The organism is Campylobacter concisus, from assembly GCF_902460895.1.
Classification (GTDB): Bacteria; Campylobacterota; Campylobacteria; order Campylobacterales; family Campylobacteraceae; genus Campylobacter_A; species Campylobacter_A concisus_BC.
In genome coordinates, this window is record NZ_CABPVL010000003.1 from 36050 (window position 1) to 126878 (window position 90829).

81 protein-coding genes and 2 pseudogenes are annotated in these 90829 nt (G+C 40.6%); 62 read left to right on the plus strand and 21 right to left on the minus strand.

The window, feature by feature from the left end; genetic code table 11:
• Positions 1-152: 152 nt before the first annotated feature.
• Positions 153-1202: a glycosyltransferase gene (locus F3G98_RS06015; protein WP_103608254.1), complete on the plus strand. Its 1050-nt coding sequence runs from the start codon at positions 153-155 to the stop codon at positions 1200-1202.
• Positions 1199-1969 (plus strand): polysaccharide deacetylase family protein, encoded by a 771-nt coding sequence (locus tag F3G98_RS06020; protein WP_103573961.1) that lies wholly within the window; start codon positions 1199-1201, stop codon positions 1967-1969. Before F3G98_RS06015 ends, F3G98_RS06020 begins: the two co-directional genes overlap by 4 nt.
• A 9-nt stretch (positions 1970-1978) precedes the next feature.
• Here the strand turns inward: F3G98_RS06020 and F3G98_RS06025 are convergent, their stop codons facing one another.
• From F3G98_RS06025 to waaC, 6 genes are read right to left on the minus strand one after another with little or no spacing between them, the layout of a single operon-like run.
• Positions 1979-2776 (minus strand): polysaccharide deacetylase family protein, encoded by a 798-nt coding sequence (locus F3G98_RS06025; RefSeq protein ID WP_149725885.1) that lies wholly within the window; start codon positions 2774-2776, stop codon positions 1979-1981.
• The gene (locus F3G98_RS06030) at positions 2773-3846 is read right to left on the minus strand and encodes a glycosyltransferase family 4 protein (protein WP_149725886.1); all 1074 of its coding nucleotides are present in this window, start codon (positions 3844-3846) and stop codon (positions 2773-2775) included. The genes F3G98_RS06025 and F3G98_RS06030 overlap by 4 nt, the downstream gene beginning before the upstream one ends.
• Positions 3843-4913 carry a putative lipopolysaccharide heptosyltransferase III gene (rfaQ, locus tag F3G98_RS06035; protein ID WP_149725887.1) on the minus strand — a complete coding sequence of 357 codons (1071 nt, stop codon included), beginning with the start codon at positions 4911-4913 and terminating at the stop codon, positions 3843-3845. The genes F3G98_RS06030 and rfaQ overlap by 4 nt, the downstream gene beginning before the upstream one ends.
• Positions 4910-5614, minus strand: a complete 705-nt coding sequence (locus F3G98_RS06040) for a glycosyltransferase family 2 protein (protein ID WP_149725888.1) — start codon at positions 5612-5614, stop codon at positions 4910-4912. Before F3G98_RS06040 ends, rfaQ begins: the two co-directional genes overlap by 4 nt.
• Positions 5608-6501 carry a lipid A biosynthesis lauroyl acyltransferase gene (locus F3G98_RS06045; RefSeq protein WP_103596938.1) on the minus strand — a complete coding sequence of 298 codons (894 nt, stop codon included), beginning with the start codon at positions 6499-6501 and terminating at the stop codon, positions 5608-5610. The genes F3G98_RS06040 and F3G98_RS06045 overlap by 7 nt, the downstream gene beginning before the upstream one ends.
• On the minus strand, positions 6494-7468 hold the full coding sequence (gene waaC / locus F3G98_RS06050) for a lipopolysaccharide heptosyltransferase I (RefSeq protein WP_149725889.1): 975 nt from the start codon (positions 7466-7468) through the stop codon (positions 6494-6496). Before waaC ends, F3G98_RS06045 begins: the two co-directional genes overlap by 8 nt.
• Before the next feature lie 63 nt (positions 7469-7531).
• On the opposite strand from waaC, the gene F3G98_RS06055 reads away from it, so the two are divergent.
• From F3G98_RS06055 to F3G98_RS06070, 4 genes are read left to right on the plus strand one after another with little or no spacing between them, the layout of a single operon-like run.
• Positions 7532-8542: a 3'-5' exonuclease gene (locus F3G98_RS06055; RefSeq protein WP_149725890.1), complete on the plus strand. Its 1011-nt coding sequence runs from the start codon at positions 7532-7534 to the stop codon at positions 8540-8542.
• 20 nt (positions 8543-8562) lie between these two features.
• The gene (locus tag F3G98_RS06060) at positions 8563-9621 is read left to right on the plus strand and encodes an NAD-dependent epimerase (protein WP_107964847.1); all 1059 of its coding nucleotides are present in this window, start codon (positions 8563-8565) and stop codon (positions 9619-9621) included.
• Entirely contained in the window at positions 9622-10200 is a 579-nt protein-coding gene (locus F3G98_RS06065) for a DNA-3-methyladenine glycosylase I (RefSeq protein WP_103608260.1), read from the plus strand.
• Positions 10200-11048, plus strand: a complete 849-nt coding sequence (locus tag F3G98_RS06070) for a DNA ligase (RefSeq protein ID WP_149725923.1) — start codon at positions 10200-10202, stop codon at positions 11046-11048. Before F3G98_RS06065 ends, F3G98_RS06070 begins: the two co-directional genes overlap by 1 nt.
• Here F3G98_RS06070 and F3G98_RS06075 read toward each other — a convergent pair.
• On the minus strand, positions 11045-12085 hold the full coding sequence (locus tag F3G98_RS06075) for an LLM class flavin-dependent oxidoreductase (protein ID WP_149725891.1): 1041 nt from the start codon (positions 12083-12085) through the stop codon (positions 11045-11047). The genes F3G98_RS06070 and F3G98_RS06075 overlap by 4 nt on opposite strands.
• Before the next feature lie 192 nt (positions 12086-12277).
• On the opposite strand from F3G98_RS06075, the gene galE reads away from it, so the two are divergent.
• The 30 genes and pseudogenes from galE (at position 12278) to F3G98_RS06225 (ending at position 47014) form a co-directional block, all read left to right on the plus strand.
• Positions 12278-13261 carry a UDP-glucose 4-epimerase GalE gene (gene galE / locus F3G98_RS06080; RefSeq protein ID WP_149712101.1) on the plus strand — a complete coding sequence of 328 codons (984 nt, stop codon included), beginning with the start codon at positions 12278-12280 and terminating at the stop codon, positions 13259-13261.
• Between the two features lie 8 nt (positions 13262-13269).
• A complete protein-coding gene (locus tag F3G98_RS06085) occupies positions 13270-14592 on the plus strand; it encodes a UDP-glucose dehydrogenase family protein (protein ID WP_149725892.1) in 1323 nt (440 codons plus the stop codon).
• Positions 14589-15032, plus strand: a complete 444-nt coding sequence (locus F3G98_RS06090) for an ecotin (protein ID WP_149725893.1) — start codon at positions 14589-14591, stop codon at positions 15030-15032. The genes F3G98_RS06085 and F3G98_RS06090 overlap by 4 nt, the downstream gene beginning before the upstream one ends.
• Positions 15029-16261, plus strand: coding sequence for a nucleotide sugar dehydrogenase (locus tag F3G98_RS06095; RefSeq protein ID WP_002939912.1), 1233 nt, complete (start codon positions 15029-15031; stop codon positions 16259-16261). The genes F3G98_RS06090 and F3G98_RS06095 overlap by 4 nt, the downstream gene beginning before the upstream one ends.
• 8 nt (positions 16262-16269) lie before the next feature.
• Entirely contained in the window at positions 16270-18399 is a 2130-nt protein-coding gene (locus F3G98_RS06100) for an STT3 domain-containing protein (RefSeq protein ID WP_149725894.1), read from the plus strand.
• Positions 18399-19916 carry an MATE family efflux transporter gene (locus tag F3G98_RS06105; protein ID WP_149725895.1) on the plus strand — a complete coding sequence of 506 codons (1518 nt, stop codon included), beginning with the start codon at positions 18399-18401 and terminating at the stop codon, positions 19914-19916. Before F3G98_RS06100 ends, F3G98_RS06105 begins: the two co-directional genes overlap by 1 nt.
• On the plus strand, positions 19917-20678 hold the full coding sequence (locus F3G98_RS06110; RefSeq protein ID WP_149725896.1) for a glycosyltransferase family 25 protein: 762 nt from the start codon (positions 19917-19919) through the stop codon (positions 20676-20678). It abuts the gene before it with no gap.
• Positions 20679-21611, plus strand: a complete 933-nt coding sequence (locus F3G98_RS06115) for a glycosyltransferase family 2 protein (RefSeq protein ID WP_149725897.1) — start codon at positions 20679-20681, stop codon at positions 21609-21611.
• Entirely contained in the window at positions 21608-22666 is a 1059-nt protein-coding gene (locus F3G98_RS06120; RefSeq protein WP_149725898.1) for a glycosyltransferase, read from the plus strand. The genes F3G98_RS06115 and F3G98_RS06120 overlap by 4 nt, the downstream gene beginning before the upstream one ends.
• Entirely contained in the window at positions 22663-23706 is a 1044-nt protein-coding gene (locus F3G98_RS06125; RefSeq protein WP_149725899.1) for a glycosyltransferase, read from the plus strand. The genes F3G98_RS06120 and F3G98_RS06125 overlap by 4 nt, the downstream gene beginning before the upstream one ends.
• Positions 23703-24827: an N-acetylgalactosamine-N,N'-diacetylbacillosaminyl-diphospho-undecaprenol 4-alpha-N-acetylgalactosaminyltransferase gene (pglJ, locus tag F3G98_RS06130; RefSeq protein WP_149725900.1), complete on the plus strand. Its 1125-nt coding sequence runs from the start codon at positions 23703-23705 to the stop codon at positions 24825-24827. Before F3G98_RS06125 ends, pglJ begins: the two co-directional genes overlap by 4 nt.
• Positions 24820-26919, plus strand: a complete 2100-nt coding sequence (locus tag F3G98_RS06135; protein WP_149725901.1) for an STT3 domain-containing protein — start codon at positions 24820-24822, stop codon at positions 26917-26919. Before pglJ ends, F3G98_RS06135 begins: the two co-directional genes overlap by 8 nt.
• Positions 26920-26921: 2 nt before the next feature.
• A complete protein-coding gene (gene pglA / locus F3G98_RS06140; protein ID WP_149712110.1) occupies positions 26922-28037 on the plus strand; it encodes a N,N'-diacetylbacillosaminyl-diphospho-undecaprenol alpha-1,3-N-acetylgalactosaminyltransferase in 1116 nt (371 codons plus the stop codon).
• On the plus strand, positions 28030-28635 hold the full coding sequence (gene pglC / locus F3G98_RS06145; RefSeq protein WP_148806340.1) for an undecaprenyl phosphate N,N'-diacetylbacillosamine 1-phosphate transferase: 606 nt from the start codon (positions 28030-28032) through the stop codon (positions 28633-28635). The genes pglA and pglC overlap by 8 nt, the downstream gene beginning before the upstream one ends.
• Positions 28622-29212, plus strand: a complete 591-nt coding sequence (gene pglD, locus F3G98_RS06150) for a UDP-N-acetylbacillosamine N-acetyltransferase (protein ID WP_149712111.1) — start codon at positions 28622-28624, stop codon at positions 29210-29212. Before pglC ends, pglD begins: the two co-directional genes overlap by 14 nt.
• A gap of 49 nt (positions 29213-29261) precedes the next feature.
• Complete coding sequence (gene pglE / locus F3G98_RS06155) at positions 29262-30353, plus strand: UDP-N-acetylbacillosamine transaminase (RefSeq protein ID WP_103570226.1); 1092 nt, start codon at positions 29262-29264, stop codon at positions 30351-30353.
• Positions 30354-32135 carry a UDP-N-acetylglucosamine 4,6-dehydratase (configuration-retaining) gene (gene pglF / locus F3G98_RS06160; protein ID WP_103608276.1) on the plus strand — a complete coding sequence of 594 codons (1782 nt, stop codon included), beginning with the start codon at positions 30354-30356 and terminating at the stop codon, positions 32133-32135.
• Positions 32136-32137: 2 nt separating this feature from the next.
• The gene (locus F3G98_RS06165) at positions 32138-33034 is read left to right on the plus strand and encodes a PDC sensor domain-containing protein (protein WP_103573201.1); all 897 of its coding nucleotides are present in this window, start codon (positions 32138-32140) and stop codon (positions 33032-33034) included.
• Entirely contained in the window at positions 33031-33642 is a 612-nt protein-coding gene (gene hisH, locus F3G98_RS06170; RefSeq protein WP_103608277.1) for an imidazole glycerol phosphate synthase subunit HisH, read from the plus strand. The genes F3G98_RS06165 and hisH overlap by 4 nt, the downstream gene beginning before the upstream one ends.
• Positions 33642-34352 (plus strand): 1-(5-phosphoribosyl)-5-[(5-phosphoribosylamino)methylideneamino]imidazole-4-carboxamide isomerase, encoded by a 711-nt coding sequence (hisA, locus tag F3G98_RS06175; RefSeq protein WP_149725902.1) that lies wholly within the window; start codon positions 33642-33644, stop codon positions 34350-34352. Before hisH ends, hisA begins: the two co-directional genes overlap by 1 nt.
• 63 nt (positions 34353-34415) lie before the next feature.
• On the plus strand, positions 34416-34781 hold the full coding sequence (locus tag F3G98_RS06180; RefSeq protein ID WP_002939933.1) for a chemotaxis response regulator CheY: 366 nt from the start codon (positions 34416-34418) through the stop codon (positions 34779-34781).
• Positions 34781-35614 carry a 50S ribosomal protein L11 methyltransferase gene (locus F3G98_RS06185; RefSeq protein WP_103608279.1) on the plus strand — a complete coding sequence of 278 codons (834 nt, stop codon included), beginning with the start codon at positions 34781-34783 and terminating at the stop codon, positions 35612-35614. The genes F3G98_RS06180 and F3G98_RS06185 overlap by 1 nt, the downstream gene beginning before the upstream one ends.
• Positions 35607-37532 carry an ATP-dependent zinc metalloprotease FtsH gene (gene ftsH, locus F3G98_RS06190; protein WP_103608280.1) on the plus strand — a complete coding sequence of 642 codons (1926 nt, stop codon included), beginning with the start codon at positions 35607-35609 and terminating at the stop codon, positions 37530-37532. Before F3G98_RS06185 ends, ftsH begins: the two co-directional genes overlap by 8 nt.
• Positions 37533-37534: 2 nt before the next feature.
• On the plus strand, positions 37535-38152 hold the full coding sequence (locus F3G98_RS06195; protein WP_103608281.1) for a phosphatidylserine decarboxylase: 618 nt from the start codon (positions 37535-37537) through the stop codon (positions 38150-38152).
• Between the two features lies 1 nt (position 38153).
• Positions 38154-38885: a CDP-diacylglycerol--serine O-phosphatidyltransferase gene (gene pssA, locus F3G98_RS06200; RefSeq protein ID WP_021086093.1), complete on the plus strand. Its 732-nt coding sequence runs from the start codon at positions 38154-38156 to the stop codon at positions 38883-38885.
• A gap of 140 nt (positions 38886-39025) precedes the next feature.
• A complete protein-coding gene (locus F3G98_RS06205) occupies positions 39026-40540 on the plus strand; it encodes a 2-isopropylmalate synthase (protein WP_103608282.1) in 1515 nt (504 codons plus the stop codon).
• A 1022-nt stretch (positions 40541-41562) separates the two neighbouring features.
• Positions 41563-42585, plus strand: coding sequence for an NADH:flavin oxidoreductase/NADH oxidase (locus tag F3G98_RS06210; protein WP_149701964.1), 1023 nt, complete (start codon positions 41563-41565; stop codon positions 42583-42585).
• 231 nt (positions 42586-42816) lie between these two features.
• Positions 42817-44823 (plus strand): TonB-dependent receptor domain-containing protein, encoded by a 2007-nt coding sequence (locus tag F3G98_RS06215; protein WP_149725903.1) that lies wholly within the window; start codon positions 42817-42819, stop codon positions 44821-44823.
• Between the two features lie 128 nt (positions 44824-44951).
• Positions 44952-46298 (plus strand): FAD-dependent oxidoreductase, encoded by a 1347-nt coding sequence (locus F3G98_RS06220; RefSeq protein ID WP_103608128.1) that lies wholly within the window; start codon positions 44952-44954, stop codon positions 46296-46298.
• Positions 46299-46337: 39 nt separating this feature from the next.
• Positions 46338-47014, plus strand: a pseudogene (locus F3G98_RS06225) (DUF4272 domain-containing protein).
• Positions 47015-47218: 204 nt separating this feature from the next.
• Here F3G98_RS06225 and F3G98_RS06235 read toward each other — a convergent pair.
• The 4 genes from F3G98_RS06235 to galU are packed head-to-tail and all read right to left on the minus strand — an operon-like array spanning position 47219 to position 51456.
• Positions 47219-48808 carry an ABC-F family ATP-binding cassette domain-containing protein gene (locus F3G98_RS06235; RefSeq protein ID WP_103608127.1) on the minus strand — a complete coding sequence of 530 codons (1590 nt, stop codon included), beginning with the start codon at positions 48806-48808 and terminating at the stop codon, positions 47219-47221.
• Between the two features lie 60 nt (positions 48809-48868).
• On the minus strand, positions 48869-49414 hold the full coding sequence (locus F3G98_RS06240) for a DUF1287 domain-containing protein (protein ID WP_149725904.1): 546 nt from the start codon (positions 49412-49414) through the stop codon (positions 48869-48871).
• A gap of 3 nt (positions 49415-49417) precedes the next feature.
• Positions 49418-50638: a glucose-6-phosphate isomerase gene (locus tag F3G98_RS06245; protein ID WP_103608125.1), complete on the minus strand. Its 1221-nt coding sequence runs from the start codon at positions 50636-50638 to the stop codon at positions 49418-49420.
• Complete coding sequence (gene galU, locus F3G98_RS06250; RefSeq protein ID WP_009294249.1) at positions 50635-51456, minus strand: UTP--glucose-1-phosphate uridylyltransferase GalU; 822 nt, start codon at positions 51454-51456, stop codon at positions 50635-50637. The genes F3G98_RS06245 and galU overlap by 4 nt, the downstream gene beginning before the upstream one ends.
• A gap of 126 nt (positions 51457-51582) precedes the next feature.
• Here galU and F3G98_RS06255 point away from each other — a divergent pair, with 126 nt between their 5' ends.
• The 11 genes from F3G98_RS06255 to tsaD all read left to right on the plus strand — a co-directional run bounded on the left by F3G98_RS06255 (position 51583) and on the right by tsaD (position 62878).
• Positions 51583-52218 (plus strand): IMPACT family protein, encoded by a 636-nt coding sequence (locus F3G98_RS06255; protein ID WP_103635497.1) that lies wholly within the window; start codon positions 51583-51585, stop codon positions 52216-52218.
• 36 nt (positions 52219-52254) lie between these two features.
• Positions 52255-53070, plus strand: a complete 816-nt coding sequence (gene lgt, locus F3G98_RS06260; protein WP_149701960.1) for a prolipoprotein diacylglyceryl transferase — start codon at positions 52255-52257, stop codon at positions 53068-53070.
• Positions 53071-53189: 119 nt separating this feature from the next.
• Complete coding sequence (locus tag F3G98_RS06265) at positions 53190-53888, plus strand: fumarate reductase cytochrome b subunit (protein WP_035142502.1); 699 nt, start codon at positions 53190-53192, stop codon at positions 53886-53888.
• A 14-nt stretch (positions 53889-53902) separates the two neighbouring features.
• On the plus strand, positions 53903-55921 hold the full coding sequence (locus F3G98_RS06270; protein ID WP_004317497.1) for a fumarate reductase flavoprotein subunit: 2019 nt from the start codon (positions 53903-53905) through the stop codon (positions 55919-55921).
• Complete coding sequence (locus F3G98_RS06275) at positions 55914-56633, plus strand: fumarate reductase iron-sulfur subunit (protein WP_004317555.1); 720 nt, start codon at positions 55914-55916, stop codon at positions 56631-56633. The genes F3G98_RS06270 and F3G98_RS06275 overlap by 8 nt, the downstream gene beginning before the upstream one ends.
• Before the next feature lie 307 nt (positions 56634-56940).
• Positions 56941-57360 carry a restriction endonuclease gene (locus F3G98_RS06280; protein ID WP_439952266.1) on the plus strand — a complete coding sequence of 140 codons (420 nt, stop codon included), beginning with the start codon at positions 56941-56943 and terminating at the stop codon, positions 57358-57360.
• A gap of 174 nt (positions 57361-57534) precedes the next feature.
• Positions 57535-58266, plus strand: a complete 732-nt coding sequence (locus F3G98_RS06285) for a phosphatidate cytidylyltransferase (protein WP_103608120.1) — start codon at positions 57535-57537, stop codon at positions 58264-58266.
• Complete coding sequence (dxr, locus tag F3G98_RS06290) at positions 58248-59357, plus strand: 1-deoxy-D-xylulose-5-phosphate reductoisomerase (RefSeq protein WP_103608119.1); 1110 nt, start codon at positions 58248-58250, stop codon at positions 59355-59357. The genes F3G98_RS06285 and dxr overlap by 19 nt, the downstream gene beginning before the upstream one ends.
• Positions 59344-60579: a uracil-xanthine permease family protein gene (locus tag F3G98_RS06295; protein WP_103608118.1), complete on the plus strand. Its 1236-nt coding sequence runs from the start codon at positions 59344-59346 to the stop codon at positions 60577-60579. The genes dxr and F3G98_RS06295 overlap by 14 nt, the downstream gene beginning before the upstream one ends.
• On the plus strand, positions 60579-61877 hold the full coding sequence (locus tag F3G98_RS06300) for a M99 family carboxypeptidase catalytic domain-containing protein (RefSeq protein ID WP_149725905.1): 1299 nt from the start codon (positions 60579-60581) through the stop codon (positions 61875-61877). The genes F3G98_RS06295 and F3G98_RS06300 overlap by 1 nt, the downstream gene beginning before the upstream one ends.
• Positions 61874-62878: a tRNA (adenosine(37)-N6)-threonylcarbamoyltransferase complex transferase subunit TsaD gene (tsaD, locus tag F3G98_RS06305; protein ID WP_149725906.1), complete on the plus strand. Its 1005-nt coding sequence runs from the start codon at positions 61874-61876 to the stop codon at positions 62876-62878. The genes F3G98_RS06300 and tsaD overlap by 4 nt, the downstream gene beginning before the upstream one ends.
• A gap of 48 nt (positions 62879-62926) precedes the next feature.
• Here the strand turns inward: tsaD and putP are convergent, their stop codons facing one another.
• Entirely contained in the window at positions 62927-64414 is a 1488-nt protein-coding gene (putP, locus tag F3G98_RS06310; protein ID WP_103608115.1) for a sodium/proline symporter PutP, read from the minus strand.
• Positions 64415-64562: 148 nt separating this feature from the next.
• Between putP and F3G98_RS06315 the strand changes: the two genes are divergently transcribed.
• The 7 genes and pseudogenes from F3G98_RS06315 to F3G98_RS06340 all read left to right on the plus strand — a co-directional run bounded on the left by F3G98_RS06315 (position 64563) and on the right by F3G98_RS06340 (position 72758).
• Positions 64563-65273, plus strand: a complete 711-nt coding sequence (locus F3G98_RS06315) for an amino acid ABC transporter permease (RefSeq protein WP_012140157.1) — start codon at positions 64563-64565, stop codon at positions 65271-65273.
• Positions 65266-65994: an amino acid ABC transporter ATP-binding protein gene (locus F3G98_RS06320; protein ID WP_149712124.1), complete on the plus strand. Its 729-nt coding sequence runs from the start codon at positions 65266-65268 to the stop codon at positions 65992-65994. Before F3G98_RS06315 ends, F3G98_RS06320 begins: the two co-directional genes overlap by 8 nt.
• An 11-nt stretch (positions 65995-66005) precedes the next feature.
• On the plus strand, positions 66006-66776 hold the full coding sequence (locus tag F3G98_RS06325; protein ID WP_149725907.1) for a basic amino acid ABC transporter substrate-binding protein: 771 nt from the start codon (positions 66006-66008) through the stop codon (positions 66774-66776).
• Between the two features lie 215 nt (positions 66777-66991).
• A pseudogene (locus F3G98_RS11110) lies at positions 66992-67717 on the plus strand (cache domain-containing protein); the annotation flags it as partial.
• A 549-nt stretch (positions 67718-68266) separates the two neighbouring features.
• Positions 68267-68857, plus strand: a complete 591-nt coding sequence (locus tag F3G98_RS11115) for a methyl-accepting chemotaxis protein (RefSeq protein ID WP_411160833.1) — start codon at positions 68267-68269, stop codon at positions 68855-68857.
• Between the two features lie 345 nt (positions 68858-69202).
• The gene (locus F3G98_RS06335) at positions 69203-69919 is read left to right on the plus strand and encodes a basic amino acid ABC transporter substrate-binding protein (protein WP_103567719.1); all 717 of its coding nucleotides are present in this window, start codon (positions 69203-69205) and stop codon (positions 69917-69919) included.
• A gap of 100 nt (positions 69920-70019) precedes the next feature.
• Positions 70020-72758, plus strand: a complete 2739-nt coding sequence (locus tag F3G98_RS06340; protein WP_149725909.1) for a M16 family metallopeptidase — start codon at positions 70020-70022, stop codon at positions 72756-72758.
• A gap of 319 nt (positions 72759-73077) precedes the next feature.
• Here F3G98_RS06340 and F3G98_RS06345 read toward each other — a convergent pair whose 3' ends face one another.
• Genes F3G98_RS06345 through F3G98_RS06355 form a run of 3 tightly spaced genes read right to left on the minus strand, consistent with a single transcriptional unit; the run spans position 73078 to position 74579 of the window.
• Positions 73078-73980, minus strand: coding sequence for a Cj0814-related protein (locus tag F3G98_RS06345; protein ID WP_149725910.1), 903 nt, complete (start codon positions 73978-73980; stop codon positions 73078-73080).
• Positions 73981-74031: 51 nt separating this feature from the next.
• Positions 74032-74253, minus strand: a complete 222-nt coding sequence (locus F3G98_RS06350) for a hypothetical protein (protein WP_002941152.1) — start codon at positions 74251-74253, stop codon at positions 74032-74034.
• 32 nt (positions 74254-74285) lie between these two features.
• Positions 74286-74579, minus strand: coding sequence for a putative quinol monooxygenase (locus F3G98_RS06355; protein ID WP_103596887.1), 294 nt, complete (start codon positions 74577-74579; stop codon positions 74286-74288).
• A 153-nt stretch (positions 74580-74732) separates the two neighbouring features.
• Here F3G98_RS06355 and F3G98_RS06360 point away from each other — a divergent pair, with 153 nt between their 5' ends.
• Positions 74733-77186 carry a molybdopterin-dependent oxidoreductase gene (locus tag F3G98_RS06360; RefSeq protein WP_149725911.1) on the plus strand — a complete coding sequence of 818 codons (2454 nt, stop codon included), beginning with the start codon at positions 74733-74735 and terminating at the stop codon, positions 77184-77186.
• A gap of 88 nt (positions 77187-77274) precedes the next feature.
• Positions 77275-78381 (plus strand): D-TA family PLP-dependent enzyme, encoded by a 1107-nt coding sequence (locus F3G98_RS06365; protein ID WP_149725912.1) that lies wholly within the window; start codon positions 77275-77277, stop codon positions 78379-78381.
• A 176-nt stretch (positions 78382-78557) separates the two neighbouring features.
• On the opposite strand, the gene F3G98_RS06370 is transcribed toward F3G98_RS06365, so the two are convergent.
• The 6 genes from F3G98_RS06370 to F3G98_RS06395 form a co-directional block, all read right to left on the minus strand.
• Positions 78558-80390, minus strand: a complete 1833-nt coding sequence (locus F3G98_RS06370) for a dynamin family protein (RefSeq protein WP_149725913.1) — start codon at positions 80388-80390, stop codon at positions 78558-78560.
• Complete coding sequence (locus tag F3G98_RS06375; protein ID WP_149712586.1) at positions 80383-82464, minus strand: dynamin family protein; 2082 nt, start codon at positions 82462-82464, stop codon at positions 80383-80385. The genes F3G98_RS06370 and F3G98_RS06375 overlap by 8 nt, the downstream gene beginning before the upstream one ends.
• 267 nt (positions 82465-82731) lie before the next feature.
• Positions 82732-83475 (minus strand): hypothetical protein, encoded by a 744-nt coding sequence (locus tag F3G98_RS06380; protein WP_103608645.1) that lies wholly within the window; start codon positions 83473-83475, stop codon positions 82732-82734.
• A gap of 278 nt (positions 83476-83753) precedes the next feature.
• Positions 83754-84368: a thiamine phosphate synthase gene (gene thiE / locus F3G98_RS06385; RefSeq protein WP_103608646.1), complete on the minus strand. Its 615-nt coding sequence runs from the start codon at positions 84366-84368 to the stop codon at positions 83754-83756.
• Entirely contained in the window at positions 84361-85113 is a 753-nt protein-coding gene (gene thiD / locus F3G98_RS06390) for a bifunctional hydroxymethylpyrimidine kinase/phosphomethylpyrimidine kinase (RefSeq protein WP_411160832.1), read from the minus strand. The genes thiE and thiD overlap by 8 nt, the downstream gene beginning before the upstream one ends.
• Positions 85106-86434, minus strand: coding sequence for an aminotransferase class V-fold PLP-dependent enzyme (locus tag F3G98_RS06395; protein ID WP_103608667.1), 1329 nt, complete (start codon positions 86432-86434; stop codon positions 85106-85108). The genes thiD and F3G98_RS06395 overlap by 8 nt, the downstream gene beginning before the upstream one ends.
• 110 nt (positions 86435-86544) lie before the next feature.
• Here F3G98_RS06395 and F3G98_RS06400 point away from each other — a divergent pair, with 110 nt between their 5' ends.
• The 6 genes from F3G98_RS06400 to F3G98_RS06425 all read left to right on the plus strand — a co-directional run.
• Positions 86545-87378 (plus strand): DUF234 domain-containing protein, encoded by an 834-nt coding sequence (locus F3G98_RS06400; RefSeq protein WP_103608647.1) that lies wholly within the window; start codon positions 86545-86547, stop codon positions 87376-87378.
• Positions 87375-88361 (plus strand): sensor histidine kinase, encoded by a 987-nt coding sequence (locus tag F3G98_RS06405; RefSeq protein ID WP_103608648.1) that lies wholly within the window; start codon positions 87375-87377, stop codon positions 88359-88361. The genes F3G98_RS06400 and F3G98_RS06405 overlap by 4 nt, the downstream gene beginning before the upstream one ends.
• Entirely contained in the window at positions 88361-89017 is a 657-nt protein-coding gene (locus tag F3G98_RS06410; RefSeq protein WP_103608649.1) for a cysteine hydrolase family protein, read from the plus strand. The genes F3G98_RS06405 and F3G98_RS06410 overlap by 1 nt, the downstream gene beginning before the upstream one ends.
• Positions 89018-89236: 219 nt before the next feature.
• The gene (gene exbB, locus F3G98_RS06415; protein WP_035142272.1) at positions 89237-89665 is read left to right on the plus strand and encodes a TonB-system energizer ExbB; all 429 of its coding nucleotides are present in this window, start codon (positions 89237-89239) and stop codon (positions 89663-89665) included.
• Entirely contained in the window at positions 89652-90035 is a 384-nt protein-coding gene (gene exbD / locus F3G98_RS06420; RefSeq protein ID WP_103608650.1) for a TonB system transport protein ExbD, read from the plus strand. The genes exbB and exbD overlap by 14 nt, the downstream gene beginning before the upstream one ends.
• 31 nt (positions 90036-90066) lie before the next feature.
• Positions 90067-90829: energy transducer TonB (locus F3G98_RS06425; protein ID WP_223231324.1), on the plus strand; the 763-nt coding region annotated here is incomplete at its 3' end.

Genomic DNA, 90829 nt, shown 5'->3' on the forward strand with positions numbered 1-90829 from the left:
TAATAATTATTAATAAGGCATTTGATTTTTATTTTAAGGGATTTATTTTATCAAAAACAAATAGTAAAATACTTAAAAATAAAATTAAAAAATTTTTAGCTATAATGCCCTAAAAATCGTTAATTTAAGCGATATTGAAGCTAGGAAAAATAATGATAAATATACTTGAGCTTGAAAGCTCTTTAGGATTTGGTGGGCAAGAGCATCGCACGCAGCGTGTGATAAATGGGCTAGATAAGAGCAAATTTAAGGTTTTTTATGGACTAAACTCTGGCTCAAAAAGCCTTGAAAAGCAGATAGAGTGCGAATTTGTCGAGTTTAACCTCAAAAAATCTTTTAATATCTTTGAAATTTTAAAAATTTGCAAATTTGTAAAACAAAATAATATAAAAATCATCTCAACTCACTCAGGCAAAGACGGTACCATAGGCGCGCTTGTGGGCAAAATTTGTGGCGTTAGCGTCGTTCGCACTAGACATTTGCAGCTGCCTATAAGCTCTCCCATACCTTACAACCTAAGCACCAAAGTGGTTGGCGTTTGCAACTCAGTTTGCACTGATCTTATCAAAAGAGGTGTGAAAAAAGAGAAGGTGCTAAAAATCTACACAGGCATCGACACGCAAAAATACACGCCAGAATTTAAGATAAATATGAAAAAAGAATTTGGCCTAAGTGACGATGTGGTGGGTGTTTGCATCGTTGCAGTGCTAAGGGCTGCTAAAAATCACAAGCTCTTAATCGACGCATTTAGCGAGCTAAATTTAGAAAAATCAGCCCTTTTTATCGTGGGTGACGGTCCTCAAAATAAAAATTTACACGAGTATATAAAAGATAAGAAAAATATCTTCATGCTTGGCAACAGAACCGACGTGAGCGACTTTTTGGGCTCGCTTGATATCTGTGTACTACCTTCAGATATGGAGGCTATCGGCGGAGCGCTACTTGAGGCATCTTCGTGTAAGCTAGCTACCATCGGAAGCGATGTGGGCGGCCTTGGCGAGGCAGTGAGTAATGGCAAAAGCGGATTTTTATTTGAAAATGGCAACAAAGAGGAGCTAAAAAAGGTACTTGAAAAGCTCATTTTGGACGAAAATTTAAGAAAACAGATGGGTGAGTTTGGCAGAGAGTATGTAAAAGAGACATTTAGTATCGAAAAAATGATAGAAAACACACAAAATTTATACATGGAGCTTGTAAAATGAGCGTACCAGTTTTGATGTATCACCATGTGCTTGAAAAGAGCGGATTTATCGCTAGCAGTGTGGATGAGTTTAGATCGCACATGAAATTCTTAGCCGAAAATGGCTATAAAACGTTAAGCGTAAATGAATTTATCGCATACAAAAAGGGCGAGCTTGAGGTGCCTAAAAAGAGCGTTTGCATAACATTTGATGATGGCTGGATGGACAACTACATCTATGCCTATCCTATCGTGAAAGAATTTGGACTAAAAGCAAATATATTTATAATAACTGGCTGGATAGAAGCAGCGCAAAAGGCCCATGAATTAAGGCCTGCTAGCTTTTTAAACGTTGATCACAACGAGTGTAAGAGGCTTGCTCCAAGTAGGCCGCAAGATGTGATCTTAAATTTAGAGCAGATCGAGAAGATGAGTGATTGCTTTTATTTTCATTCGCATACGCACGGGCATTTTGATGGATATTTTGGACAGCTAAGTCTGGACGAGGAATTTGGTCTTTGCCGTGAGTTTATGAAGAAAAATTTTGGCTTTGAGGATGACGCACTTTGCTGGCCGCGTGGTAAATACAATGACGAGTATCTAATAGCGGCGAAAAAGCATGGCTACAAGGCATTTTTCACGACAAAGCGCGGCATAAACAAGGCTGATGGCAACCTTGAAGAGATAAAACGCATAGTTACAAAACGTGATGAAAAATGGCTTAAAAAGACCATGTTTATATATCAAAATGACTTTTTGGGATCTATTTATGCTTTTCTAAGGAGTTAGGACTAAGTGCTATTTAAAGCTTCTATTTCTAAAGTCTGAGTAAATTTTGCCTATAAATGGCGTTGAATAGATAAAAAGCTTCTTTTTGATCCTAAAAATGTAGTCGCTCTCGCTCTTTGCGTTGTTTGAGATATCGATACGCCTTATCTTAAATTTATCATCCCCAGCGCAAAATCCACCATCTATCACGCTAAAAGCAAAGCCGTAATACTCTTTAACTATCCTTTGCGAAAGCTCGTTAAAATGCCCTTTTGGAAAGCAAAAGCCAAATTCTTTTTTTTCTGGAAATAGCTCTTTTATCTTAGCAAGCGAGCTAGAAAACTCCTCTCTTAGCTTTGCTTCATCGTCACTTCTGCAAGAAAAGTGGCTCGCTGTGTGGCTATCAAACTCAAAAAGCCCACTCTCTTGCATCTGCCTGATCTCATCTAAATTTAAAAAATACTCTGCGTCTTTGTCGTAGTCGATATCTTTGTGTTTTTTAAACGAAAAATCATAATCCTGCCTTTTAAAATCCTTGATCTTGCTTGTTATCAAAAAGCAAACGGCTGGGATATTTAGCTCTTTTAAGATAGGATATGCAAATTTGTAATTGTCAAAATATCCATCATCAAAAGTTAGCAAAATACTCTTTTTGGAGGCTTTTGACCTGCCAGCAACGATATCTTTAAACTGGCCATAATTTATGAATTTATAGCCCTCGTCAAGTGCCATAAGAAGCGCTTTTTTAAATAGCTCAGGCCTTATGGCAAAGTCGTTTTCATTGTTATTGCAGTGGTGCATCGTTAGCACGCAAACTGGGTAGTTCATTTTTGCTCCAGTAAATTTCTTATAGCCTCTTTTAGCGCATTGTGGCTAAAGTTTTCATCCACAAATTTAAAGGCGTTTTGAGAGTAAATTTTGGCTTTTTTAGGCTCATTTATCAGCTCTAAAATGCACTCTTTTAGAGAAATTTCATCTAAATTTCTAGCACAAAGCCCACGCTCTTTATCTGTAACTAGCACGTTCATCGGAGCATTATCATAGACCACGACTGGCACCTTTGAGCTCATCGCCTCAAGTAGTACTGTACCAAGCCCCTCAGAGTGCGAGGCAAATACATAGATATCAAAGCTTTTTATAACATTTGCCGCGTCATTTCTAAAGCCAGTGAAGACGATCTTGTCTTTTTTATCAAACATAGAGGTGATCTGCTCTTTTGTGCCGTCACTAATGTTGCCAGAAAATACAATAGTCGCATCCTTTGTCTTTAAAATTTCTTTTGCAGCACTTGCGAAGTCAAAGACCCCTTTCTTGCGGTAAAGTGAGGTAAAAGTACCGATGACTAGCTCATCTTTGGCGATATGAAACTCATCTCTAAAAGTGCTTTTTGTGCTATCAATCTTTTCAACATCAACCGTGCTTGGCATAAAAAAGAGCCTATCCTCGCTAACGCCGATGCTTAGGAGATACTCTTTGACGCTACCTGAGATGTATAAAATTTTGTCAAAAAGCTTTTTATGCATAAATTTAGAAATAAGTCCATTTATAGGGAAAAGATTGTGTCTTTCTTTATAAAATTTAACGCCTCTTTTGCGGTAAAAAAGCCCAGCTATGGCGCCGACCCAGCTATCAGTCGAGCCATGTGTGATCACGACATCTATCTTGTTTGAGTTTATCGCCTCACAAAGTGCTGGTACGCTTTTATGAAAATTTTTCTTATTCATCTCGTGCGTGATGACTTTAAACCCATCTTCTTTTGCGATGCTTTCGATCTGCGAATTTGGATTGCAAAATAGCATCACTTCATGGCCCATTTCACGCATGAAGCGCATCTCATTTAGCGTCTTGTTTTGCTCACCACCCCAGTTAAAAAGCGTCTGTGTGTGGATGATATTCATTGCGCTAGCTCCAAATTTGATCTTATTTTCGCCTTTATCTGTCCCATTTCATCGTTAAAGTCCATTAAAGTATTCTCAATGCCGTGCTCTTTTATGCCCTCTTTGTCGCAAGGCACAAAGTCCCAGTCCTTTTGATAGACGATGTGTTTGCCCATGCTTTGGATGCCATTTTGCGCTGTGTAGCCATTTTGCATCAAGCTATTATCCCAAGGTCCCCACTCAAAAGCGTTACTTGGGCCAAAAAAGGCGATCACTGGTACGTCGTTTGCTGCGGCTATATGCATGATAGCAGTATCGACGCCGATAAAGAGGCTTGCGCGCTTTGAGAGGGCGATCGTTTGTTTTAGGCTTAGCTTGCCACCTAAATTTATAGGCTCGCTTTTGCAAATTTTTAGCACATTTGCAAGCTTATTTAGTTCATTTTCTTTGTTGTCACTTGTTAGCACGACCTTTACGCCAAGCTCATTTTCGCAGTAGTCTATAAGTTCTGCCATGCTCTCGTCGTTTGCGCATTTAAACATCCAACGGCTTGTTAGATGCACATGCACAAAGCGCTTTGGTAAATTTAGATGCTCCACGCTCTCATCTGAAAAAACGCTAACTTTTTTGCTCACTGGCTCAAAACCCAAAGCCCTTAGTGCGTTTAAATTTAGATCAACCGTGTGAGAGAAATTTTCGTAGTATTTTGCCTTTACGCTCAAAAGCTTATTTATCGCCTTGTGCTTGCCTAAAAATCCAACTATCTTTTTGATCTTGGCGTACTTTGAGATGATGATGCCGCGGTCTCCAGTGGTCGTTTGCACCGCCATATCGTATTTCTCTTTTTTGATCGCTCTTATAAATTTTAGTTCAGTCATTAGCTTTTTAAAAAAACCAGAATTTGCACTTTGCCTATCGTAAATGTGGATTTTATTTATGTAAGGATTGCCTTCTATCATCGCTTCTGTCCCTTTATTTAGGGCAAAGTCGATAGTTGCGTCTGGGTAGTAGTGGTGCAAATTTTCAATGAGCGGTGTTGTTAAAAGCACGTCGCCGATGTTTCTAAATTTAATCACAAGTATTTTCATTTTATATATTTCCAAAATGTGTACTGGGCGTAAAGTCTAGCGATAATGTAGCCAGCAAAGCCCTCTTTAAAGCCGCCTTTTAGCACGTAAAGCTTAAAAAATGTCCATGCCGGGCTTGTAAGCGCCTTTAGCAAATTTCTTTTTGCGCCCATGCTTGAGTAACGATTTTGCTTGGCGATAAACTGCTCGATGCTCTCATACGCGTAGTGCAAGAAGTGGTTTTTAAGCGCTCCAAGCATTTGTGAGCCGTCATTTAAAACGACCTTTTCATGCACAGCTCTACCATCAAATTTGGCAAAATTTTTGTTAAAAAGCCTCACCGTGTAGTCTGGATATAGCCCCATATTTTTTATCGCTTTGCCAAAGAAAAAATTTAGCCTAGCAACGTTGTAAGCGCTAAATTTAGGCTCTTTTAACGTGCTAATGATCTCATTTTTAAGCTCGTCTGTTATCACCTCGTCGCTATCAAGCACAAATACCCACTCGTTTTTGGCTAGATCCACGCCCTTTTGCTTTTGCGCGCCAAATCCAAGCCAAGCTTGCTCGTGAAATTTCACATTGCTAAAGCCATCACAAATTTGCCTTGTGTTATCTTTTGAGCCACTATCAACCACGATGATCTCATCAGCAAATTTAGTGCTTTCTAACACCTTTTTTAGGTACTTTTCGCTGTTAAAAGTCAAAATGACAACGCTTAGCATTTGTACTCATTTTCGTAAAATCTCTTAAACCTTTGGTGAAACCAAAAGTACTCTTCTGGCCTTGCTCTAACCATCTCTTCGCACGCACTGCACTGCATCTGCGTCGCTTTTTGCACGGCATCTTCTTTATCAAATGTGCTTATATCTATAGGCTGCTCAAAGCAAATTTCATTTAAATTTTCACCTTTTTGGTAGATAAATGCGTTTATGATAAGGGCATTTGTCTTTTGAGCTAGCACGCTTGCAGCTGGCGTGTGAAGCACATCTTTGCCAAAAAACTGCACCTTTATGCCATCTTTTGGTGCGGTGTTTTGATCGACTAAAATTCCTACTATTCGCCTAGCTTTCAGCGCTTTTAAGATATCTTTTGCGCCGCCATCTTTGTCGATTAGCTCCACATCAAACTGCGCTCTATTTGCCCTTAAAATTTTATCCATGACGCTGCTATCAAGCTTTCTGCCAAGCACTGAAGATGGCCCAAAATGCGCTGCAACTGCTAGAGAAAATATCTCCCACTGCCCAAAGTGCGCCGTTGTGACGATGATAGGCCTGCCAGATCTTATCGCATCAAGCAAAAAGTGCTCATTTTTAAAAACAACTTGCTTAAGTATCTTTTGCTTTGTCGTGTTTTGATTGAGGATGAAATTTATACCAAGATATTTTGCAAAGTTGTAGTAGCATTTTTTGGCGATTTCTAGCTTCTCTTCTTTAGTTTTTGTCTCGCCAAATGCAAGGTCTAAATTTGTCATCACGATATGAAATCTCTTTTTTTTAAGCTTCATAAATGCAAATGCTAAAAATTTAGCAAGCAGGTTTTGAAGTGAGCTTGGCAATATAAATATAAGAAATTTCAAGGTATAAAAGCCAGCTAGATAGAGCCTATCCATTTAGCAGCCTTTTTGCGAAATTTGCAACCGTTTCAGGGTAAATTTCTCTTATGCAAAAGTCGTTTTTATCGATACTTCTAGCATCTATTTGCTTGCCCATATCAACGACAAGATTTTTGTCCGTTACGTAAGCATTTCGGTGACTTGGGCGGTTACCAAAAAGCGTGATAGAAGGCCTATTTACAGCCCATGCAAGGTGCGTTAGACCGCTATCATTGCCGATTACCAGATCACAGCTTGCGATAAAATCTATCATATCTTTTATGCTTAGTTTTTCAAGCAGTTTTGCAGATGTGCCCGAAATGATCGCCTCAGCCCTTGCTTTTTCGCTCTCACTCCCGTAGCAAAGGTAAATTTCACAATTATCAAGAAGTCTAATCACATCTTTAAATTTGTCATAAATTTTACTCTCTTCGCTTGCAAAGGCAGCGATTAATACGCGTTTTTTTCCGCTTTCATTTTTAAATTTTTTGCAAATTTCAAAGCAGGGCGATTTTTTTAAAATTTCATCTCTATCAAAGCCAAAATTTAGAGCATATCCAACGAGGCTTAGGTTTCTAACTATGATATTTTTGTTGTAGTCGATCTTAAATTTATGCCTATAAAGCCTGGCTGCGATCTTTTCTTTGACGCTTTCTCTGCTAAAGCCATAAATTTCTTTGCCAAGTAGTTTTGCAACGACGGCAGACTTAAAAAGCCCTTGCAGGTCGATCACTTTATCAAATTTACCAAGCGTTTTTATGATCTTGTAGCTCTTTTTAAAACTCTCTTTAAGCGGCAAAACGACTAGCTCGTCGATTAGGGGATGATCTTTTAAAAGGCTTGCAAAACGGGCATCAACTAGCCATGTGATGTGAGCATTTGGGCAGTGCTTTTTGATAAACTGAAGCACGATGGCTGCATGGACGATGTCCCCAAGTGCCGAAAGCTTTACTATAGCTATTTTTAGTTGATTTTTATCTTGCATTGGCTACTTTAAATATAAATTTTTGGTATGATTTTAAAAAAAAATGCTTAAAAAAGGGCTAAAATGGCGAAAAGTTACATCTGCGTCTTTGACTGCGAGACGATACCTGATGCAAATTTGATAAGAAAAATTTACGGCATTGACGGGAGCGACGAAGATGTGAGCGTGCAGGCGATGGCCTTGCAAAAAGAGACCAGCGGCAGCGACTTTTTGCCTGTGATGTTTCATAGAGTTGTGGCGATCTCTGCGGTGATGGCCGATGAGTACGGCAAATTTTTAAAAGTTAGCACGATGGAGGGCAAGGACGAGCGCGAGATCATCGCTAAATTTTTAAAATTTATAAATGACTATAACCCAAGGCTTGTTAGCTTTAACGGCCGTGGTTTTGACCTGCCAATGCTTATGGTGCGTGCGATGCGCTACAACCTAAACGCAGCGGCATATTACGAGAGCGAGAACAAAGAGCTAAACAAAAACAAATGGGAAAATTATAGGGCAAGGTATTCGCCTAAATTTCACCTTGATCTGCTTGATTTTATAAGCGATTTTGGAAGCGTAAGAGGGCTAAAGCTCGATACGCTTTGCGCTAGCTTAAATTTACCTGGCAAATACGACGTGCACGGCGATCAGGTGCTTGAGCTATACTACGCAGGCGAGCTTGATAAGATAAACGAATACTGCGAAAGTGACGTGCTTAACACATACTGGCTCTTTTTGAAATTTGAGCTTTTACAGGCAAATATCTTGCAAGATGACTACATAAATCACCTAAATGTGATGAGCGAATTTCTAGCTAAAAACTGCGCTCACAGGGGATACAGCGAGGTCTTTTGCTCTGCGATAAGCGACGAGCTAGCAAGAATTTCTGGCAAGTTGGACTACGAGATAAAGGTAGATAAAGAGGCTTTGGAATTTAGCGAATTTGATGATGTAAGGCCGATTAGCAAAGAGGAGCTAAACCGCGATATGCTGGGCGGTTTGCTTAAAAAAGCAAGCGATCTAAAGCCAAAAGAGCCAAAGAGCAAGACACTTTTTGAAGAGAAAGTGCCTGAGATAAATTTAGACGACGAATAAGTCAAAATGAAAGGAAAAATATGAAAATTTTAGTAACTGGAACAGCTGGATTTATAGGATTTCACCTTGCAAATGCCCTTGTGGCGCGTGGGGATGAGGTCGTTGGATATGACGTGATAAATGACTATTACGACGTAAATTTAAAGCTTGCGCGCCTAAAAACGGCTGGCTTTGATGTGAGCGAGATAGAGTATGGCAAGCTCATCACCTCAAAAACGCATCCAAATTTAAAATTTATAAAAGCAGACCTCGCTGATGAAAAGACGATGAAAGAGCTTTTTGCTAAAGAGAAATTTGACGTAGTGGTAAATTTAGCCGCACAAGCTGGCGTTCGCTACTCGCTTATAAATCCAAAAGCCTACATCGACAGCAACATCACAGGCTTTATGAATATCCTCGAGTGCTGCCGTCACAATGAGATCAAAAATTTAGTCTATGCAAGCTCTAGCTCGGTTTATGGACTAAATGAAAACATGCCATTTTCTACGCACGAGGGGGTCAATCACCCTATAAGCCTCTACGCAGCGACCAAAAAGAGCAATGAGATGATGGCGCACACTTACAGCCACCTATTTAACGTGCCAACGACTGGACTTCGCTTTTTTACGGTTTATGGACCATGGGGACGCCCTGATATGGCGCTATTTTTGTTTGTTGATGCCGCGCTTAAAGATAAAACCATCGACGTCTTTAACTACGGCAAGATGAAGCGTGACTTTACCTACGTGGACGACATTGTAAAGGGCATTATTAAGTGCATCGATAATCCTGCTAAGCCAAATCCAGCTTGGGACGCAAAGCACCCAGACCCTGCCACCTCAAAAGCGCCGTTTAAGGTCTATAATATCGGCAACAACAGCCCAGTCGAGCTCATGGACTACATAAAAGCAGTTGAGATAAAGATCGGCCGTGAGATCAAGAAAAATTTTCTCCCACTTCAAGCAGGCGACGTGCCAGCGACATTTGCAGACGTGAGCGATTTGGTGGCTGACTTTGACTACAAGCCAAATACAAAAGTAAATGACGGCGTGGCTAAATTTGTCGAGTGGTATAGCGAGTTTTATGGGATCAAAATCTAAATGAGACGTTGCGAGTGGGCCAAGGGCGAGCTTGACATAGCCTACCACGATAATGAGTGGGGCAAGGTTATAAAAGATGATAGAAAATTTTTTGAGATGATAGTTTTAGAGGGCTTTCAAGCGGGTCTTTCGTGGCATGGAGTGCTTCAAAAAAGAGAGGCTATGAGAGCGGCGTTTGATGGCTTTGATCCTGAAAAGATCAAGCTCTATGGCGAGGCTGAGATAGCTAAATTTATGCAAAACGAAGGGTTGATACGTAATAGACTAAAACTAAAATCGCTTGCCACAAATGCCCTTGCATTTTTATCCGTAACGCAAGAATTTGGCAGCTTTTATGACTATTTGTGGGAACATTTGCTAAAGAAATTTGACCCAAAATTTGACGGCAAACAGATCATCAATCACTACCAAAATATCAAGCAAGTGCCAGCAACTACGCCGATGTCTGACTTTGTGGCAAAGGAGCTAAAAAAGCGAGGGTTTAAGTTTCTAGGCTCTGTTAGCACCTATGCCTTTTTGCAAAGCGTGGGCGTGGTAGATGATCATATGGACTATTGTTTTTGTAAGTGCAAGGTTTGATTAGAATAATTTTTGCACTTTTGGTGCTTTTAAATTTTGCATTTTCTCTTGAACTATTACGCCTTAGCGAATTTAAAGATCAAAACGTCAGTGGCTGGCTAGCTAGCGAGAAGCTTGATGGCGTGCGTGCCTACTGGGACGGAGAGAATTTACTCTCAAGGCAGGGCAAAAAGCTAAATGCACCGCTAAGTTTTACTAAAAATTTCCCTAAATTTGCACTTGATGGCGAGCTTTACGCAAAGGAGCTTAAATTTGAAGAGATTCAAGCAAGCGTGATGGATAAGCTGCCAGATGAAAAGGCGTGGAGCAGGCTTAAATTTCACGTTTTTGACGTGCCAGAGGCAAGCGGCGGACTACTTGCCAGACTGGAAATTTTGGCTAAATTTCTAAAAAATGAGCCAAATGACAATTTAATCATCATAAAGCAGATAAAAATGCGTGATAACGCTCACTTTTTAAAATTTGCTGAAAATATCATCGCAAAAGGCGGCGAAGGAGCTGTGGTGCGTGAGCCAAATGCGCCATACGAGCGAAAACGAAGCAAAAATGTGCTTAAATTTAAGAAATTTAAAGATGCCGAGTGCGAGGTGGTCACAATAAATAAAGGCAGCGGCAAATACGCTAATCTTGCTGGCTCGCTCACCTGCAAGGCGCTTGGCGGCAAAGATGACAAAGAAAAGGCTGGCGAGCCAAAAGAGGGCACTATCTTTAAAATAGGCTCAGGACTAAGCGACGAGCAGCGCACAAATCCCCCAAAGATAGGCTCTATCATCACATATAAATTTCAAAATTTAACCTCTAATGGCAAGCCAAGATTTCCTATATTTTTAAGGGTTAGAGAGGATTAAATTTCATCCGCGATCTCTTTTAACGCCCTAAAAGAGCTAAGCTGCGCATCCTCATCAAAAATGAAACTTTGAGCCATGATCTCATCGACTTCAAGTCTGTTTTGAAACTCTAAAATTTGCTCTTTAACGCTTTGCTTTGAGCCTATAAAAGAGCACGCCATCATCTCTTCTGTGACACTTCTTTCTCTATTTTTTAGCTCTATTTGCCTAAAGTCGATCGGCCCAAAATGCGGAGCTTTGGCACCTGTTTTGTAAGACGCAGCAAATACTTCGTCGTTATCCTTTTTTGGTGGCTGCAAATACTCTTTTTCGCCAGTTACTACGTTTAAGAAAAACTGCGTTTGCGTGGTTGCCAAACTCTTCGCTAGCTCGTCACTTTGGGCTATTATCACATTTGCTCCTGCGATGACATAGGGCGCTTTTAAAAAGGGCGATGGTTTGAAATTTTGACGATAAATTTCTACCGCTTTTTCTAGCGCACGTGGTGCAAAGTGCGACGCAAAGGCGTAAGGCAGACCAAACTCAGCCGCCACGTATGCGCTATATATGCTTGAGCCAAGTATGTAAGTAGGCGGAAAATTTTGAACTTTTGGATAGGCTTTTACGGCTCTTTTGGCGTTAAAATAGTCCATTAGCTCGTTTATTTGCATATCAAATTCTATCTCTCTTGCGCCTCGTCTAAGCACCGCAGCCGTATCTTGGTCAGTCCCTGGAGCTCTGCCAAGCCCAAGATCGACGCGGTTTGGAAATAGCGTCTCAAGAGTGGCGTACTGCTCGGCGATGGAGTAGGGGCTGTGGTTTGGTAGCATCACGCCGCCAGAGCCCACACGAAGGCTTTTTGTATGCTCTAAGATGTGCGCGATGATGAGCTGCGTGGCTGAGCTAGCTAAATTTTGCATATTGTGATGCTCTGCGACCCAGTAGCGATTTATGCCGATATCCTCGGCAAATTTAGCCAGTCTAACGGCTGCGTCTATGGCGTCTTTTGCGTCACCGCCTTGTTTTATCGGTAGTAAATTTAAGATTGAGAGATTCATTTTTTATCCTTTTTTTGTAGATGAGGGATTATAAAGATTAAATTTAAAATAGATTGTAACTCTATTTTAAATTTATAAAGGCAAAGATCTATCCATGCAGTCTTCAAGCAAAATTTAAAAACTAACCTTGCTTTACTTTTGCTTTACTCTATTTTTGATAAAATTAACCACTTTTTTATGAAAGGCTTAAACTTGAAGATTTTAGTAACAGGTGGAGCTGGATACATCGGCAGCCACGTAGTAAAAGCACTTTTAAAGCAAGGCAAAGATGAGATAACCATCATCGACAATCTCTGCAAGGGCTCACAAAAAGCACTTGAGGCACTCCAAAAGATAGGAAATTTTAAATTTATAAATGCAAATTTAGAAGATGATCTGAGCGAAATTTTTGCAAATGGCAAATTTGATGCGATCATTCATTTTGCAGCGTTTATCGAGGTCTTTGAGAGTATGAGCGAGCCGCTAAAATACTATCTAAACAACACCGCAAATGTCGCAAGGGTGCTAAGATACGCAAAAACTTACAATGTAAATAAATTTATATTTAGCTCAACTGCCGCAGTTTATGGCGAGCCAGACGTGGCAGAGGTTAGCGAAACAACACCTACAAATCCGATAAATCCATACGGCAGAAGTAAGCTCATGAGTGAGCAGATCATCAAAGACTACGCCGCTTCAAATGAAAATTTTAAATTTGCGATTTTGCGCTATTTTAACGTAGCAGGCGCGGACGAAGAGGGGCTTATCGGTCAAAACTATCCAAACGCCACGCACCTTATCAAAGTAGCTGTGCAAACAGCACTTGGCAAGCGCGAGAGCATGGGCATCTTTGGCGATGACTACGCGACAAAAGATGGCACATGCGTTAGAGACTACATCCATGTTAGCGATCTAGCAGACGCCCACATAAGTGCGCTGGAGTATATCGGCCAAAATGGTAGCGAAACTTTTAACGTGGGATATGGCAGAGGATTTAGCGTAAAAGAGGTCATCGAGAGCGCAAAAAAAGTAAGCGGAGTAAATTTTAAAGTGCTAAATGCGCCAAGAAGGGACGGCGATCCAGCTATCCTCATCTCAAACGCAAGCAAACTGCGCTCGCTAACAAGTTGGAGGCCAAAAAGAGACGATCTAGCGCTCATCATAAAAACTGCCCTTGAGTGGGAAAAGAGAATTTAAGGATAAGCATGAAAATAGCAGTGATTGGAACCGGATATGTTGGACTAGTAAGTGGCGCATGCTTTGCTAAGATGGGCAACAGCGTGATCTGCGTCGATGTCGATAACAAAAAAATCGAGGCGCTAAAAAATGGCGTCGTGCCTATATATGAGCCAGGGCTTGCTGATATCGTGAGCGAGTGCTACAAAAATGGCTCGCTTAAATTTAGCACGCAGATAACCGAGGCGCTAGAGCATGCAGATGTGCTATTTATCGCAGTTGGCACGCCTATGGGCGCTGATGGACAGGCGGATTTAAAATACGTCCTCTCGGTTGCAAAATCTATCGGAGAAAATTTAAGCAAACCGCTAATCGTAGTTGATAAATCAACCGTTCCAGTGGGCACTGGAGCTAAGGTGCACGAGGTGATCGAGGTTGAGCTTAAAAAGAGAAATGTAGATGTTAAATTTGAAGTCGTCTCAAACCCAGAGTTTTTAAAAGAGGGCGCGGCGGTTGAGGACTTTTTAAAGCCAGACCGCGTAGTTATCGGAGCTAGCAGCGAGTGGGGATTTAGCGTGATGAGAGAGCTTTATGAGCCATTTATGAAAAATCACGATAGGCTCATTTGCATGGACGTAAAATCAGCCGAGATGACAAAATACGCTGCAAATTCGATGTTAGCAACCAAAATAAGCTTTATAAACGAGATAGCAAATATCTGCGAACGCGTGGGCGCTGATGTAAATTTAGTAAGAAAGGGCATCGGCAGCGACTCAAGGATCGGATATAGCTTCATCTACCCAGGCTGCGGATACGGCGGTAGCTGCTTTCCAAAAGACGTCGAGGCGCTCATCTACACAGCTAGACAAAATGGCTTTGAGCCAGAGCTTTTAAACGCGGTCGAGTCAAGAAATAAGACCCAAAAAAGAGTGCTTTTTGATAAAATTTATAACTTCTTTGGCGGCGATCTAAAGGGCAAAACGATCGCACTTTGGGGGCTTGCGTTTAAGCCAAATACCGATGATATGAGAGAGGCTAGCTCGCTAACTTTGATAAAGCTTTTAGACGAGGCTGGCGCAAAAGTGGTCGCTTACGATCCAAAAGCGAGTGAAGAAGCTAAAAAATATATGCCAAATTTAGATGTGAAATATGCTAAAAATAAATATGACGCTCTTGATAACGCCGATGCTATGGTGCTTGTGACTGAGTGGAGCGAGTTTAGATCGCCTGATTTTATGGAGATCAAAGAGAGGCTAAAAAATGCTGTCATATTTGACGGACGCAACCAGTATAACGCTAAAATTTTAGCTGAGCATGGCTTTAAGTATTTTCAAATAGGCGTCAAAGCGTGAAGCAAATTTTATCTCTCATAGCTTGTTTATTGCCTTTTGCGCTTTTTGCTAGCGATGAGGCAGGCAAAAGCGAAGCCAAGATGCAAAAACAGGTTTTTGAGCTGCCCGTCTCAAAGATGCCGCATGATTATTTTAAATATGAAGTTGCATTTTTTAAAGAGGTGCAAACGGATTGTGAATTTGCTATGCTAGAGGGCGGAGGCTTAGATAAAAAAGAGGATAAAAGCGGGGTTTATTATGAATTTAGCGCAGAAGATGTGCCGCTTAAGCCTTGCAATGGCAAAAATAGAAAGAGGCAAATTTATTATGAATTTACTCAAATTTTGCCTGGCATTAGCCCCATTAAGATCGTAACTCCGCAAGACGTGGGCGCAGAGATAAGAATTTATGAACGTGTAGAAATAATAAAACCAAAAATTTTAAAAAGGAAAGAGAAATGAAAATAGCAGTAGTAGGACTTGGATATGTGGGACTTCCACTAGCAGCAGCTTTTAGTGAAAAGTACGAAGTAGTAGGCTTTGACGTAAATGCAAAACGTATAGAAGAGCTTAAAAGTGGCTATGACAGAACGCTTGAGCTTAGCAATGAGCAGATGAAAAAAGCGATCGATAATGGCATGAAATTTAGCCTAAATTTAGATGACATCAGAAGTTGCAACTTCTTCATCGTAACCGTCCCAACTCCGATAGATAAGAACAAACGCCCTGATCTAACCCCAGTGGTAAAAGCGACTGAGAGCGTGGCAAAAGTGCTTAAAAAAGGCGATATCGTTGTCTATGAAAGCACCGTTTATCCAGGCGTTACAGAAGAAATTTGCGTGCCACTTCTTGAAAAGAGTGGACTTAAATTTAACAAAGACTTCTTCTGCGGCTACTCTCCAGAGCGCATAAACCCAGGCGATAAAGAGCACACTGTTACAAAGATCAAAAAGATAACAAGTGGCTCAACCCCAGAGATCGCAGACAAGGTCGATGAAATTTACCGCTCTATCATCACAGCTGGCACTCACAAAGCTTCAAGCATCAAAGTGGCAGAGGCAGCAAAGGTCATCGAAAACACTCAGCGCGACATCAACATCGCCTTTATAAACGAGCTTGCGATGCTGTTTGAAAAGCTTCACATAAACACTATCGACGTTTTAGAGGCTGCAGGTACGAAGTGGAATTTCTTAAATTTCCGCCCAGGCCTAGTCGGCGGTCACTGCATCGGCGTAGACCCATACTACCTAACTCACAAAGCTCAAGAGGTAGGCTATAACCCTGAAATGATCCTAGCAGGTCGTCGCATCAACGATGATATGGGCAGATACGCAGCCGATCAAGTGATAAAACTAATGATAAGAAAGGGTGTGCTTATCAACAAAGCGCGCGTGCTTGTTCTTGGTATGACATTTAAAGAAAACTGCCCAGATATAAGAAACTCTCGCGTTATAGACGTGGTTGATGAGCTAAAAGACTTTGGCTGCAAGGTCGATGTGACTGATCCTTGGGCTGATAGCGCTGAGGTAAAACACGAGTACGGCTTTGATCTAGTAAAAGAGTATAACCTAGACGACTACGACTGCATCGTGATCGCCGTAGCTCACAATGAATTTAAAAAGCTCAACCTAAAAGGCCACTTGGTTTATGATATAAAAAATATCTACCCAGAGGCTGACGCTAGGCTGTAAGGAATTTAGTGCACAAAGTAAGCATAAATTGTAAAATTTTACTTATCTTTCTGGCTGCTTATCTGTTTGGATTTGCAGCTAGGATGCTTTGGGTATTGTGGGCAAAGGATATGCCAGAGTTTTACTTTAACGGCGAATTTATGCTTACGACAAATGACGCATACTATTACGCAGAGGGCGCCAGAGATATGCTTGCTGGCTTTCATCAGCAAAATGACTTTAGCCCCTTTAATCACCCAATCTCAACAATAGTTTTTTATATTTGTAAAATTTTACCTTTCAAGATCGAAAGCGTGATGTTTTATATGAGTGCGCTTTTAGCACCCCTTATCGCGCTTCCAGTTATCTTGATATCAAATGAGTTTAAAGCTCTAAAAGCTGGGGCTGTGGCGGCATTTATGAGCGTTATCTTGCCAGGCTATCTTGTAAGAACGTCGCTTGGTTACTTTGATAGCGATATGCTAAATGTCACATTTGCGCTTTTTATCATCTATCTTTTGATCAGACTTTTAAATGCAAATGAACAAAAATTTATCGTTTTGCCTGGAGTTTTTTTATCACTTTATCTTTGGTGGTATCAAAGCTCTTATGCTCTTATTTTAAGCATCATTTTTGTCTTTTTTATCTACACGCTTGCTTTTATGCGAAACAAGATAGAAAACTACCAAGCGATATTTTTTATGTTTATAAGCATCGTTAGTTTTAATATTTTTTCAAAAGATCCACTCATTGCAAATAAAATTTTGATTTTAAATTTAGCGGTCATTGCTTCATTTTACGCCATTTTTTGCAAATATAAAAAACTACTTTCGCCTAGAAATTTAAGCATTTTTCTAGCTATTATGCTAGCTATTTTTATATATTTTGGTGGTTTTGATCTTATCATCTCAAAGATTGGCAGTTACGTTTTAAAAAGCAGTTCAGAGGTTGCAAGTAAATTTCACTTTATAAGCGAATACACGCTAATTGATGAGGTAAAAAGCGCTAGCCTTTTATATTTTGTCTATTTCATGGCTGGAAACATCCTTATTTTGCTAGCTGCAGCGGTTGGATATCTAGCGCTTTGCTTTAAATTTCGACCATTTTTACTTAGCTTGCCACTGCTTGGACTTGGCGCTTTATCGCTATTTGGCGGAGTTAGATTTGCCATGTATGTAACGCCACTTGTTGCACTTGGTTTTGGGTATTTCTTACACTTTTTTTTAAATTTATTTGACCTTAGAAATTCTCTTAAAAATTTATCCTTTTTTATCTTTGCAGCTGCTGCGCTTGCTCCAAATTTAGAGATCGCTTACTCTTATAGACCGCATACTTTGATCACGCACGATGAGGCAATGGCACTTGATCAGTTAAAAAAAGCTGCTAAGCGCGATGATTACGTGCTTTCGTGGTGGGATTATGGATATGCGGTAAGATACTTTGCTGATGTTAAGACACTAAATGATCCTGGCAGGCAAGGCGGTGAGAACGGCTATTTTGTTAGCCTTGCATTAAGAAAAGATGAGGCAAGCTCGGCTAAGCTTGCAAGAGTAGTGAGCGAGTATAACGACATATCGTTTGAGAAAAAGAGTAGAGTGCTAGAAGAAATTTTAAAAGATCACAATACAAGCGATCTAAATCTCTTTTTAAGCCAGCTTGAAAGCACAAATTTCACTCTGCCAGCGGCAAAAAAAGAGGTTTTTTACTATCTTGTGCCAGATATGATAGATATCGCTCCAAACATCTTTAGATATAGCTACATTGATGTTATGAGCGGTGAGAGGCCAAAAGAGGAGTTTTTTTACTACATTAGCCCTATAAATAGCGTTAGCGAGGCTGGCATAGATCTTGGAAATGGCTATATCTTACCACTAAAAGAGCCAAAATTTATCACTCAAAACGGCGAAAAAGTGGCGGTAAAGTCCTTTTATAAGATAAAAGGCTCTGGCAAAGAGCTGCAAATAGACGAGAAAACTATCGACGACAAGGCGAAAATCTCTGTTTTGTTTTTGGAGGACTATGCGCGCGTGGTTTTAGTTGATGAAAATGCCTTAAATTCAGCCCTTGTGCAGCTTTTTATATTTGAGCGAGCCGATGAGCGATACTTTGAGCCATTTGTCATCTCAAGTGGTGTAAAAATTTACAGGTTAAAAGTCTAATGTTAATCAATCTAATAAGCTCTATCGTCGTTTTTGTCGTATCAATGGGCATAAATTTCTTTCTTACGCCATTTATCTTAAAAAGCCTTGGCAATGAGGCTTTTGGCTTTGTAGGCCTTAGCAACGCCATAGTAAGCTACGCAGCGGTCGTAAGTGTAGCCATAAACTCAGTGAGCGGCCGCTTTGTCGCTCATGCGTGGCATAAAAAAGATCTAAGCCTTGCAAACACCTACTACTCATCAGTGCTTGTTGTAAATATCTTCTTTTGCGCCGTTGTCGTGGTGCTTAGCTCTGTTTTCATACTAAATTTGCAAAGTTTTTTAAATGTCCCTGAAAATTTACTTTTTGATGTGAGAATGACCCTTGTTTTTTACTTTATAAATTTCTGCGTCGGCCTATTTAACGGCGTTTTGACGGTCTGCGCCTTTGTGACAAACAAGCTTTACCTGCTCTCCATCAGAAATGCCATCTCAAGCGCGATCCTAGCAGCCCTCATCGTGGCGCTCTTTTTCTTTTTTAAGCCGTTCATTTCATACATCGCCATTTCAGCGCTAGTTGCTAGCCTTTTTGTCTTTTTTAGCACCATTTTTATGTCAGCTCGCATCACGCCAGAGCTAAAATTTAGCCTTAGTAAATTTGACTTTTCTAAGATCAAAGAGCTTCTAAGCTCTGGCATTTGGAACAGCTTTAATGCGCTAAATCGCATACTTTTAACAGGCATGGACCTATTTATCTGCAACATTTTCGTAAATGCAAACGCCACTGGCCTTCTTTCAGTCGCCAAGGCCGCCCCTATCATACTTGAGAGCTTTGTAGCGCAGCTTAGCGGTATCTTTGCGCCAAAATTTGTCGAGCTTTACTCTAAAAATTTGATCACGGACCTTATAAAAGAGGCTAAATTTTCGATGAAAGTGATCGCCTTTGTGATGAGCGCTCCAGCTGCATTTTTCGTCGTTTTTGGGCTTGATTTTTACACGCTTTGGCTACCTTTTAAAAGCGCAGATGAGGTTAAATTTATCTACAACGTCTCGATGATCACGCTTGTGCCTATCGTATTTATAAGCTTTGTTTTTTCGCTTTTTAACCTTGATAGCGCGACGAACAAGCTTCGCCGACCAGCCATTGCCAACACTATCCTTGGCGTTAGCACGATCATAGCGCAGATCGCACTGCTTAAATTTAGTGACTACGGCGTTTATGGCATCGTCATCGTCGCAGCCATTTTTTATAGCATAAGGATTCTCGGCTTTGACCTCATAAACGCTGCTTTAAATTTAGAGGTGAAACTCACCACATTTTACGGGGTTTATTTTAAAAATTTAGCCATTTTTGCGCTCTGCGTGCTTGCGATGTTTGCCTGCAAGGACTTTGTGAGTTTAGATAACTGGCTAAAATTTGCTATCTTTGCTGCGATATACGCCGGCGCAGCTTATGTTTTGGGATATTTTTTGTTTTTTAATGCCTTCGAGCGAGGCATAGTCTGGCGTAAAATTTTAAAAAAATTTAAAAGGTCTTAAATGAATGAAATTTATCTGATCTCTTTGACAAAAGATATCAAAAGGCGCGAGCTTTTAAAGCAGAAATTTGGCTCTTATGATAGCTTTAAGCTAATAGACGCAGTTGATGGCAGGGAGCTAAACGCGAGGGAGTATTACAAGATCATCTCGCCATCATTTAAAGCTTACGGCAAGGTTTTAAGCCCAGCAGAGGTTGGCTGTTCGCTCTCGCACGTAAAAGCCTACGAGGCGTTTTTGGCAAGTGAGGCTAAATTTGCTCTCATCTTTGAAGACGATGTGATAGGAGATGATCAGGCTATAAAAGAGGCCTTTTTAGCAGCTAGCAAGATACCAGAAAACAGCGTGCTGATATGTGGCATGCAAGATGGGCTAGAGGGCAGGTTTAGCGCCTTTGGCAAAAAGGTGGATAGTAGCCTAAGTAAGCCGCTTTGGCAGGTCTCAAAGCACTCATTTTCAAGCATTTATAGAGCAGGGGCTTATGTGCTAACTAAAAAAAGCGCTAAAAATTTGCTTGAAATTCATAAACGTGCGCTTTGTACGACCGATGTTTGGGACTATTTGCTTAGCGTTAATGATATGCAGATGTATTTTTGCGACCTTTTTGCGCATCCAACTGATCTTAGTGGCTCAAACATCGAGGGCGAGCGCCTTGAGAGAGGATACAGCGCAAATTTAAAAGCCTATATCAAGACAATTAAATTTATACTTTTCTCACGGCTTGAAAAGCTTCAAGGCTATGAGAGAATTTTTAAAAGGGGCTAAATGAGCGAGCCATTAATCAGCATCGTAACCGCGACTTACAAGCGTCCAGAGCTTTTAAAAAAGGCCATAAGAAGCGCTCTAGCTCAAAGCTATAAAAATTTAGAAATAGTTGTAACCGATGACGGCGATGACGAGAGTGCGAGTGAAATTTGCAAGAGTTTTAACGACGCAAGGATCAAATTTGTAAAAAACAGCGCTCACAAAAAGAGCCCAAATGGCAACAAAAATAACGGCTTTGACAACGCAACAGGCGAGTTTATCTGCTTACTTGACGATGATGACGAGCTTTTGCCAGAGGCGATTGCCCAGTGCTATGAAATTTTAAAAAGTGGCGAGTATTCGTGCGTTTTTGCAGACGCGATCTGCGAAAAAGATGGCGTGATGACCGAGGTCGTGGCTGGTAGAAGCCCGTATGGCAAGAGTGGGGCGATGAGTAAGGTTGATTATCATTGCGGGCGGATAAATGGCGAGTATTTTAAGCTTTTTTCACGTGAATTTATAGACGGCTTTAGGTTTGATGAGAGTAGTTTTGGCGGCGAAAACGAGCTTTATATCCGCTTTTTTGAAAAAAATGTCTTCTATCTTAAAAAGCCACTTTACATCTACCGCATCGCAAGAAGTGATAGTGCGACGTTAAATGCCGGCAAACACGCGTTAAACGTCGCAAACGCCTATATAAAAACAGCAAATTTGCATTACGATATCGCTATAAAAAATGAGCCAAAATTTCTAGCTATGCAGTATAAAAACGCCGCTTACTACGCCAAAATAGCAGGCGAATATGGGCTGATGCTAAGCTGTATTTTTAAAAGTTTAAGCATTAAATTTAGTAAAGAAGCGCTTATCTTCTTACTGCTTAGCCCGCTTCCAAGCGGGCTTTTACCAGCACTTTCAAAGTTTAGAGTAAAGATAAAACAAAGGTTTGGCGTATGAAGGTTTTATTTGTCACATCAACGCTTAGAAGTGGCGGTGCAGAGCGAGTTTGCGCGGTGATCGCATCAAGATTTAGCATGGATCACGAGGTAAGCCTTGTTAAATTTGACAAGGACGAGCCATTTTACGAGCTGGCAAGTGGCGTGAAGCTCATAAATTTAGGCGTTGGGGCTGACGAGCTTGGCTTGGTTGGAAATTTAAAAAAGAGAGTTTCAAAGGTGCTTGCCTTAAGAGCGCTCATAAGAGAGGGCAAATTTGACGCTGTGATATCATTTTTAGACGCCGTAAATACCTTGGTGCTCTTTAGCTCAGCTGGACTAAAAACGCCTATAATCATAAGTGAGCACACAAACTACCTTGCGCCAAAAAGAGCCATTTTTAAGGTGCTAAGACGCCTTAGCTATCCATTTGCAAACGCACTTAGTGTCTTAAGCGACGAGGATCTTGGCTATTACTCGAAATTTTGCAAAAATGTGATGAAAATTTACAACCCACTCTTTGAAGAGGTGCGAAGCGAGAGCTTTGATAAAGAAAATTTAATCATCTTTGTTGGCAGGCTAAATAAGATAAAAAACTGCGAAATGTTTATAAGAGTGGCTGCAAATTTAAAGCAAAGTGGCTATAAATTTGCTGTCGCTGGAGATGGCGGCGAGAGGCTGAATTTAGAAAATTTAGCTAAAAATTTGGGTGTAGAGGTGGAGTTTTTAGGCAATGTAAGCGACATCGCCTCGCTTTATAAAATAGCAAAGGTGCTGCTTTCTTGCTCAAATTTCGAGGGTCTTGGAAACACATTGATAGAGGCGATAAACTATGACTGCGTGCGGGTTGCGACAAAAACTAGCGGGGCAAAAGAGCTTATAAAAGATGGCTTTGATGGCTTGCTTTGCGAGATAAATGATGCTGGGCAGATGAGCGAAAAGCTTGCAAAAATGCTGCAAGATGAGGCAAAAATGGGCGAATTTGCTAAAAATGCAAGGGCTAGGCTTGATGAGTTTAGTGTGGAGCAAATTTATAAAAAATGGCTGGAGCTTTTAAAGCTTGGAGGTGTGAAGTGAAAATTCTTTTTGTCATAGCCGCACTTAGAAATGGTGGAGCCGAGCGCGTGCTAAACGTGCTTGCAAACGAGCTTTGCAAAGACAATGAGATCACTATCGCTCTTCTTGAAGAGGACCTTGGGCTTTATAAATTTAGTGAAAAAATAAATATCATAAACCTTAACGTCACTGGCTCAGGACTCGCTTTAAAATTTAAAAAAATCCTCGCTCTTAGAGCGCTTTTTAAAGAGCAAAGGGCTGATCTGATAATGAGCTTTATCGACTGGACAAACGTCGCTTGCGTGCTGGCAAATGCTGGGCTAAAGAGCAAACTAATAGCAACCGAGCACCACGAACACAGCTACTTAAAAAGCAAAATCGCAAGCGCTATGCGTGACTTTTCGTATAAATTTGTAGATGGCTTAAGCGTGCTAAGTAAAAGTGACTACGACTACTATAAATTTGTCAAAAACCGCGAGATCATCCACAACCCACTTTTTATCGACGTGCCTGAAATTTGCGAGAAGCAAAATGTCATCTTAAGCGTGGCTAGGCTGGAGGCGGTAAAGGGCTATGATCTCTATTTTGAGGCGCTTAGCAAGGTGGATAAGAGCTTGCTTGATGGCTGGGAGATAAAGATCGCAGGCAGTGGTAGGCAAGAGGCCGAACTGAAGCAAATGGCGTCAAATTTAGGGCTTAACGTCAAATTTCTAGGCCACATGAGCGACGTTAGCAAGCTTTATAGCGAGGCAAAAATTTTTACTCTTAGCTCACGAAGCGAGGGGCTTTCAAATGTGCTAATAGAATCAGGTGCTTTTGGTTGCGCTAGGCTAAGTAGCGACACCGTGGGTGCAAGGGAGCTTATAAATGACGGCACGGACGGGCTTATCTTTAAAAATGGCGACGCAAATGATCTAAAAGAGAAGCTTGAGATGCTTTTAAAAGATGAAAATTTAAGGCAAAAACTAGCAAAAAACGCCAGCGAAAGTGCAAATTTATTTAGCAAAGAAAATATCATCAAGCAGTGGCGAGAATTTATAAAAAAGGTTGTTAGCAAGTGAAAAAATTAGCCGTTTTTTTATACTCGATGGGGCCTGGCGGGGCTGAGCGAAATGTGGCAAATTTGCTGCCATTTTTGGTCAAGCGTTATGAAGTTCATCTTATCTTAATGAGCAAAGTCATCGCTTACGAGATCCCAAGCGAGGTGCAGATCCACTTTATAGAAAATAGCGATCCTTACGAGAGCGGACTAAAGAAGCTTGCAAGGCTCTTTTTAGCGATGCCAATGCTTGCCTTTAAGTATAAAAATCTTTGTCAAAACCTAGGCATCGACACGCAGTTTGTGCTGATGAACCGCCCTTGTTATATAGCTGGGGTCGCTAGGATTTTAGGGCTAAAGGCTAGGCTAGTTATCAGCGAGCGAAGCTGCCCGTCGATCTTATATAAAAACGATCTAAGCGGCAGAGTTAATAAATTTTTACTCACTCATCTTTATAAAAAAGCTGATCTAATCCTCGCAAATGCAGCTGGCAACAAAGAGGATCTGGTGCGAAATTTTGGCATGAGTGAAGCAAAAACAAAGGTGCTTTATAACGCCCTTGATCTAAAAACTATAAATTTGCTAAAAGATGAGCCGCTTGATGACGACTTTAAGCCATTTTTCATAAACATAGGCCGCCTTGATAGCGGTAAAAATCAAGCCATGTTAATAAAAATAATCGCTTCGATTAGTGACCCTCGCGCCACGCTTGGCATCCTTGGCAAAGGGCCTTTAAAAGATGAGCTGCAAAATTTGATAGACAAATTTGGCGTGGGTGAGCGAGTAAAGCTTCTTGGCACTGATAAAAACCCTTTTAGGCATATAAAAAACGCCTCTTGCTTGCTTTGTGCCTCGCGTTTTGAGGGCTTTTCAAATGTCCTCCTTGAAGCGCTTGCGTGCGAAAAAACTATCATCTCAACTGAGCACAAGAGCGGCGCAAAGGAGCTTTTGGGTGAGAGCGAGTTTGGCATCTTAGTGCCTGTTGATGACGAAAATGCGATGAAAGAGGCGATGATAAAAGTGCTTAACGAGCCAGAAATAAGGCAAAATTTTGAAAATGTTGCGTATAATCGGGCTAAATTTTTTGATAGTGAAAATATAGCGAGCAAGCTTATAAATTTTTTGGAAAATCCTAATGAATAGAAATTTGTTTTTTAAAAATTACTCTTTATACCTTATGATATTTGCTGCAGTCATCTTTGGCATGGTTTGCAGGCTTTACTGGGTCTTTTGGGCGAGCGAGTATCCGGTATTTTTCTGGAACAACGAGCTGATGATCAGCACAAACGACGGCTACGCATTTGCCGAGGGTGCAAGGGATATGCTGGCTGGCTTTCACCAAGAAAACGACCTTAGCTACTACGGCTATCCGCTCTCAACACTTACTTACTGGATCGTGAAATTTCTAGGCGTCAAGCTAGAGACGGCGATGATTTATATGAGCGTATTTTTCTCGTCGCTTGTGGCTGTGCCTGTTATCTTGATCGCAAATGAATACAAAATAAAAATGGCTGGCTTTATAGCTGCGCTTCTTGCAGTGATCGCAAATAGCTACTACAACCGCACGATGGCTGGTTACTACGACACCGACATGCTCATCATCCCGCTTAGCGTCTTTGTCGTTTGGGGGCTTGTTAGAGTGCTTGAGAAAAAGGACGCAAAGAGCCTGATAATAGCACCTTTAAGCGTGCTTATCTATATGTGGTGGTATATGAGCGCCTTTTCGCTTATTAGCATTTTAACTGGGCTATTTTTACTTTATACGCTCATTTTTGATAGGAAAAATCCACTTTTTTACCTTGAAATTTCTTTGCTTTTACTCGCTATCTCAAACCTTGATCTAACTCTTAAATTTATCGCTGTTATCGTTATTTATGCACTTTGCCTATTTAAAAAAGAGGTGATAAATTTAAAAATTGCTCTTGGCGTTTTGGCGGTTATCTTTGTTATTTTTGTCATCCGTGGCGGGCTAAATCCGATAATCTTTCAGCTTAAATTTTACGTCTTTAGAGATGCGCCTGAAGTTGGCGGCATGAGCTTTCACTTTTTTAATGTCAATCAAACTATCCAAGAGTCAAGCGTCGTTGATTTTACGCTATTTTGTGAGAGGATCAGCGCAAACGTCATCACATTTTTGATCTCGCTTGCAGGCGTTGCTCTTTTTTGCTTTAAACACCGCTCATTTGCCGTCTCGCTTGGTATGCTCGCACTTGGCTTTTTAGCCTTTAAAAGCGGCCTTAGATTTACCATTTATGCCGTGCCTATCATGGCACTTGGCTTTGGCTACTTAGTGGAGTTCGTGCTTGCGAATTTAAAGCTAAAAGAGGCCGTTTTAAATCTCATAAGAGCATTCATAGCAGCCCTAGTGCTTGCTCCAGCGCTCATTCACATCTATGGCTACAAGGCTGAGCCAGTCTTTGTAAATAAAGAGGTTGAAATTTTAAATAAGCTAAAAAGCATCGCAGGACGCGAAGACTACGTGCTTGCGTGGTGGGACTATGGATATCCGATTAGATATTACAGCGATGTTAAGACGCTAATTGACGGCGGAAAGCACCTTGGACGTGAAAATTTTGCCGTGAGCTTTGCGCTTGGAAGCGACGAGATGAGCTCGGCAAATATGGCAAGGCTCGATGTAGAATACACTGAGCGAAATTTCAAAGAGCACTTTAATGGCAACTTGGCTCAAATTTTAAAAGATAGAAATTTAAGCGTTGATCAGTTTTTTAGTGAGATAAAAGAGGCAAATTTTAGCCTGCCAGCAAAGAGCAGAGAGATATATTATTACCTGCCAGATAGGATGCTTAGCATCTTCCCGACCATTTTGCAGTTTAGCAAGATTGATCTAAAAAGTGGTAAAAATTTAAACAACGGACTTTTTATCACCACTAGAGCGATCTCGCAAAGCGAAAAGGGCATTAGGCTAAGTGGTGGATTTACTCTAACAAGTGATGTCACAAATTTGATCTATGATGGCAATGTCTTACCACTAAGATCTTTCATAGAGACTGACTACAACGAGGCTGGCAAGCTAAATGTAAAAGAGTATAAAAATAATGAAAGCTCAAATATTTCTGTCATTTTTATGAGGGATTATGGTAGATTTATCATCCTTGATGAGAGCATTTTAAATAGCGCCTACATCCAGCTTTTCGTGCTTGAAAGATACGATCCTAAGGTCTTTGAGCCAGTCATACTTGACGGGGCGGCAAAAGTTTATAGGCTAAAGAGGTAGAGATGGCAAGGATAGGATTTTTAAGCCACGCTGATATGAGCATACACTTTTTTAGACGCCCTATCATGCAGGCTTTAAAAGATATGGGGCATGAGGTTTTTGCTATCGCTCCAAAAGGAAATTTCACTAATGAGCTTGCTAAAAGCTTTCATAGTGTCACCTACGAGCTTGATAAGGCGAGCATAAATCCGCTAACCGTGATAAATAACTCAAAAAAATTATCTCAAATTTTAGGAGAGCTAAATTTAGACCTGCTGCAAACTGGCGCTCACAAGTCAAATGTCTTTGGCACGTTTGCTGCTAAAAATGCTGGCATAAAGCACGTGATAAATTTGGTCGAAGGCCTTGGTAGCTTTTATATTGATGATGATATGAAGACAAAGGCCGTGCGTTTTGTCATGGAGAGCCTTTATAAGCTCTCTTTTGCAAAAGCTGATGCTTGCATCTTCGTAAATGACGCGGATCCAGACTATCTGATCTCTAGAAATTTGATAGATAAAAGCAAAGTGTATCGCATAAAAAGTGTCGGCGTCGATACTGCTAAATTTGACCCAGCTATCACGCAGGCGGCGGACTTGGGTGAAAAAGAGGTGGTTCTCATGATCGCCAGAGCCATGTGGCACAAGGGTGTTCGTGAATTTTACGAGGCAGCAGAAATTTTAAATGGCTATAAAAACTGCGAATTTGTCTTTGTGGGCGAGGGCTTTGCTGGTAATAAATCAACTGCAGATGAGAGCTTTTTAAAAGGTGGCAAGGTGCGATATCTTGGCGCTAGAAACGACATACCACAGCTTTTAAAGGCTTCTTACTTGTTGGCTTTGCCAAGCTACAAAGAGGGCTTTCCAAGAACGGTTTTAGAGGCGATGAGCATGGCTAAAGCAGTCGTTGCAAGTGACGTGACAGGCTGTAATGAAGCTATAAAAGATGGCTACAACGGGCTTTTATGTAAGGTAAAAGACGCAAGTGATCTAGCTAGTAAGATAAAAATTTTACTTGATGATGAGGAGCTTTGCGCTAAGCTTGGGCAAAATGGCAGGGACTGGGCAGTTAGTGAGTTTGACGAGAAGCAAATCGCAAAAAGATATATAGAAATTTATAGGAAATTTATAGATGTATAGAAATTTTTTTAAAAGAGTGATTGATATTTTGGGGGCTTTGTTTTTGCTCATTTTAACATCGCCCATCATCATAGCAACGGCGATTTTTATCTATTTTAAGGTAAGCCGTGATGTCATTTTTACGCAGGCAAGACCAGGACTAAATGAGAAAATTTTTAAAATTTATAAATTTAAGACGATGAGCGACGAGCGTGACGCAAATGGCGAGCTTTTGCCAGATGAGCAGCGTCTTGGTAAATTTGGTAAGCTGATCCGCTCACTTAGTCTCGATGAGCTGCCACAGCTATTTAACGTGCTAAAAGGTGATATGAGTTTTATCGGACCAAGGCCGCTTTTGGTCGAGTACCTACCCATCTATAACGAAACGCAAAAGCATCGCCACGACGTGCGCCCAGGTATCACGGGTCTAGCGCAGGTAAATGGCAGAAACGCCATAAGCTGGGAGAAAAAATTTGAATACGACGTCTATTACGCTAAAAATTTAAGCTTTATGCTTGATGTAAAGATCGCTTTGCAGACCATCGAAAAGGTGCTAAAACGAAGTGGTGTCAGCAAAGAGGGGCAGGCGACGACGGAGAAATTTAATGGCAAAAACTAAGAAAATTTACATCTACGGAGCGAGTGGGCATGGGCTTGTGATCGCTGACATCGCTAGAGATAATGGCTATGATGAGATAGCTTTTTTAGACGATGCTAGCGAGCGTAAATTTAGCCCGGAGCTTGAAAAAGCTGACATCATAATAGCCATAGGTGATAATAAAACAAGGCAAAAGATCAGCCAAAAAGTAGAGGCTGCTGGCTTTGTGATAGTAAATTTGATCCATAAAAGTGCGGTCGTGAGCGAGAGTGCTGTGATAGAAAAAGGCGTAGTGGTCATGCCAAATGCCGTGATAAACGCAAAAGCTCGCATAAAAGAGGGCACTATCATAAACTCTGGCGCAGTGATAGAGCATGAGTGCGTGATAGGTAAATTTGCTCACATCAGCCCAAATGCAGCCCTTGCTGGAAATGTGAGCGTGGGCGAATTTACGCACGTTGGCATTGGCTCAAGCGTCATTCAAGGCATAAGCATCGGTAAAAACTGCATTATCGGCGCTGGAAGCGTGGTCATTAGAGATATAAAAGATGGCATAAAGGCGTATGGCGTGCCTGCATGCGAGCGTGCTAAGATATAAATTTAAAAATAAGTGCTAAAATCGCCAAAAAATCACGAAAGGTATGAAAATGGATAGGGTTTTTTTATCTCCACCAAATATGAGTGGAAAAGAGCAAGAATATATAAAAAAAGTTTTTGAAAGCAACTACATAGCGCCACTTGGCGAATATGTCAATAAATTTGAAGATAGCATAAAGGCTTATACTGGCGCCAAAGATGCGCTTGCACTATGCGCTGGAACTGCGGCACTTCACCTAGCACTTCGCGTCCTTGGCGTAAAAGAGGGCGATCTTGTGCTAGCTTCTAGCTTTACTTTCATGGCTTCAGTCTCGCCGATACTTTATGAAAAGGCAACTCCAGTCTTTATAGATAGCGACGAGAGCTGGAATTTAAGCCCAGAGCTACTTAAAAAAGCGATCTCAAATTTACCTAAAAAGCCAAAAGCATTAGTCGTCACTCATCTTTATGGACAAGCTTCAAAGATGAAAGAAATTTGTGAAATTTGCCAAAACGAGGGCATCGCTTTGGTCGAGGACGCAGCTGAAGCACTTGGTGGATTTTACGGCGGCAAGGCACTTGGCACATTTGGCGTGATGGGCGGATATAGCTTTAATGGCAACAAGATCATCACTACTTCAGGTGGTGGCATGCTAGTTGGAGATAGCGAATTTGTAGAAAAAGCTAGATTTTACAGCACGCAAGCAAGAGAGCCTTTGCTTCACTATGAGCATAAAGACTATGGCTACAACTACCGCTTAAGCAACGTTCTAGGCGCTATTGGCGTGGCTCAGATGGAAGTTTTAGAAAAAAGAGTCGAGCAAAAGAGAAAGGTCTTTGATATCTATGAAAAAGAGCTTGGCGATATTTTAGAATTTATGCCAGAGCTACCAAATTCTCGTGGAAACAGATGGCTCACAACTGGCGTTTTTGCTAAAAAAGATGCACATTTAAAGGTTATAAAAGCGCTAGCTGATGCAAACATCGAGAGCCGTCCGCTTTGGAAGCCTATGCACTTGCAGCCTGTCTTTAAAGGTGCGTTAAGCTTTGTTGATGGATATAGTGAAGACCTATTTTCAAGAGGAATTTGCTTGCCAAGCGGCAGCGATATGAGCGAGCAGACACAAGAAAGAGTGATAAAAATAGTCAAGGATAATGCGTAAATGTTTCATGCAACGAAGTTAAAAAGGCTCGTATTTTTCCTTCTTGGCGATGTTTTTATATTTGTTTTTTCGATATATGTGGCATATCTTTTAAGATTTAACGCCGACATCCCAGATATCTACGTGCAAGGGCTTTTTGTAACGGCTGGATTTTTGATCGTATTTAAGCTCTTTTTTATGTGGATGTTTAAAATTTACAAGGTGCCATGGAGATTTTTTGGCTTAAATGAAGCTCGTAAAATTTTCCTAGCTCACGTTTGTGCGGCGATCTTATTTACGATCGTATTTTTCATCATACAAGATTTTTTAAATCCTTACCCAAGAAGCGTCATTTTTATCGACCTTCTCATCTCATGCCTACTTATCGGGCTTTTGAGAATTTCAAAGCGTATGGTGCTTGACTTTTCAAACAGACCTCACAAGGGCGAGCCTTGTATCGTTATAGGCGCGACCTCAAAGGCGCTTCACGTCTTACGTGGCTTAAAGCAGGGCTATCTTGACTACTACGCAGTTGGCGTGGTAGATGGTAGAAGCGATCTTGTTGGCACATATTGCGATGGATTTTTAGTTCAAGATAAAAAAGATATACCAAGCCTTATAAAAGACTACGACGCAAAGACTGCTATCATCGCACTAGCGCTTGATCAAGACGAGCTTCAAGCTTTAGTTGATGAGCTGACTGGATATGGCATAAGAGATATGAAGCTCTTTTCGCTTATCGAAAATGAGCCGATCAAAGATATCTCGATCGAAGATTTGCTCGCTAGAAAGCCAAAAGACCTTAATCCAGAAGCCATTTCAAATTTCTTAAAAGACAAAAAAGTGCTTGTCACTGGAGCTGGCGGTAGTATAGGAAGCGAAATTTGTAAGCAGTGCTTGAAATATGGCGTAAGCGAGCTCATAATGGTCGAGCACAGTGAGTTTAACCTTTATAAAATAGGCGAAGATACAAGAGATAAAAGAACTGTTAGCAAGCTTGTAAATATCACAAATTTAAAAGACTTTGAAGAGGTTTTTGAGGAATTTAGACCAGAGATCGTCATCCACGCTGCAGCCTACAAACACGTGCCACTTTGCGAGCTAAATCCTCGCTCAGCAGTTGAAAACAACATCCTTGGTACAAAAAATGCAGTCGATCTTTCTAAAAAATATGGTGCTAAGAAATTTGTCATGATCTCTTCAGACAAGGCTGTGCGCCCAACAAATATCATGGGCACAACTAAGCGTGTTTGCGAGCTTTATGCGCTAAATTCAAACGAAGCAGGTGTCTGCGAGATAGTTTGTGTGCGCTTTGGTAACGTCCTTGGCTCAAGTGGCTCAGTCATACCTAAATTTAAGGCGCAGATCGCTGCAAACAAGCCTTTAAGCGTCACGCACCCAGAGATCACAAGATACTTTATGCTTACATCTGAAGCGTGTCAGCTAGTCCTTCAAGCAGCCTCTATCGCAAAAGGTGGAGAGCTTTTCGTGCTTGATATGGGTGAGCCAGTTAAGATCGTTGATCTTGCTAAAAAGATGCTTCTGCTTTCAAATAAAGAGCATCTAGGCATTGAATTTGTGGGGCTTAGACCTGGCGAGAAGCTTTATGAGGAGCTACTGATCAACAAAGATGACGTTCAAACTAAGTATGAGTCGATCTTCGTGACACACTCACAGCCTTATGATCTAACCCTTTTAAATTCACAGATAAATGGGCTTTTGCAGCTTGAAGATGACGAGGTGGCGCCTGCTCTTAAGGTGATCGTGCCAGAGTTTAATCATGCATTAAATTTAAAAGGCTAGTTTTGGTTATAAAAGATATTAAGAGATTTAGTGACACGAGATATAAGGCAAGGGCGTATATCTGCTATTTATTTAGTAGAAATTTGCCAAACAGACTGCCTGGAGTGTGCTTAGAAAACATAAAAGCTGGCTTTGATAAGATTAGCCACGAGATAGAAAATTTTGACGCACTATACATCTTAGATGAAAATGGCATACAAATCGAAGACTCGATCAGCCTAAATGAAAAGTATAAAATCCCAAAAGGCGAAAACCGCGCAAATAAAGCCTACTACTACACCGCTGTGCGCGAGAAAAGGTGTGTTTTAAGTGATCCATATCCATCAAGTCTAAATGGAGGTTTATGCGTCACAGCAAGCGTGCCTATCTATAATGAAAAAAATGAGCTTAAATTTATCGCTTGCATCGACATAAGCCTAGAAAATATCCTAAATATGGTCGATAGCGGCTTTGTCGAGGAGCATTTTGGTAGATTTTTAAAGACAGTTTATGCGCTCTTTTGTGCATCGCTTTTTATGATCTGCGCATTTTTATTTTGGCACGGCGTAAAGAGCTTTATCTCAAAGAGCATCGAGCATATAAATGTCGAAGAAATTTTTGAATCAACCATCATTTTAACGCTGGCCCTTGCCATTTTTGACCTTGTTAAGACGATATTTGAAGAAGAGGTTTTAGGTAAAAATCACGAAGAAAATAGCGTTATTTATAAGACGATGGTGAGATTTATCGGCTCCATCATCATCGCACTTGCGATCGAAGCGCTTATGCTAGTCTTTAAATTTGCTATCACTGCACCTGAAAATATCATAAATGCTATCTATCTAATAGGCGGAGTGGCGATGCTGATGACAGCACTTAGCTTTTATCTCTTTAGTGTAAAAAGACAAGAGAACAGATGATCGCTATTATTGATTATGGCGCTGGCAACATCAAAAGCGTGATAAATGCTTTTAAATTTCTTGGACATGAGTGCGTTTTGCTAAGTGAGCCTGGGAGCTTAAAAGAGCACTCTCACATCGTTTTACCAGGCGTTGGAGCTTTCGGCGAGGCGATGAAAAAGCTCAAATTTAACGGCATGGATGAAGCGATAAAAGAGGCTGTAAAAAGTGGAAAAGCCTTTATAGGAATTTGCCTTGGTATGCAGCTTTTATTTGAAAAGAGCTTTGAATTTGGCGAGCATGATGGACTTTCTCTTTTGCCAGGAGAGGTTGTTAAATTTGACGAGGCTAAATTTGACAAGCCACTAAAGATCCCACATGTTGGCTGGAACACGCTTAGTTTTAAACAAAATAGCCCTTTAAGATTAGGATTAAAAGAGCTTGAATATTTATACTTTGTGCATAGCTACCACGTGGTTTGCGATTATAAATTTGCGCTTGCGAAGACAACTTATGGATATGAATTTACAAGCGCGGTGCAACATGAAAATCTCTTTGGTTTTCAACCTCATCCAGAAAAAAGTCATGAGGTTGGGCTTAAAATTTTAGAAAATTTTGCGAGGTTGTGATGGAAATTTTCCCAGCGATAGATCTAAAAGAGGGGCAAGCAGTTAGACTTAGTAAAGGGCTAATGCAAAGCGCTAAAATTTATAGCAGTGAGCCAAGCGAGCTTGCTAAGAGGTTTGAAGATTACGGCGCAAAATGGCTGCATGTGGTCGATCTTGATGGAGCATTTGCAGGAGAAGCTATAAATTTTAACACGATCGAAAAGATAGTAAAAGCTACAAATTTAAAAGTGCAAGTGGGTGGCGGCATAAGAGATGAAGAGCGTATAAAGCGCTATTTGGACCTTGGAGTTAGCAGGGTAATCCTTGGCTCGGTTGCCCTTCGTGATCCAGAATTTACAGCAAAAATGGCTGGAATTTACAGGGTCGTAGTTGGCATAGATGCCAAAGATGGCTATGTGGCAGTGCAAGGTTGGGGTGAGGTTTCAAGCATAAAAGCAGTCGATCTTGCAAAAAAATTTGCAGATGTGGGTGTAGAAGCTGTGATTTGCACCGATATTAACAAAGATGGAATGCTTGGCGGAGTTAATGTTGATTTTAGCTTGCAAATAGCTAGAAGCAGCAAGCTTGAGACCATAGCAAGTGGCGGTGTGAGCGATATAAACGACATTTTGGTACTTAAAGAGACAAAAGAGATAGCTGGTGTGATCGTTGGTAAAGCTTACTATGAGGGACGACTTGATTTGAAAGATGCTTTCAAACAAGTTGGCTAGCGTTAAAGCTTTTATAAATTTTAATTAGCTAGAATAGGGCAATTTTTACTAAAAGGATATTATGTGAAGATTTTGGTTGTAGATGACAGCTCAACAATGAGAAGGATCATAAAAAATACTTTGCAAAGGTTAGGACATCAAGAAATTCTCGAGGCTGAGCACGGGCTTGAAGCTTGGAATATCTTGACACAAAACGAGGGTATTGAGGTTCTTATTACTGACTGGAACATGCCTGAGATGAATGGTCTTGAGCTTGTTAAAAAGGTAAGAGCTGAGCAAAAATATGTTGATATGCCTATCATAATGGTAACAACAGAGGGCGGAAAAGCCGAGGTTATAACAGCTTTAAAGGCAGGTGTTAATAACTACATCGTTAAACCTTTTACGCCACAAGTTTTAAAAGAGAAGCTTGAAGACGTTCTTGGTTAATGAAAGATAAATTTTACGAATTAAGCATCAAAACATCAAATTTTTATGATGAAATTTTAGAGTTAGTTTTTTCTTTTGGGGTCACCTGTGTAGAAGAGCTAGATCACGAGATCATCATCAGGGAAGAGTATGATCTAAAAGATATAGCTTGGGGTGTCGAAGAGTATGTAAAAGGGCTCTCTAGTGTTCGTAAAATTTCAAATGATTTAAAAATTTCTCTTAACTTAAAAGAAAATAAAGACTGGCTAGGCGAATATAAAAAGGCAGTTAAGCCTATTTTGGTTGATAAAATTTATATTAGACCTAGCTGGGAAGAGCCACTTAGTGGCGTAACAAATATCATAATCGACCCAGCTCTAGCCTTTGGCTCAGGGCACCATGAAAGCACAAATTCTTGCTTGCAACTTTTACAGAAATATGCAAAAAGTGGCGATAGCGCTTTAGATGTGGGATGCGGAAGCGGGATATTAAGCATAGCTTTAGCAAAGCTTGGCTGCAAGGTCGATGCTTGCGATACAGACGAGCAGGCCACGCAAAGCTCTCAAAGTAATGCCCAGCTAAATGAGGTTAAATTTAATAAAATTTGGACAGGTTCTATTGCAAATTTAGAGCAAAAATATGATATCGTCGTAGCAAATATCATTGCTGATGTCATTTTTATGCTCTCAAATGACTTGAAAAAATCGCTTAAAAAGGGCGGCTATTTAGTATTGTCTGGAATTTTGAATAAATACGAAGATAGGATTAAAGATACGTTTAAGGATTTGGAGCTAGTTGAGATAAAACAGGCTAATGATTGGGTTAGCTTTGTTTATAAGGAAATGGATGAATAATCAAAATAATAACCAAAATAATGGCGATAATAACGGGTTTTTTAACAAAAATCCCATCTTTATCTTTGCTATTTTTGCGATAGTTATAGTTCTAGCTTTTAGAAGCTTTAGTGGCGACGGACTAGGCGGTACTTTTGGGCTTAGTAGCAATGCTCAAAGCAAGATGATAGCTTATTCTGAATTTAAGGATATGCTAAAGAATAAGCAATTAAATGAAGTTGCGATATCTGAAACCACGATAAAAGGCGTTGGTAATGACAAAACCATCTACCTCGCAAAGCGCATAAATGATCCAACGCTCATTGGCATACTTGAGCAAAACGGCATAACTTACAGCGTTTATAGCGAAAATAACTGGTTTGGAGATCTTATATTTTCATGGATCATACCGGTGTTTATATTTTTTGCTATTTGGATGTTTATCGCTAGTCGCATGCAAAAGAATATCGGCGGTGGCATACTAGGTATAGGAAGTGCAAAAAAGCTTATAAATTCTGAAAAACCAAAAGTTAAATTTGACGATGTTGCAGGCGTTGAAGAGGCAAAAGAAGAGGTTCAAGAGATAGTTGATTATCTAAAGAGCCCAGATAAATATCTAAGACTTGGAGCTAAAATCCCAAAAGGTATTTTGCTAGTTGGCCCTCCAGGCACTGGTAAAACGCTTCTTGCGAGAGCTGTTGCAGGCGAGGCTAGCGTGCCATTTTTCTCTATGTCGGCATCAAGCTTTATAGAGATGTTTGTTGGCGTTGGTGCAAGTAGGGTTAGAGACCTTTTTGAAAATGCTAAAAAAGAGGCTCCAGCGATTGTATTTATAGATGAGATCGATGCGATCGGTAAGAGCAGAAATTCTGGTCCGATGGGTGGCAATGACGAGAGGGAGCAGACGCTAAATCAGCTTCTTTCTGAGATGGACGGCTTTGATGCAGATAAGTCGCCAGTCATCGTTATAGCTGCTACAAATAGACCTGAAGTTTTGGATGCTGCGCTTTTAAGACCGGGTAGATTTGACAGACAAGTGCTTGTTGATAAGCCTGATTTTAAAGGACGTTGTGACATCTTAAAAGTCCATATGAAAGATGTTAAAATCGGCAAAGATGTAAATATCGAGGATATCGCAAGGCTTACTACTGGTTTAGCAGGTGCTGATCTTGAAAATATCATAAATGAGGCGGCACTTCTTGCAGGACGTAAGTCAAAGACTTTTGTTGAGCAGGCTGATCTAGTGGAGGCTGTCGAGAGATCGATAGCCGGCCTTGAGAAAAAATCACGCCGTGTAAATCCAAAAGAGAAAAAGATAGTCACTTACCATGAAAGCGGCCATGCCTTGATAGCTGAGCTAACAAAAGGTGCAAAAAGAGTGACAAAGGTTTCAGTCGTGCCACGCGGTCTTGCAGCGCTTGGCTATACACTAAATACGCCTGAAGAGAATAAATTTATGATGCAAAAGCATGAACTGCTTGCAGAAGTGGATGTGCTTTTGGCTGGTAGGGCTGCTGAAGAGGTATTTATAAAAGAGATATCAACTGGAGCTAGCAACGATCTAGAGCGTGCAACTGATATCATAAAAGCTATGGTTAGTATGTATGGTATGAGCGATGTTGCTGGTCTTATGGTGCTTGAAAAGCAACGCGCGACATTTTTAAATGGTGGACAAAGCATAAAAGACTATAGCGACAAGATGGCTGAAAAGGTTGATGAGTTTGTAAAAGCACTTCTTCATGAGAGATATACAGCTGTGCTTGGTCTTCTTGAAATTTATAAAGGCGCCATTGAAAACATGGTTTCGGCACTTTATGAAGAAGAGACTATCGAGGGAAAAAGAGTTAGAGAGATCATCAAAAACTACGAAGAAGAAAATGGTCTTGAAAGCAGGCTTGTAGAGCTTGAAGAAGAGGAAAAAGGCAAAAAAGAGGAATAAAAATGAGTGGCTACATCGCAAAAGCAGGGTATAAATTTATATTATTCTTTTTGATTTTATTTGCTATATCTGCATTGTTTGGTATTGTGCCACTATTTTTTCTAGCACTGCTTCTTTTGACTCTATATTTTTTTAGAGACCCTGAAAGAGAGCCTTTTACTGATGATAAATTAGCCTTACTTTCGCCCATAGATGGTAAGATAAAAGAGATCAGCGTTTCAAATTTTGATGATAAAGAGGTAGCTAAGATAGTTATCTCAAAGCCATTTTTTGGCGTAGGTACGCTAAGAGCTATAAGCGATGCTAACGTCACTGAAGTTAAAAAAAGGCATGGGCTCTTTTTATGCCAGGCTATGAAAATTTCAGAGATGCTAAACGAAAGAGCGATAATTCGTTTTGAAAAAGGAAATATCAAATTTGCTATGAAGATCATAGCTGGAGTTTTTAGTAGAAGTTTAGAAATTTATAACATTACCAGTCTAAAAGCCTCTAGAAAATTTGGCTTTTTAGGAAGCGGCGAAGTGATATTATACTTGCCAAGAGATACTAAAATTTGCGTAAGTGTTGGTGAGAGTGTTAAAGCTGCTTCACTTCTTGGATACTTTGAAGAGGAAAAATAAAATGAATAGCATACAAAAAATGCAGTTAATGTATATATTGCCAAATTTATTTACCGCAGCAAGCGCTTTTTTGGGCGTTATAAGCATTATTTCATCTATTCAGGGGAACTATTTTAAAGCTATTATTTACATCATTCTTTCACTGATTTTAGACGGACTTGATGGACGCGTGGCAAGACTTACAAAGACTACAAGCAAATTCGGAGTGGAGTTTGATAGCCTTGCGGACCTTGTAGCATTTGGTGTGGCTCCAGCGATTTTATTTTATCTAACAGTTGGTGCAAAATTTGGCAGATTTGGTGCGCTAATAGCAGCCATGTTTGTAGTCTTTGGAGCTATTAGACTAGCTCGTTTTAACGTCACTACCGGCACATACGAACCAAATGTTTTCATCGGACTTCCTATACCATCAGCAGCGATTGTCAGTGTGCTTTGGATCGGCATTTATGTAGACTACACGTTCTTAGAGGGTTTTGAGTGGTGCTTGATATTGCTTGAAGCAGTTTTAGCTATCTTGATGGTTAGTAATATCCGCTACCCAAGCTTTAAAAAGATGAATTTAAAACAAACTCATGTTATACGAATTTTAGTAGCACTTGTAGTTGTCTTTTCTATGCTTTATCTATATCCATTCGAGAGCGCAACTTTAGTAATGAGTGTTTATGTGCTTTATGGTATTATTAGAGCGGCTATAATGTTTAGCAAAAATCACAAAAAAAAGGAGAGCGAATGAGCGAAAATGGCATAATAAAATCGCGTAAATTTTTACCAAAAATTGAAATCAAAAACTCTCTACTGCTGCTACTTAGGTAGCAAATTCTTCTTTACTTAACTCATTAAATTTAAATATAAAAAATCATAAAAGGACAAAAAATGGATAAAAATAAAATTATAATCTTTGATACGACTTTAAGAGATGGCGAGCAAAGCCCAGGAGCTTCTATGAACACAGCTGAAAAGCTTCAGATCGCACTTCAGCTTGAAAGGCTTGGTGTAGATGTGATGGAGGCTGGATTTGCAGCTGCAAGTCCAGGGGACTTTGACGCGGTAAATCAGATCGCAAAGCAAGCTTCAAACATCACTGTCTGCTCGCTTGCACGTGCGGTTGAGCGTGACATCAAGGCAGCTGGCGAGGCATTAGCTCCAGCAAAAAACAAAAGAATTCACACCTTCATAGCAACAAGTCCGATCCACATGCAATATAAGCTAAAAATGAGCCCAAATGAGGTGATCAGGCGTGCAGTTGAGGCGGTGCAATACTCAAAAACATTTTGCGATGATGTGGAGTTTAGTTGCGAGGATGCTTGCAGAAGCGAGATGAGCTTTTTAAAAGAAATTTGCGAAGCAGCGATAAATGCAGGAGCAAAAACCATAAACATCCCAGATACGGTTGGTTACTTGTATCCAGAGGAGATCACGGCTCGCATCAGCGAAATAGTAAAATTTATAGGTGGTAGAGCGGTAGTTTCGGTGCATAACCACAACGATCTAGGCATGGCAACAGCAAATTCACTAGCTGCTATAAAAGCTGGTGCAAGGCAGGTTGAAGGCACGATAAATGGCATCGGCGAGCGCGCTGGAAACGCTGCGCTTGAAGAGATCGTGATGGCTATAAAAACTCGTCAGGACGTCTTTGCGCCGCTTTACACAGGCATCATCTCAAAAGAAATTTATCCGACTTCAAGACTGATCGCTAGCATCACAGGCATCGAGCCACAGCCAAACAAAGCGATCGTTGGCAAAAACGCCTTTGCGCACGAGAGTGGTATCCACCAAGACGGCGTGCTAAAACACAAAGAGACTTACGAGATCATCAGTGCTGAGAGCATTGGCTTGGAGAAAAACTCGCTCGTTCTTGGCAAACACAGCGGCCGCCATGCGTTTAAAGATAAACTTGCTAGCCTTGGATTTGACCTTGATAGCGATGCGCTTAATAAGGCGTTTGAGAAATTTAAAGACTTGGCAGATAAGAAAAAAGAGATATTTGACGATGATATCAGAGCGCTTGTTGCAGAGGAGATCACCAAGATCCCGCAAGCTTACGAGATCACAGACTTGCTTCAAAGTAGCGGTGGCAGCTTAGCAAGTGCCTCTATGAGTATCAGGCACAACGACGAGATCGTTAGCGACTCAGCCCTTGGCAATGGCACAGCAGATGCGATATTTAAGGTAGTTGATCGCATTAGTGGCATTAACGGCACGCTCAAAGACTACAAGGTCACAGCTGTTTCTCAGGGCAAAGATGCCCTTGCAAAGGTCGATGTAAAAGTCGAATTTGAGGGCAAGACAGCTGTAATGGGTCACGGACTTGATATCGATACGATGATGGCAAGCGCTAAGGCCTATGTCGGTGCACTAAATAGCTACCTTCGCATCCATAAAAACTAAATTTTTAGCTGGCTGCTAAATTTGCAGCTGGCTAATTTAAATTTAGCTACTCTTTAAATTTACTACGTTTTACAAATTTTAAAATTCCATTCACTCGCAAGAATTGACTACTAAAATTTGGCTTCGCTTGCAGCTTAGCTCAAATTTTAGAGCCGAAATTACTCGTTCACGAAATTTTAAAATTTGCCTGACGCCCACTGACATACAAACGCATGCAGTGTGCCAGCACCATTGCATGCACCTCTAACGTGCGATGGGTTTAGGGGATTTAAAGGGGGATAAGAGGACGGCCTCGTAACTTGAGTCCCCTTGTCTCCATTTTGGATAAAAGAGTTTATAAATTTAAAATCTGGATTTCAAAAATATAAATTTACTATTTTACAAATTTTAAAATTTCATTCACTCCTAAGAATTGACTACTAAAATTTGGCTTCGCCTATAGCTTAGCTCAAATTTATGGCCGAAATTACTCGTTCATGAAATTTTAAAATTTGATAGAGTTTTTTGTAGCAAAACCGCATGCGGTGCGAAGTGCCGAAGCATGCCACCTCTAACGTGCGAAGGGGGTCTTACTCGGGCTTTGTCTCACAAACTGCAAGCAGACCGTAATTCAAGCCTCTTCCCCCTTAACAAAGAGGCAAACATTTAAATTTGATTAGGTTGCTTTGCAAATTTTAAAATTCCATTCACTCGCAAGAATTGACTACTAAAATTTGGCTTCGCTTACAGCTTAGCTCAAATTTTAGAGCCGAAATTACTTGTTCATGGAATTTTAAAATTTGTTTGATATTTGCAATATCAGATGAAGCAATTTTTCAAATTTTAAAATCTTACTCACTAGACTTAGCGGACTACTAAATTTAGGTCTCGCAGAGCTTACCACTAAATTTAGAGCCATGATATGTTCGCTCATAAATTTTAAAATTTAATAAGCACTTTTTGGGTTACAAAATGCAAATCTTTATAAATCCAAGAATTTAAACAAATATCCTAAAATAACCAAAAAATTTAAAGGATATTTTATGCAAAACAAGCTTTTTGCGCCGCTTAAGATAGGTGGCATCGAGATCAAAAACCGCATTATTATGGCTCCGATGTGTATGTACGAGGTCAAAAAAGATGATGGTCGTCCAAGGTGCTTTCACAAGCTTCACTACGCTACAAGGGCGATCGGTGGTGTCGGCATGATCATTGTTGAGGCGACAGCTGTGGAGGCGCGCGGCAGGATCACCAAAAAAGACCTTGGGCTTTGGAGTGACGAGCAGATCGAGGCTCACGCGGAGCTGGTAAAAGGCTGTAGTAAATATGGCACCAAAATGGCCATCCAGCTAGCTCACGCTGGCAGAAAGGGCACTTGTGAGGGCATCATCGCGCCAAGTGCTATCAAATTTAGCGATGAATACGCCACGCCAAAAGAGATGAGCGCAGAGGATATCGCAAGCGTTAAGCAAAGCTTTGTGGAGGCGGCCATTAGGGCAAAGAGCGCAGGATACGAGGCTGTGGAGATACACGCAGCGCATGGATATTTGATAAATCAATTTTTATGTGCTGGCACAAATAAGCGAAGTGACGAATACGGCGGTTCTTTTGAAAACCGCATAAGGCTGCTGCTTGAAATTTTAAGAGAAATCAAAGCTGGCGCTAATATCGCAGTTGGCGTGAGGATAAGTGCAAGTAGTTGGCTTAAGGGCGACTGGGACGTAGAAGATAGCGTAAAGCTCGCACGTGAGCTAGAGAAAAATGGAGCTGACTTCATTCACGTCTCAGCTGGCGGAGTCTATGCAAAGGTTGATAGCGCGCCTAAATTTACGCCTCTTTATCAGGCTGGCTATGCAAAAGCTGTGAAAAATGCAGTTAATATCCCAGTCTTTGCAGTCGGTCTCATCACAAAGGCAAGCGAGTGCGAGGCGCTGCTACTTGGCGATGTTTGCGATGGTGTGGCGCTTGGCAGAGAGCTACTACGCAACCCATATTTTGCTTTTGGCGCCATGAAAGAATTTGGCGAAAATGACAAAATAGAAAATGCCTATAAAAGGGCATACTAAAATTTACGGCAAGGTGAGAGCCTTGCCAAATTTCATTTTTCTTAAATAAAATCACTAGAATTTGCTTACTATTTTTCTACATTAATAAATCAAAATTTCTATATTTATAGCTATAAAATCGCATATATTTTAAATTTTTACCTGAAATTTATATTTAAAATTATAATATTCAATTTCAAAATTAGACTATAAACTAAAATAGTAATTTTAATAATCAAACTAGGAGGAGAGATGAGGTTTAAGGGCTTATTTAAGCTCTCTCTTGCAGCAAGCGTGACAGTTTGTGCAAACGCAGCAGACGAGAGCGTGCTAAGCGGTGTTGAGGTGACAAGTAGCAGCGGTGGATACGGCGTTGATGACATCAAAATTTCAACTAGAAACGCTGGCCTAGCAAAAGACGTGATGAGGGACATCCCTGGCGTCTATGTGGGCGGCACAAACGGCATGAATCAAAAAATTTATATGAGAGGCGTAAGTGACCGCGGTCTAAATATCACGATAGATGGCGCGAAACAAAATGGAAACACGTTTCACCACAACGCCGACTTGCTGATCGATCCTGATCTCATAAAGGCAATAGACGTCGAGGTTGGCTCAAGGTCAGTCGTAAATGGCTCTGGCGCGCTTGGTGGCTCAGTCGCCTTTAAAACGGTCGATGCAAAAGACTTGCTAGAAAGCGGCGAGAAGATCGGCGCAAAGATAAAGACTGGATACGCCTCAAATAACAGCGAATTTTCTCAAGGCCTTATGCTATTTACTGCACCAGTTGAAGGGCTTGATTTTATAGCCGCTATTAATCACAAGGGCTACGACTACGGCAAAAGCGGTAACAAAAGAAAGATAGGTGGCGACGGAAACGACCTTAGCTATCTTTTAAAGCTTGGTTATAGCTTCCTTGATGCACATAGAATTTCTATCTCAAGAGAGCATAATGAATTTAAGGGTCTTTATCCTTTAAGAGCAGAATTTGGCAGCTGGTATAGTGGCTCAAATAGTGTCGATAACCGCAAGTATGAGCGCGACACAACAACGCTAAAATATGAGTATAAACCTAGTGATCTTTTAAATTTAGATGTGACGGCTTACAACACAAGACACCAAAGGGTTGATAGCTCAAAATGGGGCGTAGAGACGAACGGCATAAATGCAAAGGCTAAGAGCGTAGTAGAGAGCGGCGCTTTGACGCAAACTTTTAGATATGGTGCTGAGTTTTACCAAAGTAAAAATTTCAACAAACCAGACAATCACTACCCAGAAAAGGTAAATAACTACTCTATCTACGCAGAAGATGCGCTAAATTTTAGCTCGCTAACCGTTACTCCTGGTATCAGATACACTCATCACGAGCTAAAAAGCTACGACGGCAGAGCTGGAAATGTAAAGAGCTACACATATAAATTTAACGAATTTACCCCAGCGCTTGCGCTTGATTATGAGATCATTAAAGGTCTTAACGCGTTTGCAAGCTATGCGAGGGTCTTTAGAGGACCTGACGTCATGGAGTCGATGATGGCAAGTGGAAGTAGTAGGGGCAGGGCTTTAAACTGGGCGGCAAATAAAGATCTAAAAGCAACAACCGGCAATAGCTACGAAACCGGTCTTAAATACCATGGCGACATAAGTGAAGCTAGCTCATATAGCCTATCTGCAAAATACTTCATGACAAAATATAAAAATTTAATAGTCGATAACAACGCAGCAGGTGGTGGTGTAAATCAAACTCTAGTCAGGATAAACGCTGGTGGGGCTGATATAAGCGGTGTCGAGCTACTTGCAAGGCTAAATTTAGACGCACTAAGCCTAGCTGCTAGCTACACTCACCAAAAGGTAAAATATAAAGATAGGGTCGCTAAACCAAATGGCAGCTACTACACCTCAAACATCATCGGCTACCGAGATCAAGGCGATAAATACACATTTAACGCAGAGTACGCATTTTCAAGGATCGATACGCTAATAGGCTATAACCTAATCTACTTTGCCTCAAAAAATACCGTCTCAGCTGGCGACGATAAAAATGTCAAGATACCAAGCTATGCAGTTAGCGACATCTACGCTACATATGCGCCAAGCAGCGGTAAATTTAAAGGGCTTGAGATAAATGCTGGAATTTACAACCTCTTTAACAAGGCATACGCTTCGCAGTCTCAACGAACGGCTGACTATACAGGCGATCCAAACTACGTAGACTGGGAGCCAGGTAGAAATTTCAAAGTAAATGTCTCTTATAAATTTTAGCTTTATGGCAAGGTGAGAGCCTTGCCAAATTTCACTTTTACACAGCCTATTTTTCATACCTCGCTTTTTGCTGTTTGATTTAAATTTAATATAGTATCATTTGTGCGACTAAACTTTCAGGGGAGAAAATGAGGCAAAAGCACTTTGAAGTGGCAATTGTTGGAGCGGGCATTAGCGGGACGGCACTCTTTTACGAGTTGGCTGCATTTAGCGATATAAAAAAGGTCGCGCTTTTAGAAAAATATGACGGCGTAGCGACGCTAAATTCAAGCGGCAAAGGCAACTCGCAGACCATCCACTGCGGTGACATCGAGACAAACTACACGCTAGAAAAGGCAAAAAAGGTCTCACAAGTGGCAAATATGCCAGTAAAATACGCCCTAAAATACAACCTAGAGGGCAAATATATGTTTGCTCATCAAAAGATGACGCTAGCCATCGGAGATGCCGAAGTAGAGCGCATCAAGGAGCGATATGAGAGCTTTAAAGAGCTGTTTTCTTATCTTGAAATTTATGACAAAGAGAAGTTAAAACAGATCGAACCAAACGTCGTTTTTGACGCAAATGGCAATGAGCGCCCAGAAAATATCATCGCAATAGGCGCGCAAAATAGTCAGTATACGACGATGGACTTTGGTGGCGTGGCAAATTCGCTCGTTCAAAATGCGCTAAATTTGGGCGGAGATGGCTATGAGATCAGCCTAAGTTCAGAAGTGACTGATATGAAAAAGGTGGGCGATACCTTTCACATCAAGATAAATGACGGCGAAGTGATCACAGCAAACTACGTCGTAGTCGATGCTGGAGCGCACTCGCTATTTTTAGCTCACAAGATGGGTTATGGGTTGCATCTTAGCACGCTGCCAGTTGCTGGAAGCTTTTACTTTGCTAACAAGCGCCTACTAAACGGCAAAGTCTATATGGTGCAAAATGACAAGCTACCATTTGCCGCACTTCACGGCGATCCAGACATCCTAGCTAATGGCAACACTCGCTTTGGGCCAACTGCCCTTGTCATACCAAAGCTTGAGAGATTTCACGGCTGTTCTAGCTTTTTTGACTTCTTAAAGTGCTTAAAATTTGACAAAAACGTCCTTGAAGTCTTTACAAATTTACTAAAAGATGGGGACATAAGGTCATATATACTAAGAAATTTCTTGTTTGAAGTGCCATTTATCAACAAAAAAGAATTTGTTAAAGACGCCAGAAAGATCGTACCAAGCCTAAGCGAAAACGACCTAAGCTACGCTGTAAATTTTGGTGGCGTAAGGCCACAGGTGATAGACCGCAATAAAAAAAGGCTAGAGCTTGGTGAGGGCAAGATCAGCACAGGCGAGGGCATAAGCTTTAACATGACGCCAAGCCCTGGGGCTACTAGCTGTTTTGAAACGGCGAGGGCTGATATGGAGGAAATTTGCAAATTTTTGGGTAAAAATTTCGACGAAGAGAAATTTAACGCCGAGTTTTTTGGGTAGAAAATGGGAGTGTTTGATATTTTTAAAGGAGGTGCGGATATGCCAAAAACAGCACAACAAAGAAAAGATGAGAACATAAAAATTTTAAAGCAAGAGGGCGTAGCAGTGCTTGAGAGCTTGCCGCTTCGCTATGAAAATAGCGAGGTTACGCCAAGAGATATTGACGAGATAATAAAGCGCGCAGTTTGCTCATTTACAGCGATCATGTGCGCTTGCACGATCCGTGATGAAGGCTCTTTGGGCAAAGAAAATATGGCGTGGGCAAAGAGCTTTTTAGGCGAAGCTTACGACGGACTAAGTGTAAAAGAAAAAGAGGTCGTTGAAGACAGGGCCGATATGGACACGGCTGTGAATATGGGCTGGAAATATGAGTCGCTTTGGATATTGCTTTGGCGCTTGGTATAGCAGAAGATATCGGCCAGATGGATAAAATTTGCGACTGCGAGTTTGTGATGAATGTCTTTAAAGAGGGCGGGCTAAAAAGCCGTTCAAAGCTTCGCAGTATGGATGAAATTTTAAGTAAGCTCGATCTAGTTTATCGCTACCACTGGGCGTGTGTAAATGCAAGAGTAAATGGCACAAAGGTGGCTGGACTTGACGAAGAGGTCGTTATGGAGAGACGAGCGGGGCTTGAATGGCTATGCTGCAAAGGGCAAGAAAATGACGATTTGAGTGCTGAGTTTAACTGCTGGGACTATCCTGATCTAAACACTTGATCTAAGAAATTTTAAGCTCAAATGAGCTTAAAATTTATCTTAATGTAAATGCTATAGGAAAGCGAAGATAGCGAGCTTCTTTTGGCTTTGGAAACTCAGAGCTTGCTTTTTACTCGCCTTTAATAAGTGGCTAAAATGCTCGTATATGTCGCAATAAGCATTAAGCAAATTTAACTAACTTAGCGCGGTTTAAACGGTAAAAAACTAACTCTCAAGTCCTAAATTTGCTCTATACTCTTCGTATGTGCCTTTAAAATCAACGACCTCGCCACTACCTTTTAGGTGTAAAATTCTATTTGCAAAGGCGTCTATCAGCTCCCTGTCGTGGCTCACGCAGATGACTGAGCCATTAAAGTTATAAAACGCCTCGCCAAGCGCGATGATAGCCTCAAGATCAAGGTGGTTATTTGGCTCGTCCATGACAAGTAAATTTGGCCTGTGAAGCATGAGTTGAGCTAGTCTCACTCGGTGTTTTTCACCACCGCTTAGCGCGCCAACTGCTTTTTCTTGCTCGGCACCGCTAAAAAGCATCCTGCCAAGGCACTTTCTGATCTCGTCGATGTCCTTGTTTTTGGCATCTTGCAAGTATTCATAAAGCTTTAGCTCGCCATCTATCTTATTTACAGTATCTTGCGCAAAATATCCAAGCTCGATGGTCGCGCCTATATGCACCTCGCCCGCGTCAGGCTTTATCTCGCCCATTATGATCTTACAAAGTGTGCTTTTACCAACGCCGTTATGACCGATGATAGCTAGCTTGTCGCCTTTTTCGAGCTTAAAGTTAAAATTTTCGAATATCACTTTATCATCAAATTTCTTACTATTGTTCTTTAGCTCAATTAGCTCATTGCCTATCTCGCGGTTTGCACGAAACAGAATGCTTGGATCACGTCTGCTTGAGACTGCGATCTCTGCTATGTCAAGCTTTTCAAGCTGTTTTGCACGAGAGGTCGCCTGCTTTGCTTTGCTCGCATTTGCTGAAAATCTCGCGATAAATTTCTCCAGCTCCTCTTTCTCTTTTAGCTTCTTATCGCGCTCCATCTCATGCTGCTTTGCGATCAAATTTGCAGCCATATACCAGTCGTCGTAGTTGCCTGAAAACTCGCGAATTTTCTTAAAATCCACATCCAAAATGTTTGTGCAAACTCTATTTAAAAAGTGTCTGTCGTGGCTGATAACTACAAGCGTGCCCTCGTGGCGGTTTAGCTCGTTTTCTAGCCATGCGATCGCGTCTATGTCAAGGTTGTTTGTCGGCTCATCTAAGAACAAGATGTCTGGCTTTGGAAAGAGCACTTGAGCTAGCAAAACCTTAACTTTATCTGAGTTTTCGACCTCGCTCATGAGCTTATCAAATTCATTTAGTCCAAGCGAGCTTAGGATTTTTTCTATCCTAGTCTCGTACTCGTAGCTTGGATCCTCCTCAGCGCTTATCATCTCAAGCTCGCTTAAGCGCTCGTTTATCTCATCTGTAAATTCCTCGCTCATATAGAGCTTTTCTTTCTCTTTGACAGCGTCATATAGGCGTTTGTTGCCATAAAGCACCGCATCTTTTAGTGTGAAATTTTCAAACGCAAACTGATCTTGCCCAAGCACGCCAACCTTTAGTCCATTTTCTATGATGATCTCACCGCTAGTTGGCTCGATAGCTCCGCTTAAAATTTTTAAAAATGTCGATTTGCCAGCGCCATTTGCGCCGATTAGTCCGTATCTGTTGTGGCGATTTAGCTTTAAATTTACATCCTCAAATAGCAAACTGCTTGCAAATCTTTGAGTAAGTCCCCTAACTTCTAACATTATTTTTCCTTGAATTTATTTTTTGCGATTTTGCCTAAAATTTGATTAAAAAGCCATTTGCTACTTTAGCCTAAAATGCCCTGTGATCTTGTAGCTATAAAGTATGTTTTCTTCTTGCACGCCAGAGCCGATATTGTGGATGACAAGCGGTGTTTGGCCTTCAAATTTATCTGAGATCACACCGATGTGAGGTAGATTTCTTGGCAGCATCCATGTGACGATATCCCCTGGCTGAAATTTATCATCGCTCACCTCAAAACCTTTTCTTTTTAGATAGGTAGCGATGTTTAAAACACGCCTGTGATCGATGTTTTTATCAGCCTTTTTAAGTCCCCATTTTTTAGGATAGCTTGCGAAATTTCTACTCAAATCTTTTAAAATGAGCCTTTGCAGATCCATCTCTTGATGACGTAGCGCCCTTACCACAACGTCGGTGCAAACACCCTTTTTGATATCCACGTCGCCCATAGGATAGGCGAGCCTTTCGTAGCTAGGGTCGTAACTTAGCGTCACGCCGATCTGCGACCTAGCGTCATTTACAAATTTACTCGCCGAAAAGGCAAAAATTTGCGTGGCAAAAAGAGCTAAAAGTAGAAATTTCTTCATTTTCTACTTTAAAAGCATGGTTTTTAAGATACGTTTTCCTATCTCAACACCTGGCTGATCGTAGGTGTTGATGCCTAGCATGATACCAGTGGCCGAGGTTAGTAGCTCGTAGTAAAAAATGAGCCAGCCAGCATGAAACTCATCAAGCCTCTCAAGCGTGATAGTATCGACACTTATGCCCTCTTGCACCAGCGCCATAGCCGTCGCGTCGCACTGCAAATTTATAAGTTCATTTAGGCTTAGACCCGCCACAAAATCACACTCTTCAAGCCCTTTTAGGCTTAAATTTGGGATAGTCTTGTCGCTCGCGTGATCTTTTATCTTTATAAATGTCACACTCTTATCTTTTACGCCGTCCATGATAAGCTGCAAAAAGCTGTGTTGATCACGACTGCCGACAAGTCCAACTGGCGTAAGGCCGACCCTTTTATAGCCTCTTTTTTTACCAAGGCTCTCCGCCCAAAGCTGCACGTACCAGTCGTTAAATTCAAAAAATCTATCGCAATAGCTAAAAATGACGTTTATGCTGGCATTTCTGCTAGTGGCGTAGTGGTAGGCTTTAGCGACTATTGAGCTATCTTTTTGCTCGATGTATTGCTTCTTGCAAGCAAGCGCGCCCTCCAAAAGTGCCTTTATATCGTAGCCACAAATTCCAAGAGGCACAAGACCGATAGCACTTAGCACGCTAAATCTCCCGCCAACATTTTTTGGGATATTAAAAAATTTAATGCCATTTTCTTTGGCAAAATTTTCTAAATTTGTGCCTGGATCAGTTATGATGAGGAAATTTTTGCCTAAATTTTGAGGTTTAAAGTCATCAAGCAAGCACTTAAAAATAGTGATCGTCTCGATCGTGTTGCCTGATTTTGAACTTATTATAAAAAGTGTCTCGTCAAAATTTAGCCCACTAAGTGCGCTTTTGTAGCTGCAAGGATCGACGTTATCTAAAAATAAAAGCTCTCTTTTTATCCCCTTTGTGCCTTCAAGCATCGATTTTAGCGCCTTTACGCCAAGACTGCTGCCACCAATGCCAACAAGTACTACATTTTTGATATGAGCTAGCCCCTTCTCATATTCCTTGATCTCGCCGAGCAAATTTTGCCCAAGAGCTGGCAGGTGGTAGTAGCCTATCTCGCCGCTTTCGTACTCGTCGTTTATGCGTTTGGCGTAAGAGTCGATGACCTCGCTGCTTGCAAAGTTAAATTTAAATGAAGTCTCTATCATTTACTGCGCTCGTAAAAAAAATTTGTAGCCTCAACAAAGCCATCGATACTGCCACAGTCAAACCTCTTGCCCTTAAATTTATAAGCTAGCACCATGCCATCTTTTGCCTGAGTTTTTAGCGCGTCAGTGATCTGAATTTCGCCGTTTTTGCCTGGCTTTGTCCGCTCTAAGATGTTAAAAATATCTGGCGTTAGGATGTAGCGGCCGATTATCGCTAAATTTGTCGGAGCCTCGGCAGGATCAGGCTTTTCAACCATATCATCAACCATTATGAGATCATCTTCTATAAACCTACCGCTTACGACGCCGTAAGACTTGGTCTGCTCTTTTGGCACCTCCATCACAGCTACTACGCTGCAGCGATACTTTTCATAAATTTTAACCATTTGCGAAAGCACGCCCTCGCCATTTTCGTTTATACATAGATCATCTGCCAAAATGACCCCAAAAGCCTCATCTCGAACTAGAGTTTTGCCCGTATAAATGGCGTGTCCAAGCCCTTTCATAGCATTTTGCCTAGTAAATGAAAATGTGCATGAGCTCATTAAATTTCTAACTTCGCTAAGTAGCGACTCTTTTGAGCTGCCTGCGATCTCTTTTTCTAGCTCGTAGCTGATGTCAAAATAGTCCTCAAGTGCCCTTTTTCCGCGTCCTGTGACAAAGGCCATATTGTCCATGCCAGCCTCAAGCGCCTCATCAACGCCGTAGTGAATGAGCGGTTTTGTAAGGATCGGTAGCATCTCTTTTGGGAGCGATTTTGTAGCTGGTAAAAACCTCGTTCCATATCCAGCCGCTGGAAATAGGCAAGTTTGTATCATTTTAGTCCTTCATGAAAAATTGCAAAATTCTACTATCTTTTCCTTAATAATATAAATTTCTCTGAATTTACAAGGCTTTAATTAGCAAATTGATAAGATTTTTAAAATTTTTAAAAAAGAGCAAATTTGCAGACGATTGATAGGCTTTTTAAAGCCCAGCTTGATATAAAAAAGTCAAATTTTTTAGCATTTTTGTGCCCGATAAGCGAATTTAAAAGCTTGCATGAGAGCCTAAAAGAGGAGCATTTTAAGGCTGTTCACGTAGTTTGGGCGACAAGAGAGCTAAACAAATACGGCCAAATAGTTGAAAATCAAAGTGATGACGGCGAGCCAAAGGGTACTAGCGGCCAGCCAAGCCTAAATGCACTAAGGGGTGCTGAGCTAATAAATGTTGGTGTCTTGATAGTTCGCTACTTTGGCGGGATAAAGCTTGGCACTGGAGGACTTGTAAGAGCCTACTCAGGGGCTGTAAATGAAGCGATAAACGAAGCCATAAAAGATGGTGGCATGATGAAATTTGAGATAAAAGATGAGATCAAATTTTTTACGCCATTTTCACTGATGAGCCGCTTTGAGCACTATTTTGCCACTAAAAATTTAAGCGAGTTTGAAAGAGAATTTAATGACACTGGAGCGATCTGGAGCGTAAATTTAAACGAAGCCGAGTTTGCTGAGCTATTTAAATTTTGTAAAGAATTTGAAGCAAGCGAGTTTAAATTTCTAGCCTTGCCACTTGGTAGCAAAGCGCTGTTTATTTATTAATTGTAAAATCGCAAAAATTTTAAAAAGAAAGTAAAAATGGAAATTTGGAACGACATTTATAACCACTTTAACCCAGTCGCCTTTAGCCTCTTTGGCTTTAGCGTGCACTGGTATGGGCTTATGTATATTTTGGCCCTTGTTTTAGCACTTGCCATGGCAAAGTATCTCGTTAAAAAAGATGATATCCCTATCTCAAATCAGCTTTTAGACAACTACTTTTTTTGGGTAGAGATAGGCGTCATTTTAGGCGCTAGACTTGGCTGGGTTTTAGTTTATTCTGGCGAAGCGGGATATTATCTAACGCAGCCTTGGCAAATTTTTAATCCAATCCACAACGGCGAGTTTATAGGAATTCGCGGTATGAGCTATCACGGCGCTGTGGTTGGCTTTTTGCTAGCGACAATTTTATTTTGCAAAAGATATAAGCAAAACGCATGGCAGTTGCTTGATCTTTGCGCCATCTGCATACCTTTTGGCTATACCTTTGGCAGGATAGGAAATTTCTTAAATCAAGAGCTTTTTGGACGAGTCACAGACGTGCCTTGGGCGATAAATGTCTTTGGTCAGCCAAGACATCCAAGCCAGCTTTATGAAGCATTCTTAGAAGGTTTAGTTATTTTTGTCATTTTATTTTTATATAGAAAATATAAGAAATTTAATGGCGAACTCATAGCACTTTATGCCATTTTATACACATTTGCAAGATTTATTTGCGAGTTTTACAGAGAGCCTGATTCTGGACTTGGATTTATTATCTTTGGTCTATCGATGGGGCAAATTTTATCACTTATTATGTGTGGGCTCGGAATTTTTGTCTATATTAAACTTTATAAGAGTTTTACGAAAATTTAATGTCAATATTTAAAATTTATTAAAGTAAAGTTCTGATAGCATTAGCTTTATCAATTAATGCTAATGTTTAAATTAGTATTAAGAAATGATAACTTATTTCAAATTTCTTAGGAGGGCTCATGACCGGGCTTATAGAAGGTTTTTTGGGGAAACGGTCGGACGGCAAAAAAAGCCGCACACCAGCCGCTTGGGATAGATGGCAAAGTATTACAGGATTTATTCTAGCCTGTTTCATATTGTGCCATATGGTTTTTACTTCTACTATACTACTTGGCAAAGACGCATTTAACGCTGTCGTAGGATTTGCAGAGGCTAAATTTTTATTTGGTGAGGCTACTTGGTGGATCACAAATGTTATAGCTGCTGTTATCTTTGTAGTTTTTGTTACTCACGCCTTCTTGGCCATGAGAAAATTTCCTGCAAATTACAGACAGTATCTAATGTTTAGAGGCCATAAAGACCGCATGAAGCACCTTGATACCACACTTTGGTGGTTCCAGTTTTTAACAGGCTTTGCTCTATTTTTTGCAGCAAGCGCCCACATAATCGACATCATCTTTGGTGGTCACATCACAGCTGATAAGTCAGCCGCTGCTTTTCACAAACTAGAAATTTTCTACTTCGCACTACTTGTTTTCATGGTCGTTCACGCTGGCGTTGGCATGTACCGCTTGTATGTCAAGTGGGTAAGTATTGATGGCGCAAACAAACACGAAATGCTTGCTAAAAGAAATAAGGCAAAGACAGTTGTATTTGTCATTTATGGCATACTTGCTGTGATTGCGCTAATCGCCGATTTCGTGTGGATCAGCCACTAAAAAGGAGCTAGAAGATGAATGTAAAATATTATGACGCATTAGTAATTGGTGGTGGTCTAGCTGGTCTTAGAGCTGCTGTGGCTGCCGGAGAAAAGGGCTTAAGCACCGTAGTTTTGAGCTTAATCCCTGTAAAACGCTCTCACTCTGCTGCTGCACAAGGCGGCATGCAAGCAAGCCTTGGTAACTCTAAAATGAGTGAAGGTGATAACGAAGATGTACACTTTGCTGATACAGTAAAAGGTAGCGACTGGGGTTGCGATCAACAAGTTGCACGTATGTTTTGTCAAACTGCTCCAAAAGCTATTAGAGAGCTTGCGGCTTGGGGCGTGCCTTGGACTAGGATCACAAAAGGTGAAAGAAGCGCTATCATCAACGCTCAAAAGACAACTATCGTTGAAAAAGAAGAGGTTCATGGCCTTATCCACTCACGTGACTTTGGTGGTACAAAAAAGTGGAGAACTTGCTACACAGCTGACGCAACTGGTCACACCATGCTTTTTGCTGTTGCAAACGAAGCGCTTAAGCACAATGTAGAAATTCACGACCGCAAAGAGGCGATCGCTTTGATACACCAAAATAACCGCTGTTACGGAGCGATCGTTCGCGACCTGGTAAATGGCGAGATCACAGCTTATGTTTCAAAAGGCACACTTATAGCAACTGGCGGTTATGGTAGAGTTTATAAACACACTACAAACGCTGTTGTTTGCGAAGGTATCGGCGCTGCGATCGCACTTGAGACTGGCGTAGCTCAGCTTGGCAATATGGAAGCTGTTCAGTTTCACCCAACTCCGATCGTCCCATCTGGCATTCTTTTAACAGAAGGTTGCCGCGGTGATGGTGGAATTTTACGTGACGTTGATGGATACCGCTTTATGCCTGATTATGAACCAGAGAAAAAAGAGCTAGCTAGCCGTGACGTCGTTAGCCGCCGCATCATGGAGCACATCCGTGCAGGCAAAGGTGTGCCTAGCCCTTATGGCTATCACGTTTGGCTTGATATCTCTATCCTTGGACGTGAGCACATCGAGAAAAATTTACGTGACGTTCAAGAAATTTGCGAAATTTTTAACGGCATCGATCCTGCTGACACTGAAGTATATACTGACGAGACAGGACATCAGCGTGGCAAAGGCTGGGCACCGATCCTACCTATGCAGCACTACTCAATGGGCGGCATCAAGACAAAACCAACTGGCGAGAGCCCAACACTAGCTGGTCTATTTAGCGCTGGCGAGGCTGCTTGCTGGGATATGCACGGCTTTAACCGCCTTGGTGGTAACTCAGTTTCTGAGACAGTCGTCGCTGGTATGATCGTTGGTGATTATTTTGCAGATTATTGCGCTAGCCACGAGATCGAGATAAACACAGCTGATATCGAGAAATTTGTTAAAAAACAAGAAGACTATCTAAATAGCCTCGTCACAAAAGAGGGTAAATTTAACGTCTTTGATATCAAAAACAAGATGAAAGAGGTAATGTGGGAGCACGTTGCGATATTTAGAACAGGCAAAGGCCTAGAACTTGCTGTTAAAGAGCTTGAAGCACTCTATAAAGAGTCACTTGATGTAAAAGTAAGCAACAAAGCACTATTTGGCAACCCAGAGCTTGAAGAGGCTTACCGCGTGCCAAAGATGCTAAAACTAGCGCTTTGTATCGCAAAAGGTGCGCTTGATAGAACAGAGAGCCGTGGCGCTCACTGCCGTGAAGACTATCCAAAGAGAGATGACCTTAACTGGCTAAACAGAACGCTTACAAGCTGGAAAGAAGGCGACACTATGCCAACTATCACTTATGAGCCACTTGATATCATGAAGATGGAGATGCCGCCAGCATTTAGAGGTTATGGTGCAAAAGGAAATATCATCGAGCATCCAAACAGCGCTATCCGCCAAAAAGAGGTCGATGAAATTCGCGAGAAAATGCAAGCAGAAGGCAAGAGCAGACAAGAAATTCAAGAGGCTTTGATGCACTATGACCTTCAACCAAAATATAAAGCACCAAATGAAAGAGCAGGTATAGGAAATGAGTAGAAAAATAACCATAAAAGCTTTTAAATATAATCCTTTAAGCAAAGTTTCAAAGCCTCATTTTGCGACTTATGAGCTTGAAGAGACTGATGGTATGACGCTATTTATCGCGTTAAATCAAATTCGTGAGAAATTTGATCCAGATCTTAGCTTTGACTTTGTTTGTCGTGCGGGAATTTGCGGTAGTTGTGGCATGCTAGTAAATGGCAAGCCAAGCCTAGCTTGCAGAACTTTAACAAAAGACTTTGAAAGCGGTGTCATTGAGCTTATGCCTTTGCCAGTCTTTAAACTACTAAAAGATCTAAGCGTAGATACTGGTAACTGGATGAACGCTATGAGTAAGCGCGTCGAGAGCTGGATACACACAGATCATGAGACAGATATCTCTAAGCTTGAAGAGAAAGTTGAGCCAGAAGTCGCTCAAGAAGTTTTCGAGCTTGATCGCTGTATAGAGTGCGGAATTTGCGTCGCATCTTGCGGAACAGCTATTATGAGACCTGATTTCATCGGCGCTGTTGGTCTAAACAGGGTTGCTAGATTTAAGATAGACGCACTTGATAAGAGAACTGACGAGGACTTTTACGAGCTAATCGGCGATGATGATGGCGTATTTGGTTGTATGACTTTGCTTGGCTGCGAAGACAACTGCCCAAAACACCTACCACTTCAAAGCCGCATAGCTTATATGCGTAGAAAAATGGCTGCTATAAAGTAGCAAAGGGGCTGTAAAAAGCCCCAAATTTATTTAAAAACTCTGCAAACTGACACCAAGATACATATACAAATATCTAGCGCTGCAAATACTAAAAACACAAATATTAAAAGCGGAAACGATAAGACTATGCCCATTATATAGCCAAGCGGCAAGGTAATAAAAAATAAAAGACCAAAGCCAACACTAAAGCAAAAAAATACCGCAAACAATGAAGCGATCACGTTTATAAATAAGTTGATATTATCAGAGAAAAACTCTGTCAGGCTTAGATGCTTCATGCGGTGATTATAGCTTTTAAGATTAAAAAATTGATGAAAATTTATCTAGCATTTTAGAAAAAATGGGCTATAGAACTAGATGTCTTACAAATAAAGGACCAGATGGTAGGATAGATGGCATAATAGACGAAGATGAGCTAGGACTTTCTAAAATTTACATCCAAGCAAAGAGATATAAGGATGGCAGCAACATTGGCAGGCAAGAAATACAGCAGTTCATCGGCGCTATCCCAAATAAAAATACCAAAAAAGATGTCTTTATTACGACGGCAAAATTTACAAAAGAGGCCCAAACGTTTGCCAAAGATAGTCAAAACTTTAGCGTAGTCTTGATAGATGGCGACAGACTGGCTGAGCTAATGATAAAGTATAAAGTAGGCGTTCAAACAGACCAGATATATGAAATTTGCAAGATCGACACCGACTTTTTTGATGAAAATAATTTTTAGCTACCAAATAAGCAATCTTTTGCTTTTTATCATATAAATTTTACTGTGCACAACACAAATAAACCCAAATTTTACCAACTCAAAACACTTTTTAAACCAAATTTCACTCTTATAAACGCCGTCTAAATTTTAAGTGTTATAATTACGGCAAAATAACGATTTTAAGGAGAGTGTATGTCCTCACGCATTATCACTGGCGTTTTGATGTTTGTTGCTATTTTAGTAGTTTTTTTTATAGATAATTATATTTTAAATTTTATTTTGCTTGGCGCTGTGCTTTACTTTGCCTTTAATGAGTCGCTCAAGCTTTATGACATCGATCACAAACAGCTAGTTTATGCAGCACTCGCATTTTACGTGCTTACATATTTTACAAATCCGATCTTCATAGCGATCCTAGCTATCATGCTGGTAGCATCTATCCTTGCGCATATAAAAAGCGAAAATTTAAAGCTAGTTGCCCCTTTTGTCTATCCGACAACTCCTATCTTTATGATGTGGATGCTTTACTCAGAGTATGGCATGGGCTATCTTGCGTGGCTTATCTTAAGCGTCGTTGCAAGCGATAGTGGCGCATTTTTCGTTGGTAAAGCCTTTGGCAAGCACCCGTTTAGCCCAAGCTCACCAAACAAAACCATCGAAGGCGCAGTTGGCGGCGTGGTAGTAGGCACCATAGTTGGCTGCGTCGTTGGAAATTTCGTAACAGATGGATTTTTTCAAATTCTATTTTCAAGCTTTTTAGTCTGCGTCTTTGCGGTCTGGGGAGATCTCTTTGAGAGCTATCTAAAAAGACTTTGCGGCGTCAAAGACAGCGGCACGCTTTTTCCAGGACATGGCGGTATGCTTGATAGGATAGATGGCTATTTATTTGGCGTTGTCGCGCTACTTTGGTCGCTATCGTGGTAATACTTGGCTCAACTGGCTCTATCGGCAAAAATACTCTTAATCTTTGCGAGAAATTTGACATTAGCGTTGAGGCACTAAGCTGCGCTAAAAACGTAGCTTTGCTAAATGAGCAAATTTTAAAATTTAAGCCAAAATTTGTCTGCGTGGGCGATGAAAAGCTAGCTAAAAATGTAAAAAACATTGAGGCCAAAAACATCTTTTTTGGAGAGGCCGGACTGCTAGAAATGCTTGAAATTTCAAGCTCAAAAAAGGTGATAAATGCCCTTGTTGGCTTTGCTGGGCTCGCTCCTAGTCTAAAGACGCAAGCACTTGGTAAAAGACTTGCTCTTGCAAACAAAGAGAGCCTTGTAGTTGGTGGTAAGTTTTTAAAAACAAGAGAAATTTTGCCAATAGACAGCGAGCATTTTGGGCTTAAATTTCTACTAGAAAACAAAACTCCAGCCAAAAAACTCATCATCACAGCAAGTGGTGGGGCATTTTATAAAAAACCGATCAAATTTCTAAAAGATGCCACGCCGTCTGACGCGCTTAAACACCCAAACTGGGATATGGGCGCAAAGATCACCATTGATAGCGCGACGATGACAAACAAGCTTTTTGAGGTGATGGAGGCCTACTGGCTTTACGGCATAAAAGATATCGAGGCAGTTATTGAGCCAACCTCGGCCATCCACGCCGTAGTCGAGTTTATCGACGGCTCAAGCACGATGCACCTCTCACGCCCTGATATGAAGCTAGCTATCGCGCACGCTATGCTTGAAAAAGTGGACGAAAATATCGTCTCTCACGCAAATTTACTTGATCTAAAAAATATAAAATTTCATAAGATCAGCCATAAAAAATATCCAGTCTTTTCGCTAAAAGACGAAGTCTTAGCTAGTCCTGATCTAGGTGTCGTCATAAACGCTGCAAACGAGGTTGGAGTGTTTAGCTTTTTAGAGAAAAAGTGCTCATTTTTAGATATATCAAGGCTCATTTTAGGCTCAGTAAAGAAATTTAGGAATTTAAAGATAACAACTCAAAATGAAATTTATGAAGTCGATAAAGAGGTTAGAGAATACGCAAAAAGGATGCTAAATGCAAAGGTATGAGGGGTATAAATTTGATCTTAGGCAAAGTCTCATCGGTGTGCAGTTTTTGTTCGTCGCCTTTGGTGCGCTCGTGCTCGTGCCTATCCTTACGGGGCTTGATGCAAACATCGCGCTCTTTACAGCAGGTCTTGGCACGCTGCTTTTTCAGCTAATAACTAGAAAAAACATCCCGCCGATCTTTCTAGCAAGCTCGTTTGCCTTCATCGCTCCGCTTCAGTACGGCATCGAAAAATGGGGCATACCAGTGACGATGGGCGGCGTTATATTTGCTGGATTTTTCTACGTAGCGCTAAGTCTTGTAGTTCGCTTTGGCGGAGAGAAAATTTTGCATAAAATTTTGCCTCCAGTCGTTGTTGGTCCTGTCATCATGACCATAGGCCTCATACTAGCTCCAAATGCCGTCAAAATGGCGACTTCGGCCACCGATACCTACACTCAAAACGTAGCGATGATAGTTGCAGCCACCTCGCTTATAGCTACTATCGTTGTCATGATGCTAGGACGCGGGATGTTTAGGCTTATACCGATCCTACTTGGCATCATCGCTGGCTACATCGTGGCTTACTGCTTTGGCATGGTTGATTTTAGCGCCATCGCTAACGCTCCTTGGTTTAGAGTGCCAAGCTTTAGCGCACCAAAATTTGAAATCGAAGCGATCATCTACATGATACCTATCGCCATCGCCCCAGCGATCGAGCACATCGGCGATATGCTCGCTATCTCAAATGTCACAAAAGAGGATTTTTTGAAAAATCCAGGGCTTAAAAATACCCTTTTAGGCGACGGCCTAGCCACCTCGCTAGCTGCTGCCTTTGGTGGTCCGCCAAACACCACTTACTCAGAGGTCACAGGCGCAGTCAGCCTTACAAAAGCGTATAATCCAGCGATCATGACCTTTGCGGCGATCACTGCTATTGTGCTAGCCTTCGTTGGCAAGCTTGGCGCAGTGCTCTCAACCATCCCAGCTCCAGTCATCGGCGGTATCATGCTACTACTTTTTGGCATCATCGCAAGCGTTGGCATGGAGACACTTATAAAAAACAGAGTAGATCTTGCCGATCCTAGAAATATGATAATCGTAGCCCTCATCTTCATCTTCGCCATCGGCGGCATGGTGCTTGACCTTGGCGCGGTTAAATTTTCAGGTATCGGACTTGGCGCGGTTACTGGTATAGTTTTAAATTTGCTTTTACCAAAAACAAAGCATTACGAAGGATATTAATGCGTAAATTTAGACTTTTTTTAGCAGTTCTAGCGGCTGCAAGCCTTGCAAATGCAAGCGCACTGGACTATGCACTTATCAAAAAAGGTGAGCCAAGTAGCAATACTATGCTCTTAATCGGTGGCATCCAAGGCGACGAGCCAGGCGGCTTTTTGGCGGCTTCTATCGTGGCGACTGATTATAACATCACAAAAGGCTCGCTTTGGGTCGTGCCAAATTTAAATTTCCCAAGTATCATCGAGCGAAGTCGTGGCACAAAGGGCGATATGAATAGAAAATTTGCCCACGTCGAAAAGGACGATCCAGACTACAACTCAGTGATGAAGATAAAAGACGTCATCACCGACAAAAACGTCACTCTCATCTTAAATTTACACGATGGCAGCGGATATTATAGAGATAAATTTATAAGTAAGGACGAAAATCCAGACAAATGGGGTAACACTTGCATCATCGATCAAAGCACACTGCCAGGCTCAAAGTACCCAGAGCTTGAAAGCATCGCATCAAGTGTAAAAGACGTGCTAAATAAGCACCTAATAGACCCAAAACATCAGTATCACGTCAAAAATACGCACACAGCGATGGGCGACAAAGAGATGCTAAAAAGCCTCACCTACTACGCGATCACGCAAAACAAGTCCGCCTTTGCAAACGAAGCTAGCAAAAATTTAAACGCCGAACAAAGGACATATTATCACCTTATAGCGATCGAGGAGTATATGAAAAAGGCTGGCATTAGCTTTACTAGGCCATTTGAGCTCGATGTCAAAAGCGTGAAAAAGGCGATCGAAAAGGAGATCAGGCTTGAGCTGTTTGACAGCTACGCTCTTAGCCTTAAAAATTTAAAACCAGTGATAAGCTTCGTGCCATTTAAAAAGGGCGAGCTAAGCTACCACTCGCCAAATCCGCTAATCGCCGTCATAAAAGAGAATGACACTTACAAAGTGCAGTATGGCAACCGCTCTGTCACAAGGCTAAAACCGCAATACTTCGAGTTTGCAAAGCCGCTTGATAAAATTTCTCTCTTGAGCGATGGCAACGAGCTTGTGCTAAAAAGTGGCGACAAATTTAGCGTTAAAAAAAGTTTTAAAGTAAAAACTCTCAAAAACGTGCGCGTAAATGTCATAGGATACGGCACAAAAAGCGTTGATGAGAGCGAGCAAGAGATCGATAAAAACAGCCTAAATAAAAGCTACAGCATAGATAAAGATGGCAAAATTTACCGAGTTGAGTTTTACAAAAGCGAAAATGACAAAGAGAAATTTGCTGGCATGATACTAGCGGAGTTTAGATGATACTTGGCATCGAAAGTAGCTGCGATGACAGCTCTGTCGCACTCATAGACGAAGAGACGCTGGAGCAAATTTATTATAAAAAGATTTCTCAAGAAGAGGAGCACGCTATCTTTGGTGGCGTGGTCCCAGAGCTAGCAGCGAGGCTTCATACAAAGGCACTGCCAGCGCTTTTAAATGATATCTTGCCAAATTTAAAAGATATAAACGCGATCGCTGTGACAAACGAGCCAGGGCTAAGCGTGAGCCTGATAGGCGGCGTCAGCATGGCAAAAGCGCTAAGTATCGCCCTAAATATCCCGCTAATCGCCGTAAATCACCTAGTTGGTCATATCTACTCGCTATTTTTAGACCGCGAAGCCACCTTTCCGCTTGGAGTTTTGCTAGTTAGTGGCGGACATACGATGATTCTTGAGATTAGCAAAAATGGCGAGATTACAGAGCTTGCAAGCACTAGCGATGATAGCTTTGGCGAGAGCTTTGACAAGGTGGCAAAGATGCTTGATCTTGGCTATCCAGGGGGTGCCGTCGTGCAGCAAAACGCACTTTTGTGCGAGGATAAAGATAGGTTTAAATTTACCGTCCCACTTCTTCACGACAAACGCCTTGAATACAGCTTTTCAGGGCTTAAAAACCAAGTCAGAGTTGAAATTTCAAAGCTTGAAATTATCACACAAAAAGATATTGCAGATATTTGCTACGCCTTTGAAAATACGGCCTGCGAGCACATTTTAAATAAGCTTGAAAAGGTTTTCAAGCTAAGAAATTTCAAGCGATTTGGCGTAGTTGGCGGAGCGAGTGCGAATTTAAATTTACGAAAAAGGCTTGAAGCGCTTTGTCAAAAAAATGAGTGCGAGCTTTTGCTAGCTCCACTTGCATTTTGCTCTGATAACGCGCTGATGATAGCAAGAGCTGGACGTGAGAAATACTTAAAAAAAGAGTTTATCTCGCATGATAAACTAACTATAAATCCAAGGGTTAGTTTTAAGAAAATAGAAATTTAAAATTAAAGTAAATTTGATGGTGGCTAAAGCTAGCCACCTTGCTTAAATTTAAAGCCTTTTTTTCATCTTTTCAAATTCATCTTTTATCACTTGCTCGTGTGGCTCGCTAGTCATTTTATTTATCGCGTCGCCCCAGATACTGACCATGATGATGGCTAGACTTGAGGTTAAAATGCCTGGTAAAATTTCATAAACATAGGCATTTAGCCCTGATGTTATCCAAAATATCACGGTCGCACCGCCAGCTATCATACCAGCAAGCGCTCCAAGTGCGCTCATACGTTTCCAGTAAAGGCTAAAAAGCAGTACCGGACCAAAGCTCGCGCCAAATCCAGCCCAAGCGTTGCCAACAACGTTTAAAACGTTATCTGTCGAGATAAAGGCAAGCACTGTGGCAATTATCGCCACGACCACGACTGCATAGCGGCTGATCGCTGTTTGCGTGCTTTGGCTCACCTCTTTTTTATAAAAGGCAAAGATGAAGTCCTTTGTGACCGAGCTTGAAGTGACTAAAAGCTGGCTTGAGATGGTACTCATGATCGCTGAAAGCACGGCTGAGATGATGATACCTATAAAAAATGGCGGGAAAAGTAGCTCGCCAAGCTTTAAAAATACTGTCTCAGGATCGCTTAGTCCGCCTCTTTGGCTAAAATAGACAAATCCGATAAGTCCGCTCATAATTGCACCAAGTAGGCCGATCGTCATCCAGCCGATACCGATCCTTCTTGCCTTTGCAAGCTCTTTTGAGTCACGTATCGCCATAAATCTAACGATGATATGTGGTTGCCCAAAGTAGCCAAAGCCCCAAGCTAGAAGGCCCAAAATACCCCAGAAAGTCTGGTCTCTAAATGGATTTAGGTGGTTTGCATCAAGCCTGCTTATCTCTTTTATCAAATTTGTATCGCTTGGCAAGTCTAAATTTAGATATGCCACGACTGGGATCGAAACTAGGACACAAAACATCAAAAGACCCTGAAATGCGTCAGTTATGCTAACAGCCTTAAATCCGCCAAAAAATGTGTAAAAGACTACGATTATGAGCGTAAAGACCGCTCCGTATGCGAATTTTAAGCCAAAAAAGCTCTCAAAAGTTTTGCCACCAGCGATGATACCACTACTTACGTAAAGCGTGAAAAATATTAAGATTATAAGACCTGAGATGATCCTTAAAATTTTTGTTCTGTCTTTAAAGCGGTTTTCTAAAAAGTCTGGTATCGTGATACTGTCGCTTGCAACCTCAGTATAGACCCTAAGCCTCTTTGCTAGAAATAAGTAGTTGCAGTATGCTCCCACGATAAGACCAGCTATCATCCAGACATTTGCCACGCCAGTTGCGTATAGAGCCCCGGGCACGCCAAGTAGCATCCAACCACTCATATCAGAAGCACCAGCGCTAAGTGCGGTGACGACTGGACCCATTTGACGGTTATCTAGCAGATACTCGTTCATACTTGCATTTTTATCGTAGAAATATCGTCCGATGAAGAGCAAGAAACCAAAATAGATGGCGATGGCTAAATAAGACCCAAAGCTCATAAATTTCCTTTCAAATAAAATAAAACGGTTATGTTATTACAAAAATATTTAAATTTCAATGAGCGGGCTCATTCCTTAAAAATTTTTAAGCAAAATGATATATATTTTTTCGTATCATTTAAGGCTACATTTTAAAGAAAGGACGAAGTTGAACGCTCAAAATTTAGCCAAATTTCTATTTTTTATAATAATTGTCTCGCTTGGAACATATTTTTTCTATCCAAGAGATCTCAGCGAGGCGCAAGAGATCGCATATATCAAAAGTTACGGAGTGACGCTAGGCCTTACTATAGGCGGTATTGCTATAGGTATAACACTTGGATTTATTTTAGCTTTTATTAAATTTTTAGATATCAAGGTTTTAAATTTCGTCATAGACGAGTATATCGACATCTTGCGTGGAACACCTGTAATACTTCAACTTCTAATATTTTCAGTGGTGATTTTCGCCACTTGGAGTGACAACTTTTATGTCGCTGTGATCGCACTTGGACTAAATAGCTCGGCTTACGTCGCTGAGATCGTAAGAAGCGGCATAAATAGCGTCGATAAAGGTCAGATGGAGGCAGCTAGGGCGATGGGGCTAAACTACTACGTTTCGATGCGTGAGATAGTCTTCCCACAAGCTACTAAAAATATCTTGCCAGCACTTGCAAATGAGTTTATCTCACTTTTTAAAGAGACCTCAGTCGTTGGCTACATAAGCGTCGTTGATATCACGATGCAAAGTAAGAGCTTGCAGGCGGTGTTTTACAGCCCAGAGCCAGTCATTTTTACGGGCATTGTATATTACGTGAGCGTTAAATTTTTCACCCTTTTGGTGAAACTACTTGAGAGGAGACTAAATCGCCATGATTGAGATTAAAAATTTAAACAAAAGCTATGGCGATTTGTGTGTTTTAAATGACATCAGCGTGGATATCAAAAAAGGTGAAGTCATAGCGATAATTGGTCCAAGTGGCGGTGGAAAAAGTACATTTTTGCGCTGCATAAACCGTCTTGAAGAGCCAGATAGCGGACATATCAAGATAAATGGCGAAGATATCCTAAATAAAAAATTAGACATAAATAAAATTCGCCAAAAAGTGAGCATGGTATTTCAGCACTTTAATCTTTTTGCAAATAAAAATGTCTTGCAAAATTTGACCCTAGCTCCGATAAAAGCTGGGATCTTAGACAAAGAGAGTGCCGAGAGGAGGGCAGATGAACTGCTAAAGAGTGTTGGGCTAAGCGATAAGAAATTTGCCTATCCGCACAAGCTCTCAGGCGGTCAAAAGCAGCGTATCGCCATCGCTAGAAGCCTTGCTATGGATCCAGAAGTGATACTGTTTGACGAGCCAACAAGTGCGCTAGATCCTGAGATGATCGGCGAGGTGCTTGATATCATGAAAGATGTCGCAGCAAAGGGCATAACGATGCTTGTGGTGACCCACGAAATGGGCTTCGCAAGAAACGTGGCAAATAGAATTTTCTTTATGGACAAAGGCAAGATAGCAGTTGATGATACGCCAAAAAATGTCTTTACAAATCCGCAGCACGAGCGTCTGCGAGAGTTTTTAGGTAAAATTTTAAATCACTAATAAGGAGTAAAATGAAAAATTTATTAAAAGTTTTAGCGTTAGGGTTAGTTATGTTTTTTATAGGTTGTGGTGATGATAGTGGCAAAAAAACAGCTGCAACTGCGCCAGAAGCTAGCAAAGAGGTAGTTTATAAGGTAGGATCAAGCGCTGATTATCCTCCATTTGAGTATCTTGATGATAAAAATCAAATCGTTGGTTTTGAGATCGATCTTCTAAATGAGATCACTAAAAAAACTGGGATCAAATTTGACGTTGCAAATATGAGTTTTGATGGGCTAATACCAGCTTTAAAAACAGGCAAGATCGATATCGCGATAAGCGGCATGAGTGCAACTGATGAGAGAAGAAAGTCTGTTGATTTTACTAAGCCATATTATTTTTCAGAGAATTTATTTATCCGCAAAAAAGGCTCAGATGTAAATAAAGATAACCTTAAAGATAAGAAAATTTCAGCTCAAGTTGGCACGCTTCAAGAAGAGGCAGCTAAAAATATCACAACTCAGTCAATCCCAGCTGAAAATGTAGCGGCAGCTATAATGTCACTAAATGCTGGCAAAATCGATGTTGTGCTAACCGATAGCCCAATAGGTGTTGAGTTTTTGAAACAAAATCCAGACTTAGAAGAGTTTTTAAGACTTCCTGACGGCACAGAGGGCTTTGCGATGGCATTTGATAAGGGCAAACATACTGATCTTATCAAAAAGATAGATGCTGCGATCGAAGAGCTACAAAAATCTGGTGAATTTGACAAAATGCTCGCTAAATACGACCTTAAAAAATAAATCCTAATATAAATTTGCAAGAGGCAGGATGCTTCTTGCAAAAAATCTCACAAATTTCTAATTTATAAAATTAAATATTATTTAAATATATTGTAATAAAATTGTCAATTTGATTTAAGGAGAATATAATGAAGTCACTCAGGATGAGAACGGCACTTGTGCTAAGTGTCATGCTTTTGGTTTGTGTTAGTGTGGTTGGTCTTGTGACCTATAACATGGCTAAAAATTTATATACCGACAGGGTCGAAAGTAAAGAATTCCCACTTGCTGTCAATGAAGTTGGTTATAAAATAGAATCTTACATCGATAAGATAATCGACGCTTCTTATCAAATAACTCAAAATAGCTTCTTAATAGACTGGGTCAAAAATGGCGAGGACGAGCACGGCAGAAAGGTCTTGTTTGATTATTTTCAAACTCTTACTAAAAATTTAAAGCTAGATACAATAATGTTTGGCTCAGACAAAACCCTAAACTACTATGTCGAAGATAAAATTTTAAAGGTCATTAACCCAGAAAATGACAAATGGTACTACGCCTTAAAAGATGGTAGTAGCCCAAGCCTAATCGACATCAACAAGGCTGAAGACGGCAGTGGCAAGATAATGATGTATATAAACTACAAAGTTCAAAAAGATGATAAATTTTATGGTATCGCAGCAACTGGCGTAAATTTAAGCGAGATAGTAAATTTTGTCCAGTCACAAAAGATAGGTCGCGGCGGTAAATTTCTACTTGTCGATGAAAAAGGTGACATCAAGATCGGTAAAGACGTAAGCGGCAATCTAAAAGATTTAGTTGGCGATGCAAACCTTAAAAAGCTGATTAACGAAAACGGCAGCTACATTTCGCTAGATAAAGATGGCAGAAATTTATTGATCGGCTCAAAATATATCAAAAGTATGGGCTGGTATCTTATCGGCGAGCTTGATAAAGACGAGCTTTTAGAGGATCTAAACTCACTTGCTTATGCATCTGTTGGAGTGCTTGTAGTGGTGCTTATTTTGGGATTATTGCTCTCGCTTTATCTATCGTCTTACCTCCTAAAAATCATCCTCAAACTAAAAACAGGCCTGCTATCTTTCTTTGATCTACTAAATCATAAGACAAATAAAGCAGAGCCTATAGAGATAACATCTAAAGATGAATTTGGTCAAATGGCAGAGCTAATAAACAAAAACACAAAGGCCATTGAAGATGGTATGAAAGATCAAAGTATCTTCATCCAAAAAGCCAACACCTTTGTAAATGAGATAAAAGATGGCAACTATGAAGCAAGCTTAGAAGCTGATACTAATAACCCAGCACTAAATCAACTAAAAAGCACATTTAAAGATCTCCAGCTTGCTCTTAAAAATGCAATCTCAAGTAATGGTAAAGATGTACTTGATCTACTAAACACTTATAAAAACCAAGACTTTACAAAAAGACTTGATGATGATGGTAAGATAGCAAGTGGTATAAACTCTCTTGGCATAGAAATATCTAAAATGCTAAATGACAATCTAAACCAAGCTCAAGTACTAGAAGAAAAAGCTAAACTTCTAGCTAGCTCAGTATCAAAAGTAGCAAGCTCAGCAAACACTCAAGCAAATAGCTTACAAGAAAGTGCAGCTGCAGTTGAGCAAATGTCTAGCTCAATGAATGCCATCTCTCAAAAGACAGCTGATGTTATAAGACAAAGTGATGAAATTAAAAACATCATAACTATCATTAGAGATATAGCAGATCAAACAAACCTTCTAGCACTTAATGCTGCAATAGAAGCAGCAAGAGCTGGAGAACATGGTAGAGGATTTGCTGTTGTTGCTGATGAGGTTAGAAAACTAGCAGAAAGAACTCAAAAATCTCTAGGTGAGATAGAAGCAAATACAAATGTCCTAGCTCAATCAATAAATGAGATGAGTGAATCTATAAAAGAGCAAAGTGAAGGAATTAACATGATAAATCAATCAGTTGCTCAAATAGATCACCTAACAAAAGAAAATGTTGTAATTGCAAACCAAGCAAACGAAGTAACATCAGAAGTAGATGAGATGGCTAAAGCCATAGTTGAAGAGGTTAGGAAGAAGAAATTCTAGCTTTTTTATCCAAAGGGGGACAAGGGGACTTGAATTACGAAGCCGTCCCCTTATCTCCCTTTAGATCCCACGTCTGCTTGCAGTTACGAGGCGAAGCCCGAGTAAAATCCCCTCGCACGTTAGATGCGCATGCGATAGCACTATTGTGCCGCATGCGTTTCGAAAGCTCTAATAAATTTTAGATACACTCGCTCATGAAATTTTAAAATTTGCTAGACTTCTTTTGACACACGTAACTATACACTTTACAAGCTTATGTAAATTTCTGTCATTACGCTAAATTTAAACAAATTTTAATAGATAAATGCCGATAATTAGGGCATTAAATCACCTTAAAGGATAGACATGAAAAAGATCTTTGCTCTTTTACTGACAGCTTTTGTTGCTCTTTGTGCAAATGAGCTAAAATTTGGTACAGCGGCAAACTACCCGCCATTTGAATACATCGATGAAAACAACAAAATAACAGGCTTTGACATCGATCTTATAGATGAAATTTCAAAGCGTGCTGGTTTTTCATATAAGATAGTAAATATGAGCTTCGATGGCCTCATCCCAGCGCTTAAAGCTGGCAAGATAAATGGCATCATAAGTGCGATGAGTGCGACTCCTGATAGACTAAAGTCGATTGATTTTACAAAGCCATACTACCTAACTGAAAACATCTACCTAAAGAAAAAAGGCAACGACGCTTTAAAAGCTAAAGAGGAGCTAGCTGGCAAAAAAGTAGGCGTGCAACAAGGCACCATCCAAGAGCTAGCTGCAAATGCGATAAATGGCGCAAAAGTAGTGCCTTCAGAAGATACTGTGCCACTCATCATGGGGCTAAAAGTTGGCAAATTTGACGCGGTTATCCTTGATAGCTCGATAGGCTATGGCTTTATCAAGAAAAACCCTGAAGTAGAGGCGTTTTTCAAAGAGGTTGATGGTAGCGAGGGCTTTTCAATAGCTTTTGACAAAAATAAAGAGAGTGAGCTTATCGCTAAGATAAATCAAATTTTAGATGAGATGAAAAAAGACGGCAGCTACGACGCACTGCTTAAAAAATACGAACTAAAATAACACCTCCCAACTAGCCTGCAAATTTAGCAGGCTAGCTTTATCTTGCATTTTAAAATTTATACTAAAATCCGCTTTTACATAGAAATTTAAAGGACGGATTATGAGAAAAATTCTGCTACTTTTGTGCCTAGCACTTAGTCTCTTTGCCTTGCAAAATGACAAGGATATGCTAAGTGGCGAGCTAAAAAACGGGCTTAAATACTACATAAAAGAGAATAAACTCCCGCAAAATACAGCTATCTTTTACCTAGTCGTAAACTCAGGCTCTACTGATGAGAAAGACGGCGAGCAGGGGCTTGCACACTTTTTGGAGCACATGGCGTTTAATGGTAGCCGTGACTTTAGCAAAAATGAGCTCATTAAACAGCTTGAGAGTCTTGGGGTTAAATTTGGCGCTGATCTAAACGCGCAAACGAGCTATGATCAGACGAGCTACACGCTAAGCATAAATGTAAATGAGAAAAATTTAAAGGACGTTTTCAAGGTCTTTTCAAACTGGATCGATGGCGTGAAGATCGACGCAGGCGAGCTTGATAAGGAGCGAGGCGTCATAATGGAGGAGGAGCGCCAGCGAAACACGCCAGCATATAGGCTCTATCTTGCCCAAAGCAAGGACATCTTTGCTGGCAGCATCTATCAAAAAAGAGTGCCTATAGGCGATATGAACGTGATAAAAAGCGTAGATGCTAAGCACATGCAAGAGTTTTACGAGAGGCTTTATCAGCCAAGATTTATGAGCTTTGTAGCAGTTGGCGACTTTGATAAAAATGAGATAAAAGCTCTGATAGAAAAAAGCTTTAGCGCAGCAAAAAACAGCAACTCATACGTTCATCCAGATAAAAGCATCGCTTTTAAAGATGGGCTAAACGTCTTTAACTACGACGCAAACGAGACGGCGGCTCAGTTTGTAAGACTTAGCTTTTTTGATAAATTTAAGCCAGTCTTGGATGAGGCTGATGTGAAGAGAAATTTAAAAGATGCGCTAATAGCAAGCCTTATAAATATGCTTTATGAGCAAAAAAATGCAAATAATTCATCAAATTTAAGCGTTGATTTTATGGCGCAAACGCTTCAAGCAAAGCAAAAAATTTATAGTTTTGAGGCAAATGTGATCGGAGATGATTTTAACGCCAGCCTTAAAGATATGTTAAGCGTTTTAAAGGGCATTGAGAAATTTGGCTTTAATAAAGGCGATTTTGCCGATGTGAAAAAGGCGTTTGTGGCAAATGTAGAGGCTAAATTTAAACGCTCAAAAACTAAAAAATCAAGCGTTTATGCAGGTGAAATTTTAAATATGATCGAAAATGGCGGCTTTGTGCTAAGCGATGAAGATAGCAAAAACCTTAGCCTAAAGCTCTTAAATGAGATCACGCTAGAGGATGTTAATGCTAGATTTAGGCAAATTTTAGCCATACCTGATGAGCGCGTGAGGGTCTTTAGCAAAGATGGCTTTAAACTTAGCAAAGATGCCTTTTTAAAGCTAAAAGATGAAGCAAAACCTTACGATACAAATTTAGCTAACCAGAGCCTAAATAAGAGCCTTGGCAATGAAAATTTAGAGCCAAAAGATATAGTCTCTAGCGAATTTGATCAAAAGCATGGCATCTATACTTATAAGCTGCCAAATGGCTCGCAAGTCATCTTTAAGCCACTAGCCACCAAAAAAGATAGCATCTTGTTTGCGGCCATTAGCAAGGGCGGTACTTCAGATCTTGCTGATCCTAAGCTTGGCGGCTTTGCGGTTGCGCTCACAAATGAAAGTGGCGTTGGCAAATTTAACAACTACGAGCTTTCAAAGGTGCTAAACGACAAGATAGTAAGCTACGAAAAGAGCATAGAGGAGCTTATGCAGGGCTTTTACGGCTCATCTAGCACGGGCGATCTTGACTCGCTAATGGCTGTTATAAATTTAGAGTTTAACTCCCCAAGAGCCGATGCAAACGTGCTTGAGAGGATAAAACAAAGAGCAAAAGATGAGCTAGCTAAAGAGCAAAATTTACCTGAATATAAATTTAGCACCGAATTTAGTAAGTTTTTTTACGAAAATAATAGGCGTGTAGCGCCCATTGAGATGGCTCAGATTGATGCGCTAAAGCTAAATGAGCTAAAAGAGATTATCAAAGATAAATTTACAAACGCAGCCTCATACACCTTCGTAATCATCGGCGACACCGACGAGGAGAGGCTTTTGCCACTTGTTAAAAAGTATATCGCTACCTTGCCAAAGCTTGGCGAGGCTGAAAATTTTAAAGATGATGGCGTGCGAAGCATCAAGGGAGAGCACACCTTTAAAAGGGAGTATCAAAGCACAAAAAGAAGCGATGTGAGCGTGGATATCGTAAATTTAGATACAAAATACAGCTTCAAAGAGGTGGTCAAACTAAGAGCGCTAAGCTCGGTCCTAAAAACGGCGCTTCGTGAAAAGATCAGAGAGGACAAAGGCCAAACATACGGCTTTAGCCTAAACGCTAGGCTCGCTCGCTATCCGTATGAGCACTCAAAGGCGGTGATCGGCTTTACTTGCGACCCTGCAAACACGGACAAGATCATCGCCGAGATAAAAGAGATAATAGCTAGCATTAAGCGTGATGGCGCGCTCTTGCCAAAGCATTTGGAGGATTTTAAGGCGCAGAGTGAAATTTCTATAAAAAAAGACTACGAAAAGCCTGAGTTTTGGCAAAATCTCATCATCTCAAATAAAATTTTTAACACGCCACTTTACACGGCTGATGAGTATATAGATGCGGTCAAAACGCTCACAAATGACGACATCAAAGAGGCTGCTAGGCTATATCTTGATGAGAAAAATATGGTGATAAGTATAAATAATCCGAAGTAGGAATTTTTTGGGCTAGGCTGGCTGGTTCTTTAAATTTAAGCCCGAGTAGATTTTTTTGGAGTTAAACTGGCTCTTAAAATTTAAACCCGAGTAGAAATTTAGAGAGCTAAGCTAGTCTCAAGAAATTTAAACTTAAGCAGAAATTTGAGTAGCAAAGCCAGCCTCCAGAAATTTAGCTCTAAATAAAAATTTAGTTTGCTAGGCTAGCTCTTTAAATTTAAGCCCGAGTAGATTTTTTGGGAGTTAAACAGGCTTTTTAAATTTAAACCTGAGTAGAAATTTTAAGAACCAAGCCAGCCCCCAAAATTTAAACTTAAAGCTAAGCCAGTATATCCTTTGGCTTTAGCTTGTTTAGCTTTTGCACTAGATCATCAAAGCTTGCGCCATTTTCGACCTCGCGCCTGATAAATTCCTCAAAAAACTCACGTTTTATGTCTTTATCCGTGTAAGTCACGCTCTTTTTGGTAACTTGCATAGGCTTAAATTTCTCTTCTTCTATATCCTCATCGCCATCTTCCCTAACTGGCACAAGAGCGATATTTTGCAGCACATCAGCGATATTTTCGCCCTTTTCATAACTTGTTTTTAGAAATTTCAAAAACTCATCTTTGCTGTTTTTATCAGCGTAGCTTACACGCTGTAGCATCGCTTGACCTAAGATATCTATGCGCTTCTTAGCCGATGTTTGCTCGTATTGCAAAGCCCCGTCTTTAAAAGAAATTTTCACATTTGCATGTTCGCCAAGTATCCTTTCGGCGGTAAATTCCAGCCATTTGTCTTTAAATTCATCTATGCTTAGATCAGAATCTAGCAAATTTCTAGCTTCAGGGCTTAGATGAAGCGCGCCATTATTTTGATTGATTATGATGCCAAGAGCGTCGGTGGCATTAGCGGATATGTGATAGGTTTTGTTAAACTCATCTACGCTAAAGCCGTTTTTCTCGCTGGTTAGGATGGAATTTAACCTCCAAAGCTTCGTGCTATCAACGAAATTTTTAAGGCTAGCCACTTCATCTTTACTCATAGAACTATCGATGCCATTTATCTTGCCCCAGATAGAAATTTTATCATTTGACGAGTAGCCAGAAAGCGATAGATGCTTGAAGTCTAGAGAATTAGGAGAAATTTTTACCTTGCCTAAATTTGCGATAGTCGTTGGCTGTTTATTAAAAGCGTCTTGATAGTTAAAGCTTTGATTAAATCCATTTAGCGCATTTATCATGTCAAATCCTTTAACACTATATCGGCAAATGGATTTAAATTTTAAGTGGGATTATTTTTTATTGCGGTATTTTTCAAAAATGGCGATCATTTGGTGCGAGTCTTGCGCGACTTTGAGCTTGTTTGGGTTTTTGCTAAGCAGCTCTTCTCTTAGGGCGTCGATAAATTCCTTGTCCTTTTTGCAGGCTTCAAGGCTCACACGCCCTCTAAGTATAGCCATAAACATAATATCGGCAGTCGCGTTTATCATCTCAAGCATCTTTTCTTCGCTCATTTTTCTAAATTTTGCCCCTTTTTAAGCAAATATTATTCCTTTGTGCTTATAAAATTTATTATTTTTACCTCTTGGCTCTCTTTGCAAGCCTCCAGAGCAGCTGCGTTTTTCACCATGTGAGCGCTCTTCATATGCTCTTTTTGGCTTTCTAAATTTTCCCAGCTCTCCATAAAGCAGTATTCGCTTTTAGTGCCTGCAACTACGCCGCACTCGTAGCTTATGCAGCCTTTGTCTTTTCTTGAAGCTGGCACGATCTCTTTTAAAATTTCTTCAAATTTCGCCTCACATCCAGCTTTTAACTTTACATTTACATAAAATCCTACCATTTGCCTATCCTTTAATATTTTTTGGCTAAAATAACGCAATTTAGACGCAAGTTTGCGTATTACATTACAAGGCCTTTTCATGACAAGATGATACAAAATAGTAAATTTATAACTCATAAAACCAAACAAATTTAACCAAATATCGGAGAAAAAATGAAAAGACGAGACTTTTTAAAGCTAGGCGCCTTAAGCGCAGCAAGCCTTCAAGCAAAAGAACTTGACGGAGCAGCTCAGGCACTTTTTGACAAGCAAAGCGGCCTAAGTGCGAACAAATTTGGCCCATTTTATGTAAAAACTATCGCAGGTCGCGTGGTAGAGACCGAGCCATTTGAGGGTGATGCGTGCCCAAATGAGCTAAACAACGCACTTCTTGATCATATCCAAAACGAAAGCCGTGTAAAATATCCATTTGTTAGAAAGAGCTTTTTGACTGACCCAAACAACCCAAAGCCAGAGCTTCGTGGCAAAGAGGAATTTGTGCGTGTGAGCTGGGACGAGGCGATAAAGCTAAGTGCGAAAATTTTAAAAGAAAATTTTGATAAATACGGCGCTGAAGCTATCTACGGACAGGTTTATCAGTGGGGTAGCCTTGGTAAAGTTGGTCACAGCCAAAAGACCGCAAAGAGGCTACTTAACGTGCTTGGCGGATATGTAAATGAGCTTGGTGGCTACTCATACGGCGCAGCGACTGTCATCATGCCGCATATCACTGGCTTTATCGATCCAACGCTCGCACCAACAAAGTGGGAGGCTATCTTAAAAAATGCCAAAACGATCGTATTTTGGGGCACAAACCCAGTCGTTTCAAACAAGATCGCCATTGGCGTGCCACTTCACAACTCATATAAATACTACGATGAGATCAGAAAAAAAGGCGAGAGCGGCGAGATGAAAATTTATAGCGTAGACGTTTATCACAACGAAAGCGCAAGATATTTTGGCGCAAAATACCTTGAAGTCGTGCCTTGCGCTGATACGGCGATGATGATAGGTATGTGCAACTACCTTTTTGAAAAGGGGCTTTATAGCAAAGAATTTATAGAAAAATACACCGTTGGCTTTGATAAATTTAAAGAATATATGCTTGGCACAAAAGACGGGGTCAATAAAAACCTAGCTTGGGCAAGCAAAATTTGTGGCGTGAGCGAGCAAGAGCTGGCGAAATTTAGCGAGGATCTAGCCAAAAACGACTCAGTCATAGTTAGTGGCTACGCCATCCAAAGGCAAGATCACGGCGAGATGGCCTACTGGGCGCTAGTGACGCTAAATGCGATGCTTGGACACATCGGCAAAGAGGGTTGTGGCTTTGTCACAAATGACGGCATGCACAAAAACGCTGATGAAAGCTATATAGCGCCTAAACTAGCGGCTTTTGAGACGAAGGTGCCACAAAAATTTATTGATAGTGGGCTAGTGCCAAAGACTAAGGGCTACGAGCTGCCAAACTCAAGGCTCATAGACGCGCTTTTAAGCCCTGGTAAGGAGATAACTAGAAATGGCAAGAGCTACAAGCTACCAAAGATCAGAGTGATGTTTAACGCCAATGGCTCGACATTTACAAGGCATCCAGAGACTAACAGGGCGATAAAAGCTATGCAAAAAGTTAGTGCGATCATCACTTGCGAGCCATTTTGGACGAGCACGGCTAAATTTAGCGACATAGTCCTACCAGCTGCGCTTGAGTGCGAACGAACGGACATCGAGATGGCAAACTCAACAAACGAATATCTCTTTGCCATTAAGCCGCTTGTCACGCCATTTGGCGAGAGTAAAAGCGACTTCGAGATCGCAAGGCTCATCGCAAAAGAGTGGGGCAGAGAAGAGGCATTTAGTGAGGGCAAAAGCGAGCTAGAATGGGTCAAAGAAATTTACGAAGATGCCGTTAAAAAGGCTGCTGGGCTTGGGTATGAGAGCATGCCAAGCTTTGATGAGTTTTGGCAGAAGGGATATTTTAGATTTGACAAGGTCGATGAGAAAAAACGCTACTTTACAAACTACAAGAAATTCCGCGATGACCCAGTGGCAAATCCGCTAAAAACGCCATCTGGCAAGATAGAAATTTACTCTGAAACGGTCGCTGGCTTTGGCTACGATGACTGCCCACCGCATGCGACGTGGCTTGAGCCATTTGAGTGGCTGGGCGCAAAAAATAAAAAATACCCTATCGCCATCAGCGGCGCACACTCTAAATTTAGACTTCACTCGCAGCTAAATAACTCTGTGCTTCGCCATTTTAACGAGATCGCAGAGCGCGAGCCAGTGCTCATAAACCCAAAAACAGCCGAGGCTAGAGGGATAAAAATGGGTGACGTGGTGAAAATTTACAACGACAGGGGCGAAATTTTGTGTGGTGCATTTGTGACTGAGGACGTGCCACAAAACGTTGTTATCGTGAGCGAGGGCGCTTGGTACGACCCAGATGTGCCAGGCGAGAAGAGCCTTTGCTTGCATGGAAATTTAAACGTGCTCACAAAAGACGTGCCATCAAGCAAGATGAGCCAGAGCAACACCGCTCACACGAGCCTTGTCGAGGTCGAGAAATTTAAGGGCACGCCAAAGCGTGTCAGGGCGTTTGACGCACCAAAGATCGGCGCAAGAAAGGCCTAAAAGTAACACTTTGAAAATTTAAAGTGCCAAAAGCTATCCTTTTTTAAATAATTAGAGTTAAAATCTAAGAAAAAAGAAAGGATAGCTAATGAAAATCGCTGAAATAGACACTCCAGCGCTGCTCATAGACAGAGAGATAGTGCTAAAAAACTTAGACAAAATGCAAAAATATGCTGATAAATTTAACGTAAGCTTAAGACCACATACCAAAACGCACAAGATGCCATACTTTGCAAAACTGCAAGTAGAGCGCGGCGCAAAGGGCGTCACGGTGGCAAAGGTGGGCGAAGCTGAAGTGATGGCAAAAGAGGGGCTAAACGACATTTTCATCGCAAATGAGATCGTCACAAGGCAGAAATTTGCTCGCATCATAGCTCTTTTAAGATCTGGCACAAAAGTGAGCTTTGGCGTCGATAGCGTGGGCGTTTTAAGGCTCATTGATGAGGTCTTTGGCGAGGCTGGCGAGATAGCTAGGCTGCTTGTCGAGATAGAAGTTGGCGAAAACCGCTCAGGCGTCATAGAAGAGGGCGATTTTAGAGCTTTGATGGGCGCTTTTAAAGAGTGCAAAAACGCGGAATTTTGCGGTGTTTTTTCGCATGATGGTCACTCGTACAAGGCAAAAGATAAGCGTGAGTGCGAGCAAATTTTTAGGGTGGCAACCAAGAGAACGCTAAAATTTGCTGATATCGCGCGTGAGTTTGGGTATGAAAATTTTACTGTTAGCATAGGCTCGACGCCATCGCTGATAAACGACTTTGAGATACCAAAAGGCGTTACGGAGCTGCGCCCTGGCACATATATATTTATGGATGCGTCGCAGGCAAATGCTTATGGCAGCTTTGATATGAACGCCGCTAGCGTGCTTGCCACAGTGATCTCAAGGCCGACTGCGACCCGCACGATCCTTGATGCTGGGGCAAAGGCGCTAACCAAAGAGAGGCGCAGCGAGGGCTTTTGCACGACGCCTGGCATGGGGCTCATCGCAGAGCACGAGGTGTGGATAGACAGCCTATTTGACGAGCATGCGATCATCTTAAACGAGAAATTTGCAAAAAGCGTGCGCGTGGGCGATCTTGTTCGCATCTATCCAAACCACGTCTGCCCAGTGGTAAATTTATACGACTACGCCTATCTCATAAGTGGCGATGAGGTCTGCGAAAAAGTACCAGTTTTGGCAAGAGGTAAGATAGAATAAGGATTTGCCTTGGTTTTATGTAAAAACTCAAATTTTAAACTTTCACTCACTCGCAAGAATTGACTACTAAAATTTGGCTTCGCTTATAGTTTAGCTCAAATTTTAGAGCCGAAATTACTCGCTCATGAAATTTTAAAATTTGCTTGACACTTGCACGCGCAGTTTGAGTTCAAATTTTACTTTAATATCACCGAACTCTCTTGTAGTTTTTCTAGCTTTAAAATTTGCTCTTTTGGCTTTGCTTTTAGGCGCTCAAGCATCGCTATTTTTTGGGCGTAAATTTCATTAAATTCGGTCTTTATATCAAGCAAAGTTTTATTTAAAAAAGAGTTATTTGAGCACATAAGATCGTCAAATTCATAAAGGCTAAAGGCGTTTAGCATGCGCTCAAAAACCTCTTTTGCGCTTGGGATGTAGAGTGGCGTGCTCATTTGCAGGTGCGAATTTAGCGAGTTTTCGATCTTTTGCTTTAGAAAATAAACCGCAAGTTTAAGCGCATTTTCGTAGTTTGACGCAACCTTTACGTCCAGCTTTTCAAAAAAGAGCGATATCTTTTGCGTTGCCTTAAATTTGGCATTTTCATACTCTCTTAAAAAATTCTCATAGGTCCTGCCAGCGTAGGTATTTATCGATTTTGTCTCGTAGTTTGAGGCAAACTCATCAAATGGATTAAAGCTCTCATAGCGAGATTTGTAGATGAAAAGCTCATCTTCTAAACTTTTATAAAGCTCATCAAAAGCCGATATGATCTCATTTTCAAGCTCTTTTAGATCTCTTTTATAGCGTTTAAAAAATTTAGAAAAAACGACGTCTTCGTAGATGAGCTTTGAAAAGACCTCGTCCGTATCAAGGCTTATCATTTCAAAATTTTCACGCTTATAAATTTCTTTGTTTAAAAGCGTCTTTGCTGGGTTAAATTTTGTCCTAGAAAATGGCTTAAGCAGCTTAAAAACTTCGTCGCTTGCAAGCTTGATAGCCTCGCTCATATCGCTGTATCGCAGGGCGATTTTAGGCTTAAACTCCTCTTTTATCGCTTCTAGTTTTTCTTCAAGCGTGGCATTAAATTTATCCAAAATTTCATCAGCTGCGCTATAAACTTTTAGGCGGTTTTTTTGCTCGCTAATCAAAAAATTTACTATCTTTTTCGCCCTTGCTTTTATGAAATTTTCTTTAAAGCTCGCATTTAAAAATGCCTCTTTTACCGCACTTAGTGCTTTAGCGAAATTTGAGCTTTCTAGCTCGCTCTTGTTTTCATTTGCGATGCCATGGAGTGCTTGCTTTGACGAGATGGCGATGATATCTTCAAAAAGCTCGCCATAAGTTTGCCTAGCGTGCTTTAGCAAGCTTTCAAGCTCGTCAAGACTTAGCTTGTCCTTTTGGTTGATGAAGCAAAGAGCCTTTAGATCGTTTGTCCTTAAAATTTCTTCTACGCTTTCAAGCTCACTAGCCTTTGCTGCGTTATTTGCAAGGCTTAGCCAGATCGCGCCGCAGACCTTTTTTAGCGTGTTTTTGGTCTCTTTCGTATCGGCATCTCGTAGCGAGTTTAGCCCGGGCGTGTCGATGAAATTTACCTCTTTTAAAATTTCACTTGGCGCATAAAGTGTCATGCTCTTTATCTGCTCGCTCATGGCGTTTAGCTCTGCAAGCTCGCTGCTAGCTAGCAAGCTCTCGCTGCCATTTGTAAATTTCACGCTAAGAAGCGGCATCTTCGCAAATTTTAGCCGCACGGCTTTAGCGGTGACTGGTGTGAGGCCTGAGGGCAGGACGTCTGCGCCAAGAAGTGCGTTTAGGAAGGTTGATTTGCCACTTGAAAACTGACCGATGACGGCGATTAGAGGCGGCTCATTTAGAGTGTCGATTAGTAAATTTAGGCTCTCTTTTATCTCATCGCTTGCGTGCAGACTTGGATCATTTAGCTCATTTACCAGCCTTGCTAGCTCGCCCTTAAAGTCACTTGTAAAAACCTTAAAATATCTCGCCTTATAGGCATTTATGAACTCATTAAACATTTTCTAGCTCCCCTAAAAGCGAGCAAATTTCATCTTGCAAGGCGTTTTGCTCTTTTAGTTTTAAAAGTGAGTTTTGATTTTGCGAGCTAAGCTTTTCTAGCTCACGATCTAGCTCTTTTAGCCTCTTATCAAGCGTGGCTTTTTGAGCGCTTTCATAGGTTTTTATGAGGTTTAAAAGGCGGTTTTTTTCGTGGTCAGTTAAAATTTCACAAAATTGAGAGATATTTTTATCTTTTAGCAAACCCTCTTTTAAGCCTAAAAGTGCTTCACTTGCGTCACTTGAAATTTTCGCTCTAAATGCAGCTAAAAGCTCCTTAAATTCAAGCTTTACGCCCATTTGCTCTAAAAAGTCATTGATGTTAAAAATCTCATCTTTGCTCATAACATAATCATCAAAATTTAAAGCGATATTTTGCTCGCAAGCCTTTGTTTGCACTAAAGTCTCGTTTCTAGCCTCTCTCATAAGTGCCATCACACCGTCTCGAAGCGTCGTTTTTGCGATTTGCTCTAGACGCTCAAAATTTAAGCTTTGCTTTTTACTTTTGCAGTAAGCTATCTCACTTTTTACCTTGTCGTTTAGATTTTGTAAAAGTGTCTCAAGCCCCATTTTATAGATATTTTTGGTGTTGCTACTTTCAAGTTTTGCAAGCTCATTTTGAGTTAGACTTTCAAGTTTAGAGAAATTTTCACTAAGTGCGTTTTTGACGTTTGCCTGCTCATTTTGAAGCTTTTTAAGCTCTACTTCATAAGCTTTGAGCGACAAAATTTCAGCCTTAGTAGCTTCAAGCTTGCTATTTAGAATATTTTTTAGCTCCTTTTGATACGAGCTTAAGATAAGGGCTGATTTTTTAGAATTTTTACCAAAGAGCACCTCGTAAAGATAGTCCTTAAACTCCTCTACACCGCTATTTGCAGCGCCTTCTAAGTAGCTTTTTGCACTAAGTGCAAAGTAATCAATCTCCACGCCATTTATCTGCTCGCCGATCGCTTTTTTAGTGTAGTTTAGCGTCTCGTTTAGCTCTTTGGCACTTAGCTCATCAGCGTGAGTTAGTACCACGGCAAGCCTTACGATATGCGAGTTTTCAAGGCATTTTTTCAAAAATAGTGCGTCCTTTTGCGTGGCACTTTGTGAGGCGTTCATCAGGTGAGCTAAAAGGTCGCACTCTCTCATAAAATTTGTAGTGATCTGCTCTCTTAAAACCACCGCATCATCGATGCCTGGCGTGTCTATGATGCAGACATTGTCCTTTAAAAGCTCCAATTCGTCATAAAGCTCGACACTTTTTACAAGATTTGCTGTTTTTGAGCTTGAAGATGTATAGTTTTTTATCTCGTCTATGCCGATATCTACACTTTTGCTTGGTAAATTTTCGCTTGGTACGCCAAGTGCTAAAAGCTCATCTAAGGTGTAAAAATTTACCCTCGCAAAGCTATCTTTGGAGTATTTTAAAATGGTTAAATTTATCGTTTCTGGCACGTTTGAAGCGCCAAGGACGGATTTGTTTAAAAGGGCATTTAAAAGGGTTGATTTGCCAGAGTTTATGACGCCACTTGCAGCTATGTTAAAAAGCGTTTCGTTTGATCTTTTTTTGGCTGCTACAAGCGCCTCTAAAAATGTTTTTTCGTTATCAAGCAAGCTGGCTTTTTCGTTTATCTCGTTTAAAAAGTCTAGGTTTTTATGGAAGTGATCTTTTGGCTTTGTATGAGAAATTTTAGCCTCATTAGCGCCCTTGTTTTTGCTTATGATCTTTTCTAAAAAGGTAAATTTCTCATCATCTATGATCTTTTCATCACGCAATATTTCTAGATATTTTACTATCTCATCGCTTGAAATTTTAGCCTCGTTTAGTGCCTTAAGAGTCGCAAGCTGCGCACTTTGTATGCTAAATATATCAAGCTCGATTTTAAGCCTTTTTAGCACCGCTCTAAACTCATCAAGCGCCATAAACTGATCTAAATTTCTCTCGTCACAAACTAGAAGAAGAGCTAGCAGATCTGGGTAAAATGGCACGCTAGCAGCAGCATTTGTATAAATTTTATTTGCACGCCAAGCCTGTTTTAAAAACTCATCCATAAAGACTCTTTTTGTTGATATTTTGGGATTTTATTAAATTTTTACTTATGAAGCTATCAAAAAATGAGGATGGCGCTCAAGCAAAAAGATATAAGAAAACTTCACACAGATACAAAAAATAGTATCAAAAAAGCACCGAGTTTTAGTTACAAGTAAAATACAACTTTAATTTCTAAAATAGCTAATTTGCTCTTGCAAATAAGTGAGAGCATTGCTTTTAAAATGTAATACTTTTAAACTTAAAGATATTTGTTTTAGTAGCAAAATTTATCTTGCATAAAACATCGCAACCAAACCGCGGTTTATATCTTTTGTATCACCGTCATCTATCTTTGTAACCTTTGAGATGCTCACACTTTTATCGTTATTTATTGTGAAAGTGAGCTCAATAACTCTCTCATTTATCTTTTTAGTATTTTCACCAAAATAGATCACTTCTGGCTCTTTTTGCGAGTAGTAGGCGGCATATTTGCTTTGGGCTACGACGTTGTCAAAGACCCATTTTTGTTTGATATCTAAAATTTGAGCAAGCTCGTTTTTAAACTCAAGGTCACAGCTAACAGAGGCTAGGTAGCCAGCACTTTCTTTTGTCGGATCAAATTTACAGTGCTTGTTTGCGGTGGATAAAATAGTCTCTTTGTCTATGCTTTTGCCGTCCTTTAATATGCTATTTGCGCTATCAAGTGCTAGCTCAAGGCTGTTATCAACTCTTTTTTGCTGAGCAGCTTTGGCATTATTTAGAGCTTTTATGTAGCCGCTATTTTTTCTTTCAAACTCATCTTCAAGTACATTTTTCCCCACCACGCAGCTTACTTTAACCACTTTTTTATCGTCGCTACTGATGTCTTGCCACTGTGTGCTTGTACAGCCTTTAAAGCTATCTATCGCTGAGCCTATTGTTATTGATTTATTACCTTTTAAAATGTAGTTTTTAACAATGCCTATGTTGCTTTCCTTGCAGCCCACTAATAATAAAAGTGCGCTAAATCCTAGAAATAGAGCCTTTTTCATCATTTTACCTTTTTGTAAATTTGACAAAATAGTACCAAACTAAAGTTTAAATTATTATGATTTTATTAAAATAAATTACATAAATATAATTTATTAAAATAATTTTAGAAAAATTAAGAAAAAATAAATTTTATAAATGAATAATTCTAGCGGTCGATTCTTGCTAGCAGTGAGAGTTTTAAATTTGCAAAATATAGATTTACAATTTAAATTTTTACCTATGCAATATGTGTTTTTGCTAAATTTCAAAACAAATTTTTGCTAAAACCAGCTTAGGCTTAGAAATTTAGCTCAATTATCTTTTGTAAATTTTTGATATTTTCTTTGATGTTACCATCTTTGTAGATCGCTGAGATGACGGCGATGAGATCAGGTTTGGCATGAGAGAGCGAGCCGATATTTGTCTCATTTATGCCACCTATCACGCAAACAGGTAGGTTTAAAATTTGCTTTGCTTCTTTAACTACTTCAAGCCCACATTTTGGGGCATTTGGCTTTGTGGGGCTTGTAAAAAGAGAGCCAAAAGCAACGTAGCTAGCACCATTTTTAGTGGCATTTATGGCTAAATTTATATCATTATAACAGCTAACGCCCACATATGCGTCTTTGCCTAAAATCTCAAACGCCTCTTTTATGCCCTCGTCCTCTTTGCCTAGATGAACGGCCTTTGCGCCTATCTTTTTAGCAAATTTGACATAGTCATTTACTATAAATTTCGCACCAAATTTCTCACATAAATTTAAAATTTCACTCGCAAGCTTCTCATTTTTGACCGCTTTTTTTGACCTAAACTGAAAAAATTTAACCCCGCACTCCAAAATCTCTCTTGCGTACTCCAAAGCCAAATTTTCAGGCATTAAAATATCATCGCTAATAGCGTAAATTTCAGCCATTAAGCCCTGCTTTATGATCTATAAGCCGTGCGCCAAATTTACTTTTATGAGCATTTTTTATCCCATTTGCCACAAATTTTTTAGCCATTTTTATGGCGCTTACTAGATCACTTTGCTGCGCTAAAATGGCCGCTAGCGAGCTTGAGAAGCTACAACCAGCGCCGTGCATCACTCTAGGCTCAAAAAGCTCCTCGCTAAATTTCATAGCGTCACCATTTTTTAGATAGAGCGTATCCTCGCAAATTTCATCAACCTTCGTTCGCTTTAGCACCATATCGCAAGGCAAATTTGTAAAATTAATACCCAAAATCCTAGCCTCATCTACATTTGGCGTGGCGACACTTGCAAGGTTTAAAAGCTCTTTTAGCGCCTCGATCGCCCCATCTTCTAGCAGTTTTGCACCTGACTTTGCCACACAAACTGGGTCTATGACAACTGGCACATTTTTAGCTCTTAACTCCTTTAAAAACTCGCTTACAACGGCTATTATCTCCTCATTAAAGAGCATGCCAACCTTCACAGCGTCTATATCAAGCTCAGCTAACACCATCTCAAACTGCGTTTTCACCATCTTTGCTGGCATAGCAAGCACGCTGCTAACGCCATTTGTATTTTGCGCGGTCACGGCTGTGATGACGCTTGCGCTAAAGCAGCCAAACGCCTCGCAACTTTTTATATCCGCCTGCACTCCTGCACCACCGACGCTGTCGCTTCCAGCAACTATCAAAACATTTTTTTTACTCACCCACACACCCACTTATCTCTTTTACGTCAAAAGGGTCTTTGACCTGCCATGAAAGTGCGTATTTCTCGATACTTTTCTTGATCGCACTCACCAAATAATCAATATCCTCAAAGGTATGCGTATAGTGCAGGCTAACCCTCACCCAGCCTGGCTTGTGGGTGAAATTTGGATCCTCTTTTAGCCCCAAAAGGTCGTGTCCGTACGAGCCTGCGCACGAGCAGCCAGCACGTGTTTGTATGCCATACTCTTTGCTTAAAATTTTTGAAAGCTCGTATGGAGCTACGTTTTTTACATTAAATGAAAAAATGGCAAGCCGCTTTAAATTTGGCGGGCAGTAGCTTATAAGCTCTGGGATTTCTCTTAGCCTTTGGCAAAGATAGTCGCTAAGCTCGCTCTCGTTTTCATAGATAGTAGCAAGCCCTATCTCTTCTCTTAGCCTGTAGGCTAAATTTGCACGTATAAGCCCCAAAATAGGCGGTGTGCCAGCCTCTTCAAGTGCCTCTTGATCCTTTAAAAATATATGGTAGTTTTTGCTCACGTAGCTTACCGTGCCACCGCCTGCAAAGCTTGGCACATCGTCATTTGCTAGCACTTTTTTGATGGCTAGTAGCCCACAACTGCCAACTCCGCCAAGAAGCTTGTGCGGCGAGATAAAAAGAGCGTCAAAATAGTCGCAGTCTAAATTTGCATAAGCACTAAGGCTCGCCACGTCAAATGCCACGATACCGCCAAATTTCTTCACCATCGTGTAAATTTGCTTGTAGTCGCTTATGACGCCTGTGACATTTGAGGCTGCGCTAAAGCTAGCGATGATCTCACGCCCTTGGTTTATCTTTAAAATTTGCTCCAAATGCCCAAAATTTATACCACCATCTTTTGCCAGCCTTATGCGCTCAACCTCGCAAAGTGCCTCTTTAAAGCTCACCTCATTTGAGTGGTGCTCGTAAGGGCCAAGTATGACTAGCGGCGAGTCGTTGTTTGGCTTTAGATCAAACCTTCTTTTAGCAGCTGGAGGCACGTAAAGCCCCAAAAGCTCTTGAAATTTCTTGATCGCACCAGTCGCGCCATATCCAGTGGCTATGAGATAAAACCTATCATCAAGCCCAAGCGCGCGCTTTAGCTCGCTTCTAGCGTTATCATATAAAAGCTGCGTTTTATAGGCGTTTGAGGATGTTAGCGAGTGGGTGTTGGCGTAGGTTTTTAAGATATCAGCGACCTCGTCCTCGATAGGCTTATACGCAAGTCCTGAGGCGGTGTAGTCGAAATAATGTATCCCTTTTTTTAAAATAATATCTCTTCTAATGTGCTCTAAATTTACCAACTTTAGCCTTTTAGTTTTTGCGTGATTATAATTAAAATTTTCTAAAAATATGCTACAATCCGCCACACAAAGGATACGAAATTTTAGCCATAAAATCGACATTTGAGCGGATGAAGCACCTTGGTATTGCTGAAGTTATAAAATTTCATCTTGTTTTTGATGACTTTTTATTAAAGGGCTCATACTACGATGTTTTTGAGGCGATCAAGGCTGAAATTTTAGATGATTATAAAAATTTGATGGCTAGGTTTTACTTTGACGAGGACAGCGACGAGGCCATCAAAATGGCTCTAATTAAGCTAGCTAGAAGCGACAGAAAGAAATTTAGCGTAAATAAAATTTTACCCCAAAGCATGACAAATAGGGTCTATGCAAAGCTTTTTAGTAAGGATTTTTTAGTGCTTGAAAAGAGCCAAGAAAAGCCACGAGTAAAAAACAAACGCCAAATTTTAAAAAAGAGCGAGCGAGCTTATAAGATAGAGGATAAAATTCACTTCAACAGCCATTTTTCAAGGTTTTGGTTTAGATTTATCGAGCCAAATTTAAGCCTTTTAAAAGAGGGTAGGAGTGAAGAAATTTTAGAGCTTATAAGAAAAGAATTTGATGAATACGCAAGCCTTGGCTTTGAGCTTTTAAGTGGCGAGCTAATGGCTAAAAAGCTTGGGTTTGATGGCATTTTGCTAAGCTCATTTTGGAGCAAAAATATAGAGTTAGACATGCTTTTTAGCATAAATGGCAAGATAATAGTCGGCGAGGCAAAGTATAAAGAGCGAAAAATTTGCAAAAATGTCTTAAATTTAGTCCTTCACAAGTGCGAAAGACTAGGCATAAAGCCTGATATCGTGGCGCTTTTTTCAAAAAGTGGCTTTAGCAACGAGCTTTTGGGCTTAAAAGATGAGCGGCTTAGGCTTTATGAGATAAAAGATTATGAGGAGTTGCTGTGAGTGATATCGATATACAAAATGGCCTAAAAAGCCTGATAGAGCAGACCTATCTGATAGAGCGAGAGTATAAAAATTTGACCGCTTCTTATATGGGCTTGCAAGGTTTTATAAAAGATATCGTAGAAATTTTGCCAAATGCCATTTGGGTGCTTGATGAAAATGATGAAATTTTCTTGCAAAACTCAGAGGCGCAAAAGCTTGGCAAAGCGCTAAATTTCGTCCCAAAAGATGAGGGCGAGCTAAACTTTGGCTCACAAATTTATCTAGTCAAAAAGGTGATCAAAGATGACAAAAAGATCATCTCAGCTACCGACATAACGCAGGAAAAACGCACCGAGCGCCTAGCCTCGATGGGTCAAGTAGCAGCGCACCTGGCTCACGAGATAAGAAACCCCATAGGCTCTATCTCGCTTTTAAATTCCACCCTTTTAAAAAGGGCTGAGCCAAAAATTTTGCCTATCGTCGAGCAGATACAAAAGGGAATTTGGCGAGTTGAGCGCATCATCAAAGCCACACTTCTTTTTACAAAAGGGCTTAGTATCACGCCAAGGGAATTTAACTTTTTAGATATCAAAAGCGAGTGCGAGGAGGCGCTTAAATTTTATGAATATTCAAAAGATATAAATTTTGAGCTAAATTTTCCTGACGCCCTTTATAGTGGCGACTTTGACCTCATCGCGATGGTCTTTCAAAACATTTTATTTAACGCCATAGACGCCATCGAAGAGGACGAAAACGACGAAGGTGTGGTGAGACTAAGCTACGAAAAGACGCCAAATGAACATAAATTTATAGTCTATGACAGCGGAGTTTCTATAAAAAATGAAAACATCGTCTTTGAGCCATTTAAGACGAGCAAACTAAAGGGCAATGGCCTAGGACTGCACCTTTGCCTGCAGATCATCGAGGCGCACAAGGGCAGCATAGAGATAACCCTTGAGCCAAAGACATTTTGTATAAATTTACCTATAAAGGAGAAGTGATGAGTGAAATTTTAGATGAGCTAAATGCGTGGCAAAATGGCCTAAGAGCGCTTAAATTTAGTGAAATTTTTAAAAATGGCAGCGAAAAAGTGGTCTTTATAAGCGTTGATATGATAAATGGCTTTTGCTGTGAAGGCGCACTAGCTAGCAAGCGTGTGGGTGAGCTCTCAAAGAGCATAGCAGATACTTTTAAGCTAGCAAGGGATAAATTTGACCTTAAAAATTTCATCCTCATCCAGGATGCTCATGAGCCAAATTCAGCTGAGTTTGCGAGCTTCCCAGCTCATGCTTTAAAAGGGCAAAATGAAGCAGAGGCAGTTGATGAGCTACGAAATTTAGACTTTTTTAGTGAGATGAAGACTTTTTATAAAAACTCACTTAGTATCGCTTATTCGCAGGAGTTTAATAAATTTATAAGTAAATTTGATAGCTTTGTCATTATGGGCGACTGCACCGATATGTGCATCTATCAGCTTGTTTCTCACCTAAGACTTAGTGCAAATGAGCAAAATTTAAAAAGAGAGATCATCGTGCCAGCAAATTTAGTGCAAACTTACGACGCTCCAGGGCATAGTGGGGACTTTTACCAAAATGTATTTTTACACCACATGCAAATGGCACTAAATGCACGTGTGGTAAAAGAGCTAGAAATTTAGCCATATATTTATATTAAAAACAATTATCAAATTATAAAATTTAGCGCTTATCTATCGTATTAATATAATTAATAACGCAGATTTGCGCTAATCTTCAGACCTGTTCTTTTTAAATTTCTCTTCTTATAAAATATTTTTAGATTACATTTTTACAATGTATTTGACATTAACTATCAATATAGTTATAATCACGCTCAAATTTTAAAAATAAGAGGCATTATGGAACTTTTAAAACACAACATTGACTATATAATCATCGGTATTTTGGGCGTCATGAGCTTTTTTGTGCTTTGGTATACGATCGAGCGTATCATTTTTTACTCACGCGTCGATATAAATGGCTACAAAAACATCGAAAAGCTCGATGAGGCGCTAACAAAAAATTTAACCACACTTTACATCATCTACTCAAATGCTCCATATATCGGACTTCTTGGCACAGTTGCTGGCATCATGATCACATTTTACGACATGGGTATGGCAGGTGGCATCGATACAAAAAGTATCATGATCGGCCTATCTTTAGCGCTAAAAGCGACGGCATTTGGCCTACTTGTGGCGATCCCAACGCTTATGATCTACAACGGCTTTGTTAGAAAAGTCGATGTCATGATAAACAGATACAAGGCCGAAAATGCGTCTAAATAAAAAAGATGGGCTAAATATCGTCCCATTTATCGATATCATGCTCGTTTTGCTAGCCATCGTGCTAAGCATCTCGACCTTTATCGCCCAAGGCAAGATCGCAGTCGATCTACCAAGCGCCAAAAGCGCACAGCAAGATAAAGAGGATGAGAAAAAAGTGAGTGTTGTTATCGATAAAGATAATAAATTTTTTATAGATGATGCAGAAATTTCAGAAGATGAACTAAAAGATAAGCTAAATGCCATTGATACTAAGACTTTAGTGCAGCTAAAAAGCGACAAAAACGCTAAATTTGAGAGCTTTGTGAAGGTCATAGATATATTAAAAGAAAAGGGACACGAAAACTTTGCAATCCAAACAGTCTCTGAGTAAAATTTCAAACTATAGTGGCTTAGCAGTATCGGTGATAGTGCATGTAGCAGCGGCTTATTTTTTGCTTTCACATAACTTTAGTGAGATAAAGATAGGCGAGCAAAAACCTATAAAAATAGCTCTAAATTCATTCACTCCAGTGCCGCAAACTTCGGCTCCGCAGATAAGCGAACAAGTGCTAATACCAGAGCCAACACCTCCAGCTCCACCACCACCGCCAGAGCCACCAAAACCAGAACCTAAGCCGGAGCCAAAAGTGGAGCCAAAGCCACTGCCAAAACCAGAGCCAAAAAAGATAGAAAAGCCTAAAGCTGAACCTAAAAAAGTGGAGAAAAAGCCGCTGCCAAAGCCTGAGCCTCGCCCTGAGCCAAAAATAGAGCCAAAGGTGGAGCCAAAACCTGCTATCACTGCGCCAGCTCCTACCGCGACCCCAGCACCTGCTGTAAATTCAAATTTACCAGCAAATAATAAGTCTATTGCCTCAGCTCCAGCTCAAAAAGTAGCCCAAGAGCTAAATTTATCAAACGCGCAAAGCGATGAGGACTTTAGCAAGGTCATAGCGGCTGTGAAAAAGCATAAAAACTACCCAAATAACGCTAGAAGGATGAAGCATCAAGGCATTGTTGAAGTTAGATTTTTGCTTAAAACAGACGGCAGCATAGACGAGCTAAAGGTTACTAAAAGTTCAGGCTTTGAGTCGCTTGACAATGGTGCTTTAGAAAATGTCAAAAAAGCAAGCTCTGAGTTTCCAAAGCCAAAAGAAGCTCGCTATCTTCGCTTTCCTATAGCATTTA

Bases quoted from the DNA above. Each gene is read 5' to 3' on its own strand.
- F3G98_RS06400 (WP_103608647.1), top strand. From the start codon at position 86,545: ATGAAGCACCTTGGTATTGCTGAAGTTATAAAATTTCATCTTGTTTTT.
- F3G98_RS06295 (WP_103608118.1), top strand. From the start codon at position 59,344: ATGCAAAGGTATGAGGGGTATAAATTTGATCTTAGGCAAAGTCTCATC.
- F3G98_RS06325 (WP_149725907.1), top strand. From the start codon at position 66,006: ATGAAAAATTTATTAAAAGTTTTAGCGTTAGGGTTAGTTATGTTTTTT.
- F3G98_RS06365 (WP_149725912.1), top strand. From the start codon at position 77,275: ATGAAAATCGCTGAAATAGACACTCCAGCGCTGCTCATAGACAGAGAG.
- F3G98_RS06075 (WP_149725891.1), bottom strand. From the start codon at position 12,085: ATGAATCTCTCAATCTTAAATTTACTACCGATAAAACAAGGCGGTGAC.
- F3G98_RS06360 (WP_149725911.1), top strand. From the start codon at position 74,733: ATGAAAAGACGAGACTTTTTAAAGCTAGGCGCCTTAAGCGCAGCAAGC.
- F3G98_RS06370 (WP_149725913.1), bottom strand. From the start codon at position 80,390: ATGTTTAATGAGTTCATAAATGCCTATAAGGCGAGATATTTTAAGGTT.
- F3G98_RS06235 (WP_103608127.1), bottom strand. From the start codon at position 48,808: ATGTTAGAAGTTAGGGGACTTACTCAAAGATTTGCAAGCAGTTTGCTA.
- F3G98_RS06240 (WP_149725904.1), bottom strand. From the start codon at position 49,414: ATGAAGAAATTTCTACTTTTAGCTCTTTTTGCCACGCAAATTTTTGCC.
- F3G98_RS06015 (WP_103608254.1), top strand. From the start codon at position 153: ATGATAAATATACTTGAGCTTGAAAGCTCTTTAGGATTTGGTGGGCAA.
- F3G98_RS06025 (WP_149725885.1), bottom strand. From the start codon at position 2,776: ATGAACTACCCAGTTTGCGTGCTAACGATGCACCACTGCAATAACAAT.
- pssA (WP_021086093.1), top strand. From the start codon at position 38,154: ATGAATAGCATACAAAAAATGCAGTTAATGTATATATTGCCAAATTTA.
- pglE (WP_103570226.1), top strand. From the start codon at position 29,262: ATGGATAGGGTTTTTTTATCTCCACCAAATATGAGTGGAAAAGAGCAA.
- F3G98_RS06095 (WP_002939912.1), top strand. From the start codon at position 15,029: ATGAAAATAGCAGTAGTAGGACTTGGATATGTGGGACTTCCACTAGCA.
- F3G98_RS06210 (WP_149701964.1), top strand. From the start codon at position 41,563: ATGCAAAACAAGCTTTTTGCGCCGCTTAAGATAGGTGGCATCGAGATC.
- putP (WP_103608115.1), bottom strand. From the start codon at position 64,414: ATGAGCTTTGGGTCTTATTTAGCCATCGCCATCTATTTTGGTTTCTTG.
- F3G98_RS06340 (WP_149725909.1), top strand. From the start codon at position 70,020: ATGAGAAAAATTCTGCTACTTTTGTGCCTAGCACTTAGTCTCTTTGCC.
- F3G98_RS06055 (WP_149725890.1), top strand. From the start codon at position 7,532: ATGGCGAAAAGTTACATCTGCGTCTTTGACTGCGAGACGATACCTGAT.
- F3G98_RS06320 (WP_149712124.1), top strand. From the start codon at position 65,266: ATGATTGAGATTAAAAATTTAAACAAAAGCTATGGCGATTTGTGTGTT.
- F3G98_RS06060 (WP_107964847.1), top strand. From the start codon at position 8,563: ATGAAAATTTTAGTAACTGGAACAGCTGGATTTATAGGATTTCACCTT.
- F3G98_RS06065 (WP_103608260.1), top strand. From the start codon at position 9,622: ATGAGACGTTGCGAGTGGGCCAAGGGCGAGCTTGACATAGCCTACCAC.
- F3G98_RS06270 (WP_004317497.1), top strand. From the start codon at position 53,903: ATGAATGTAAAATATTATGACGCATTAGTAATTGGTGGTGGTCTAGCT.
- F3G98_RS11115 (WP_411160833.1), top strand. From the start codon at position 68,267: ATGCTAAATGACAATCTAAACCAAGCTCAAGTACTAGAAGAAAAAGCT.
- lgt (WP_149701960.1), top strand. From the start codon at position 52,255: ATGGAAATTTGGAACGACATTTATAACCACTTTAACCCAGTCGCCTTT.
- tsaD (WP_149725906.1), top strand. From the start codon at position 61,874: ATGATACTTGGCATCGAAAGTAGCTGCGATGACAGCTCTGTCGCACTC.
- F3G98_RS06205 (WP_103608282.1), top strand. From the start codon at position 39,026: ATGGATAAAAATAAAATTATAATCTTTGATACGACTTTAAGAGATGGC.
- F3G98_RS06045 (WP_103596938.1), bottom strand. From the start codon at position 6,501: ATGGATAGGCTCTATCTAGCTGGCTTTTATACCTTGAAATTTCTTATA.
- galU (WP_009294249.1), bottom strand. From the start codon at position 51,456: ATGATACAAACTTGCCTATTTCCAGCGGCTGGATATGGAACGAGGTTT.
- ftsH (WP_103608280.1), top strand. From the start codon at position 35,607: ATGAATAATCAAAATAATAACCAAAATAATGGCGATAATAACGGGTTT.
- hisA (WP_149725902.1), top strand. From the start codon at position 33,642: ATGGAAATTTTCCCAGCGATAGATCTAAAAGAGGGGCAAGCAGTTAGA.
- F3G98_RS06020 (WP_103573961.1), top strand. From the start codon at position 1,199: ATGAGCGTACCAGTTTTGATGTATCACCATGTGCTTGAAAAGAGCGGA.
- F3G98_RS06245 (WP_103608125.1), bottom strand. From the start codon at position 50,638: ATGATAGAGACTTCATTTAAATTTAACTTTGCAAGCAGCGAGGTCATC.
- F3G98_RS06275 (WP_004317555.1), top strand. From the start codon at position 55,914: ATGAGTAGAAAAATAACCATAAAAGCTTTTAAATATAATCCTTTAAGC.
- F3G98_RS06185 (WP_103608279.1), top strand. From the start codon at position 34,781: ATGAAAGATAAATTTTACGAATTAAGCATCAAAACATCAAATTTTTAT.
- exbB (WP_035142272.1), top strand. From the start codon at position 89,237: ATGGAACTTTTAAAACACAACATTGACTATATAATCATCGGTATTTTG.
- F3G98_RS06215 (WP_149725903.1), top strand. From the start codon at position 42,817: ATGAGGTTTAAGGGCTTATTTAAGCTCTCTCTTGCAGCAAGCGTGACA.
- F3G98_RS06350 (WP_002941152.1), bottom strand. From the start codon at position 74,253: ATGAGCGAAGAAAAGATGCTTGAGATGATAAACGCGACTGCCGATATT.
- pglA (WP_149712110.1), top strand. From the start codon at position 26,922: ATGGCAAGGATAGGATTTTTAAGCCACGCTGATATGAGCATACACTTT.
- F3G98_RS06410 (WP_103608649.1), top strand. From the start codon at position 88,361: ATGAGTGAAATTTTAGATGAGCTAAATGCGTGGCAAAATGGCCTAAGA.
- F3G98_RS06105 (WP_149725895.1), top strand. From the start codon at position 18,399: ATGTTAATCAATCTAATAAGCTCTATCGTCGTTTTTGTCGTATCAATG.
- pglF (WP_103608276.1), top strand. From the start codon at position 30,354: ATGTTTCATGCAACGAAGTTAAAAAGGCTCGTATTTTTCCTTCTTGGC.
- pglC (WP_148806340.1), top strand. From the start codon at position 28,030: ATGTATAGAAATTTTTTTAAAAGAGTGATTGATATTTTGGGGGCTTTG.
- waaC (WP_149725889.1), bottom strand. From the start codon at position 7,468: ATGCAAGATAAAAATCAACTAAAAATAGCTATAGTAAAGCTTTCGGCA.
- F3G98_RS06345 (WP_149725910.1), bottom strand. From the start codon at position 73,980: ATGATAAATGCGCTAAATGGATTTAATCAAAGCTTTAACTATCAAGAC.
- F3G98_RS06285 (WP_103608120.1), top strand. From the start codon at position 57,535: ATGTCCTCACGCATTATCACTGGCGTTTTGATGTTTGTTGCTATTTTA.
- F3G98_RS06220 (WP_103608128.1), top strand. From the start codon at position 44,952: ATGAGGCAAAAGCACTTTGAAGTGGCAATTGTTGGAGCGGGCATTAGC.
- F3G98_RS06375 (WP_149712586.1), bottom strand. From the start codon at position 82,464: ATGGATGAGTTTTTAAAACAGGCTTGGCGTGCAAATAAAATTTATACA.
- hisH (WP_103608277.1), top strand. From the start codon at position 33,031: ATGATCGCTATTATTGATTATGGCGCTGGCAACATCAAAAGCGTGATA.
- rfaQ (WP_149725887.1), bottom strand. From the start codon at position 4,913: ATGAAAATACTTGTGATTAAATTTAGAAACATCGGCGACGTGCTTTTA.
- F3G98_RS06115 (WP_149725897.1), top strand. From the start codon at position 20,679: ATGAGCGAGCCATTAATCAGCATCGTAACCGCGACTTACAAGCGTCCA.
- F3G98_RS06195 (WP_103608281.1), top strand. From the start codon at position 37,535: ATGAGTGGCTACATCGCAAAAGCAGGGTATAAATTTATATTATTCTTT.
- F3G98_RS06030 (WP_149725886.1), bottom strand. From the start codon at position 3,846: ATGAATATCATCCACACACAGACGCTTTTTAACTGGGGTGGTGAGCAA.
- F3G98_RS06355 (WP_103596887.1), bottom strand. From the start codon at position 74,579: ATGGTAGGATTTTATGTAAATGTAAAGTTAAAAGCTGGATGTGAGGCG.
- exbD (WP_103608650.1), top strand. From the start codon at position 89,652: ATGCGTCTAAATAAAAAAGATGGGCTAAATATCGTCCCATTTATCGAT.
- F3G98_RS06085 (WP_149725892.1), top strand. From the start codon at position 13,270: ATGAAAATAGCAGTGATTGGAACCGGATATGTTGGACTAGTAAGTGGC.
- F3G98_RS06110 (WP_149725896.1), top strand. From the start codon at position 19,917: ATGAATGAAATTTATCTGATCTCTTTGACAAAAGATATCAAAAGGCGC.
- F3G98_RS06335 (WP_103567719.1), top strand. From the start codon at position 69,203: ATGAAAAAGATCTTTGCTCTTTTACTGACAGCTTTTGTTGCTCTTTGT.
- F3G98_RS06265 (WP_035142502.1), top strand. From the start codon at position 53,190: ATGACCGGGCTTATAGAAGGTTTTTTGGGGAAACGGTCGGACGGCAAA.
- F3G98_RS06135 (WP_149725901.1), top strand. From the start codon at position 24,820: ATGAATAGAAATTTGTTTTTTAAAAATTACTCTTTATACCTTATGATA.
- F3G98_RS06040 (WP_149725888.1), bottom strand. From the start codon at position 5,614: ATGCTAAGCGTTGTCATTTTGACTTTTAACAGCGAAAAGTACCTAAAA.
- F3G98_RS06300 (WP_149725905.1), top strand. From the start codon at position 60,579: ATGCGTAAATTTAGACTTTTTTTAGCAGTTCTAGCGGCTGCAAGCCTT.
- F3G98_RS06380 (WP_103608645.1), bottom strand. From the start codon at position 83,475: ATGAAAAAGGCTCTATTTCTAGGATTTAGCGCACTTTTATTATTAGTG.
- thiE (WP_103608646.1), bottom strand. From the start codon at position 84,368: ATGGCTGAAATTTACGCTATTAGCGATGATATTTTAATGCCTGAAAAT.
- pglD (WP_149712111.1), top strand. From the start codon at position 28,622: ATGGCAAAAACTAAGAAAATTTACATCTACGGAGCGAGTGGGCATGGG.
- F3G98_RS06120 (WP_149725898.1), top strand. From the start codon at position 21,608: ATGAAGGTTTTATTTGTCACATCAACGCTTAGAAGTGGCGGTGCAGAG.